The 115,343-nt window shown below is 63.1% G+C and carries 87 protein-coding genes; 54 read left to right on the top strand and 33 right to left on the bottom strand.

What is annotated here, in order from left to right; translation table 11 throughout:
- Positions 1-761 precede the first annotated feature (761 nt).
- The 4 genes from OCW50_RS10640 to OCW50_RS10625 all read right to left on the bottom strand — a co-directional run bounded on the left by OCW50_RS10640 (position 762) and on the right by OCW50_RS10625 (position 5,418).
- On the bottom strand, positions 762-2,279 hold the full coding sequence (locus OCW50_RS10640; RefSeq protein WP_262297475.1) for a UxaA family hydrolase: 1,518 nt from the start codon (positions 2,277-2,279) through the stop codon (positions 762-764).
- Positions 2,280-2,322: 43 nt separating this feature from the next.
- Positions 2,323-3,729, bottom strand: a complete 1,407-nt coding sequence (locus tag OCW50_RS10635) for a TRAP transporter large permease (protein WP_262267952.1) — start codon at positions 3,727-3,729, stop codon at positions 2,323-2,325.
- The gene (locus tag OCW50_RS10630) at positions 3,729-4,313 is read right to left on the bottom strand and encodes a TRAP transporter small permease (protein ID WP_262297474.1); all 585 of its coding nucleotides are present in this window, start codon (positions 4,311-4,313) and stop codon (positions 3,729-3,731) included. The genes OCW50_RS10635 and OCW50_RS10630 overlap by 1 nt, the downstream gene beginning before the upstream one ends.
- Positions 4,314-4,422: 109 nt before the next feature.
- A complete protein-coding gene (locus OCW50_RS10625) occupies positions 4,423-5,418 on the bottom strand; it encodes a sialic acid TRAP transporter substrate-binding protein SiaP (RefSeq protein ID WP_373371362.1) in 996 nt (331 codons plus the stop codon).
- Between the two features lie 132 nt (positions 5,419-5,550).
- Here OCW50_RS10625 and OCW50_RS10620 point away from each other — a divergent pair, with 132 nt between their 5' ends.
- The 9 genes from OCW50_RS10620 (at position 5,551) to lpdA (ending at position 14,970) form a co-directional block, all read left to right on the top strand.
- Positions 5,551-6,258, top strand: a complete 708-nt coding sequence (locus OCW50_RS10620; protein WP_262297473.1) for a GntR family transcriptional regulator — start codon at positions 5,551-5,553, stop codon at positions 6,256-6,258.
- 291 nt (positions 6,259-6,549) lie between these two features.
- The gene (locus tag OCW50_RS10615) at positions 6,550-7,470 is read left to right on the top strand and encodes an MBL fold metallo-hydrolase (RefSeq protein WP_262297472.1); all 921 of its coding nucleotides are present in this window, start codon (positions 6,550-6,552) and stop codon (positions 7,468-7,470) included.
- A 195-nt stretch (positions 7,471-7,665) separates the two neighbouring features.
- Positions 7,666-8,391 carry a DUF2270 domain-containing protein gene (locus OCW50_RS10610; RefSeq protein ID WP_373371361.1) on the top strand — a complete coding sequence of 242 codons (726 nt, stop codon included), beginning with the start codon at positions 7,666-7,668 and terminating at the stop codon, positions 8,389-8,391.
- A gap of 107 nt (positions 8,392-8,498) precedes the next feature.
- Positions 8,499-9,332: a universal stress protein gene (locus tag OCW50_RS10605; RefSeq protein ID WP_262267948.1), complete on the top strand. Its 834-nt coding sequence runs from the start codon at positions 8,499-8,501 to the stop codon at positions 9,330-9,332.
- Between the two features lie 240 nt (positions 9,333-9,572).
- Positions 9,573-9,863 (top strand): hypothetical protein, encoded by a 291-nt coding sequence (locus OCW50_RS10600; RefSeq protein WP_262267947.1) that lies wholly within the window; start codon positions 9,573-9,575, stop codon positions 9,861-9,863.
- A 127-nt stretch (positions 9,864-9,990) separates the two neighbouring features.
- Positions 9,991-11,223 (top strand): 3-methyl-2-oxobutanoate dehydrogenase (2-methylpropanoyl-transferring) subunit alpha, encoded by a 1,233-nt coding sequence (locus OCW50_RS10595; protein WP_262267946.1) that lies wholly within the window; start codon positions 9,991-9,993, stop codon positions 11,221-11,223.
- Positions 11,224-11,226: 3 nt separating this feature from the next.
- On the top strand, positions 11,227-12,240 hold the full coding sequence (locus OCW50_RS10590) for an alpha-ketoacid dehydrogenase subunit beta (RefSeq protein ID WP_262267945.1): 1,014 nt from the start codon (positions 11,227-11,229) through the stop codon (positions 12,238-12,240).
- Between the two features lies 1 nt (position 12,241).
- Positions 12,242-13,567 carry a dihydrolipoamide acetyltransferase family protein gene (locus tag OCW50_RS10585; protein ID WP_262267944.1) on the top strand — a complete coding sequence of 442 codons (1,326 nt, stop codon included), beginning with the start codon at positions 12,242-12,244 and terminating at the stop codon, positions 13,565-13,567.
- A 5-nt stretch (positions 13,568-13,572) separates the two neighbouring features.
- Entirely contained in the window at positions 13,573-14,970 is a 1,398-nt protein-coding gene (lpdA, locus tag OCW50_RS10580) for a dihydrolipoyl dehydrogenase (RefSeq protein ID WP_262297471.1), read from the top strand.
- 191 nt (positions 14,971-15,161) lie between these two features.
- Here the strand turns inward: lpdA and OCW50_RS10575 are convergent, their stop codons facing one another.
- From OCW50_RS10575 to OCW50_RS10560, 4 genes are read right to left on the bottom strand one after another with little or no spacing between them, the layout of a single operon-like run.
- Positions 15,162-16,208 (bottom strand): adenylate/guanylate cyclase domain-containing protein, encoded by a 1,047-nt coding sequence (locus OCW50_RS10575; protein WP_262267942.1) that lies wholly within the window; start codon positions 16,206-16,208, stop codon positions 15,162-15,164.
- The gene (locus OCW50_RS10570; RefSeq protein WP_262297470.1) at positions 16,205-16,582 is read right to left on the bottom strand and encodes a response regulator; all 378 of its coding nucleotides are present in this window, start codon (positions 16,580-16,582) and stop codon (positions 16,205-16,207) included. Before OCW50_RS10570 ends, OCW50_RS10575 begins: the two co-directional genes overlap by 4 nt.
- The gene (locus OCW50_RS10565; protein ID WP_262297469.1) at positions 16,579-19,767 is read right to left on the bottom strand and encodes a response regulator; all 3,189 of its coding nucleotides are present in this window, start codon (positions 19,765-19,767) and stop codon (positions 16,579-16,581) included. The genes OCW50_RS10570 and OCW50_RS10565 overlap by 4 nt, the downstream gene beginning before the upstream one ends.
- 24 nt (positions 19,768-19,791) lie before the next feature.
- Positions 19,792-20,892, bottom strand: coding sequence for a branched-chain amino acid ABC transporter substrate-binding protein (locus tag OCW50_RS10560; RefSeq protein WP_262297468.1), 1,101 nt, complete (start codon positions 20,890-20,892; stop codon positions 19,792-19,794).
- A gap of 458 nt (positions 20,893-21,350) precedes the next feature.
- Between OCW50_RS10560 and OCW50_RS10555 the strand changes: the two genes are divergently transcribed.
- From OCW50_RS10555 to OCW50_RS10530, 6 genes are all read left to right on the top strand, one after another.
- Positions 21,351-22,667 (top strand): ABC transporter substrate-binding protein, encoded by a 1,317-nt coding sequence (locus OCW50_RS10555; RefSeq protein ID WP_262267938.1) that lies wholly within the window; start codon positions 21,351-21,353, stop codon positions 22,665-22,667.
- A gap of 64 nt (positions 22,668-22,731) precedes the next feature.
- Complete coding sequence (locus OCW50_RS10550; protein WP_262267937.1) at positions 22,732-23,655, top strand: carbohydrate ABC transporter permease; 924 nt, start codon at positions 22,732-22,734, stop codon at positions 23,653-23,655.
- Positions 23,656-23,664: 9 nt separating this feature from the next.
- Positions 23,665-24,486 carry a carbohydrate ABC transporter permease gene (locus tag OCW50_RS10545; protein ID WP_262267936.1) on the top strand — a complete coding sequence of 274 codons (822 nt, stop codon included), beginning with the start codon at positions 23,665-23,667 and terminating at the stop codon, positions 24,484-24,486.
- A gap of 14 nt (positions 24,487-24,500) precedes the next feature.
- Positions 24,501-25,634, top strand: coding sequence for an ABC transporter ATP-binding protein (locus OCW50_RS10540; RefSeq protein ID WP_262297467.1), 1,134 nt, complete (start codon positions 24,501-24,503; stop codon positions 25,632-25,634).
- 23 nt (positions 25,635-25,657) lie between these two features.
- Positions 25,658-27,340, top strand: coding sequence for a GMC family oxidoreductase (locus OCW50_RS10535; protein WP_262297466.1), 1,683 nt, complete (start codon positions 25,658-25,660; stop codon positions 27,338-27,340).
- Positions 27,337-28,818 (top strand): mannitol dehydrogenase family protein, encoded by a 1,482-nt coding sequence (locus OCW50_RS10530; protein ID WP_262297465.1) that lies wholly within the window; start codon positions 27,337-27,339, stop codon positions 28,816-28,818. Before OCW50_RS10535 ends, OCW50_RS10530 begins: the two co-directional genes overlap by 4 nt.
- A 7-nt stretch (positions 28,819-28,825) precedes the next feature.
- On the opposite strand, the gene OCW50_RS10525 is transcribed toward OCW50_RS10530, so the two are convergent.
- Positions 28,826-29,863, bottom strand: coding sequence for an NAD(P)-dependent alcohol dehydrogenase (locus tag OCW50_RS10525; protein WP_262297464.1), 1,038 nt, complete (start codon positions 29,861-29,863; stop codon positions 28,826-28,828).
- Positions 29,864-30,481: 618 nt separating this feature from the next.
- Between OCW50_RS10525 and OCW50_RS10520 the strand changes: the two genes are divergently transcribed.
- The 5 genes from OCW50_RS10520 to OCW50_RS10500 all read left to right on the top strand — a co-directional run bounded on the left by OCW50_RS10520 (position 30,482) and on the right by OCW50_RS10500 (position 33,823).
- On the top strand, positions 30,482-30,889 hold the full coding sequence (locus OCW50_RS10520; protein ID WP_262267931.1) for a DUF1236 domain-containing protein: 408 nt from the start codon (positions 30,482-30,484) through the stop codon (positions 30,887-30,889).
- 371 nt (positions 30,890-31,260) lie between these two features.
- Entirely contained in the window at positions 31,261-31,752 is a 492-nt protein-coding gene (locus OCW50_RS10515; RefSeq protein ID WP_262297463.1) for an RNA polymerase sigma factor, read from the top strand.
- Between the two features lie 33 nt (positions 31,753-31,785).
- The gene (locus OCW50_RS10510) at positions 31,786-32,541 is read left to right on the top strand and encodes a hypothetical protein (RefSeq protein ID WP_262297462.1); all 756 of its coding nucleotides are present in this window, start codon (positions 31,786-31,788) and stop codon (positions 32,539-32,541) included.
- Between the two features lie 124 nt (positions 32,542-32,665).
- Positions 32,666-33,019, top strand: a complete 354-nt coding sequence (locus OCW50_RS10505; protein ID WP_262267928.1) for a DUF1236 domain-containing protein — start codon at positions 32,666-32,668, stop codon at positions 33,017-33,019.
- Between the two features lie 57 nt (positions 33,020-33,076).
- Positions 33,077-33,823: a response regulator transcription factor gene (locus OCW50_RS10500; protein WP_262297461.1), complete on the top strand. Its 747-nt coding sequence runs from the start codon at positions 33,077-33,079 to the stop codon at positions 33,821-33,823.
- Between the two features lie 273 nt (positions 33,824-34,096).
- On the opposite strand, the gene OCW50_RS10495 is transcribed toward OCW50_RS10500, so the two are convergent.
- A complete protein-coding gene (locus OCW50_RS10495) occupies positions 34,097-34,819 on the bottom strand; it encodes a GntR family transcriptional regulator (RefSeq protein WP_262297460.1) in 723 nt (240 codons plus the stop codon).
- Positions 34,820-34,978: 159 nt separating this feature from the next.
- On the opposite strand from OCW50_RS10495, the gene OCW50_RS10490 reads away from it, so the two are divergent.
- From OCW50_RS10490 to OCW50_RS10465, 6 genes are all read left to right on the top strand, one after another.
- Complete coding sequence (locus tag OCW50_RS10490; RefSeq protein WP_262297512.1) at positions 34,979-35,986, top strand: ABC transporter substrate-binding protein; 1,008 nt, start codon at positions 34,979-34,981, stop codon at positions 35,984-35,986.
- Between the two features lie 67 nt (positions 35,987-36,053).
- A complete protein-coding gene (locus OCW50_RS10485; protein WP_173950153.1) occupies positions 36,054-36,815 on the top strand; it encodes an ABC transporter ATP-binding protein in 762 nt (253 codons plus the stop codon).
- A gap of 11 nt (positions 36,816-36,826) precedes the next feature.
- On the top strand, positions 36,827-37,690 hold the full coding sequence (locus OCW50_RS10480; protein ID WP_262297459.1) for an ABC transporter permease: 864 nt from the start codon (positions 36,827-36,829) through the stop codon (positions 37,688-37,690).
- Positions 37,691-37,741: 51 nt separating this feature from the next.
- Positions 37,742-39,478 (top strand): L-arabinonate dehydratase, encoded by a 1,737-nt coding sequence (araD, locus tag OCW50_RS10475; RefSeq protein ID WP_262297458.1) that lies wholly within the window; start codon positions 37,742-37,744, stop codon positions 39,476-39,478.
- A 15-nt stretch (positions 39,479-39,493) separates the two neighbouring features.
- Positions 39,494-40,213 carry a ribonuclease activity regulator RraA gene (locus OCW50_RS10470; RefSeq protein ID WP_262270841.1) on the top strand — a complete coding sequence of 240 codons (720 nt, stop codon included), beginning with the start codon at positions 39,494-39,496 and terminating at the stop codon, positions 40,211-40,213.
- Positions 40,214-40,322: 109 nt separating this feature from the next.
- On the top strand, positions 40,323-41,102 hold the full coding sequence (locus tag OCW50_RS10465) for an HpcH/HpaI aldolase family protein (RefSeq protein ID WP_262297457.1): 780 nt from the start codon (positions 40,323-40,325) through the stop codon (positions 41,100-41,102).
- A gap of 11 nt (positions 41,103-41,113) precedes the next feature.
- On the opposite strand, the gene OCW50_RS10460 is transcribed toward OCW50_RS10465, so the two are convergent.
- From OCW50_RS10460 to OCW50_RS10450, 3 genes are read right to left on the bottom strand one after another with little or no spacing between them, the layout of a single operon-like run.
- Positions 41,114-43,000, bottom strand: coding sequence for a bifunctional sugar phosphate isomerase/epimerase/4-hydroxyphenylpyruvate dioxygenase family protein (locus OCW50_RS10460; RefSeq protein ID WP_262297456.1), 1,887 nt, complete (start codon positions 42,998-43,000; stop codon positions 41,114-41,116).
- A 15-nt stretch (positions 43,001-43,015) separates the two neighbouring features.
- On the bottom strand, positions 43,016-43,696 hold the full coding sequence (locus OCW50_RS10455; RefSeq protein ID WP_262297455.1) for a GntR family transcriptional regulator: 681 nt from the start codon (positions 43,694-43,696) through the stop codon (positions 43,016-43,018).
- Positions 43,693-44,361 carry a GntR family transcriptional regulator gene (locus OCW50_RS10450; protein ID WP_262297454.1) on the bottom strand — a complete coding sequence of 223 codons (669 nt, stop codon included), beginning with the start codon at positions 44,359-44,361 and terminating at the stop codon, positions 43,693-43,695. Before OCW50_RS10450 ends, OCW50_RS10455 begins: the two co-directional genes overlap by 4 nt.
- A 187-nt stretch (positions 44,362-44,548) precedes the next feature.
- On the opposite strand from OCW50_RS10450, the gene dctP reads away from it, so the two are divergent.
- The 5 genes from dctP to OCW50_RS10425 all read left to right on the top strand — a co-directional run bounded on the left by dctP (position 44,549) and on the right by OCW50_RS10425 (position 48,830).
- Positions 44,549-45,541: a TRAP transporter substrate-binding protein DctP gene (gene dctP / locus OCW50_RS10445; RefSeq protein ID WP_262297453.1), complete on the top strand. Its 993-nt coding sequence runs from the start codon at positions 44,549-44,551 to the stop codon at positions 45,539-45,541.
- An 87-nt stretch (positions 45,542-45,628) separates the two neighbouring features.
- Positions 45,629-46,147, top strand: coding sequence for a TRAP transporter small permease (locus OCW50_RS10440; protein WP_262297452.1), 519 nt, complete (start codon positions 45,629-45,631; stop codon positions 46,145-46,147).
- A complete protein-coding gene (locus tag OCW50_RS10435) occupies positions 46,144-47,445 on the top strand; it encodes a TRAP transporter large permease (protein ID WP_262297451.1) in 1,302 nt (433 codons plus the stop codon). Before OCW50_RS10440 ends, OCW50_RS10435 begins: the two co-directional genes overlap by 4 nt.
- Before the next feature lie 28 nt (positions 47,446-47,473).
- Entirely contained in the window at positions 47,474-47,923 is a 450-nt protein-coding gene (locus OCW50_RS10430; protein ID WP_262297450.1) for a type II 3-dehydroquinate dehydratase, read from the top strand.
- Between the two features lie 4 nt (positions 47,924-47,927).
- Positions 47,928-48,830: a shikimate dehydrogenase gene (locus OCW50_RS10425; protein WP_373371360.1), complete on the top strand. Its 903-nt coding sequence runs from the start codon at positions 47,928-47,930 to the stop codon at positions 48,828-48,830.
- 53 nt (positions 48,831-48,883) lie between these two features.
- Here the strand turns inward: OCW50_RS10425 and OCW50_RS10420 are convergent, their stop codons facing one another.
- Together OCW50_RS10420 and OCW50_RS10415 are read right to left on the bottom strand one after the other, a co-directional pair.
- Positions 48,884-49,531 carry a LuxR C-terminal-related transcriptional regulator gene (locus OCW50_RS10420; RefSeq protein WP_262297449.1) on the bottom strand — a complete coding sequence of 216 codons (648 nt, stop codon included), beginning with the start codon at positions 49,529-49,531 and terminating at the stop codon, positions 48,884-48,886.
- 346 nt (positions 49,532-49,877) lie between these two features.
- Positions 49,878-50,588: a GntR family transcriptional regulator gene (locus OCW50_RS10415; RefSeq protein WP_262297448.1), complete on the bottom strand. Its 711-nt coding sequence runs from the start codon at positions 50,586-50,588 to the stop codon at positions 49,878-49,880.
- 135 nt (positions 50,589-50,723) lie between these two features.
- On the opposite strand from OCW50_RS10415, the gene OCW50_RS10410 reads away from it, so the two are divergent.
- The 3 genes from OCW50_RS10410 (at position 50,724) to OCW50_RS10400 (ending at position 54,034) form a co-directional block, all read left to right on the top strand.
- Positions 50,724-51,650: a dihydrodipicolinate synthase family protein gene (locus OCW50_RS10410; RefSeq protein ID WP_262297447.1), complete on the top strand. Its 927-nt coding sequence runs from the start codon at positions 50,724-50,726 to the stop codon at positions 51,648-51,650.
- Between the two features lie 78 nt (positions 51,651-51,728).
- A complete protein-coding gene (locus tag OCW50_RS10405) occupies positions 51,729-52,751 on the top strand; it encodes a 4-hydroxyproline epimerase (protein WP_262297446.1) in 1,023 nt (340 codons plus the stop codon).
- A gap of 47 nt (positions 52,752-52,798) precedes the next feature.
- Positions 52,799-54,034: an NAD(P)/FAD-dependent oxidoreductase gene (locus OCW50_RS10400; protein ID WP_262297445.1), complete on the top strand. Its 1,236-nt coding sequence runs from the start codon at positions 52,799-52,801 to the stop codon at positions 54,032-54,034.
- Positions 54,035-54,590: 556 nt separating this feature from the next.
- On the opposite strand, the gene OCW50_RS10395 is transcribed toward OCW50_RS10400, so the two are convergent.
- Both OCW50_RS10395 and OCW50_RS10390 read right to left on the bottom strand, forming a co-directional pair.
- Positions 54,591-55,478, bottom strand: coding sequence for a 2-dehydro-3-deoxygalactonokinase (locus OCW50_RS10395; protein WP_262297444.1), 888 nt, complete (start codon positions 55,476-55,478; stop codon positions 54,591-54,593).
- 11 nt (positions 55,479-55,489) lie between these two features.
- Positions 55,490-56,641 (bottom strand): mandelate racemase/muconate lactonizing enzyme family protein, encoded by a 1,152-nt coding sequence (locus OCW50_RS10390; RefSeq protein ID WP_262297443.1) that lies wholly within the window; start codon positions 56,639-56,641, stop codon positions 55,490-55,492.
- A 114-nt stretch (positions 56,642-56,755) separates the two neighbouring features.
- Here OCW50_RS10390 and OCW50_RS10385 point away from each other — a divergent pair, with 114 nt between their 5' ends.
- The 8 genes from OCW50_RS10385 (at position 56,756) to OCW50_RS10350 (ending at position 65,734) form a co-directional block, all read left to right on the top strand.
- Complete coding sequence (locus OCW50_RS10385) at positions 56,756-58,486, top strand: SMP-30/gluconolactonase/LRE family protein (RefSeq protein WP_262297442.1); 1,731 nt, start codon at positions 56,756-56,758, stop codon at positions 58,484-58,486.
- A gap of 27 nt (positions 58,487-58,513) precedes the next feature.
- Complete coding sequence (locus OCW50_RS10380) at positions 58,514-59,611, top strand: ABC transporter ATP-binding protein (protein WP_262297441.1); 1,098 nt, start codon at positions 58,514-58,516, stop codon at positions 59,609-59,611.
- Positions 59,608-60,414, top strand: coding sequence for an SDR family NAD(P)-dependent oxidoreductase (locus OCW50_RS10375; RefSeq protein ID WP_315974414.1), 807 nt, complete (start codon positions 59,608-59,610; stop codon positions 60,412-60,414). The genes OCW50_RS10380 and OCW50_RS10375 overlap by 4 nt, the downstream gene beginning before the upstream one ends.
- A gap of 38 nt (positions 60,415-60,452) precedes the next feature.
- Positions 60,453-61,772 (top strand): extracellular solute-binding protein, encoded by a 1,320-nt coding sequence (locus OCW50_RS10370; RefSeq protein ID WP_315974417.1) that lies wholly within the window; start codon positions 60,453-60,455, stop codon positions 61,770-61,772.
- A gap of 71 nt (positions 61,773-61,843) precedes the next feature.
- Positions 61,844-62,785: a carbohydrate ABC transporter permease gene (locus tag OCW50_RS10365; RefSeq protein ID WP_262297440.1), complete on the top strand. Its 942-nt coding sequence runs from the start codon at positions 61,844-61,846 to the stop codon at positions 62,783-62,785.
- Between the two features lies 1 nt (position 62,786).
- Positions 62,787-63,623, top strand: a complete 837-nt coding sequence (locus OCW50_RS10360) for a carbohydrate ABC transporter permease (protein ID WP_262297439.1) — start codon at positions 62,787-62,789, stop codon at positions 63,621-63,623.
- Positions 63,620-64,531, top strand: coding sequence for a dihydrodipicolinate synthase family protein (locus OCW50_RS10355; RefSeq protein ID WP_262297438.1), 912 nt, complete (start codon positions 63,620-63,622; stop codon positions 64,529-64,531). The genes OCW50_RS10360 and OCW50_RS10355 overlap by 4 nt, the downstream gene beginning before the upstream one ends.
- Positions 64,532-64,537: 6 nt before the next feature.
- Positions 64,538-65,734, top strand: coding sequence for a mandelate racemase/muconate lactonizing enzyme family protein (locus tag OCW50_RS10350; protein WP_262297437.1), 1,197 nt, complete (start codon positions 64,538-64,540; stop codon positions 65,732-65,734).
- Positions 65,735-65,761: 27 nt separating this feature from the next.
- Here OCW50_RS10350 and OCW50_RS10345 read toward each other — a convergent pair whose 3' ends face one another.
- The 13 genes from OCW50_RS10345 to OCW50_RS10285 form a co-directional block, all read right to left on the bottom strand.
- Positions 65,762-66,919 carry a hypothetical protein gene (locus OCW50_RS10345; RefSeq protein WP_262297436.1) on the bottom strand — a complete coding sequence of 386 codons (1,158 nt, stop codon included), beginning with the start codon at positions 66,917-66,919 and terminating at the stop codon, positions 65,762-65,764.
- A gap of 106 nt (positions 66,920-67,025) precedes the next feature.
- Positions 67,026-68,252 carry a polysaccharide pyruvyl transferase family protein gene (locus tag OCW50_RS10340; protein WP_262297435.1) on the bottom strand — a complete coding sequence of 409 codons (1,227 nt, stop codon included), beginning with the start codon at positions 68,250-68,252 and terminating at the stop codon, positions 67,026-67,028.
- A 110-nt stretch (positions 68,253-68,362) separates the two neighbouring features.
- Positions 68,363-69,358, bottom strand: coding sequence for a UDP-glucose 4-epimerase GalE (gene galE, locus OCW50_RS10335; RefSeq protein ID WP_262297434.1), 996 nt, complete (start codon positions 69,356-69,358; stop codon positions 68,363-68,365).
- Between the two features lie 78 nt (positions 69,359-69,436).
- Positions 69,437-70,624: a polysaccharide pyruvyl transferase family protein gene (locus OCW50_RS10330; RefSeq protein WP_262297433.1), complete on the bottom strand. Its 1,188-nt coding sequence runs from the start codon at positions 70,622-70,624 to the stop codon at positions 69,437-69,439.
- 34 nt (positions 70,625-70,658) lie between these two features.
- Positions 70,659-71,966 carry a glycosyltransferase family 4 protein gene (locus OCW50_RS10325; protein ID WP_262297432.1) on the bottom strand — a complete coding sequence of 436 codons (1,308 nt, stop codon included), beginning with the start codon at positions 71,964-71,966 and terminating at the stop codon, positions 70,659-70,661.
- Between the two features lie 7 nt (positions 71,967-71,973).
- The gene (locus tag OCW50_RS10320) at positions 71,974-74,160 is read right to left on the bottom strand and encodes a glycosyltransferase family 2 protein (RefSeq protein ID WP_262297431.1); all 2,187 of its coding nucleotides are present in this window, start codon (positions 74,158-74,160) and stop codon (positions 71,974-71,976) included.
- A 54-nt stretch (positions 74,161-74,214) separates the two neighbouring features.
- Complete coding sequence (locus tag OCW50_RS10315; protein WP_262297430.1) at positions 74,215-74,976, bottom strand: hypothetical protein; 762 nt, start codon at positions 74,974-74,976, stop codon at positions 74,215-74,217.
- Positions 74,973-76,259, bottom strand: coding sequence for a glycosyltransferase family 4 protein (locus OCW50_RS10310; protein ID WP_262297429.1), 1,287 nt, complete (start codon positions 76,257-76,259; stop codon positions 74,973-74,975). Before OCW50_RS10310 ends, OCW50_RS10315 begins: the two co-directional genes overlap by 4 nt.
- Before the next feature lie 5 nt (positions 76,260-76,264).
- Positions 76,265-77,092 (bottom strand): class I SAM-dependent methyltransferase, encoded by an 828-nt coding sequence (locus OCW50_RS10305; protein WP_262297428.1) that lies wholly within the window; start codon positions 77,090-77,092, stop codon positions 76,265-76,267.
- Positions 77,089-79,080, bottom strand: a complete 1,992-nt coding sequence (locus OCW50_RS10300) for a glycosyltransferase (protein WP_262297427.1) — start codon at positions 79,078-79,080, stop codon at positions 77,089-77,091. Before OCW50_RS10300 ends, OCW50_RS10305 begins: the two co-directional genes overlap by 4 nt.
- Before the next feature lie 319 nt (positions 79,081-79,399).
- Positions 79,400-80,140 (bottom strand): calcium-binding protein, encoded by a 741-nt coding sequence (locus tag OCW50_RS10295; protein ID WP_262270807.1) that lies wholly within the window; start codon positions 80,138-80,140, stop codon positions 79,400-79,402.
- Positions 80,141-80,488: 348 nt separating this feature from the next.
- Positions 80,489-81,877: an HlyD family type I secretion periplasmic adaptor subunit gene (locus OCW50_RS10290; RefSeq protein ID WP_262297426.1), complete on the bottom strand. Its 1,389-nt coding sequence runs from the start codon at positions 81,875-81,877 to the stop codon at positions 80,489-80,491.
- The gene (locus tag OCW50_RS10285; RefSeq protein WP_373371359.1) at positions 81,874-83,595 is read right to left on the bottom strand and encodes a type I secretion system permease/ATPase; all 1,722 of its coding nucleotides are present in this window, start codon (positions 83,593-83,595) and stop codon (positions 81,874-81,876) included. Before OCW50_RS10285 ends, OCW50_RS10290 begins: the two co-directional genes overlap by 4 nt.
- Before the next feature lie 455 nt (positions 83,596-84,050).
- Between OCW50_RS10285 and OCW50_RS10280 the strand changes: the two genes are divergently transcribed.
- Together OCW50_RS10280 and OCW50_RS10275 are read left to right on the top strand one after the other, a co-directional pair.
- Complete coding sequence (locus OCW50_RS10280) at positions 84,051-84,476, top strand: MarR family transcriptional regulator (protein ID WP_262297425.1); 426 nt, start codon at positions 84,051-84,053, stop codon at positions 84,474-84,476.
- A gap of 214 nt (positions 84,477-84,690) precedes the next feature.
- The gene (locus tag OCW50_RS10275; RefSeq protein WP_262297424.1) at positions 84,691-85,383 is read left to right on the top strand and encodes a hypothetical protein; all 693 of its coding nucleotides are present in this window, start codon (positions 84,691-84,693) and stop codon (positions 85,381-85,383) included.
- A gap of 21 nt (positions 85,384-85,404) precedes the next feature.
- Here the strand turns inward: OCW50_RS10275 and OCW50_RS10270 are convergent, their stop codons facing one another.
- Positions 85,405-86,040 carry a GntR family transcriptional regulator gene (locus tag OCW50_RS10270; protein WP_262297423.1) on the bottom strand — a complete coding sequence of 212 codons (636 nt, stop codon included), beginning with the start codon at positions 86,038-86,040 and terminating at the stop codon, positions 85,405-85,407.
- 204 nt (positions 86,041-86,244) lie between these two features.
- Between OCW50_RS10270 and OCW50_RS10265 the strand changes: the two genes are divergently transcribed.
- Together OCW50_RS10265 and OCW50_RS10260 are read left to right on the top strand one after the other, a co-directional pair.
- Positions 86,245-87,750 (top strand): M20 family metallopeptidase, encoded by a 1,506-nt coding sequence (locus tag OCW50_RS10265; protein WP_262297422.1) that lies wholly within the window; start codon positions 86,245-86,247, stop codon positions 87,748-87,750.
- Between the two features lie 13 nt (positions 87,751-87,763).
- Positions 87,764-88,621 carry a transporter substrate-binding domain-containing protein gene (locus OCW50_RS10260; RefSeq protein ID WP_262297421.1) on the top strand — a complete coding sequence of 286 codons (858 nt, stop codon included), beginning with the start codon at positions 87,764-87,766 and terminating at the stop codon, positions 88,619-88,621.
- A gap of 69 nt (positions 88,622-88,690) precedes the next feature.
- Here the strand turns inward: OCW50_RS10260 and OCW50_RS10255 are convergent, their stop codons facing one another.
- Positions 88,691-89,125 (bottom strand): MarR family winged helix-turn-helix transcriptional regulator, encoded by a 435-nt coding sequence (locus OCW50_RS10255; protein ID WP_262297420.1) that lies wholly within the window; start codon positions 89,123-89,125, stop codon positions 88,691-88,693.
- 59 nt (positions 89,126-89,184) lie between these two features.
- Between OCW50_RS10255 and hmgA the strand changes: the two genes are divergently transcribed.
- From hmgA to OCW50_RS10225, 6 genes are all read left to right on the top strand, one after another.
- Positions 89,185-90,543 (top strand): homogentisate 1,2-dioxygenase, encoded by a 1,359-nt coding sequence (gene hmgA, locus OCW50_RS10250; protein WP_262297419.1) that lies wholly within the window; start codon positions 89,185-89,187, stop codon positions 90,541-90,543.
- A gap of 628 nt (positions 90,544-91,171) precedes the next feature.
- Complete coding sequence (locus OCW50_RS10245; protein WP_262297418.1) at positions 91,172-91,405, top strand: hypothetical protein; 234 nt, start codon at positions 91,172-91,174, stop codon at positions 91,403-91,405.
- 776 nt (positions 91,406-92,181) lie between these two features.
- Positions 92,182-92,844, top strand: a complete 663-nt coding sequence (locus OCW50_RS10240; RefSeq protein WP_262297417.1) for a response regulator transcription factor — start codon at positions 92,182-92,184, stop codon at positions 92,842-92,844.
- The gene (locus tag OCW50_RS10235) at positions 92,841-94,235 is read left to right on the top strand and encodes a sensor histidine kinase (protein ID WP_262297416.1); all 1,395 of its coding nucleotides are present in this window, start codon (positions 92,841-92,843) and stop codon (positions 94,233-94,235) included. Before OCW50_RS10240 ends, OCW50_RS10235 begins: the two co-directional genes overlap by 4 nt.
- A 626-nt stretch (positions 94,236-94,861) precedes the next feature.
- Positions 94,862-97,573 carry a cadherin-like domain-containing protein gene (locus tag OCW50_RS10230; protein ID WP_262297415.1) on the top strand — a complete coding sequence of 904 codons (2,712 nt, stop codon included), beginning with the start codon at positions 94,862-94,864 and terminating at the stop codon, positions 97,571-97,573.
- 114 nt (positions 97,574-97,687) lie between these two features.
- Complete coding sequence (locus OCW50_RS10225) at positions 97,688-99,874, top strand: CHASE2 domain-containing protein (RefSeq protein WP_262297414.1); 2,187 nt, start codon at positions 97,688-97,690, stop codon at positions 99,872-99,874.
- Between the two features lie 9 nt (positions 99,875-99,883).
- Here OCW50_RS10225 and OCW50_RS10220 read toward each other — a convergent pair whose 3' ends face one another.
- A complete protein-coding gene (locus OCW50_RS10220) occupies positions 99,884-101,137 on the bottom strand; it encodes an MFS transporter (protein ID WP_262297413.1) in 1,254 nt (417 codons plus the stop codon).
- A 1,006-nt stretch (positions 101,138-102,143) separates the two neighbouring features.
- On the opposite strand from OCW50_RS10220, the gene OCW50_RS10215 reads away from it, so the two are divergent.
- Together OCW50_RS10215 and OCW50_RS10210 are read left to right on the top strand one after the other, a co-directional pair.
- Positions 102,144-111,080, top strand: a complete 8,937-nt coding sequence (locus OCW50_RS10215; RefSeq protein ID WP_262297412.1) for a hypothetical protein — start codon at positions 102,144-102,146, stop codon at positions 111,078-111,080.
- A gap of 411 nt (positions 111,081-111,491) precedes the next feature.
- Positions 111,492-114,749 carry a hypothetical protein gene (locus OCW50_RS10210; RefSeq protein ID WP_262297411.1) on the top strand — a complete coding sequence of 1,086 codons (3,258 nt, stop codon included), beginning with the start codon at positions 111,492-111,494 and terminating at the stop codon, positions 114,747-114,749.
- The last annotated feature ends 594 nt before the right edge of the window (positions 114,750-115,343 follow it).

Genomic DNA, 115,343 nt, shown 5'->3' with positions numbered 1-115,343 from the left:
GCGCCGTTCGGGTGCCGGCATGGCCTTGTCCCGACTTCACCTCGGGCACCGCCCGTCGAATGAAGCTCGGCCATTTTTCCTGCGAATTCCACGAAAAGACCATTTTGCCTGAAGAAGAGAGAGCATGCCCTTGATTCAGGAGAACCTGCTTGAGCTTCAACGGTCACGACAAGCCCTTTCCCACCTGGTACCCCTACGCGTTCGTGGGTGCGCTGGCAGCGATCGGCGCGGCGTTCTACGTGCTCGGCTAAAGCATCGGACGTGAAAAGTGGACTTGCACTTTTGGGATCCATCCGATGCGTTCTTCTTGAATGAGAGCATCGGTCAGAACGGACCCAGCGGGCCGCGCCAGCGAAAACCGGATCCACTTTTCGCTGGCGCGGCCCTTCGGGTCACGGGCGTGGCCCTTTCGGGTCGCTGACGCGGCCCTCTGGGTCCGTCCGATGCTCTAAGAACACCCGTTAATGGATGGGTCATATGCTGCGGCTGACGGGGCGCGACGTCGTGGGAAATGGTTGGCGCGCTTGCGGGCCAGGAGCGGTGCGGCAGGGGCTCCAGCACTGCATCCCAAAACGAAGCGAGGCGGTACATCCGCGCCCCGTTCGCTTTTGGGAGAGTGTTGATCCGGCGAGGGATCAGCAGGAAGATCATCGCTCGATGATGGTTAACGACTGGTTAACGAGCCTCCGAAGGAGCGATGTATCGCACTCGCCGCCCATCGGGACGAGCCGGGAGCATCGAATTCCGTCTCCCCGTTCCGCTTACATCGTCGCGCCGACCTGCCACGGAACGAACTCGAGATCGCCGTAGCCGAGTTCCTCCGACTTGGTGTGCTCACCGGACGCGACCCGGAGCAGGATCTCGAAAATCTCCTGACCCTTCGTGTCCAGGGACACGCCGTCGAGGACATCGCCGCAATTGATGTCCATGTCGTCGAGCATGCGACGGTAGATATCGGAATTGGTAGCGAGCTTCAGGGACGGCACGGGCTTGCAGCCGAAGGCCGAGCCGCGGCCCGTCGTGAAGGCGATCAGGTTCGCGCCGCCGGCCACTTGGCCGGTCGCGGCAACAGGGTCGTAGCCCGGCGTATCCATGTAGACGAAGCCGTGGTCCTTCACCGGTTCGGCATATTCGTAGACGGCACGGAGCGTGGAGCGTCCTCCCTTCGCTGCGGCGCCGAGCGATTTTTCGAGGATCGTCGTCAACCCGCCCGCCTTGTTGCCGGGCGAGGGGTTGTTGTTCATCTCGCCGCCGTTTCGGGCCGTGTAATCCTCCCACCATCGGATCCGCGACACGAGCTTCTCGCCGATCTCCCGGGTGGCAGCCCGCCGGGTCAGAAGATGCTCGGCACCGTAGATCTCGGGAGTTTCAGACAGGATCGACGTTCCGCCGTGGCGGACCAGGAGATCGGACGCGACACCGAGGGCCGGGTTGGCGGTGAGCGCCGAATAGCCGTCGGAACCGCCGCATTGAAGGGCAAGCACAAGCTCCGATGCGGGGCGTGTCTCCCGCTGAGCCCGGGCGGCGATCGGCAGCATGTCCTTCACGGCATCGACGATGGCCTGCACGGTGCGTCTCGTGCCGCCCGTCTCCTGAATGGTGAGGGTCCGGAAGGTTTCACTTTCGGTGAGGCCGTATTCCTGCTTCATCCGGCCGATCTGAAACACCTCGCAGCCGAGACCGACCATGATGACGCCCGCGAAGTTGGGGTGGCTGGCATAGCCCCATTGCGTGCGACGCAGGATGTCGAACCCTTCGCCATAGGCCGCGTGACCGCAACCGGTTCCGTGGACGATCGCAACGACGCCGTCGATGCCGGGGTAGTCGCGAAGAAGGCCGGCACGCTCGACTTCGGCGGCGGCGAAGCGTGCGACGGACGCGGAGCAGTTCACCGATGTCAGAATGCCAATATAGTTGCGCGTGCCCGTCCGGCCGGAAGCGCGGCGGTAACCCTGGAACGTGGCCCGCAGCTCGGACGGGAGCAGGTCGTCCTCCCGGGCATCCGCGCTGAAGGCGTAGTCCCGCTCGAAGTCGTGCAGGCCGACATTGTGCTCGTGCACCCATTCCCCGGGCGCGATGTGGGTCTTGGCGAAGCCGATGATCTGGCCGAACTTCTTGATCGGTTCGCCTTCCCTGATCGGCTCCGCGGCCATCTTGTGGCCGCGCAGGATGCGCTCGCGGGCCGTCAGTCCAGCCGCGCTCGCGCCTTGATTCACGAGATCGATCGCGATGACCACGTTGTCATCGGGGGAGAGGCGGATGGTGCGAGGAGTGCTCATGAGGATCTCGATAACCGGTTAGGAATGTCTTTCGAACGATCCACTATCGTCCCAAACCCATTTTCTGCGGAAGCCAAAGCGTCAGTTCTGGAATATAGGTGATCGCGATCAGCGCGAGCATCAAGGGGACGAGCCAGGGAAGGATCGCCACCGTGGTGCGCTCGACCGAAAGCCTGGAGACCCGCGCCAGGACGAAGAGCACCATGCCGAGGGGCGGATGAAGCAGGCCGATCATCAGATTCAGCGTCATGATGAGGCCGAAATGGATTGGATCGATGCCAAGCTTGAGCACGATCGGCAGCAGGATCGGCACAAGGATCGTGATCGCCGCGATGGTATCGATGAAGCAGCCGACGAACAGGATGAGGATATTGGCCAGCAGCAGGAACACCCACTTGTTCTGCGTGAAGCCCAGAATCGCGTCCGACAGGATCTGCGCCGCCTGGCTGACCGTCAGAAGCCAGGCGAAGATCGACGCCGCCGTGACGATGAACAGAACCGAGGCCGTCGTCTCGATCGTATCGAAGGTCGCCTTGGCCAGGCTTCTGAACGTCATGGAGCGATAGCGGACGAGGCCCAGGAACAGCGACCAGATGACGGCCGCGACCGCCGCCTCCGTCGGGGTGAAGAGGCCGAGCGTCATGCCGCCGATCAGGATGACCGGCGCCATCAGGGCCATCACGGCCGAGAAGTCGAAATACCAGTCGAGGGCCAGCAGGACCACCAGGGCGATCCCGATGGAGAGATTGGGGGAAAGTCCGGCCTGGATCAGCAGCCAGACGGCGACCGGAAAGGCCAGGACGATGGCGACCTCGATGGTGGCATTGCCCAGTTGAGTCCATGAGAACGGAGTATCTGCGCCCCATCCGTTCCGATAAGCGAAATAGGCGACGGTTCCCATCATCAGCAGGGTCATCACGATGCCCGGGATGAGGCCGCCCAGGAAGAGGGCCCCGATCGAGACGTTCGCCATCATTCCGTAGATCACGAACGGCAAGGAAGGCGGGATGATCGGCCCGAGGGTCGCGGATGCCGCCGTCACGCCAACGGCAAACTCCGTCGTGTAGCCGTGATCCTTCATGGCTTTGATCTCGATCGTCCCAAGGCCCGCCGCATCGGCGATGGCCGTTCCGGACATGCCTGAGAAGATCACCGATCCGATGATGTTCACCTGACCGAGGCCACCCTTCATCCACCCGACGAGCGCAACCGCGAACGAGTAGATTCGGCCGGTGACGCCGGCGATGTTCATGAGATTGCCGGCGAGGATGAAGAACGGGACTGCCAGCAGCGGAAAGCTCTCGACTCCGGCGATCATGCGCTGCGCCACGATGACGTCCGGCACCGTGCCGGTCGCGAGGATGAAGAGCAGGGAGGCGACAGCCATGGAGAGGGCCACGGGCAGGCCGAGAACCATCAGAACGAGAAATGAGCCGATCAGGATGAGCATCAGGTTTCCGCCACCAAGGGAGCATCGAAGGCTTCGGGCCGCTCAAGCACGGAATAGCCGCGGCGCCAGTTGGCGACAGCGACCTGCACGGAGCGGAAGAACATCAGGACGAAGCCGATGAAAACAAAGGCATAGCTGAGATTTTTCGGGAGAGCGATCGTCGTCATCTGCTCATCGCCGATGATGCTCATGAAGCGCCAGACGAGGAGAGCCGCATAGGCGAAGAAGGCGACACGGATGACGTCGATCAGGGTCGCCAGAACGCGGGCGATGCCGGGTGAGAGGTAGCGATAGAGGAAGTCGACCTGGATGTGGCGGCTCATGCGCACGCACATGGATGACCCGATGAAAACGAGGGCGACCAGGAGATTGGTCGCGATCTCCTCCGTCCAGGCGAAGGAGTCGTTCAGCACGTATCGCGTGAAGAATTGAACGAAGACGGCAAGCGACATCGCCCAGAACAGGGCCAGGGACAGCCAGTCCTCGAAGGCATAGCCCGAAAGGTCGACCGGTGCGTGCTCGCTCTCGTCGAAAGTCTGCGCCAGTTCCTCGGCGCTGACCTGGGTGTGAACCTCAGTCGTCATGTCTTGGTGAACCTCGTTCCTGGAGGTCTGAAGCGATCCCCGCCGCGGCGGGCGGCGGGATACTCGAACGGCAGAACGGCGGGCCGCCGAAAACGGCCCGCCCGAAACCTCAGAGACCTTCGGATTTCAGAGCCTGGATCTTGTCGAAATCCGCCTTCCGATAGCCCAGGGATTCCAGGGTCACGTTCTTCATGACCGCTTCCTTGAACTCGTCCTTGTTGACCTCGGTGATCGTCAGGCCCTTCTGCTTGAAGGTCTCGATCAATTCCTTCTCCTTCGCCTGGATCTCTCCCGAGGCGCGGGCAGCCGCCTCTTGCGCGACAGCGGTGAAGATCTTCTTGTCTTCATCCGAGAGCTTGGCCCAGAGCTGCTTGGAGACGATCGTCGCGAGATGGTCGACGATATGGCCGGTCAGCACGATGTTCTTCTGGACCTCGTAGAACTTCTTTGCCTCGATCGTCGTCAGAGGGTTCTCCTGCGCGTCGACCGTGCCGTTCTGAAGGGCCAGGTAGACCTCCGCGAAGGCGATAGGCGTGGTATTGGCGCCGCAGGACCGCGGCATGGCCAAGTAGGCCGGGGCATCGGGCACGCGGATCTTGAGGCCCTTCATGTCGGCGCAGGTCTTGAAGGGCTTGTTCGTGGACGTGTGGCGAATGCCATAATAGGTGAGCGCCAGCATCTGGTGCCCTGTCTTCTCGGCGTAGCCGGCGCCGAGTTCCTTGAAGACGTCGCTCTTCGCGAAGGCGAGCAGGTGGGCGGAGTCGCGGAAGATGTAGGGATAGTACCCGATGCCGATCGGCGGATAGCTGCGTGCGGCGAAGCTTGGACCGGAGATGATCATGTCGACCGTGCCGAGCGACAGGCCCTGATTGATGTCGCTCTCCTTGCCGAGCTGCGAGGCCGGATAGACGTCGATCTGATAGCGGTTGTTGGTGCGCTTCGCGATCTCCTGGGCCGCCCATACCGACTGGGTGTGGAACGGCTCCGAAGTTTCGTAGACGTGAGCCCACTTCAGCTTGGTCTGGGCACTCGCCGGCAATGCGGGAAGAATGACGGTTGCGGCGGCGACGAGGCCCAGCGCGAGACGGCGGGTCAGAAATGGCATAGGCGTTTCTCCGAATGCCGGCTCTGTGGCCGGTTGAAACATGATCACGAGCGGTGCCGCTCGTGGAAGCTACCCGACGAGACGGTGGCGTCCGCCCAACGGTTCGGCTAACATGTTAGGCAAATGGACGCCGTGGACAAGAGAAAAAGTTATGATTTCCTTGCTCCCCTCGAGCGGGGGAGCCGAGGGCATACGACGGACCTGGTGGAGCGCTCCCTGCGCTCGGCCATCGTGGCGCTCGATTTCGCTCCGGGCGAGTTCATCGACAAAGGCGCCGTCTGCAGTGCCCTGAGGGTGTCCCGGTTCCCGGTTTCGGAGGCGCTGACACGCCTGGCGGCGGAAGGGCTCGTCGAGATCCTGCCGCAGCGCGGGTCGAGAGCAGCGCGCATCCGCCTGGCGGAAATCAGGGAATCCATGCTGATCCGTCAGGCTCTGGAAGGGATGGTGGCGGAGAATGCCGCGCGGTCTCTGTCCTGTCACGCCATCGAGGCCCTGCGTGGCAACCTGGAGGCGCAGCAGCAGGCCGTCCTGAGGGGAGATCGCCCGGGCTTCCACGTGCTGGATCTCGAATTCCACACGATCCTCGTCGAAGGGCTGAAGCTGCCGCGGGTCGCCGCCGTGATCGACGCCTCCCGGGCCAACATCGATCGTGTGCGCCGACTTCTCTCCTCGCCCCGCCGGCATATCGTGACCCTGGCCGAGCATTGGGAGATCTTCCGGGCTCTCGAGGCTCACGATGCGCTGGCCGCGCGCCGGGCCATGGAGGCGCACCTGGAAGCCGTCGTGGAGGAGTTGGGGCGGTTCTCCGTCGAGCGCGCGGAGGTGTTCGTGGAGGCCTGAACGGCAGGACGCGCCCCGCCTCGCCATCCAGGGTGCCGCTCCGGCGCCTGCGACCCGTCGCGGAGACGCGCCCGGTCCTGCGCCGGACGACACTTCACCGGCAACGCCATGCGGTTTATAAATGTCGGATCGCCGGATCGGTAGCCGATGAAGGGACCAGGGCGATCGTTCCGCGACCCGAGGCCTGATGGCGTTCCGTCCGCTGGTGGATGCCGGCGACCTGCGCCGCACCGCGTGCCGGCTGCGGACTTTCGGCGACGCCATCCGTTTTCGCCTCAAGGAGTGCAAGCCATGAGCACGGCGGCCTATCCGCAAGCAGGACCGGATCGCTCGGCTGCCCGGCCGCAGGTCGATGCCTTCTTCGATCAGCGGACCTGCAGCGTCCAGTACATCGTGGCCGATCCTGCAACCGGACGCTGCGCTCTCGTCGATCCCGTTCTCGACTATGACGAGCCGTCGGGATCGATCGCGACCGCGTCGGCCGATGCACTGCTTGCCCGCGTGAACGAGAAGGGCCTCACCGTCGAGTGGATCCTCGATACGCATCCCCATGCAGACCACCTGTCCGGCGCGGGCTATCTCAAGGACATGACGGGTGCGAGGACGGCCATCGGGGAGCGGATCGTCGATGTGCAGCGGCTCTGGAAGGAGATCTACAACCTGGAGGAGTTTGCGGCCGACGGCTCGCAATGGGACCGCCTGCTCGCCGACGGCGAGGTCTTCCGGATCGGAGACATGGATGCACGCGTGATGTTCTCACCGGGCCACACCCTCGCATCCATCACCTATGTCGTCGGGGATGCCGCCTTCATTCACGATACGCTCTTCATGCCGGATTTCGGTACGGCCCGGTGCGATTTCCCCGGCGGGGATGCGAGCGCCTTGTGGCACACCATTCAGCGCATCCTGTCGCTGCCGGACGACACCCGTCTGTTCTCGGGCCATGATTACAGGCCGGGAGGCCGGGATCCCGCCTGGGAGAGCACCGTCGCCAGTCAAAAGGCCTCCAACATCCACCTCGTCCGGGCTCCCACGGAGGACGCGTTCGTCGCCATGCGCCAGGCACGGGATGCCAAGCTGCCGATGCCGAAGCTGATCCTGCACGCCCTGCAGGTGAACATGGCCGGAGGACGGCTGCCGGCGTCCGAGTCCAACGGAACACGCTATCTCAAGATACCGCTCGACAGGCTCGCCTATGCCGTCTGGGGTTGATCGGGTCTCGTCGACGAAAGACCGCGACCCGGAGCAGGGTGGTCCCCATTTGACGGCGTCCTCCCGAGATCTGCATTCTGCGCACGCCCGTCCCGGTGCTATAATGACTCCCGCCCTGTGACGTTCTGACAAGAGCGCGAGCCTCCCGAGTCGATCGGCGTGATCCGAGGAGGCCGGGGCCGAGGGAGCGCCGTCATGCTGCCGCAGAACGATCCTGCGCTTGTCCAGACCCTGCGTCCGCCCGTCGAGGCGCCGGTTTTTCCCGGCACGTCGAGCGAGTTCGTCACCGTTATGGCGCATTACCACCGGGCCGAGATTGCCCGGATGGCCGGGTGGCGCGACCGGATCGACCGGACGACCAACTGGGCCATCACCGTGGTGGCCGCCATGCTGTCGGTCTCGCTCTCCACGCCCACGGCCCATCATGGGGTGCTGATCTTCGCCATGGTGCTTGTTCTGCTGCTCCTGGTGATCGAGGCGCGCCGCTACCGCTTCTTCGACGTCTATCGCAATCGCGTGCGCCGGATGGAGCGCAACTACTTCGCCCAGATCTTCTCGCCCGAGGAGGGAACGACGGCCGACTGGGTCCAGAAGCTGGGCGACGACCTCAGGCGCCCCCTGTTCCTGACGAGCACCAGCCAAGCCCTCTCGCGCCGCCTCCGCCGCAATTACTGCTGGATGTTCCTGATCCTGCTGTTCGCCTGGATCGTCAAAACCACCTTCATCAGAATGCAGGAAAATGCCGTCGATGCCCACCTCGTCGCGTCGGTGGGGGAATGGGTCCGGAACGCGGCGATCGGGCCGGTTCCCGGATGGGCGGTCATCACCGCCCTGGCGATCTTCTATGGCTGGATTCTCTACGCCACGTTGCGCAAGCAGACAGGGGAGGGAGAGCTGGCCTTCGGCAATGTGCACGTCTGAAGCCTCAGGCCCGACCCGGTCTGAAGAAGATTGGATGTGCCGAACGCGGAGTTCGGGAGTATAATGTTCCCGGGGCATCGGCTCGCAGGCCGACCGAGGTGGTTGCCATGAAGGCCATTCTGGTTCCGGTTGAGCAGCACAGCTTCATTCGCTCGGTCCTTGACACCGCCCTCCTCGTGGCCGGCCGTTTCGGGAGCCATGTGGAAGGCCTGGCGCTCGGTCCCGACATTCCTGACGTCATCGCGTTCGATGTTCCGGTCGGATGGACGATCCTGAGCGAGAAGGAGCAGCGTGAACTGGTGGAGCGGGCGCGCCACCTTTTCGAGGAGTTCATGCTGTCCTGCGCGGTGCCACGGAAGACGGAGGTGCCGGAGGAGGCCTCCTGCGGGTGGATCGGTCCGCAGCTGTTTGGGGACAGCTATATCGGGAATTTCGGCCGGGTGTTCGATCTGATCGTCCTTGGGCGCCCGGGGTCGAGCGACGAGCCGCCGCGACTGGCCACTCTCGAGGCCGCCTTGTTCGAGGGAGGGCGGCCGGTGCTGATGGTTCCGCCCTCGACCCCGGCATCGATCGGCGAGACCGTCGTGATCGCCTGGAATGGCAGTACGGAGACGGCTCGGACCGTCGCGCTCGCAATGCCCCTTCTGGCGAAGGCCGACCGCGTCGTCGTTCTGACCCTTGAGGGATGGGGCGTCGACGGGCCGAGCGGCGCGGAACTGGCGCTTCGCCTCCAGCGGAACGGCGTCCGGGCCGAGACGGCGGCACGCAGGCTGAACGCGCGCGTTCCCGGCGAAGCCATCCTGGAGGATGCGGCCTCGTTCCGCGCGGACCTGCTCGTCAAGGGAGCCTATACCCAGAGCCGTCTCAGGCAGATGATCTTCGGCGGAGCCACCAGCCATATCATCGCTCATGCGGGATTGCCCGTCCTGATGGCTCATTAGAGCATCGGACGGAAAAGTGGATCCGGTTTTCGCTGGCGCGGCCCGCTGGGTCCGTTCTGACCGATGCTCTCATTCAAGAAGAAAGCATCGGATGGATCCCAAAAGTGCAAGTCCACTTTTGGGTCCGATGCTTTAGCGAGGCCGCCCGCAGCGTTCGACGGCGGTCGTCATCGTGGGGAGCGTCCAGAATGGCGCCCCGGCGTTTGGGGTTGTGCTCGTCTGCAAACGGTGGAGGCATCCATGTATGTCGTCATCCGGAAATTCCGCAACATGCGCTCTGTGCCCGAAGCGGCCCGACGCGCCGAGAGCGGGATCGGCCAGATCCTGCGACAGTCGCCGGGCTTTCAGGGCTACCATGTCTTCGATTGCGGCAACGGCGTCGGCGGCTCGGTGACGCTATTCGACAGCCGCGAGGCTGCGCTTGCGGCCAACGAGAAGGCTCTGGCGTGGATCCACGCGAGTCTGGCCGATCTGATCCAGGGCGAGCCGGAAATCACGGCGGGCGAAGTTCTGGCGACCGTGAAGCCTTGACGGCCCGGCCGGTTGGTCCGTGCGTCCGGAGCCTGTCGATAACCGGTCATGCCCTCTTTTGAAACGGCTCAGCCTATGGCCGAATGGTGTTTCGTTCCTAGTTCTCTCGGGAGGAGAACGAAAGACCATGACCGATTACGGACCGCTGACCCTTCACGTGCCAGAACCGGCCGTTCGACCCGGGGGGACACCCGACTTCTCCAATGTGAGAATCCCCAAGGCCGGGGCCGTCCCCCGGCCCGAGATCGACGTGGATCCGGAAACCATCCGCGATCTCGCCTTCTCCATCATCCGCGTCCTCAATCGAGCCGGAGAGGCGGTCGGACCCTGGGCCGGGCTCCTGAGCGACGAGGAGCTCGTCGAAGGCATGCGCAACATGATGACATTGCGCACCTTCGATGCCCGCATGCTGATCGCTCAGAGGCAGGGCAAGACATCCTTCTACATGCAGCATCTGGGCGAGGAGGCCATCAGCTGCGCCTTCCGCAAGGCGCTCCTGCCGGGGGACATGAACTTTCCGACCTATCGGCAGGCCGGGCTTCTGATCGCAGGCGGCTATTCGATGGTCGACATGATGTGTCAGGTCTATTCGAATTCCCGCGATCCCCTGAAGGGACGCCAGTTGCCCGTCATGTACTCCTCCAAGGAGCACGGGTTCTTCACGATCTCGGGCAACCTGGCCACCCAGTACGTTCAGGCCGTCGGCTGGGCGATGGCCTCGGCCATCCGAAACGATACCAAGATCGCCGCGGCCTGGATCGGCGACGGATCGACGGCGGAGTCGGACTTCCACGCGGCGCTCGTCTTCGCGTCCACCTACAAGGCCCCGGTCATCCTCAACATCGTCAACAATCAATGGGCGATCTCCACGTTCCAGGGCATCGCCCGCGGCGGAGCGGGTACGTTCGCGGCGCGCGGCCTGGGTTTCGGCATTCCGTCGCTGCGGGTCGACGGCAACGATTATCTCGCCGTCTACGCGGTGGCGAAATGGGCCGCCGAACGGGCCCGGCGCAATCTCGGCCCGACACTGGTCGAATACGTCACCTATCGGGTCGGCGCCCATTCGACCTCCGACGATCCCTCGGCCTATCGCCCCAAGACGGAGTCCGATGCATGGCCGCTCGGAGATCCGATCATCCGGCTGAAGAACCATTTGATCCTGCGCGGGGCCTGGTCGGAGGAGCGGCACAAGCAGGCGGAAGCCGAGATCCTCGATACGGTGATCGCCGCGCAGAAGGAGGCGGAGAGCTACGGCACGCTCCATGCCGGCGCCAAGCCATCGGCCCGCGAGATGTTCGACGGCGTCTATGCCGAGATGCCGCCGCATCTGCGTCGTCAGCGGCAGCAGGCGGGAGTCTGAGCCATGGCGCGCATGACGATGATCGAAGCCATCCGTGACGCGATGGACGTGATGATGGCGCGCGACGAGCGCGTGGTCGTCTTCGGCGAGGATGTGGGCTATTTCGGCGGCGTCTTCCGCTGCACGGCCGGGCTCCAGCAGAAATACGGCAAGACGCGCTGCTTCGATGCGCCGATCAGCGAGGCCGGCATCGTCGGGACGGCGATCGGAATGGCGACCTATGGACTGCATCCCTGCATCGAGATCCAGTTCGCCGATTACATGTATCCCGCCTATGACCAGATCGTGTCCGAGGCGGCGCGGCTGCGCTACCGCTCGAACGGCGAGTTCACCTGTCCCCTGGTGATCCGCATGCCGACCGGCGGCGGTATTTTCGGCGGGCAGACCCACAGCCAGAGCCCCGAGGCCCTGTTCACCCACGTGGCGGGGCTGAAGACGGTGGTGCCATCCAATCCCTATGACGCCAAGGGTCTTCTGATCGCGGCCATCGAGGACCCGGACCCGGTAATCTTCCTGGAGCCGAAACGTCTCTACAACGGCCCCTTCGACGGTCACCACGACCGGCCGGTGACGCCATGGTCGAAGCACGATCTGAGCGAAGTCCCGAACGGCCATTTCAGCCTGCCGCTCGGCAAGGCTTCCATCGTGCGGGACGGCGCCGCCGTCACCGTGCTGGCCTATGGAACGATGGTCTATGTGGCGCAGGCCGCGGCCGCCGAGGCTGGGATCGATGCGGAAATCATCGACCTGCGGACGCTGATCCCGCTCGACATGGAAACGATCGCCGCATCCGTCCGGAAGACGGGCCGCTGCGTGGTCGTCCACGAGGCCACCCTGACGTCCGGCTTCGGGGCAGAGCTGGCGGCCCTCGTGCAGGAGGCCTGCTTCTTCCATCTGGAAGCGCCCGTCGCCCGGGTCACCGGGTGGGACACGCCTTATCCCCATGCTCAGGAATGGGATTACTTCCCGGGGCCGGCCCGTGTCGGACGCGCCCTCGTCGAGACGATGGAGGCCTGACATGGGCGAGCACCTGATCAAAATGCCCGATGTCGGCGAAGGGATCGCCGAGGCCGAGCTCGTCGAGTGGCACGTCAAGGTCGGCGACCTCGTCCGCGAGGATGCCGTGCTGGCGGCCGTGATGACCGACAAGGCCACGGTGGAGATTCCCTCCCCGGTCGATGGCGAGGTGCTGTGGCTCGGGGCCGAGATCGGCGACGTGGTGGCCATCGGTTCCCCTCTGATCCGCCTGAAGGTCGAAGGGGAGGAGAGCGCGTCGTCCGAGAACAGCCCGCCGGAGAAGGCCGCCGAGGCGCCCGCACGAACCGGCGAGATCGAAGCCCAGGCGGATGGTGCCGTCCGGGTTCCGGATGCCATCGTCGAACGGCAGGCCCGCAGCACGCCGCCTCAGACGGTGGAGAGGCCGCCGGCTCCGCCGGTGAGGATGCATCGCGCGCCCGCGATGCGCGCAGAGGGCGAGAGGCCGATCGCGTCGCCGGCCGTCAGGCTGAGAGCACGCGAGGCCGGCGCCGATCTCCGGCAGGTTCCCGGTTCCGGTCCCGCAGGCCGGATCACCCATGAGGATCTCGATGCCTTCCTGACCCATGGCCGGCAAGTCTCCAAGGCGCCGGGGCTCGTGCAAAACACCGCCGTCGAGCACATCAAGGTCATCGGGCTGCGGCGCAAGATCGCCGAGAAGATGGCGCTCGCGAAATCGCGCATCCCGCACATCACCTATGTGGAAGAGGTCGACGTCACGGCGCTCGAGGATCTGCGGTCTTCGCTCAACGCGAACCGGCGGTCCGATCGGCCGAAGCTGACCCTGCTTCCTTTCCTGATGCGCGCGATGGTCAAGGCGATCGCCGAACAGCCGCATCTGAATGCGGTCTACGACGACGACGCGGGAATCGTCCACCAGCATGGCGGCGTGCATATCGGCATCGCGACGCAGACAGGCTCCGGCCTCATGGTGCCCGTGGTAAAGCACACGGAGGCACGTGATCTCTGGGACTGCGCCGCCGAGCTGAACCGTTTGGCCGAGGCGGCGAAGTCGGGCCTCGCGAGCCGCGAGGAGCTGAGCGGATCGACGATCACCATCACGTCGCTCGGCGCCATGGGCGGCATCGTCACGACGCCGGTGATCAATTATCCGGAGGTCGCGATCGTGGGAGTCAACAAGATGGTCGTGCGGCCGGTCTGGGACGGTTCCACGTTCATTCCCCGCAAGATGATGAACCTGTCCTCCAGCTTCGATCACCGAATCATCGACGGCTGGGATGCGGCCGTTTTCGTGCAGCGCATCAAGGCGCTTCTGGAGACGCCCGCCATGATCTTCGTGGAGACCTGAGACCGATGAAGGACATTTCCTGCAAGCTCCTGGTCATCGGAGCCGGACCCGGCGGCTATGTCTGCGCCATCCGGGCCGGTCAGCTGGGGATCGACACGGTCATCGTCGACGCGGGCAAGCCCGGCGGAACCTGTCTGAACGTCGGCTGCATTCCCTCGAAGGCGCTCATCCATGCGGCGGAGGAGTACGACAGGATCGTCCATCTCGCGAATGGTCGCAATTCTCTCGGGATCAGAGCGACGAAGCCCGAGCTCGACCTCGCGCAGACGATTGCCTGGAAGGACGGCATCGTCGGGCGGCTCAACAGCGGGGTGTCGGGCCTGCTCAAGAAGGCGAAGGTGAAGATCGTCCAGGGCCGGGCCCGCTTCCGCGACGGCAAGACGGTCGAGGTGGAGACGGAGACGGGCCGCCAGATCGTCCGCGCCGAGACCGTCGTGATCGCAACCGGGTCGGCGCCCGTCGCCTTGCCGAACCTGCCGTTCGGAGGGGCCGTGATCTCCTCCACGGAGGCGCTGGCGCTGACTTCGGTTCCGGAGCGCCTCGTCGTGGTCGGGGGCGGCTATATCGGCCTGGAACTCGGCACCGCCTTCGCCAAGATGGGAGCGAAGGTCACGGTCGTCGAGGCTCAAGGCCGCATCCTGCCGCAATACGACGCCGAGCTGACGCGTCCCGTGTCCAAGAGGCTGCAGGCCCTGGGAATCGACGTGATGACCGGAGCCAAGGCCAAAGGCTTGGCCAAGGCCGGCAGCACCCTGCTGGTCGAGGCGGAGGACGGATCCGAGGCGTCACTTGCCGCCGACAAAATTCTCGTCACGGTGGGGCGGCGGCCGGTGACGCAGGGCTGGGGGCTGGACGAACTCGTCCTCGACATGGATGGGCCCTTCATCCGCATCGACGAGCGGTGCCAGACATCCATGCGCGGGATCTATGCCATCGGGGACGTGACCGGGGAGCCGATGCTGGCTCATCGCGCCATGGCCCAGGGCGAGATGGTGGCCGAGATCATCGCCGGCCATAAGCGCGTCTGGGACAAGCGCGGCATTCCTGCGGTCTGCTTCACCGACCCCGAGATCGTGACCGTCGGCCTGTCGCCGGAGGAGGCGCGTCGAACGGGCGTCGAGGTCACGATCGGTCAGTTCCCGTTCTCGGCCAATGGCCGGGCCATGACCAAGATGGGCGAGGACGGCTTCGTGCGGGTCGTTGCCCGCGTGGACAATCATCTGGTCCTCGGCATTCAGGCCGTCGGCCACGGCGTCTCCGAACTGGCGGCCGCTTTCGGTCTCGCGCTCGAGATGGGGGGGCGCCTCGAAGACGTCGCCGGTACGATCCATGCGCACCCGACGCAGGGCGAGGCCTTCCAGGAGGCGGCTCTCAAGGCGCTCGGGCAGGAACTGCATATCTGATACTGCGTATCTAGCGCATCGGACGGACCCAGCGGGCCGCGTCAGCGAAAAGTGGACCCGGTTTTCGCTGGCGCGGCCCGCTGGGTCCGCCTCATCCGATGCGCCGGTCAAGAGAGGGAGCCTCGGATGAATCCCAAAAGTGGTGTCCACTTTTCACGTCCGAGGCTCTAACGCCGTGTCGCTCGTCCTCCCTACGGGGAGGTGATGATTCGATAGGCTTCCAGGTCGCCCTTGCCTTTGATCGGGACCGGGCCCAGGGGGAAGGCGTCGATCCGGGTCTTCACCTGTTCCCATGCGGCCGCGCTGATATTGATGCTGGCGCTCGTGCCGTAGGCCGCGAGGCGGGCCGCGACGTTGACCGTGTCGCCCCAGATATCGAAGCTGAACTTCTGGCGGCCCACGACGCCGGCCACCACGGGGCCGACATGGATGCCCACCCGCACGTCCCATGGGATCGGCAGACGGGATGCTGACGCGATCGTCGAGGCCGCGCATGCGATGCTGGACATCACCGGGTCCGGGTTGGACAGGAGAAGGCCGGCGGTGGCGAGAAGTCCGTCGCCGACCGTCTTGATCTTCTCGAGGCCGTGTTCCGCGGCATTGTCCTCGAAGGCAGTGGCGAAGACGTGGAGGTTGGCGACGATCTCCTCGGGAGCGAGGAGGTCGCAATAAGCCGTGAAGCCGACCACATCCGCGAAGAGCACGACGACGTTCTCGTGCCGCCGCGGCGTGACGCTCTGAACGCTTTCGAGCTCCTCCACGGCCTGAGCCGGCAGGATGGCATGGAGAAGCGCTTCCGCTCGGGACCGCTGCCGCTCGATCTCCTTGAGGTAGCTCAATTCCTGATCGTGCAGCCTCTTTTTCTCCAGGCACGCGCCGACCCTGGCCCGCAGGAGCGCCGGATTGAAGGGCTTGGGCAGGTAATCCTCCGCTCCGAGTTCGATGCAGCGGACGACGCTCTCGAACTCGGACAGGGCCGAGATCATCAGCACAGGAATATCGCGGGTCGCGGAATGCGATTTCAGGTGCTTCAGAACCTCGTAACCGTTCAGCTCGGGCATCATGATATCGAGGAGAATGAGATCGAAGCGTTCCTCGGCGACCCTGCCGAGGGCTTCGCGCCCGTTCTCGGCGGTGATCACGTCGGTCCAGCCTTCCCGGTGCAGCCGGCGCATCAGGGTATACCGGTTGTCCTCATTGTCATCCACGACCAGGATACGAACGCCGGCATAGATCATGGTGTCGTCCGATCCTGCAGAAGCCTGTCGATCTTCGCCAGGAGCCTCTCGAAAGCGACCGGCTTCGCGTCGTATTCGTCGCAGCCTGCCTCCAGGGCCCGTTCCCTGTCTCCCGGCATCGTATGCGCGGAGAGTGCGACGATCGGAATTCGCCGGGTGTCGGGTGCTGCCTTCAACAGACGGGCGGCGCTCCAGCCGTCCAGGGTCGGGAGGCCGAGATCCATCAGGATGAGATCGGGCTTCTCCCGGCGGGCCATCTCGACGCCCTGCTCGCCATCGCGGGCAACGAGAACCTGGAAGCCATGCCGCTTCAGGCGCTGTGACAGCATGTACACGTTGTCCTCGTTGTCCTCGACATACAGAATCCGGATCATGCTCGCTCCCGAGGTCCGGCGCGTCCGGGCCGCATGCAATCGGCGATGACCTCCCGCAGGCTGGACAGCACCTCATCCTTTCCGCCGAGCCGCTTGCGCAGGATCTTGCGGATGCCGCCGCTGAGGCGGCGGTGATCATCGTCGCTGAGGTCCGCGGCCGTCAACACGATCAAAGGGAGATGGCGGGTCTTCTCGTCTCGGCGAACCTCGTCGACGAATTCGAACCCGTCCATCTCGGGCATCATCAGGTCGAGGAGGACGATATCCGGATCGACCAGGGCAAGCCGATCCAGGCCCACCCTTCCATTCTCCGCCTCGGCCGTCTCCCATCCGTCCTCCCGGAGGATGCGCGTCAGCCAGCCGCGGGTCTGGGTGTCGTCCTCGATCACCAGGACACGCGGGTTCGCATGTTCGGGACGGCAGGACGCAAGCGCCTTCAGGAGGCACTCCCGGTTGACCGGCTTCGTCAGATAGGCGGCGGCGCCGAGGGCGTACCCACGGTTCTCTTCATCCACGATGGTGACCATGATGACCGGGATGTCCCTCAAGGCGACATCCCGCTTCAACTCTTGAAGGGTGCTCCAGCCATCGGGGTCCGCCATCAGCACGTCAAGGGTGATGACCGAGGGCCGGAAGTCCCGGGCGATCGCGATCCCCTGAGGACCGCTTTCGGCCGTCATGACCTCGAAACCCTCGCGAGTCAGGAGCTGCCTGAGGATGCCGCGCGACGTGTCCTCGTCGTCGATGACCAGCGCGCGCTGCCCGCGTCCGATCGGGTGGGTGCCGATCGGCAGACGTTTCATGTCGGAGCGCAGGCTGCGCATGCCCGGCGGGCTTCGTCCCGCCGGCAACGTGACCGTGAAGGTGCTTCCGCTCCCTGGGGAGCTTCGAACGGTGATATCCCCTCCCATGATCCGGCAGAGCCGGCGACTGATGGCAAGACCCAGCCCGGTTCCTCCGTACTTCCGGGTGATCGAACTGTCGGCTTGGGTGAATTCCTGGAAGAGGTTGGCGCATTGCGCCTCCGTCAGGCCGATTCCGGTATCGTGAACGGACAGAACCACCCGGTCCCCGCCTGGAGCGGTCTCGCGCCCGGCACGGAGGGTGACGGTTCCGCTCCTGGTGAACTTGCAGGCATTGCTCAGAAGGTTGAGCACGATCTGGCGGATCCGAACGGGATCGGCATGGATGCTGCCGAGACCCGCCGCAATCTCGGTGACGAGACGGTTCTCGTTCTTCACCGCAAGGGTCTCGGCCGTTCGCACCGCGTCCTCCAACAGGCAGCCGAGCTCGACCTCCTCCATATGGAGCTCGAGCTTGCCGGCCTCGATCTTGGCCAGATCGAGAATCTCGTTGATGAGAGCCAGAAGATGCGCGCCGGCGTGGTGAATCCGGTCCAGCGGCTCGATCATGGCCGTCTCGCCCGCCTCCTCCGCATCCTCCTTCAGCATCTCGGTGATCCCGATGATGGCGTTGAGCGGCGTTCTCAGCTCATGGCTCATATTGGTGAGGAACTGGCTCTTGGCCCTGGTCGCCGCCATGGCCTGGTCGCGGGCCAGTTCGAGCTGCGTCGCGTGGCGCTTGACTTCGGTGATATCCGTATAGACCGCGACGGTTCCGCCGCCGGCGATCCTGCGCTCGCTCACCTGGATCCAGCGGTCGCCCTCGCGGTGCTGCACTTCGGCCACGACCGGATTGCGGTGGCGGGCCAGTCGCTCGACCACCCAGGGGTCGATCCGTCCTCTCGCCTCCTTGATCAGTCCGAGCTCCGCGGCACGCCGGATCACGGTCTCGAACGATGTGCCGGGCGTCATGGGGACGTTCGTCGCCGGGTAGAGAAGCTCCTGATAGCGGCTGTTGCACAGGACGAGGCGGTCATCGGCATCGTAGAGCGCAAAACCCTCGTTGATGCTCTCGATGGCGTCGATCAGACGCTGCCGGGCGTTGGCGACCTCGCGCAGGTTCTTCTCCTCGACCTCGATCGCCGTGTCGCGGAAGACGGCGAGTGCCCTGGCCATCTGTCCGATCTCGTCGCCGCTGTCGGCCGGCAGGGGAGCCCGCAGGTTGCCGCCGGCGATCGCCAGCATGCTCTCGCTCAGGTTGCGCAGGCGCGCGACGAGGTTGCGGTCGACGTAGAGCCAGACGATGAGAAGCGAGCTGATCAGGCTCAAGGCGACCACGCCGCGCAGGACGTTGTTGGCGACGCGCTGCGCCGTCATCGCCTCCCGGCTGGCCGCCTGGATATCCTGCCGGGCCGCGGTGACGAGACCGTCGACGGCCTGTGTGAGCTGAGACGACAGGCCGGCATTTTCCTGCAGCAGGCGCTCGGCATCCTCGATCAGGCCGAGCTCGGTCCTTCGCGCCGACAGAAGGCTGTCCGGTCCCTCGACGAGCTTGGCGAAGTCGGCGATGCGCTGGTCGAAGCGGCCGCGAAGCCGCGGATCCGTCAGGTCGGCGGAGATCTGACGCAGGGCCGAGAGCGAGCGGTTCAAGGGGAAGCCGAGAACCGCGATGTCGGCCGCGTTGTCCGTCAGGGAGGCCTTGAGCAGGCCATCGCCGATCGCGGCGAATTCGAGCTGCGCCTTCTGCATCAGCAGGTCATCGGCGATCTCCTGAATGACCACCGCGGGAGGCAGAGGGGCTCCTTGTGTCGGTTGTTCGCGCCGTGAGGCGGCGAACTTGGAATCTAGGACCACGAGAGCCGGGGCGACGAGGCGCTGCGCCGCCACCGTGGCGTTCGACAGGCGCCGCAGGAGCGCGTCCTTGTGCGTCGAGACGACAATCCGGCCGGCGACGAGGCCGGCGAGCGCCGTGAGGTTGCGACGGAGCCGCTCCACGGCCGGCTCGAGGGAGATTCCCGTCGCGGGGTCGACATCGCTCTTGATCTGGGCGAGCAGAGCCTCCAGACGGTCGACCTCGGCCGTGATCGAGGCCGAAATCTCCCGATACTGCACCTGTGAGCGCGCGCTCAGCAGAGTGGGGGCGGCCGCGACGATGCGTTCAGCCTGCCGCGACAGATCGAGGGCCGTGATGGCCGCGGGCACGCGCTGCTCCGTGATGCGCTCGATCACATAGGCCATCTGGCGGAACGCGTAGGTGCCCGCCGCGGCCGCCAGCAATGCGAAGGCGCTGATTCCGAGAAACGCCAGAAGAAGGCGCCAGCGGACGCTCAGCCAGACAGGCATGATGGTAAGCGCATCGCCCCTCCCTTACTCCAGGGGAACATACCGGTCGCTCCGCCAGATGAACCATTCGAAGCCGGGCTGCCGGACATCGCCCTTGTCGTCGAATCCGACCCGGCCGAGAATCGTGTCGAACTCGTTGCCGCGCAGGGCATCGATGACGCTCTTGGTTTCCGTGGATCCAGCCCTCATGACCGCCTGGGCCCAGGCCTGAACGGCGCCGTAACTGTAGAGCGTGTAGCCTTCAGGTTCGAAGCCCTGCCGGCGGAAGCGCTCGACCACGGGTGCGGCCACGGGGCTGCGCCGCGGGTCCCGGAAGGACGTGAAGAGGGTGCCCGTGCCGGCTTCTCCCGTGACCTGCACGAAGGCTTCGCTCGCGATCCCGTCCCCGGACACCAGCTGCAAGGGGTAGCCGTCCTCGCGCGCACCCCGGATGAGCAGGGCGGCTTCACGGTAATAGCCGCCGAAATAGGCGACCTCGATCCCGGCGGCCCGCAGTTTTGCGATCAGCGCAGAATAATCGTTCTGCCCGGGCACGAGGGTCTCGAACATGGTCTCCGTGACGCCATGCTTGTGGAGCTGGCGGCTCGTCTCTTCGGCGAGGCCCTTGCCGTAGACGGAGTCGTCATGGACGATGGCGATCCTGGCGTCTTTCCATCGCGCGGCCAGGAAGTCGCCGGCGATGGCCCCCTGCTGATCGTCGCGCCCGCAGATCCGGAAGGTATTGGTTCTCCCCTCTTCGGTGAGGCGCGGATTGGTCGAGGCGGGTGTCATCTGGACGATGCCGGCCCGCGCATAGATCGCGGCGGCCGGGATGGACGCGCCCGAGCACTGATGCCCGACGACAAACGACACCCTGGCGGCAACAAGGCGTTGCGCGGCGGCGATCGCCTGAGCGCTGTCGCATGCATCGTCGACGGAGATGAGCGTGATCGGCTGGCCGAGAAGGCCGCCCGCGGCGTTGATGTCGGCGATCGCCATCTCGACGCCCTGCTGCTGCTGCTCTCCCTGATAGGCGTTGGGGCCCGTCAGCGCGCCCGCCATGCCGATCAGAATCTCTCCGTGAGCTGCAGCAGCGCTCATCGCGCAAACGACGGCAATGGAAAGACCCCGCAGAAGCCCTCTCATGGCGACCCTCCAACCCGGGTGCATCTTTGGAGTGTCGGCGGCTGACGGCGAGAGACAAGATTACGTCGAGGCGGGGCTTGGCTTCTAGAAAGTCCTGACGGCCCCGGCATCCTCCGCGAACCAAGAACGCCTTCCACCGGCAGCATCAAGTTACGCTCCAGTTTGCATACTAAACGATCTGGCAACAGGGGTCGATTGCCATTCACCGTCTGCCCAAAGGAGGTAGGCGAGAAGGGATGCGTGGCGGCGGCTTTATCTAGGCACGCCGGGCCGCACGGCAATTCCCCGCAAGAGGTAAATCACACAATAGAAACACCCAAGCAAATTTCATGATAAAACTTGATGTATACCAGGGAGGCGCAAGCTTGCTATGAGTAATTGACGGCCATTACTGGCCGTGCCAGCATTCATTCTTATAACGAATAACAATCCAGAACAGCTTCCATCGGGAGGATGCAATGCAGTTGAGGCAGCTTTCGCTAGTGTCTGCGGCAGTTTGGATTGCGGGCACGGGTCTGGCCCTGGCCCAGGGTCAGACCTTGACAATCGCAACGGTCAACAATGCGGACATGATCATCATGCAGCGCCTGTCACCCAAATGGGAGCAGGCGACGGGCAACAAGCTGAACTGGGTGGTGCTCGAGGAGAACGTGCTGCGCCAGCGTGCGACCACCGACATCGCCACCAAGGGCGGGCAGTTCGACATCATCACGATCGGTTCCTACGAGGCGCCGATCTGGGGCAAGCAGAACTGGCTCGTCCCCTTGAACGATCTCGGCGCCGATTACGATTACGCCGATATCATTCCGTCGGTGATGAACGGCCTGTCCTACGACGGCAAGCTTTATGCCGTACCGTTCTATGCCGAAAGCTCATTCACCTTCTACCGCAAGGATCTGTTCGATCAGGCGGGCATCAAGATGCCCGACAAGCCCACCTACGACCAGATCGCGGAATATGCCGCCAAGCTCACCGACAAGTCGAAGGAACAGTACGGGTTCTGCCAGCGCGGCAAGCCCGGGTGGGGCGAGAACATGGCCTTCGTCGGCCCCATGGTGAATGCCTTCGGCGGGCGCTGGTTCAACGAGAAGTGGGAACCCCAGCTGACGACCGAGCCGTGGAAGAACGCGATCAACTACTACGTCAAGAACATGCGGGAATACGGCCCCCCGGGCGCGACGGCGAACGGGCATAACGAGAACCGCGCCCTGTTCGCCACAGGACATTGCGCCATGTGGGTCGATGCCACGTCGGCTGCGGGCTACATCTACAACCCGAAGGAAAGTCAGGTCGCGGACAAGACCGCCTTCACGGCCGCGCCGGTGGAGGTTACGAGCAACGGATCGGGCTGGTTCTGGGCATGGGCGCTCGGCATCCCGGCCTCCTCGAAGAAAGTCGATGCCGCCAAGTCCTTCGTGAAATGGGCGACCTCCAAGGAGTACATCACTCTGGTGGGCGGCGAGTCCGGCTGGGTGGCCGCTCCTCCCGGCACGCGCAAGTCCACTTATGACAACCCGGAGTACCAGAAGGCGGCGCCCTTCGCGAAGGTCGTCTATGACGCCATCGTCAATGCCGACCTAACCAAGCCGACCAAGGATCCGGTCCCCTATATCGGCATCCAGTATGTGGCCATTCCCGAGTTCCAGGGCATCGGCACGGCGGTCGGGCAGCAGATCGCGGCCGCCTTGGCCGGCCAGACGACCGTCGAGCAGGCCCTGGAGACGGCGCAGCGCTCGACCGAGCGCACGATGAAACAGGCAGGCTATCCCAAGTAAGCCGATCGCCATGCAACCGGCGGGCCCGTGATCCGCCGGTTGCTCTCCAGTCGCGAGGATCGCAATGGCGAGCACCACCACGACCGTCTCCGTTCCCGGCGCCACGGCTCCTGCCGGGAGACGCAGCCAGCGCAACGTCAGAACCCTGCCGCTGATCGCCCCGTCCGTGATCATCCTCTTCCTCTGGATGATCGTGCCGCTGGTGATGACGCTCTGGTTCTCGTTCCAGTACTACAACCTTCTCGACCCGTCGGTCGGCGGCTTCGCGGGTTTCGAGAACTACACCTTCCTGCTCACCGATCCGTCCCTCTGGACGGCAATGGCCAACACGCTCTTTCTCGTCTTCTGGGTGCTCGTGATCACGGTCGGCCTCGGCACGCTTCTGGCGGTGCTGTTCGACCAGGAGTTCTACGGCCGGAGCATTGCCCGTCTGCTCGCCATCGCGCCGTTCTTCGTCATGCCGACGGTGAGCGCCCTGATCTGGAAGAACATGCTGATGCACCCGGTCAACGGGCTCTTCGCGTTCTTCGCGCGCTCCCTCGGCCTGCCGGCCATCGACTTCTTCGGCAGCTTCCCGCTGACCTCCGTGATCATCATCGTCGCCTGGCAATGGCTGCCCTTCGCCCTTCTGATCCTGCTCACGGCGATCCAGTCCCTCGACAGCGAGCAGAAGGAGGCCGCGCGCATGGACGGCGCAGGTCCCTTCTCGATGTTCTTCTTCATCATCCTGCCCCATCTCGGCCGCGCCATCAGCGTCGTCATCATGATCGAGACGATCTTCCTGCTGTCGGTCTTCGCCGAGATCTACGTCACGACATCGGGCGGCCCCGGGCTTGCCTCGACGAACCTGGCCTTCCTGATCTACCTGCGGGCCCTGCGCGAATACGACGTGGGCGGCGCTTCGGCGGCCGGCGTGATCGCCGTCATCCTGGCCAATATCGTGGCGATCTTCCTGGTCCGGTCGATCGCGAAGAACATCGCCGATTGAGGGGGAGCCATGCATCCCAAAACCCGCGAGAAGCTGATCCTCACACTCGTCGGATGGCTCGCCGCCGGACTGATCTTCTTCCCGATCTTCTGGATGATCCTGACGAGCTTCAAGCCGGAAGTGGAGGCGATCGCAACGCCGCCCAGGCTCTTCTTCACGCCGACGCTGGAGAATTACGTCACCGTCCGCGAGCGGGCCGACTACATCCATTTCGCCATGAACAGCATCATCATTTCCGTCGGCGCGACCCTGCTGGCGACGCTCATCGCCGTTCCGGCCGCCTACGCCATGGCGTTCTTCCCGGGAAAGCGCACGAAGGATCTGCTGCTCTGGATGCTGTCGACCAAGATGATGCCCGCCGTCGGCGTCCTGATCCCGATCTATCTGCTCTTCCGTGACACCGGCGCTATCGATACCCGCTGGGGCCTGATCGTCGTCTACACGCTCATGAACCTGCCGATCGTCGTGTGGATGCTCTACACCTTCTTCAAGGAAGTACCGAAGGACATCCTCGAGGCCGGGCGCATGGACGGTGCGAAGCCGAAGCAGGAGGTCTGGATGCTCCTCCTGCCTCTGTCGCTGCCTGGCATCGCATCGACGGCGCTCCTGTCCATCATCCTGTGCTGGAACGAGGCTTTCTGGAGCCTGAACCTCACCACCTCGCAGGCCGCGCCGCTGACTACGTTCATCGCGTCGTTCTCGGCGCCTGAGGGCCTTTTCTGGGCCAAGCTCTCCGCCGCGTCGACGATCGCCATCGCGCCGATCCTGGTCTTCGGCTGGATGAGCCAGCGCCAGCTCGTGCGCGGTCTCACCTTCGGCGCGGTCAAGTAAACGGGAAACGCAGCATGTCGACGATCGTCCTGAAAGGCATTGAGAAGAGCTACGGCGCGGTGCAGGTCATCAAGGGGGTCGACCTCTCCATCGACGACCGCGAGTTCTGCGTCTTCGTCGGACCCTCGGGATGCGGAAAGTCGACGCTCCTGAGGATGATCGCCGGCCTCGAGGAGATTACCGAGGGCGATCTTCTGATCGACGGGCAGAGGGTCAACGACGTGCCGCCATCCGACCGGGGTCTGGCGATGGTGTTCCAGTCCTATGCGCTCTATCCGCACATGTCTGTTGCGGACAACATGGGGTTCTCGCTGCGGCTCGCCGGCGTGCCCAAGGAGGAGCGGCGCGCCAAGGTGGCGGAGGCCGCGCGCATCCTGCATCTGGACAAGCTCCTGGACCGCAAGCCGAAGGAATTGTCCGGCGGCCAGCGGCAGCGCGTGGCGATCGGCCGGGCCATCGTGCGCAAGCCCAAGGTGTTCCTGTTCGACGAGCCGCTCTCCAACCTCGATGCGGCCTTGCGCGTCCAGATGCGAATCGAGCTGGCCCGTCTGCACGACGAGCTCGCCGCGACGATGATCTACGTCACCCACGACCAGGTCGAGGCCATGACGATGGCGGACAAGATCGTGGTGCTGCAGGGCGGCATCGTCGAGCAGGCCGGCACGCCGCTGGAGCTCTATCATCACCCCAGGAACCTGTTCGTGGCGGGCTTCATCGGCAGCCCCAAGATGAACTTCCTGCCCGCGACGGTCACATCGGTGACGGAAGCGGCGACCACCATCCAGATCGCCGGCGGGGCATCCCTGTCGGTACCGGTCCGGCCCGGGCGCCAGAGGGTCGGCGACGCCGTGACCCTCGGGGTGCGCCCGGAGCACATGCGCCTGGCCGGCGAGGGGGAGATCGCCGGCGAGGTGATGGTCGTGGAGCGCCTCGGCGGCGAAACGTTCCTCTACACCCAGCTCGAGGACGGCACGATGCTGATCGTGCAGGCGGACGGGGAGATTCCGACCGCCGTGCATGAGCGCATCGCGATCAAGCTCGACCCGGCGACCTGCCACCTGTTCGACGGCGACGGACTCGCGCTCGAGCGCGCGCAGAGGCATCCGCTCGCCAATCTGCGTCGGCTGCCGACCCGCAAGGCGAGCTGACGCCTTCCTGCGAGAGGCGGATCATGGCCTCCAGGCGGTTCGATTATATTGTCGTGGGCGGCGGCAGCGCAGGCTGCGTCGCGGCGAGCCGCCTCGTGGCCGGGCACGATGCCCGCGTGCTGCTCGTGGAGGCGGGACGTCGCCGGGTGAGCCCGATCCTGGCCATGCCGGCCGGGTACATGAAGTTTCTCGCCCGGGACACGTATCTCACCATGCACCACGTGCTCCCCCAGGAGCAGCTCGGCGGCCGCGCGCCCATCGTGCCGCAGGCGAGGGTGCTGGGCGGCGGAAGCGCCGTCAACGCCATGGTCTACATCCGGGGACAGGCCGCCGATTACGACGCATGGGACAGGGCCCTGGGCGGAGCCGGGTGGAGCTACGGGGATCTCCTTCCCCATTTCATCCGCCAGGAGGGCAACGATCACCTCGGGGCGCCCTATCACGGGGTGAGCGGCCCGTTGAAGGTGTCCCATCTGGGCCAGCACTCCGCCATGAGCCGCGCCTTCGTGCAGGCCATGCAGGAGAAGGGCGTTCCCTTCACGGCCGACTTCAACGGCGCGCGGCAGAACGGCGTCGGGTTCATGCAGCACACGATCGACTGGGCCACGCGCCGCCGGTGCAGCGCGGTCGACGCGTTCCTGCGGCCCATGCTGTCCCATCCCAATCTGACGGTGCTGACGAACGCCACGGTCACCCGCCTTCGACTGGAAAAGGCGCGCGCGATCGGCGTGGACCTCGCCGGCGCGCCCGGATGGGAGAGTGCCTTCGCCGACACGGAGGTGATCCTCGCGGCCGGCACCTACATGACGCCGAAGCTGCTGATGCTGTCGGGCATCGGTCCGGCCGGCGAACTCTCGCGGCATGGGATCCCGGTCGTCGCCGACCTGCCCGGCGTCGGCCGGAACCTGCAGGATCACCATGAGGTCCCCATCGTGGCCACGACCTCAGGGGCGTTCGGCTATTTCGGCCAGGATCGCGGCCTCGCGATGCTGAGCAGCGGCCTGCAATACATGCTCTTCAAGTCGGGAGCCGTGACGACCACCGGCGTGGAAGCCTGCGCCTTCATCGATCCCGACGGCGGCGACCGGCCGACGATCCAGCTCTATTGCGTCCCGACCGTCTATCTCGATCGCGACGTCTCGGGAGTCGAGCCGACCCATGGGGTGACCCTGAATCCCTGCCTGCTGCGCCCGAAGGCGCGCGGCTCGGTGCGGCTTGCCTCCGCGGATCCCGCGGCACTGCCGCAGGTGGATCCGCAATTCTTCGGTCATCCCGACGACCTGCGCCTGACCATCGCCGGATTGCGCTATGCCCGGGAAGTCCTCACGACGAGCCCTGTCCGGGAGATGGTCACCCGCGAGATCTTTCCCGGACCCGGCACCGCGTCGGATGCGGACCTTGCCGATCACTGCCGCAGGACCGTGAAGACCAACTATCATCCGGTGGGCACCTGCCGCATGGGCGTCGACGGCGATGCCCATGCCGTCGTGACGCCGGATCTGCGGGTTCGCGGCATCGCGGGCTTGAGGATCGTCGATGCCTCCATCATGCCGGCGATCCCCAGCGGCAACACGAATGCGCCCGTGCTGGCGATCGCCGACAAGGCCGTTGACATCATCACGGGACATCGCGGCATAGTCCGTGACCCGGCGGCCGCTCCCGCAAACCGCATCGCTCCCGTGCCCGATCAGGTCCAACCGTCATGACCCAGCGCTTGAATCTCGCCAATCTTTCCCATCTGCCGTCCGGGGTCGCCACGCCGCGATATGCGCGCGACGATCTTCGGGCCGGCATCCTGCATATCGGCGTCGGCAACTTCCATCGCGCCCATCAGGCGGTCTACCTGGACGATCTCTTCAATGCCGGGAAGGATCGCGACTGGGCTCTGGTCGGCGCCGGCATCCGCGCCGGCGACAGGGCCATGCGGCAGGCTCTGGAGCCTCAGGACTGGCTCACCACGGTGGTGGAGCTCGAGCCGGGCGCCAACGTGGCGCGCGTGAGCGGCGCCATGGTGGGGTTCGTGCCCGTGAACGAGGATGGACGCGCCATCGTGACGGCCCTGGACGATCCGGCCCTGCGCATCGTGTCCCTGACCGTCACGGAAGGCGGCTACTGCATCGATCCGGCGACGGGAGCGTTCAATCCGAACCATCCGGACATCGTCCACGACGCCGCCCACATGGATGCGCCGAAAGGGGTGTTCGGCGTTCTCCTGGCCGCGCTCCGGCGCCGCCGCGACCAGGGTCTCGCACCGTTCACGGTGATGTCGTGCGACAACATCCCCCACAACGGGCAGGTGGCGCGCGATGCGGTGGCGGGCCTCGCCGATCTCGTCGACCCGGCCCTGGCCGCCTACGTGCGGGAGCAGGTGGCCTTTCCGAGCAGCATGGTCGACCGGATCACGCCCGCGACCACCGATCGGGAGCGGGCCATCCTGAAGGAGCGCTTCGGCATCCAGGACAACTGGCCGGTCTTCTGCGAGCCGTTCCGCCAATGGGTGCTGGAAGACAATTTCCCGACGGGTCGTCCGGCCCTGGAGGAGGTCGGCGTCACATTCACGCCGCATGTGGCGGCCTTCGAGTTCATGAAGCTCCGGATCCTCAACGGCGGCCATGCCACGATCGCCTATCCGGCAGGCCTCCTGGGGATCCATTTCGTGCATGACGCCATGGCCGATCCGCTGGTGCGCGGCTTCCTCGACAAGCTTGAGACGGACGAGATCATCCCCTGCGTGCCGCCGGTGCCCGGGGTCGATCTCCACGACTATTACGAATTGATCGCCCGGCGCTTCGCCAATCCGGATGTGGGAGACACGATTCCGCGTCTCGCACAGGACGGCTCCAACCGACAACCCAAATTCATTCTGCCCTCGACGCGCGATCGATTGAATGCGGGCGCCGACGTCACGGGTCTGGCGCTCGAATCCGCTCTTTGGTGCCGGTATTGCGCCGGAACGACCGATGCGGGCGAGCCCTTCACGCTCGACGATCCCAATGCCGGCCGCCTGACGGCCGCGGCCTTGGCCGCGAAGGACGATCCGACGTCCTTCCTCGATCTGCGGGACATCTTCGGCGATGTCGCGGATGCGCCGCAGTTCCGATCGCGCTTCGAAGCGTCTTTGGCCGGCCTGTGGCGCGACGGCGTCCGCGCCACCCTGCAGCGCTACCTGGACGGCAGCGCCTGAACCCGGTTCAGCCAGGCATGTCGATCTGCACCTTCACGGAGGCAGGCGGCATGGCCTTGGCGAAATCGAAGGCCTCGACGCTGTCCTTGAAGGCGAAGCGGTCGGTGATCAGAGGCTTCACGTCGATCCGTCCCGATGCGATCATCGCCACTGCCCGCGGGTAGACATGGGCGTAGCGGAAGATGCTCTCGACCCGGACCTCCTTGACCTGTGCCTTGCTCACATCGAAGGCGAACGGCTCGAGCGGAATGCCGACCAGGGCCACTTTCCCGCCCGGACAGACGAGATCGAAGATCTCCGCCATGGCGGGCGGGTAGCCCGAGCATTCGAAGATGACGTCCGCTCCCCAGCCGTCGCTCTCGCGCCTGACGGCGGCCAACAGGTTCTCGCTTCTCACATTCACCGGGACGACGGGACCGAGCTTGCGCGCCATGTGCAGTTTCGGCTCGTGGATGTCGCTTACGATGACGCGGGAGCAGCCGGCAGCCAGGGCGGCCAGGATCGTCATCATGCCGATCGGCCCGGCCCCGATGACGACGGCGAGGTCGCCGGGCTGGACCTGCACCTTGGTGGCCGCGTGGACCCCGACGGCCAGAGGCTCGACCATCGCGCCTTCCGCGTAGGAGACATGGTCGGGAAGCTTGAACGTGAAATCGACAGGGTGGACGACGGTCGGCCGCAGCACGCCGTGCACCGGCGGGGTCGCCCAGAAGCGAACGGCCGGATCGAGATTGTATTTGCCGAGACGCGTCGCGCGGCTCGTCGGATCGGGAATGCCGGGCTCCATGCAGACGCGGTCGCCCGGGCTCAGCTCCGTCACGGCCGACCCGACCTCGACCACCTGTCCTGCCGCCTCATGCCCGAGGATCATCGGTTCCCTGACGACGAAGGGGCCGATGGCTCCGTGCGTGTAGTAATGGACGTCGCTGCCACAGACGCCGACCGTTCGAAGGGCGATCCGCACGTCCCGAGGACCCAGTGTTTCCTCGAGCGCAAAGTCGCGCAAGTGGAGTTCGTCCTTGCGCTCCAGCACCAGCGCTTCCATGACTCACACTCCTCATCGGGCGTTCATTGTGCCTCATCATGGTCGGAGTGCATAGGGTTTCCGAATGCTCGTCCGACGACCCCATCGAGTCTCGAACGGGCAAAGAGCGTCTGCCGCCGATGAGGCGATCACGGGCCTGCATCGGCCCCCGTCGTTCAGAATCGATGACGAGCGTGCACGCGCCCGATCCCGAACCGCAGTCAGGACAATGGCCCTCTCCCGGGCCCGTCGAAAAGCCAAGCTGTGCGGGGCGGATGGCCGGCGGGGTATCCCGGGCGCGCTGGATGCCGGGCCCAATCGACCATGGCCGCCGAGGCCCAGTCTTGGTGCCGGAGCGAGGCTCCCGCCTTTCGCCCTGGGGCGGAAGAAGGTTCGACAATTCGCGTCGCCCGTTTGACGACTTGCGCCCATCCCGCAGCGTCGAAGGGCCGAAGAGATGAACGGAAGGTGAATAGGGGTGCGACGTATACTGTCGAAAGGGCAAAATGAACGGATATTCATCATGATGAACGTGAAAACGCCATCCCGCATCCTGCACGTTGCTTGGAAACTACTTGCCGAATGACGCGTTATCGGTTGCCGGGTGCGAAGCCCGAACGTTCATTCAGGAGTATGATCATGTCGAAGAAGATCCTTCTTGCGGGTGCTGTCCTCGCCTCTCTCGTCCCTGCGGCGGCCTTCGCCCAGTCGGGCGGCGCTGCTGCCGGCGCGGCCACGGGCGCGGTCGGCGGCGCGATCGTCGGAGGTCCGGTCGGTGCGGCTGTCGGCGGCGTGACCGGCGCCATCGTGGGCGGCATCGCCGACCAGCAGCAGCCGGAATTCCGCCAGTACGTGACGACCCAGAGCGTGCCGTCCTACACCTACAAGGAAGAGGTGCGTGTCGGCGCGACCCTGCCTGCGTCCGGCGTGACCTATTACGAGGTTCCGGCCCAGTACAAGGTGAAGGGCTACAAGTACACGGTGGTGAACAACACCCCGGTGCTGGTCGAGCCGAGCAGCCACAAGATCGTGCAGGTCATCCGCTAGGGCTGCTTCCCCTCACGTGGAATCATCTCTCTTTTTGGCCTAGCGGCATTTTCTGACGGTGAACCGGATCCACTTCACCGGAAAATGCTCTAACGACCGCTCCGTCCCGAGTGGAGCATGGGCGGCCCGGATGGGCCGCCCTTTTTCTTGGGTTTTTTCTTGGGTTTTTTTATTGGTTTTCTCTTGGTTTTCTCTTGTGCCGTTTTCTTGGGTCTCTCTCTTGGAGAGGTGGAAACTCGTCTCGCGGACGATATCTTGTTCCGCAGGTAGAGCCGTCGGTCTCCCATCCGGTCCGAGGGCTCCTCTCACGTCGACGGGAATAAATCGGCTCGTTCCTTCGTTATGATGCGAAGAGGCTATGCGGAGCAGGAATGCCGGCAGCCATAGGACAGGAACTGGTGGCGCTTCTGCCCCGGCTCAGGCGCTTTGCGCTTGTGCTTTGCCGTTCGCAGCCCCTGGCGGATGATCTCGTCCAGGGGGCCTGCGAGCGCGCCCTCGCCAATGCAGGCAGCTGGACGCCGGGGACCAAGTTCGATGCGTGGATGTTCCGCATTCTCCGCAACCACTGGATCGATCACCTCCGACGGATGAAGGCTGAAGGCATGACGGAAGATGTATCCCTGCAGACGCAGCTCATCGGGGATCCGGGAGAGGGGCCGATCCTGAGCCGTCTGGTCCTGTCGCAGGTCCAGCGTGCCATCGACAGCTTGCCGCAGGAGCAAAGGGAGGTTCTCGTCCTGGTCTGCGCCGAAGATCTCAGCTACCGGGAGGCTGCCGAGGTCCTGGGGATCCCCATCGGGACGGTCATGAGCCGGCTGGCACGGGCGCGCAGGCGATTGATGGAGATGACGGCTGCCGCCTAGATGCAAACGAAAAGGAACAGGGGAGCGATCGTGATGTCCCAGCTGCACCTCAGTGATGAGATCCTGATGGCCTTCGCCGACGGCGAACTCGAGGAGCCCACGGCTGCTGCGATCGCCAAGGCGATGGCGGAGGATCCCGTGGTGGCCAGACGGATCTTGGAATTTCAGCAGAGCCGTCGCCTGACCCGATCCGCCCTCGCCGACGCCCTGATGTCCGATGTGCCGGCCCAGTTGCGGTCGGCCGTTTCGGCTCAGATCAATGCCTATGAGGCCGCAGCGGGAGCACCATCGGAACCGCGCGCCAAGACGCCATGGAGTGAACGGCTGAGATCGAACCAGGCGTTCCGTCAAATGGCTCTGGCCGCGTCCGTCGCCGCCATCGCGCTTGCGCTGGGCTACTTTGCCGGTTGGCGGAGCAGGCCCGAAGCGCATGGGTTGCTGGCCCGCTTGGAAAGCCCCGTCCTCCACCGTGAACTGGACAAGACGGGCTCGGGAAGGGACGTGGACCTGCCGTTCGGCCGCCTGCGGGTGATCTCGACCTATCGCCTTGCGGACGGATCCCTGTGTCGTGAATTTCGGCTGCATGCTCCTGCCGAGTCCGCCGAGGCGGTCGCGTGCCGCGATGGGGAATGGAAGCCGACCTTCGCCCTGGCAACTCCCGTCAACCAGGATGCGTACGTGCCGAGCGGCGGAGGCGATCCGACGGCGGCCTATCTCCAGACGATCGGGGCTGGCGAGCCTCTTGCCGACGAGGCGGAGGCCAAGGCTCTCGCCGAGACGGCTCCGTGAGGTTGCTCCGCAAGGGCCAGGCTTCACGGGGATCGGGACACTTGAGAATTTTTCTAGGAAAGGTGGAATAAACCCGCGGGCCCTTCCGTTCTCTGTCCAATCCGGCGAGTGATAGAGGATGAGTATGAGAGCCGCGTACCATCTGGCTTTTGCCGTCTTCTCCGTGGGGACCATTGCAACCCCCACGACGGCGCCGAATGCGACGGATCCGCTCGCGACGGCCTCGGTCAATCCATCGCACGCCATCCCGGAGGCCGTCCGCACCATGGCGGCTGACCTGTCGGCCAGGTTGACCGTCGGGCTGGAGCGGTCACCGACGACATCAGTCGCCCAGGGAACATCGGTCGGCGACAGCCTGTCCGAGACCATCGAGCTGCGCCCGATTCCTAAGCACGAAACCTACCGTTACGCCGTGGTCGATGGCCGCCGCGTGATCGTCGATGCCACATCCCGAAAGATTGTCTACGTCATCCAGTGACGGCTGAGCCTGCACGATGACGAAAATTCATTTGCGAGAAGAAGAGGCGAACACGACATGTCGTTACAGAGCGCCGCCGAAACCCGTTTGATGTACAACGATCGTGCCTGTTCCTCGACGATCGTATTTCCGGTCTGCACCAATCCCCTGCTTCGCCTCGGTCTGGAGAACGTCCTGTCGGAAGCAGGCTTCATCGTCTGGCACGACATCGTCGACGGATTTTCAAGCCTGCCCCGGATCGACGACGAGGTGTCTGCGCTCTTCATCATCGATGGAAGCAGCTTCGCCGATGGCGTCACCGATCTGGCGAGACGGCTCAAGGCACATGCTCCCGATGCCAGGATGGTGATGCTGGCCGATTCCTTCGATGCGGCTGTCGTGCACGCGGCATGGAGCGCGGGAGTGCACGGCTTCTGCCTGACGAATCAGCGGCAGGATGTGCTGATCAAATCCCTTGAGCTGGTGATGCTGGGGGAGATCGTTCTGCCGGCCGCGATCGTGCTGCCGATCGCAGAGCTGGGGCTGAGCGACGCCGAGGGCGATGCGGGCGAAGGTCTGGTTCCGATGCGCGTCAATGGCCATCAAAGCCGGAAGCTGTCCAGCCGCGAAGCCCAGATCCTCGCCTGCCTGAGGGATGGGGCGCCCAACAAGGTCATCGCCCGCCAGCTGAACCTGTCCGAGGCCACGGTGAAGGTCCACGTCAAGGCGATCCTGAAGAAGATCGGAGCCTGCAATCGCACGCAGGCGGCGCTCTGGGCGGCGCGGTACGTCCGGACGGAGCCGAAGCCTCTGCCGTCCGTCTAAAGCATCGGACCCAAAAGTGGACTTGCCCTTTTGGGATCCATCCGATGCTTTCTTCTTGAATGAGAGCATCGGTCAGAACGGAAAACCGGATCCACTTTTCCGTCCGATGCTCTAGCGCATCGTGCGGCCCTCTGGGTCCGCCCGGAACGATGCGTCGCTCCGGCAAAGGAGTATCGGATCCGATCCCACAAGTGGGTCCACTTTTCACGTCCGATGCTCTCGCGCCGCCGATGCGGTCGCCGGCGACCGGTCGGAGGGCCCCGGCTCCGCCGCCTAGCCTCTGACATAGCCGGGATATTTCGCCCGGATCTCGTCCACGTAGGACAGGGTCCCGGAGAGGTGATGGCGCAGGTGCTCCTGGGCGTCCTCGGGGCGTCCCTCGGCGATCGCCTGCACGATCAGCCGGTGATGCTGCACGATGTCCTGGGCCTTGCCCGGCGTGGGAAGATGGAGGCGGCGCAGGCGGTCGATATGGCCGCTGCGGCTGCGCACGAGACTCCACAGGTCGGTCATCCTGGCCGCCTCGTAGAGATGCTGGTGAAAGGCCTGATCGGTCAGGGAGAAAGCCTCGAAGTCCGCGGCCTCCATCAGGGCCTGCTGCTGGGCGAGAAATCCCTGGAGCCTGGCGACGAGCCTCGGGTCCCGGGCGAGCGCCAGGTCGCGGACAATCTCGAGCTCGAGGGAGCGGCGCAGGAAATGGGCCTGCTGGGCGAGCCTCAGGTCAATCGGGCTGACCACGGTCGCATGCTGCGGGAAGATGTCGACGAGCCCGTCCTCCTGAAGCCTCAGGAGCGCATCCCGGATCGGGGTCGAGCTGAGCCCGAATTCCTGCTGCAGGGTGACTCGGTTGAGGACCGTCCCGGGAGCCAGGGCGAGGGAGATGATCATCTCCCGCAGCTGTTCGAAGACCTGGGGCGCCGCCTGGCGGCCCCGTTCGAGCCGATCCGTGGCGGGAAGCGCGGGTTGCGGGGCGGAGGCGGTGCGGGATGGCGGCATCGGAGGGAACCTGAACTTTCGTCGGTCCTGTCTATACCACACTTGTGCCGGATGCACTAATGCATTAGTGTATGAGTTATCGGCTGATGGGCCGAGCTTGGCCATCGAGGCTCCCGCGAAGAGGGGCCCACCCCTAGAGGAAGCACCATGAAGAAGCAGATGCGGCGCCTGTGCGCCGGTATCGTGGCCGCCGTTGGGCTGGCCGCCCTTTCGAACCCGGTTCTCGCGCAGCAGAAGAATGAGGTCTCGATCACGCGGCAGCCCGGCATCATCTACCTGCCGACCCACATCATCGAGAAGCAGCAGCTCATCGAGAAGCACGCCGCCCGCCTCGGCCTGCCCGACCTGAAGACCAAGTGGATCACCTTCAGCGGCGGCGGCGCGCAGACCGATGCACTCCTTTCCGGCGGCGTCGACATGGTGAATACCGGCGTCGGCAACCTGCTCCTGCTCTGGGACCGCACCAAGGGCGGCGTGAAAGGCATCGTGGCCTCGTCCGCCCTGCCGCTCGCCTTCGTGACGCACGATCCCAAGATCAAGTCGCTGAAGGATATCGGCCCGGGCGACAAGATCGCCGTGCCGACCGTCAAGGTCTCGACCCAGGCGATCCTGCTCCAGATGGCGAGCGCCAAGGAGTTCGGCGCCGACCAATGGTCGAAGCTCGACGCCAACACGGTGCAGCTCGGCCATCCGGACGCCGTCGTGGCCATGACCAATCCACAGCACGAGGTGAAGAACCACTTTGCGGCTCCGCCCTTCCAGTACATCGAGATGAAGACGGTTCCCAACGCGCGCATCATCCTGCAATCGCCCGACATCATCGGCGGGCCGCTCACGCAGGGCCAGTTCTTCACGACGACGAAATTCGCCGAGGCCAACCCGAAGGTCATCGAGGCCGTCCGTGCCGCGTCCAAGGAGGCGCAGGACTTCATCCGCAGCGACACGAAGGCGGCGGTCGACATCTACAAGGAGATCACTGGCGACAAGACCAGCCCGGAGGATCTGCTCGCATGGCTCAAGGAGCCCGGCATGATGGAGTGGAACCTCGAGCCGCAGGGCACGATGAAGTTCGCCGAGCATCTCTACAAGATCGGCACGCTCAAGACCCAGCCCAAATCCTGGAAAGACTTCTACCTGCCGATCGCGCACGATCTCAACGGCAGCTGACGAATTGCGCCTGGCGCCCGGCGCATAGACCGGGCGCTCCACCCCATTTCATGTCAGGTATTGATCGATGTCCGCTCTTCTCGACGTCAGTGGCGTCACGCTGCGCTATAAAACTCCCAGCGTTCTCGTAACGGCGACCGATCGGGTCAGCTTCCAGGTCAACCAGTCGGATCGCTTTGTTCTGCTCGGCCCGTCCGGATGCGGCAAGTCCACGCTGCTCAAGGCGGTCGGCGGCTACCTGAGCCCGAGCGAAGGGCGCATCCGCATCAAGGGGCGCGACGTCACCGAGCCCGGCGCCGACCGCATGATGGTGTTCCAGGAGTTCGACCAGTTGCTGCCGTGGAAGACCGTTCTGGAGAACGTGATGTTTCCCCTGCTGGCGGCGCGAAAGCTGCCGCGTAAGGAGGCGGAGGACCGGGCCCGCGCCTATATCGAGAAGGTCAATCTCACGCGCGCCGTCAATTCGTACCCGCACACGCTGTCGGGCGGCATGAAGCAGCGCGTCGCGATCGCCCGCGGCATGGCCATGGAGCCGGACATCCTGCTCATGGATGAGCCCTTCGCGGCTCTCGACGCGCTCACGAGGAGAACCTGCCAGGACGAGCTTCTGCAGCTCTGGGAGGACACGAAGTTCACCGTGATGTTCGTCACCCATTCCATCGCGGAAGCGATCAAGATCGGGAACCGCATCCTGCTTCTGTCGCCCCATCCGGGACGCGTGAAGGCCGAGGTCAACGACGTGGACCGGGTCTCGCCCACGGACGGCAGCGCCGGGCAGCTCGAGAAACACATTCACGAACTTCTGTTCGCCGACGAAGTCGCACATTAGGGATGACGCTCATGAGCCAAGCACAGATCGTGATGCGCGCCGATACGGCAGCAGCGCAAACGCATACGGGGGAGGTCGAGCGCAGGCTCGGCACCTTCGAGCTGGCCTGGGGGAACGGCTTCGTCCGCAAGACCGTGATCATCATCTTCCTCGGGATCATCTGGGAGATCTACGGTCGCTACCTGGATAATCCGCTTCTCTTCCCGACCTTGAGCGACACGCTGTCGACCATGGTCGACCGGATCGCCGACGGCACGCTCCCGGCGAGGGCTTGGACCTCGCTCAAAGTTCTCCTGATGGGTTACGCGTCCGGCGTCACCATCGCGGCGATCCTGACGATTCTCGCCATCAACACCCGCATCGGCACCGATTTCCTCGAAACGATGACGGCGATGTTCAACCCTCTGCCGGCCATCGCGCTGCTGCCCCTGGCGCTGATCTGGTTCGGCCTCGGCAACGGCAGCCTCGTCTTCATCCTGATCCATTCGGTTCTCTGGGCCGTGGCGCTCAACACCCATTCCGGGTTCCTGGGCGTGTCGCAGACCCTGCGGATGGTGGGGCGCAACTACGGCCTCAAAGGGCTCTCCTACGTGTTCAAGATCCTGGTTCCGGCCGCCTTCCCGTCGATCCTCACGGGCCTCAAGATCGGCTGGGCCTTCGCCTGGCGCACGCTGATCGCCGCGGAGCTCGTCTTCGGCGTGTCGTCGGGCCAGGGGGGACTGGGCTGGTTCATCTTCGAGAACCGCAACCTGCTCGACATCCCGTCCGTGTTTGCCGGACTGCTGACCGTGATCATCATCGGCCTCGTGGTCGAGAACCTGATCTTCAGGACCATCGAGCGCAAGACCATCCGGAAGTGGGGCCTGCAGAGCTGAGCCTGCCTCGGCTGGGACCATCCTTCCTCTCCATCGACGAGTTTTCGCACCATGACTGCACGAAAGACGCCTGAAACTCTCAGGAGCGCGCGCTGGTTCGCGCCCGACGACCTGCGGGGCTTCGGTCACCGCTCCCGCATGATGCAGATGGGCTATGCCCCCGACGATTGGGTCGGCCGTCCCGTCATCGCCATCCTCAACACCTGGTCCGACATCAACCCGTGCCACGCGCATTTCAAGCAGCGCGTCGACGACGTGAAGCGGGGCGTCCTTCAGGCCGGAGGCTTCCCGGTCGAGCTCCCCGGGATCTCGCTCGCCGAGCAATACGTTAAGCCGACCACCATGCTCTACCGCAACATGCTGGCCATGGACGTGGAGGAGCTGCTGCGGTCGCATCCGGTCGACGGCGTCGTCCTGATGGGCGGCTGCGACAAGACCACGCCCGCGCTGCTTCTGGGCGCCACGAGCGCGGGGCTTCCTGCCATCTACCTGCCGGCAGGCCCGATGCTGCGCGGCAACTGGAAGGGCAGGATCCTGGGATCCGGCTCCGATGCCTGGAAGTACTGGGACGAGCGGCGCGCCGGCACGATCACGGATGCCGACTGGCTCAACATGGAAGCCGGGATCGCGCGCAGCCACGGCACCTGCATGACCATGGGCACGGCCTCCACCATGACGGCGATCGCCGAGGCCATCGGCATGACTCTGCCGGGGGCGTCGTCCATTCCGGCTCCCGACGCCAACCATGTCCGCATGAGCGCCGAATGCGGACGGCGAATCGTGGAGATGGTCTGGGACGACCTGACCCCCGACCGGATCCAGACCCGCGGGGCGTTCCTGAACGGCATCGCCGTCGCCATGGCGATGGGCTGCTCGACCAACGCCATCATTCACCTGATCGCCCAGGCGCGGCGGGCCGGACAGGAGATCGGTCTCGACGACTTCGAGGCGGCCAGCCGCAAGGTGCCTGTCATCGCCAATGTCAGGCCGAGCGGCGACAGATACCTGATGGAGGACTTCTTCTACGCCGGCGGCCTGCCGGCGCTGATGACCCGCATCAGGGATCATCTCCACCTCGATGCGATGACGGTCAGCGGCCGGACCCTGGGTGAGAACATCGCCGGGGCGGAGGTCTACAACGACGATGTCATTCGAAGCATCGACAACCCGATCTATGCCGAGGGCGCGCTCGCGGTTCTCAAGGGAAACCTCGCTCCCGACGGCTGCGTGATCAAGCCGAGCGCCTGCGATCCGCGCTACCTGAACCACACGGGGCCGGCTCTCGTATTCGATGACTATCCCTCCATGAAGGCCGCCATCGACGACGAGAACCTCGATGTGTCGGCCGATCACATCCTCATCCTGCGCAACGCCGGCCCGCAAGGGGGGCCCGGCATGCCGGAATGGGGCATGCTGCCGATCCCGAGGAAGCTGGTGAAGCAGGGCGTGCGCGACATGCTGCGCCTTTCGGATGCCCGCATGAGCGGCACGAGCTATGGCGCGTGCATCCTGCATGTCTCACCGGAATCCTATATCGGCGGGCCGCTGGCCCTGGTAAAGACCGGCGACATGATTTCGGTGAACGTAGCGGAGCGCACCATCAGCCTCGATGTCCCCGACGAGGAACTCGAGCGGCGCCGTGCCGCCTGGGTCAGGCCCGAGCCGCGCTTCGAGCGCGGTTATGGGTGGATGTTCACTCGGCACATCAAGCAGGCGCACGAGGGCTGCGACTTCGATTTCCTGGAGACGAGCTTCGGCGCGCCCACGGGCGAGCCGGCGATCTACTGACAGATGGAGGCAATCATGACGACGCTGAAACCGGACACCCGCGAGAAGCTCAAGACCGTCAGCACGGCGACCCTGTGCACGGCCCTCTACAAGCGCGGATTGCGCAACCAGTTCATCCAGGACGTTCGCCCGCTCAACCCGAACCTCGGCAACATGGTCGGCGAGGCCTTCACCCTCCGCTACATCCCGGCCCGGGAGGATCTGAACCCGATCAGCGTGTTCCAGGATCGCGCCCACCCGCAGCGCAAGGCCGTCGAGGAGTGCCCGCCCGGCGCCGTCATGGTGATCGACAGCCGCAAGGATGCCCGCGCGGCCTCGGCGGGCGGGATTCTGGTGTCGCGCCTGATGAAGCGCGGCGTCGCCGGCGTGGTGACCGACGGCGGCTTCCGGGATTCGCCCGAGATCGCGCGGCTCGGGATCCCGGCCTATCACAATCGCCCCTCGGCCCCGACCAACCTGACCCATCATCAAGCCCTCGACATCAACGTTCCCATCGGGTGCGGCGACGTGCCCGTGTGGCCGGGCGACATCGTCGTAGGCGACGGCGAGGGCGTGGTGGTGATCCCGGCGCATCTGGCCGACGAGGTCGCCGCGGAGGCCGTCGAGATGACGGCGTTCGAGGATTTCGTACAAGAAGAGGTGCTGAAGGGCCGCTCCATCCTGGGGCTCTACCCGCCGACGGATGAGCGCACGCACGGCGACTTCGCAGCCTGGCGCAAGGCGAACGGACGCTGACCCGAGAGGCCGGCGCAGGCATCCTCGCGCCGGCCTCGTCTTTTGACGGACGCGGGCTCGGCGCGCTACACAACCGGGGCCGTCATATGCCACTGGGCCAGGAGGCGGGATGAAGCCGAACAGAATCAAGTCCCTCTGGGCGGACGGGAAGCCCGTCCTGAACGGATGGCTGTCGATCGCCAATGCCTTCACGGCCGAAATCCTGGCCGAGCAGGGCTACGACTCCCTCACCATCGACCTGCAGCACGGCGTCGTCGACTATCAGGCCGCGGTCGGCATGCTGCAGGCCATGCGCTCGAGCGACGTCACGCCCCTGATGCGTGTTCCGTGGCTCGATCCCGCGCCCATCATGAAGGCGCTCGATGCCGGCGCCTACGGGGTCATCTGCCCGATGATCAACAACCGGGCGCAGGCGGCGGAACTGGTCTCCTATGTCCGCTATCCGCCCGGCGGAACCCGCAGCCTGGGGCCGACCCGCGCCAACTTCTCGGCCGGATCGAACTATGCGGCCGAGGCCGACGACAACATGCTCTGTTTCGCCATGATCGAAACGGCGGAAGCGTTCCGGAACCTCGATGAGATCGTCACGACGCCCAGGCTCGACGGCGTCTATATCGGTCCCGCCGATCTCACCCTCGGGCTCACCGGCAAGCGCTATCCGGTCGGCTTCGACCGCGAGGAGCCGGAGATGGTCGAGGCCATCCAGACCATCCTGGCGAAGGCCCATCAGGCCGGGATCCGCGCGGCGCTCCATTGCGGCTCGCCGGGCTATGCGGCCAAGGCCGTCGGCTGGGGCTTCGACCTCGTGACCCTGCCCAACGACGTGCGCCTCCTGGCCGCGGTGGCCGGCGCCAGCCTCGCCGAGGCCAGGAGGCTCATGCGGGGCTGAACGGCCCGTCGTCACAGCTCGGGTGGAGCCGTCATGGACGTGAGAAGGGTCTGCGACGCCAGCCGGATCGGCGCGTTCGTCGCGCCGTAGCCCTGATAGCCGCGCCGTTCGACGATCTCGAAGAAGAATCCGCCCTCGAGGGTTCCGGTGTAGACCTGGAAGTATTCCGCCGCGCCCTCCCGGTCATACAGGATGTGGCCGGCGCGCAGCCGTTCGACGTCCTCCGCGGAGAGGTCCGTTCTCACCTCGAGATCGTCATAGTAGTTCTCCGGAATGGGCAGGAGATCGACGCCGTTCGCCCTGAGATGTTCGACTGTCGCGAAGATGTCGTCGGTCGACAGGGCGATGTGCTGGACGCCCGATCCGAAGAGATCGTTCAGGAAGCGGGACGACAGCGTGCGCTGGCTCTGGGAGGCGTTGAGGATGAGCCGCAGCGTGCCGTCGGCCGTCTCGATGGCCTGGCTCTGCACCACGCCGCCGGGATCGATCACCGCCTGAACGGGGGTTTTCCGCACCTCCAGGAGGGAGGTGTAGAACAACAGCCACGTGAGCATCTCCTCGTAATGCATCGACTGGGACACGTGATCGACCGCCTTCAGGCCGGCGCCTGCGGCGTCATCGGGGTCGACGGGCTGGAAGTCCACGTCCCAGAGCCGGTCGAGACCGGTCTTGCTGTCGACGAAGTAGAGAAGGCTTCCGCCGAGGCCGCGCACGGCCGGGATGGTCATCTCGCCCGGTCCGGCCGGTTGCTGGAATGGCTGATCCAGCAGCCTGACCGCCCGGTCGATCGCTCCCGGCGCATCGTCGACGCGCAGGGCCAGGGCGCAGACGGCGGTGCCGTGCGTGATGTTGAAGGAATGGGCGAAGCCCTCCTTGTCCGCATTGATCACGATGTTGATGCCGCCCTGCCGCCATCGCGTCACGGCCTTGGAGCGGTGGATCCCGGCCTTCCGGAAGCCGAGCCGGCTCAAGGTCCGCTCGAACTCCAATGCGCCGCGCTCGTCGATGGCGAACTCGACGAACTCGACCCCGGAGCAGGAGGCCTTCGGCGGCAACGCCGGCAGATCGGGGGAGGCCGTGCCCGTGCGCCGGCGCATCTCGTCCAGCATGGCGATCAGGGACCGGTGCCCGTCAACCGCGACGCTGCGGGCCGAGCCCGCCCGAAACCGGTCGTTGAAGATCTCCAGGGACAGGAGCCCGTCGAAGCCGGTCGCATTCAGCGCGAGCATGAAATCGTCGACCGGCAGGTCGCCCTGCCCGGGGAAGCACCGGTAATGCCGGCTCCAGGACAGGTAATCCATGGCGAGCCTCGGCGCATCGGCCATCTGCACGAGGAAGATCCTGTCCGACGGGATCGACCGGATCGCCGAGAGGTCCGTCCCGCGCGCCAGGATGTGGAAGGAATCCAGCACGAGTCCGACCGCGGGATGATCGGCCCGGCGGACGACCTCCCAGGCGTCGCGGTAGTCATGGATGTGACGCCCCCAGGAGAGCGCCTCGAACGCAACGCGCATGCCACGCTTCTCCGCCCGTTCGCCGAGCTCCCGGAAGTCGGCCGCCGCCCGCTCGATCCCGCCGAGGGAATCCGGAGAGACGTTGCTGCACACCATGAGGAGATCGCAGCCGAGCTCCTGCATCACGTCGAACTTGCGCTCGGCCCGGGCGAAGACCTTGGAGCGCTGCGGCTCGGGCATGCCCTCGAAGTCGCGGAAGGGCTGGAACGTGATCGTCCCGAGCCCGAGACCCTCGACCATGCGCCGCACGTCGGCCGGCGTGCCGTTGAAGGACAAGAGATCGTTCTCGAAGATCTCGACGCCCTTGAACCCGGCCGCCGCGATGGCTTCGATCTTCTCGCTGAGGGTCCCGCTCAGGCAAACGGTGGCGATGGCTGTGTGCATGCTCCTCGTCCGATGTCATCCGATGGTGCCGGTGGCGAGGGCGTGTTCGACGCCGCCGGCGACGTGTTGCGTGAGGACCTCGCAGGCCCGTTTTGTGTCCCGCTTCAGGGCGCATTCCAGGAGTTGAGCATGCTCCCGTTCCGCGATGTCCCCGCGATAGCTCAGGGCGATCATCTGATAGCGAAGGTACTTGTCGAAGACGGCCGCATGGGTGTCGATCAGCATTTTCGATCCGCAGGCGGAAATCAGCGCCTGGTGGAACTGCCAGTCGTACCGCTTCCATTCCTCGGAATGCGTCCTGTCGCCCTGGGCCATCCGCTCCTCCATGCGGGCCAGCCGGTGGTGGGCGGCGACGACCCGCCCTTCCCACTCCATGTCGCCAGCCCGGAACGACTGCTCCAGCGCCCGACATTCGAGGAGCTGACGCAGGGCGGCGATCTCCCGCAGATTCGCGATCGACACGGGCGCGACCTCGAACCCCTTCTGGCCTTCGGCGACCACCAGGCGTTCCGATTGGAGCCGGTTCAGAATTTCCCGGAGCGTGCTGACGCTGGCGCCGTAATCGGCCTTCAGCCGGTCGAGCCTCAGCTTCCTGCCGGGCGGCAGGCGACCGAACACGATGTCGGAGCGGACCTTCTGGTAGGCGCTTTCTCCGATTGTCGAAGGTTGTGGGATCTCCTGCCTGTCATCTGTCATTTCAGCGCCCCGCTCTCCAGGGTGAAGGCCACGCATCCGTTCACATGCCCGGTCAGCACCTGGCAGGCCCGGGCGGCGTCGCGTGCGAGAGCGCAGTCCAGCAACGCCTTATGCTCCTTGGCGGCGATCTCTCCACGAAACACGACCGCGACCATCTGGTACCGGAGATACTGGTCGAAAACGCCGCCATAGAGATCGAGAAGGGTCTGCGACGCGCAAGCCTCGATGAGGGATTGGTGGAACTCCCTGTCGTATCGTTTCCAAAGCTCCGTGCCCTCCTGATCGCCGGCCAGCATCCGCCGCTCCATGGAGGCGAGCTTGTGATGAGCGGCGACGACCCTGCTCTCCCATTCCAGGTCGCCGGCCGCGAAGGACAAGGGCAGCGCATAGGTTTCAAGGAGAAGCCGCATCGCCGCGACGTCCTCGAAGCCTTGAGGTGAGACCGGGGCGACTCGGAAGCCGCGCTGGCCTTCCGCGATGACCAGCCCTTCGGATGACAAGCGACTCAGAATCTCGCGCAGGGTGCTGACGCCCGCCCCGTACAGGCTCGAAAGCCTGTCCAGCCGCAGCTTGGCCCCAGGGGCGAGGCGGCCGAAAACGATATCGTCCCGGATCCGGGCATAGGCTCGGTCGGCGATAGACGTCGCCACCAGTTCAACGCTCATCAAGCCGTTTTCCCATGATTGAACCTGAGTAACCTCCACCGTGCCGGATTTCAGGCCGCGCGAGAAATAACCGTTCAAATTAGGATTACCAGATATTTTCAGAATCGACTATTGATTCCTGGTTCCTCAAAGGAGATAGTCGGGCAAAGACGCGAATGAATGCGCAGCACGAAGAGGAGAGGGAACCATGGCATTCAAGATCGATCGTCGCTCCCTGATGGGGGCGTGCGCAGCCCTGTTGGCATGCGGCATGAGTGGCGCTGCCTTGGCTCAGGCGCCGACGAACCTCAGGTTCTCGGCCGTGTTCTCGGAGCAGGACATCCGTGCCGAGATGATGAAGCGGTTCGGAGAAGAGATCAAAGCCCAGGGGTTTGCGCTGCAGCCATACTACGGCGGCACCCTGTTCAAGCAGGGGACCGAGTTGGTCGCGATGCAGCGCGGCAACCTTGAGATGGGCAATATCGCCCCACAGGACATTTCCAACCAGATCCCCGCCTGGTCCATCGTGACGTCCGCCTATCTCTTCCGCGACGCCGATCACTTGAAGAAGGTGTTTGCGAGCGATGTCGGCCAACAGCTCAAGAAGATGGCCTCCGACCAGCTTGGCATCCACATCCTCGGTCCGACCTATTTCGGCGCCAGGCATGTGGGTCTCAAGCCAAGCAAGAAGATCAACAAGCCTGAGGATCTTGCCGGCATCAAGCTTCGAATGCCTGGAGGGGATGCCTGGCAGTTCCTGGGTCAGGCACTGGGGGCGAACCCGACGCCGATGGCCTATGCCGAAGTCTATACAGGGTTGCAGACCGGCGCCATCGACGGCCAGGACAATCCGCTTCCGAACGTGCAGAACATGAAGTTCTACGAGGTCATGTCGCAGGTCGCACTGACGTCCCACCTCGTGGGCTTCGACGTTCTGGCCGTGTCCAACAAGGTCTGGAACGCCATGTCGCCGGAAAAGCAGGCGGCCTTCCAGGCGGCTGCCGACAAGGCGATCGAATGGAGCACCCAGGAGCATCTCAAAAAGGAGACGGAGCTCGCGACGTTCTTCAAGGAAAAGGGCTTGGACGTCTATACGCCCGACCTGAAAGCCTTCCGCGAATATGCACAGAAGAAGTACTTGGCCTCGGATCTGGCGAAGGGCTGGCAGCCTGGCATGCTCGACAAGATCAACGCGATGTAGCGGGAACCTGCAGTCGCCGGTGCATCAGCATTCGGCGACTGCACTTTTCCCCTCGGCTCGATGACTTCTCAGGAAGCGGTGGCACTCATGACTTCATCCTCGCGAGCGATTGGTGCGTGGCTTGCCCGGCGTGCCGAGAACGTGGCGGCCGCTATGCTGGGTTTGATGTTTCTGGCTTTTCTTTTGCAGATCGCATTCCGTTACATCCTCGGTCTCCCGATCGGATGGACCCATGAGATCAGCGTTGTTCTCTGGATCTGGCTCGTTCTCTGGGGTGCCTCTTTCGTCATCACCGAACGCGAGGAAATCCGCTTCGATATCATCTACGGCGCGGTCGGTCCCGAAGGGCGCAGATTCATGTGCGTCATCACCGCCATCGCGCTTGTCGCAGTATATCTTATCTCTCTCCCGGCGGTTTTCGATTATGTCACCTTCATGAAGGTGGAAAAGACCAGCTATCTCAAGATCCGCTTCGACTGGTTGTTCTCGATCTATCTCGTGTTCGTCGTCGCGACCATCATCCGATACATCTGGCTTGCCTGGCAGGCTGTGCGCGGGGTCGCGCCAGATGATTTCGATCCCACCAAGGCGAGTTCCGGCGTATGAACCTGACAAGCCCGTTTTCGCTCTCCCTTGTTTCGATCACTGCTCTTGCCTTTCTCGGATTGCCGATCGGGCATTCGATGATTGCAGGGTCGATCCTGTACCTGCTCCTGGCAGGACAGGACATGGGCACAGCCGCCGAGCAACTGCTCAACGGAATGTATTCCAACTACGTGATCCTGTCGGTTCCGCTGTTCATCCTGGCGGCCGAGTTCATGAATATCGGCAGCATGACCGACCGCCTCATGGCCTTCTGCAACGCTCTGGTGGGCCGCTTCCGCGGTGGGCTCGCGCAGGTCAACATTCTGCAGAGCATCATCTTCGCCGGCATGTCGGGATCCGCCATCGCCGACGCCGCCGGCACGGGCCGCATGATGCAGGTCATGATGACCCGGGACGGACGATACACGCCGAGCTATGCCGCCGCCGTGACGGCGGTATCCTCCGTCATCGGGCCCATCATCCCGCCGTCCATTCCGATGGTGCTGTACGCTCTTGTGTCCGATGCTTCCATCGGGTTTCTGTTCCTCGGCGGTGTCATCCCGGGCTTGCTGATGGCTCTAAGCCAGATGATCATCGTGGCCATCACGGCCCGCCGCAAGAACTTCCCCGTCGAAAAGCCGGTCCCTCTGCGAAAGCTTCCACGCATTACCTGGGATGCACTTCCATCGCTCATGATGCCTGTCGTTCTCCTCGGCGGCATCTACAGCGGCGTCATGACACCCACCGAGGCAGCCGCGGTCGCTGCAGCCTATGCCCTCCTCATCTCGGCCGGGCTCTATCGCAGCGTGAGCTGGCGCGATTTCTATCAGGCGCTTGCGGTCAGTGCGCGGACGACATCATCGATCGGGATGCTGATCGCAGGCGCGCTCGTCTTCAATTATGTCGTTACCGTCGAAAACATTCCGGAGGGGGTGAAGGCACTGCTGGCCGGTTGGGACCTCTCCCCGACCGGCTTCCTGATCTTCGTGAACGTCCTGCTCCTGCTCCTCGGCTGCGTCCTGGAAGGGACCGCGATCCTGCTCATCGTCGTTCCGGTCTTTATTCCGACGGCTCAGGCTCTCGGCATCGATCTGGTGCATTTCGGCGTGGTGGTGGTCGTCAACATCATGATCGGGCTCATCACCCCGCCGTATGGCTTGCTCCTCTTCATCATGGCGAACATATCAGGCGAGCCCCTGCGGGACATCGTTCGGGATACGCTGCCCTTCTTGTTCGCCATGATCGTCGCCCTGGCCATCCTGACATTCGTTCCTGAAACCGTGCTCTGGCTGCCACGCCTGTTTGGCTATCAGGGATGAGCCTGCTCCAATCGCGAGACGCATCTCAATGAGCAAGCCGATCTATATCCTCAACGGGCCCAATCTCAATCGCCTCGGAACGCGAGAGCCAGAGATCTACGGACGCACGACCTTGGCCGAAGTCGAGGCTCTGTGCCGTGGAGCCGCAGCCGGTCATCCGTTGGTGTTCCGGCAGTCGAATCGGGAATACGAGCTGATCGAATGGGTGCATGAAGCCATCGATGAAGCATGTGGGGTCATCATCAACCCGGCGGCCTTCACTTTCACATCCATGGCTATCATGGACGCCTTGAAGATGTTCCCGGGCCCCATTATCGAGCTTCATATCTCTAACATTCATCGGCGCGAGCAGATCTATCACAAATCCTATGTCTCTCCGGTGGCGACCGCTGTCATCGCCGGCCTCGGCACTGACGGCTACCCGACGGCTGTACGCTCCATGCTCGACATGATCTCGAGGACAACAAAGGCTGGTTGAATTCATGAGGAGCGAAGATCTGATCGGGCCGGAATCTCATGGTGATGGCGCCCCAGGCTCGCGCGGACGGCCGTCGGTCCTTGCTGGCCTCGTGGGGACGGGCATTCAGGCATCGCGAACACCCAGCCTGCACGAGCGGGAAGGGGAGCGACTGGGTTTGAGATATATTTACAGGCTGATCGATTTCGAAGCGCTCGGTCTCGACCCCCGATCTCTTCCGGATATCCTGGCCGCTGCCGAACACTTCGGCTTTGCCGGCCTCAACATCACCCATCCGTTCAAGCAGGCCGTGATCCCGCTGGTTGGCGAACTGGCCCCCGACGCGGCGGCGCTCGGCGCCGTCAACACGGTTATCCTGAAGGATGGGCATCGCGTTGGTCACAACACTGATTGGTCGGGGTTCGCAGAAAGCTTTCGACGGGAACTGCCTGATGTAGAGCGCGACCGCGTGGTCCAATTCGGGGCCGGCGGAGCAGGGGCCGCGGTTGCCCATGCACTTCTGACGCTGGGGACAGGTCAGGTAACCGTGATCGACACGGATCAGGCTCGGGCTGCTACTCTCGCGGCGGATTTGTGCCATCGCTTCGGCGCCGGGCGCGCCTGTTCGAGTTCATTCCCCGCGGAGGCGCTTGCGACGGCCCAGGGCGTGGTGAACACGACTCCGCTCGGCATGGCCAAGTATCCTGGCATGGCGTTCTCCGCGGACCTGCTGCGTCCCGACCTATGGGTCTCCGACATCGTTTACGTTCCTCTGGAAACGGAATTGCTGCGGCAGGCCCGGGCACGAGGCTGCCGCACCATGTCTGGCGGAGGGATGGCGGTCTTTCAGGCTGTTGGCGCTTTTCGCCTCTTCACGGGACTCGAACCGGATGCGACTGAAATGCTTCAGCATTTCAGCGAGATGTGAACCACGATGAATCGGTTGTTTCAAACCCGAGCGGACAAGGTCTTGCCATCGGGTCAGGAGGCCAGCCGCTTCTGGGGGAGGTGATTGGATGCCACGAGGGCGGCTTCCACCCTGTTCCGGACATGCAGCTTTTGAAGAATGTTCGTCAGATGATGCTTGATGGTCTTCTCGCTCAGTTCGAGTTTGCTGCCGATCTCCTTGTTGCTGCGGCCTTGAACGAGAATCGACAGGATCTGCTGTTCGCGCGCTGTCAGGTGTGACAGATGACCTGATCCCGTTGCTTCGCCTGTCGCTCCAGAGCCAGTGCGCATGAGCAGCTTCGCCGCGAGACTTGGGGAGATGAAGCTCTGTCCTTGGCTCAGCGCCCGCACGGTTTGGGCCAGTTCGCCGGCGCTGCTGCCTTTCAGCAGGTAGCCCCGCACGCCGCGCTTCAAAGCGGCGTGAACATGGTGCTCGGATGCCTCATCGGCAAGGATGAGAATGCGGATCGAGGGATGTTGCTGGAGGATCGACTCGACCGCTCCCATGCTGCAATCCAAAGTGCTGGCGTCGACCACGATCACGTGCGGACGAGACTTCTCGGCCAGATCGATCGCGTCCCAGATCGTAGCGCCTTGGCCAACGACCTCGATGTCCGCCTGAGAGCGCAGCGCAAGGACCACACCATCCCGGAAGAGAGGATGCTTGTCGATCACGCCCACGCGAATTGCTGCTGCCATTGGAGCCCCCCAGATCCAATCCCGACCGCCACTAAGAGGTGCGGCGGATATTCTTATGCTCAATCGTCGATGTACAGAGCTTTACCCTCCGTTCAGGATATCGGTCGTAGGTGGAGCTCAGCAATATCTACGAAGTGCGAGAGCGGCTTCTTCCAGGCGCTTAGGTGTTATCTCCAAGGGGGTAGAGGGGCGGCCGTCGATCGCGCAGAACCTCCGCCCCGCACGATGACGTGAAGGATGAGAGCCTGGGGGCGAGATCTCCGCGCGGATTCAGGGGCGTGTGAGCGCCAGATCGACATGAAAAGGGTCTCATGGGAGAGATCGGCGCTCAGCGGGGTTCCTCCGGCCGCTGATGCTGCTTGAGATAGGTTCGCAGCGACTTCCCGACATCCTCGATGTGGGTCCGCAAGAGTTCGCAGGCCGCTGTGATCTGTCCGGTCTCGCAGAGGCGAAGGAGTTCGGCATGCTCTGCCTCCGCGCGTTTCATCCCATCCGTGAGGGAGAGCTGGAGCCGTGTATGCCGATCGCATTCCTGGAGGAGATTGACCACGATCGCCAGCGTACGAGGCTGTTCCGCGTGACGATACAGGAGCCTATGAAACTCTGTGTTCAGCTCCCCCCAGCGCCTGATATGCTTCGCCCGGAGTTCGGCGCTGTACTCCTGAAGGATCTGTTTGAGCGTCTCATAATCGTCCTGGGTGAGACGGTCGACGGACGCCTTCAGGAGGCGCGGCTCAAGCAGGGCTCTGAGCTCAAAAAGCTCCTCGACCTCCTCGGTGGAAAGTTCTGAGACGATGGCACCTCGGTGCGGGTGAATCTTGACGAGCCCTTCTGCTTCAAGTTGCATCAAGGCTTCGCGAATGGGGATGCGGCTGACGCCGAACTCGTTGGCCAAGGCGTCCTGCCGCAGGGGAAATCCTGCCTTGAAGGCGCCGTCCAAAATCCGGTCCCGCAGGCTTTGCGCCACGGCTGCGGCGATCGTCCGGTGCTGAAGAGGCTTCTGTGCCGGCTTGGTAATTGGTTTCGCTTCAGGGGCCATGGGGAACGTCGCTGCTAAAGCCAAGGCTCACGGTAACGCTGCATCTGAAGCAGCATCACCAGGAGCGGCTTGACAAGGTAGATTTTATACAATCTACAATAAGCCGCAGCAATGTCCAGTGTCGGAGAGGGCGAAATGGCCAGCATCGGATGGGAGGGGGTCTTCCCCGCGGTTACCACTCAGTTCAACGCGAACTACGAATTGGATCTCGAGGCCACGGCCCGGGTGATGGACGGGTTGATCCGAGACGGTGTCTCCGGGTTGATCGTCTGCGGAACAGTGGGTGAAAATACGTCGCTGAGCCGAGCAGAAAAGGTGGCGATCATGGAAGCTGCCAAGGGGGTGTCCCGTGGCCGGGTGCCGGTGATTGCCGGGATCGCGGAGTTTACGACGGACTTCGCGTCGCAGGTCGCCAGAGAAGCCGAGCGGGTAGGGCTCGACGGTGTCATGGTCATGCCGGCACTGGTCTATTCCTCCAAGCCGCACGAGACTGCCGCACATTTTCGGGGCGTCGCCAAAGCGACCGACCTTCCCGTGATGGTCTATAACAACCCTCCGATCTACAAGAACGACGTGACCCCCGACATCCTGGCCTCACTCGCCGATTGCGAAACGATCGTCTGCTTCAAAGATTCGTCGGGAGATACCCGTCGTTTCACCGATACGAAGAACATGGTCGGCGATCGTTTCGTTCTGTTCGCGGGTCTTGACGATGTTGTCGTTGAGAGCGTGATGCTCGGCGCTGCCGGCTGGGTCTCCGGCATGTCGAATGCCTTTCCTCAGGAGGGTGAAACCCTCTTCAGGCTGGCAAAATCGGGTCGCTACGAAGAGGCGAGGGCACTCTATGAATGGTTCATGCCGCTGCTTCACCTGGATGCCCGCCCCGATCTCGTGCAGTGCATCAAGCTCTGCGAGGCGATCATGGGCCGCGGCACGGAGCTGACGCGCCCGCCGCGCCTACCCCTGAGCGCTCTGGAGCGCGCAGATGTGGAGGCGATTATGGACAAGGCCCTGAAAAGCCGTCCGACCCTTCCCGACGTGGGCTTGAAATCAGCTGCCTGATGAATTCGTGGCGAAGGCTGCCGATGTCCTTCGCCGCTTCTATGGAAGTCGTCAAAATCTCTGATCAGCGAGTGAGCGATGGCGCGCCACACCTTCTTTTGCATTGATGGTCATACCTGCGGCAACCCGGTTCGGGTGGTATCCGGCGGTAGCATTCCCCTGCTGAAGGGGGAAACGATGTTCGAGCGCCGTCAGCATTTTCTTGCGGAATACGACTGGATCCGAACCGGCTTGATGTTCGAACCTCGTGGGCACGACATGATGTCCGGCTCAATTCTTTACCCGTCCACACGCTCCGATTGCGATGTGGGCATCCTGTTCATCGAAACGTCCGGCTGTCTCCCGATGTGTGGGCACGGGACGATCGGAACGGTCACCATTGCGCTCGAGAACGGCTTGATCCATCCCAGGACGCCAGGCCTCCTACGGCTCGATACGCCGGCAGGGGTCGTCGAGGCGCGCTATGAGCAGAACGGCCCCTTCATCGAACGGGTCCGGATCACCAACATCCCCTCCTTCCTCTATGGCGCAGGATACGAGGTCGAGGTGGAAGGACTCGGTTCTGTGACCGTGGATATCGCCTATGGCGGCAACTTCTACGCCATCGTCGAGCCGCAGGCTCTCTACTCCGACCTGGCCGACATCAATCCTTCAGACGTCCTGCGCTGGAGCCCCAGGCTGAGGGAGGCGTTCAATGCCCGGTATCGGATTGAGCATCCCGAAAACCCGGAGATCAACCGCCTGACTCATGTTCTTTGGACGGGGCGCGCGCAGACGAAGGGTGGGACGGCCCGGAACGCCGTGTTCTACGGCGACAAGGCGATCGATCGTTCACCCTGTGGAACCGGGACCTCTGCCCGCATGGCGCATCTCGCGGCGCGGGGAGATCTGAAGGAAGGCGATGAGTTCGTTCATGAGAGCATTATCGGCTCCACCTTCACCGGTCGCATCGAGGGGCGGACGAAGGTCGGAGACCGTGACGCCATCATTCCCTCGATCGAGGGATGGGCCCGGGTCACAGGGTTCAATACGATCGTCATCGACGATCGCGATCCCTTCGCGCACGGATTCCAGGTTGTGGACCGGGCCCTGCGAGCATGATGCTCCTGACTGTCTGAGGGCCAGTTTTCACGTGAACAGGATTCAGGATGCGGATCGGAATCGTCGGTGCTGGAATCGTTGGCCTGGCGGCCGCTCATGCCCTCCTCGACAGAGGACATAGGGTTACTCTCATCGAACCGGGCGATCGGGCGACACGGCCGACGGACGGCAATGCCGGCTGGATCGCTCATACGGACATCATGCCCTTGGCCTCGCCAAAGGTCTGGAGGAACCTTCCCGAGTGGCTGATGGACCCGCTGGGTCCTCTCACCATCAGGCCCGCTTACCTTCCAACTCTGTTGCCTTGGCTGATCCGTTTCGTGTTGTCGTCATCTCCGATGCGGATCAAGGCGAGCATGGCTGCCATACGGTCGATCAACGCGGAGGCTCTGCCATCCTGGAAGGGGCTTCTGTCGTCCCTGGATCTGGGCGATCACCTGCGAGAGAACGGCATTCTCTCCGTGTGGAGGCATCATGGGGGCTTCTTGAGGGCCAGGGACGTCCTCGATCGCCAGCGTGAACTCGGCATCGAGATCGATGTGCTGGACGGCGAAGATCTCATGCGGATGGAGCCTGCGCTTCGGAACATCGAAGCGGGTGTGCTCTATCGGGAGGCCTGCCACATCTCCGACCCGGCCGATTTGGCGTCGGATCTTTTGAGGCTTGTTCGAGAGCGAGGTGCAGAGCAGGTGGCTGGCCGCGCTCTGGCGGTGGAACCGGCAAGCAACGAGATCCATATCCGCATGGACGATTCCACGATATTCGTCTCTGCCGACAAGGTCATCGTTGCCGCCGGGATATGGTCACGGCCGCTCGCCAGGATGCTGGGAGATAAGATCCCTCTCGACACGGAGCGCGGCTATAATGCCACCTATCCCAAGGGCGCCTTCGGTCTCAACCGTCCTGTCATGTTCGAGGGCGAGGGTTTCGTCACCACGCCCCTTGATACCGGAGACAGGGTTGGCGGCGCCGTTGAGTTCGCCGGGCTAGACGCTCATCCCAATCATGATCGCACATCGGCGATGATCTCTCGCCTAAAGCGCTTCCTTCCCGACTTCGATGCGACACAGGATGCAACACTCTGGATGGGCCTTCGCCCGTCCATTCCCGACTCTCTTCCCGTCATCGGCCCGTCCAGACGAGACAGCCGCGTGGTCTATGCCTTTGGTCATGGCCATCATGGTCTGACCCAGGCGGCGATCACGTCGCTGCTGGTCGCGGACTTGGTCGATGGGCGATCGGGCCCGATCGATCTGAAGCCTTATTCGGCACAGCGCTTCTGAAGGGGCCCGTTGTCGGGAATGCCGATCGGACCGGAGCAGTTTGGGCGCCGCAATCCTTCATACCCCGTCAGGCGGTCGGTTGAGGCGTCGTCGGCGTGACAGGGATCTCCGGCGGTGATGTGGGAGGCACCCCGACCGGTTCACCCGGCGGTGGTATATCGCCCGGCGTCGTGGGCGGAACGCCAATGGGTTCGGGCTGAGGAGCCTCCGGGGGGGTGGGGGGACTCACCGGTGCTGGATTGGGGTCCGCCGGCGTCGGCTCCGGGTAAGGCTGATTGGGCAAAGGAATGGGCATGAAGGCGGCGCTCCGCTATCTGATGCGTTCGTCGGGGTCCGTATAGGGCAATCACCAGCCAAGCCCTGGGTTCCCCTCGCGGCGCGGTCCCCATGAACTGTAATTCTATATCGCAAATCGGCAATGTATAAGCAACCGGCTGGATATCGGCGCCGGAGACATTCCATCTGCAAGCTTAAGGCAGGGCGAGGTTCCAAGCCGTGTTCCAAGCCGTGGGCGCATTGGGTTCGAGACGTGTGCTCAGGTGCGACCAGGTCACTCTCATTCCCAGCGGCTGATGCAAAGGGCTTGAAAGGCCCGCAGAACGGCATTGTCGATCGTCGACGGCATCATCCCGGCTTCTCGCAATGCCAAGCCGTAGCGCCGGCATAAGGACGGGGCGCCGATCATGGTAACATGGTTGTCCGGAGCGCTGAACTCCGCGATCGCCTCCCTCACCTCCGCGCCAATCAGCAGCCCCGAAAGGTAATCGCTGATCTCCGCGGGAGACAGTTCTCCACACAGAGCGTAGCTGCGCGCCGAGAAGATGCGGCGCAGGATATGTCCTCCGATGCGGCTCTCCTGCGCAAGTCTGACACCGCGCAGGAAAGCCTCCTGGCTGTCGATCGACTGGTCCGGGATCAGCTTGCCGACGAGGGAGTTCGACTTCAGCAATGTGGCAATCTCGCCTGACATATAGGTGGCGAAATGCTCGATCCGCCCCTCCTTGACGGAGACCCACTTGCTGTGAGCGCCGGGAAGGACGACAAGGCCGCTGGATTGACCCATGGCGCCGAAGATCTTGAGTTCCTCGCCTCGCATCATGTCGGGCAGGGGATCGCGCACCGAGACGCCCGGCAGAAATATGAGGGGCGGCAAGCTGTCGCTATGCTTCACGACGGCTTGCGTGGCGATGTCGCTCAGGGAGGCGGGTGTCTGCGCATAGGGTGTTTCCACCCAGCCGTTCCGGCTGGTGATCATACCGGCGAGATAGATGCGGCTGGCCTTTGTCGCCCAATCCCCGACAATGTCGCGGAGAGCGTTTTCGAAAGCGCCGTCTCCGACATGGTTGATTCCTCTCGCCTCCTGCCGCTCTCCCCGAAGGGATCCGTCATGGGACAAGAGGAAGGCGTGGAAGGCCATCGAGGTCCATTCGATCGCAATGAACATGCTGAACCCCTCTAGTAGGCTGGCTTGACCGGGAACCAGTCTTTGCGCTTCTCGTCGAGGTAGGCTCCCACGATGCTGTCGACCGCATAGCGTCGCACCGCCTCTTCGTCGACTTCGACGCCGAGGCCTGGTGCGTCCGGGACCTGAAAACGTCCAAGCAGCAAAGCCGGAGGAGCGGGAGAGATGTCTCCACCGAGATAGGCACGTTCCGTATCGATGGCGAGGCTCATGTTGGGGATCGATGCTGCGAGGTGGATGTAGGCCGCCTGTGACAGCGCCAGTTCCGCGCCCGAGTGCAACGTCACCGGGATTCCAACAGCCTCGCAGATGGCCGCGGCCTTGATCGTCTGCCACAGCCCGCCTTCCTCGTGCGGATCGAGCAATACCACGTCCGCGGCCTCGGAGCGCACGATGTTGCCGATGTCAGACAGGGTATAGGCGCTCTCGTCGAGGGCGATTGGAACGGGCGTCGATCGCCGCAGAAGCGCATGGCCCGCCAGATCGTCGAGTTCCAGGGGCTGCTCCACATAGGCCGGGTCGAGGGCCCGCAGCTTTTCCAACTGCCGTCTGGCGGTGCCGGGTGTCCAGGCGCCGTTCACGTCGAGCCGCAGAGCCCGTGTTCCGATGGTTTCACGGGAGGCTGCGGCCAACTCGATATCGCTCGGCTCGTCGAACCCGATCTTGACCTTGAAGGTCTCATAGCCGGCGTCGAGGAACCGTCCGATCCGGTCCTTCAGCTGCTTCGCGTCCTTTGTGAAGAGATAGGCGGCTGCTTCCACATCGTTGCGCCAGCGCCCGCCCCAGAGGCTCGACAAGGGGAGCTTCGCCTGCTTGCCCAGGGCATCCCACATGGCCATCTCGAGGGCGGCGACCGCCATGACGGCCGCCCTCTTGTGGTGGTAATAGCCGGCGCCCAGAACATGCCGGTGCAGGCGCTCCACGTCGGCCACGGGATAGCCCAGTCCCACCCTGGCGACGACGTCGGAGAACACCGCCGGTACGGCTGCGATCAGCGAGATCGTCTCGCCCCATCCCACGATCCCCGCATCGGTCTCGATCCGGCAGATGAGCCGGGTCGTGCCGATCCTGCGGCCCGAACCCCACAGAATATCTTCCGTGAACGGGACCCGCACAAGGACATGGTGAATGGCTGTGATTCTCATGGCGGAAAGCCTCTTCAACGAAAGGCGGGTTGACTTGGAACTCGGTTCCAACATAATTCCAGCCATCCGGAAGGGTCAATCGGGCCAGAGGCTCATCCTTTCGACGGAGCTGTGATGGGACCCATGCAGGCGGAGCTGAAAGTCGACGATGAAGTCGAAAGCGGCGCTTCGGGGCCAGTTCCGGGTGTGCAGGCGCTGACGCGGGGGATTCAGCTCATCGAACTCGTGGCTTCGGCCGCGGCGCCTCCCCGATTCACGGATCTTCTTGAAGGCTCCGGCATGCCCAAGGGTACGCTCCACCGCACCCTCCAGGCGCTTGTCGACGAGCGGCTTCTGAAGCTCGACGGCCGGGATCAGACGTATCGCCTCGGTTCACGCCTGTTCCAATGGGCGCACCGGGTCTGGGACGATTTCGATCTGCGCGGCGCGGCCGAGCCGGAACTCGAACGCCTGCGGGACCTCACAGGCGAGACGGTGCGCCTCGGAATCCTCGATAGGGACGAGATCCTCTACATCGATCAACGCGAAGCCCCGCAGCCTGTGCGCCTCAGCAACGGCGTCGGCAGCCGGGCCAAGCCTTATGCGAGCGGTCTCGGCAAGGCGATTCTGGCGCATCTCTCGCTCGAAATGCGACGCAGGCTCCTGAGTGAGGCAGAGCTGCAGCGCCTCACTCCCCACACGATTGCGGATTTCCACGAACTGGTCAGTCAACTCGATCTCACCAAGGCTCGCGGCTATGCAGTTTCCATCGACGAGCAGAATATCGGCATCAGCTCAGTGGCCGCGCCCATTCTGGATCATGAGGCCAAGCCATTGGGTGCGATCGGCGTGATCGGTCCGTCCTTTCGGTTGCCGCCCGAGCGCCTTCATGCTCTCGGGCGCGACGTCATCGAAGCTGCCCGGCGGATTTCCGGCAATATCGGCGAGGTGGCGATGTCGCTGAATATCAACCCCCGGCCGCTCGGTGCCGACCGAGACGACGTGCGGTGTGCCATTCCCGCGAGTCTGTTCCTGGGCGAAGGGCCGCATTGGTCCGTCCAAGACCAGCAGCTCTATTTCGTCGACATTCTCGCGCCGTCCGTCTGCATGGGCGACCCTGTCAAGGGGTCCTACCGCTCCTGGCCGATGCCCGAGCTGACGAGCTTCCTGATCCCGCGCAAGGCAGGGGGGTTCATTGCCGGCATGCAGAACGAGGTGCGAGCCATCGATCCGGTGTCGAACGAGAGCATGGTGCTTGCCCGACCAGAGACCGGCCGCCCAGGCAACCGGTTCAACGATGGAAAGTGCGATCGCCGTGGCCGGCTCTGGGCCGGCACGCTCGCCATCGACACGACGCCGGGGCAAGGCTCGCTCTGGCGGCTCGACCCGGACGGCCGGGTTCATGAAATGGACCGGGGCTTCCACGTCTCGAATGGCTTGGGCTGGAGCCCCGACGATCGTCTCTTCTACTTCACCGACACCGCCAAGCAGACGATCTACGTCTATGATTTCGACAGCAAGACCGGATCCATCGAGAACAGGCGCATTTTCGTGACCGTGCCCGAGAGCGAGGGCAAGCCGGACGGCTTGACCATCGATGCCGAGGGCTTCGTATGGAGTGCACATTGGGATGGTTGGTGCGTCACGCGCTATGACCCGAAAGGGCGGGTGGAGCGTGTCATCAACCTGCCGGTGCCCCGACCCACCAGCTGCGTATTCGGGGGTGCGGAGATGCAGACACTCTTCGTGACCTCAGCTCGCATTCGCCTGTCTGCGGGACAAATCGCCGATGCTCCGCTGTCGGGCAGCGTTTTCGCCATCGAGACCGGCATCAAGGGGCTGCCGGAAAACGTCTTCGGCGGGTGACGGATACTTCAGGGACACGCAATCGATATGGCCAAGCTAGAGCTTCATCAGGTGCGGAAGTCATTCGGAAATGTCGACGTACTCAAGGGGATCGACCTGGCAGTCGATGACGGCGAGTTCGCCGCTTTCGTTGGGCCGTCAGGATGTGGCAAATCCACGCTTCTGCGCCTGATCTGCGGTCTCGATGAGATCTCGTCCGGTCAGATGATCATCGACGGTCAAGTGGTGAACGACGTGCCCCCGGCCAAGCGCGGAATTGCCATGGTGTTCCAGTCATATGCGCTGTATCCGCACATGACTGTCTCCGATAACATGGGCTATGCCTTGAGACTGGCCGGCACTCCGCGGGAGGAGATCCGCCGTCGGGTCGAGGCGGCGGCCCGCGTGCTACGGATCGCCGAATACGTCGACCGCAAGCCGCGTCAGCTTTCAGGCGGTCAACGTCAGCGCGTCGCGATCGGTCGTGCGATTGTTCGGGAGCCGAAGATCTTCCTGTTCGACGAGCCTCTCTCCAATCTGGATGCGGCACTCCGGGTCGAGATGCGCATCGAGATCGCGCGCATGAAGGAGCGTCTCGGCACCACGATGATCTATGTCACTCACGATCAAATCGAGGCCATGACGCTCGCGGACAAGATCGTGGTGCTCAACGCTGGCAAGGTCGAGCAAATCGGTTCACCGCTGGATCTTTACAACACCCCGGCCAATCGTTTCGTCGCAGGGTTCATTGGAAGCCCGCGGATGAACTTCTTGATCGTCCAGGGACACCGCCTCGATGGCGGACGGGTGAGAGTGCCCGGCGGTTCCGTCTCGTTGAACACGTCGCCGCCCGAAGCTGCCCACGAGATTGGCGTGCGCCCGGAGCATCTTGAGCTCTGCGCACCGGGGACCAGCAATGCTCTCGACGGTCGCGTCGCCATGACAGAGCATCTCGGCAGCGATACCTACGCCTATGTGGCGCTCGACGGCACCGACGAGATGATTGTCGTTCGCCTCGATGGAGAGCGCCCGATCAGCCAGGGCGAACGGGTAGGCGTCCTGGTCAATCCGGATGCCGTCCATGTCTTCTCGACGGACGGCCGGACGCTGGTTTCCGCGAAGCCGATGGCGAGGAATGCGGCATGAGCCTCCATCCTGAGCTCATCCCGCGCATGACGGTGGATTGCGCCACCTATCCGAGCTTGAGGGAAAAAAGCGTTCTGATTACGGGAGGTGGGTCCGGGATCGGAGCATCTCTGGTCGAGCACTTTTGCGGACAAGGTGCACGCGTTGGCTTCATTGATCTGAGCCAGGATTACGCCCATGAGACGGCTCGGCGTGTTGCGGAAGCGACAAGGAACCAGCCGCATTATGAGGCGGCAGATCTACGCGACATCCCGGCGCTTCGATCTGCCATCCGGTCACTTTCGGAACGGATCGGGCCAGTTCGGGTCCTGATCAATAACGCCGGCAATGACGACCGCATGCCGATCGAAGACGTAACGCCCGAATACTGGGACGAGCGCTTCCAGACGAACCTGCGGCACCAGTTCTTCGCCGCGCAGGCCGTGATCGGCGACATGGCCCGAGCAGGGGGCGGCTCCATCATCAATATGGGATCGATCTCCTGGATGCGCGGAGCCTCCGGGCTGATTTTCTATACGACAGCGAAGTCTGCCGTCATGGGTTTGACCAAGTCGCTCGCACGAGAGGTCGGCGAACGCAACATCCGCGTCAATTCCATCGCGCCGGGCTGGGTCCTGACAGAGCGCCAAGTCGAGCGGGCGAAGCGCATCTATCAGGGCAAGTTTTCGGAATACCTCGAAGCACAGTGCCTCAAGGAGCATCTGTTGCCTCCGGATATTGCCCGGATGGCGCTCTGGCTCGCCGCCGACGACTCGCGTCTCGTTACGGCGCAGACGTTCATCGTCGACGGAGGGGTGGTCTAGCGCACGGCCATCCTCGGTCAAAGCACGTGCGCAGGAATATGGGGCTTTGCTCCGTATCGGGAGGAAGAACGATGAAACGATTCAAGTCGGTCGCGTCCGCTGCCGTTATAGCAGCGAGTGTCGCCCTGCCGGGTCAAGCCGTCAAAGCCGCCGATGTCAGCTTCATGAGCTTCAGTTATGCGGAAGAGGCTGCCAAGCCATCCGTCGATGCATTGCTCAAGGGATTCGAGGCTCAGACCAAGCTCACGGTCGAGCCCCTGGGCTATGCCTGGGGCGACATGCAGAAGAACATCTTCCTGAGGGCGCGCTCCAAAACTCTGCCGAGCGTCGCTCAGCTGTCCGAGCGCTGGCTGCCAAGCTTTGCCAACGTGGCTGGTCTCGTCGATCTGAACGAGGTCTATGGCAAGGACAAGCTGGCTGCGATGTTTGCTCCCGATGCCCTTGCCATGGGGCAGGTCGGCTCGAAGCAATTGGCTTTGCCGCTCATTTCCGGTTCCATCGGCCTCATTGCCAACAAGGCGGTGCTGGAGAAGGCCGGCGTCAGCAAGACGCCGACGACCGTCGAGGAGTTCCGGGGCGCCCTGGTGGCGGTGCGTGACAAGGTACCGAACTCGGTGCCATACACGATGGCAACCAAGAATAACGGTTCGATCCTGCTCGACTTCATGATCTGGACCTGGACCTTCGGCGGTGAAATCATCGACGAACAGGGAAAGGTGAAGATCGGGAGCACGGACGCCGGCAAGCAGGCGCTTGGCTTCATGGTTGGGCTGATGAAAGACCGTCTGGCCGCCCCCGAGATCGATCGACCCGATGCTCGTCGCCTTGTGGCGCAGGGAGCCTCCGCCTTCTTCTTCGATGCACCGCAGGCCAGGACGCACCTGCGCAGCTTCTCCGGCCAGGGGCCGGCCTTCGATGCGAACGTCCTGCCTCTCGCGACGCCGATCGCTATCGCCGGCCGGGAGCCCGCCTCGATTCAGTGGGGTCATCTGCTGGTGCAGTTCTCATCCACCGGCAAGGCCAATGCCGATGCGCCGGCTAGCCAGTTCATCACCTATCTGACGTCCGACGAGGCGCAATCCAAGTTCCCGCTTGAACAGAGCGCTCTTCCTGTCACGAAATCCGCACGCGCCGATCCGAAGGTGGCGGGCGACGCGTTCCTGACGGCCTGGGCAAAGGCTGCAGGCAACCCTGGCCGTAACGAAGTCGGTATTTGGCCGAACGCTGCCGAACTCACGCAGATCATCGGCGAGGAGGTGCAAGGCGCGTTGCTCGGCCAGAAGAGCATCGACGATTCGATCCAGTCGATGCAGAAGCGACTTGAGACGTCCATGGCGAATGTCAGCAAGCAGAACTGACCGGCATGGCTGGCTGCCCTTGGGGGCAGCCAGCCGCGATCCACACGCCTCTCTTTGCACGCGATGATCCCATGACCCTTGCCGCCGAGATCTCATCCGCTTCCGAGGCCACCCAGGTTTCGCCGCATGCCGTCCGCGGTGGCCTCATGGCCGGCCAGCGCCGCATTGGCCTGCTGCTCCTCCTTCCGGCGGCGGTCGCTTTCGGAGGCATTATTCTCTATCCCTTCCTTCAGGCACTGGCGCTCTCACTTTTCGAATACACGCTTGAGACGCCGGCACCTCGGTTCGACGGCCTAGGGAACTTCGCCAAGATCGCCGCGACGCCGGATGTCTGGCAGGCTTTCCTGACGACTGCCATCTATGTGTTCTTCACGACCACTGGGACGCTCATCCTGGGACTTGCATGGGCGCTTATCCTGAACCAGCCTTTCCGCGGCCGAGGGTTGCTGCGCTCCCTGTCGCTCCTTCCCTGGGTGTTGCCGAGCACGGTGAGTGCCTTCATCTGGGGATGGATCTTCAACAGCCGCTACGGGGTGCTGAATGCGTTTCTGCTGGAGATAGGCTTCATCGCCATGCCGCAGGCCTGGCTTTCCACCTCTGCGGGAGCCATGGTTGCCGTGATCATCACCAAGATATGGTTGTCGATCCCGCTCTTCATGGCCTTCTTTCTGGCGGGGCTGCAGAATCTGGATCGGGAGCAGGTCGATGCAGCCCGCGTCGACGGGGCCAACAACTGGGCAATCCTACGAGATCATGTTCTGCCCCATCTCCGCCCGGTGCTGATCGTCGTCGTGGTGCTCGGCGTCATCGGAAATCTGCAGCAATTCGACACGATCTATGCCTTGACCGGAGGCGGGCCGGTGCGCGCGACCGCGGTTCTGTCGGTTGAAGTCTACCGTCGCGCCTTCGAGCAATGGGATGTCGGGTTGGCATCGGCGATCGGCGTCCTCTGGGTGGCGACCCTGCTGCCGCCCGCGTTCCTGTATCTGCGCATGCTGGTGAAAGGCGCCTGACATGTTCGATCTTTCCGGCACTGTCTCCAAGGTGGTCTTCGGCCTGACGCTCGCGCTGATCGGCCTCTTTCTGTTCTTTCCACTCTATTGGTTGGTGATTTCCTCCGTAAAATCGAATGCCGAGCTCTACAGCATCGTTCCGACGCCGTTCCCGACCCATCCGACGATGACCCATTTCGTGACGGCACTGACGACGGGCAAGCTGCCGATGTACCTGTTCAACAGCCTGATTGCCTCGGGATCGAGCGCGGCCCTCAACACGCTTCTGGCGCTTTACGCGGGCTACAGCTTCGCAAAGTATCGCTTCGCCGGGCGGCAGCCGGCGATGCTCTTCATGCTGTCTGCGCAGATGTTTCCGTTCGGCCTGCTTCTGATCAGCATCTATCCGCTGATGAGCGAGGCCGGCCTCCTGGACACCCGTCCTGGGCTGATCCTGAGTTACATCGTTTTCGCTCTGCCCGTCTCCACCTACATGCTCTATAGCTATTTCTCGCAGGTCCCCGACGAGTTGATCGAGGCTGCGCGGGCGGACGGCGCCAGTGATCTGCGCATCTTCCACACGATCGTCATTCCGATCTCGATCCCGCCGATCGTGACGGTGTTCCTCTACTCGTTCATGTGGTCCTGGAACGACCTTCTCTATTCGATGACGCTCATCGTCTCGGACCACAAGCGGACCATTGGGCCTGGATTGCTGCTCACCTATCTGAACGAAGTCAACTCCGATTGGGGCGGCGCGATGGCAGCATCCCTCTTGGCGTCGGCCCCCATCGTGGCGGCTTTCCTCTTCCTCCAACGATACTTCATCCAGGGCGTTACGGCAGGAGCTGTCAAATGAAGACCCCGCTTTCAGGTGCTTTCCCCGTCCTTGCAACTCCCTTCCGCTCCAATGGCGCTATCGATGAAACAGACTTTCTGTCGATCATCCGCTTTGCGCTTGAAAGCGCTGTCGATGGAGTCGTCTATCCGGGTGTGGCCAGTGAAGTGGAGACCCTGAGCGAGGAGGAGAGGCGTAATCAGGTCGATCTTCTCGCCCGAGAGATCGACGGTCGCATTCCCATCATCATCGGCGGCAGTGATCCCGATCCCGCCGTGGCCGCCCGGCACGTCAACCATGCGGCGGAGATTGGTGCTGCCGCCGTGATGGTGATGGCTCCCGGGCATCTCGGAAACTCAATCGAAGCTCAGACTGAATATTTTCAACACGTCGCTGCGAATGCAACGATCCCGATCATGTTGCAGAACCAGCCCAAGCCCATCGGTGCCGGGTTGACGCCGGAGGAGGTGGCGGCCGTAGCGTCTGCCGTCGATAGGGTCCGGTACATCAAGGAGGAAACGCCACCTTGCGGACAGCACCTCACGCGGATCAAGAACGCAGCGGGCGGTTCAGTGGATGCGATATTCGGAGGTGCGGGTGGACGCTATGTCATGGACGAGATGGCCCGTGGCGCAGCCGGCACCATGCCTGCTTGTGAACTCGCGGACATCCACGCCATGATGATCAGGTCATGGCACCAGGGCGATGTCGCGACCGCGCGGAGGCTGTACTCCGTCTCGCTGCCTCTTCTCACCTTTCAGGCGATCTTCCGCATGCATATGACGAAGGAGGTTCTTCGTCGGCGTGGAGTCGTTCGCAATACCTTCGTCCGTGCCAAGGGGCCAAAGCTCGACGACGGCGATCGAGCCGAGCTCACCCTCCTGCTTCAGGAGGCATCACTTCCTTACAAGCACCATCGTCCGGTTTGACCGATCATGAGCAAATCAGTCGACGCCATCGTTAGGGTCGAGACCTTCATCATCTCCATTCCGCGCGAGATTCCCTATCTCGGGCCATTGAAGGAGGGAGAGTCCGTCAACGAACGCGGTTACCTGGTCCGCAAAGGCAATCGTACGATCTATCCGTCGACGGACATGACCCTGCTCATCAAGGTGACAGGGGAGAGCGGCCATGTAGGCTGGGGTGAATGCTATGGGATCGTGGCGCCGGAGGCAACGAAGGCGATCATCGACGACGTCCTCGGGCCCGTCATCATTGGACGCGATCCGGGAGACGCTGTGGTGATCCACGAGGATCTTTACGATCTCATGCGGGTGAGGGGCTTCTTCGGGGGATTCTACGTGGATGCTCTCGCCGGAGTCGATATCGCCCTTTGGGACCTCGCTGGCAAGAATCTGGGCGTCTCCGTCTCGACGCTGCTCGGTGGGCGGCGCTATTCGACGATCCCGGCTTATGTGTCAGGCCTGCCAAGGGCCACCCTGAAGGAGCGGTGTGATCTTGCCGCCGAGTGGGTGGCCAAGGGCTTTCGTGGCATCAAGTTCGCGGCGGTCGTATCCGACGACGGAATCGTGCAGGAAATGCTCGCCCTGCGTGAGGCGGTCGGGCCCGACATCGACCTCATGGTCGATCTGCACTGGAAGTTCGAGGCCTCGGAAGCCATACGCCTGATCAGACGCCTGGAGATCTCGAACCTGTACTTCGCCGAGGCCCCATGCCAGCCAGAGGATCTCGAAGGTCAGACCCGGGTTGCGAGGAGCATTGGCGTGCCTTTGGCGCTCGGAGAGGAATGGCGCACCGTCTACGAGTACCGGCCAAGGCTTGAGGCCCGCTGCATGAGCGTCATCCAACCTGAGATCGGGCACACCGGTATAACCGAATTCATTCAAATCGGCCGGATGGCTCAGACGTTTCACATCAATACCATCCCGCACGCATCCATCAGCGTTGGCATCTTCATGGCGGCGAGCCTTGTGACGTCATCGGCTCTCCAGCGCGTTCCCTATCATGAGTACCAGCATTCCGTTTTCGACCGGAACCTCGCCTTCACGGAGGGCGTCATGGGCTGCGCGCAAGGACATTACACAGTCCCGACCGGGCCGGGCCTCGGTGTCGAGCCAGCAGACGCGTTGTTCGATTTCGTGATTGCCGAAGGGCGCACCTCTGCGCGGTGATGGAGTTCCCGGCCAGACTCAAACCAATCAGTCCAGGCTGACCTTGAAGCGGACCAGGTCCCTGTTCATGGTGGGGCGCTTCGCCTGCCAATTGAAGCGAGTCATGTAAAGGTAGAAGGTCCTCCCGACCGTCTGGAAAACCGGTGACGGGCTGTCGTGATCGATGATCGAGGGATAATCGTAATAGGCTTTCTTCTCGGTGGTGCCCCATGGCGGGTCGAACGGGGCAAGCAAGGAGGCTGCCGACCAGGTCCGAAGATCCGGCGAAGTCGCATAATAGATGCCCCCAATGTCATCCACCCGGGTGGACCACACGACCATCCAGAGGTTCCTGGATTCCAGTCGAGTCAGGGACCGAATCTTGCCCGTGATGTCGCCGTTTCCGAGGCGGTCGCATGTGGCCTGAACGGGGCTCTGGCCATCGACCGGGTAAGGGTTGGGTGGAGGGACGAAGCGGCCTTCGCTCATCACCCGCCAACCGGCCACGAGATCGGACCTCGGGGCGCGGAACAGGCAGTTCCCGCGTCCGCCCGGGGCTGCGGCGTCCTCCGTCCAGGCAACGAAATAGGCGTGTTCTCCATCGAACACGGTATTGGAGAGCGTGAGGAAGCCCGCCGCCTTCGTGCCGGTGTCGAAGCGCGCGTTCGACCCGGCGATAAGGCGTCGGTTGCGGGGCAGCAGCGTAAAGGAGAAGTCCCGCTCATTCGCCTCGAGAGCCACGAGCGAAAGGTACCAGCATTCCGGCTTGCCGGTCCCCTTGGCGCAAAGCCCCTCATGGCGGAGCCCGGAGAATTCCTGGCTGGCCAGACCGAGAACACGGCCGTCATCGAGAGGGATGAGGCTCTGCACCCAGAAGCGATCATCGAAGGTCGAGGGATCGGCCGATTCTCCTCCTTGGGAGACGACGGAACAATCAGGGCGCAGATCGGCAAAGCTTGAGCCTTCCAGAACCCTGTTCCGGAAATGTGCCGCGATGAGGACAACGGAACCGTCTTGCCGGCGATAGGCTCGAGCGGGCGAATCAGGGATCGTGCGCCAGTCGCAGCGCTGCCGCTCATAGCTGTAGACCACCTCAGGTTCGGGAGAGATCCGGAAGTGAAGCGGTTCGCCCGCGATTGCCGCCCTGCTCATCATCACGAGAAGAAGCACCGGCCATGCGAGGGCGTTCCAATGTCTCGTCCTCATCATGGATCTTCATCCCAGAGCATTTTTCGGCGAAGTGGATCCGGTTCGCCGACAACAATGCGGCAAGCCAAAGAAGAGAGATGATTCCGCGCGAGCGGAAACAGCTCTAGATGGGAGCTGCAATCCGATGCAGGAAGGAGGCCGGTTGCAGGCTGTTCGCTGTCAGGAAGTCCAGATACCGCGACGCTGCCTCACTCCGATGCCGGTCATAGGCGTCCGGATCGAACCGGATCATCCTCTTCAGGCTGGAGCGGGTGAGCGGCTCCGTCAGGTCGGCTGCCGCGACATGCGGGACGCCCGTGTTCTCGCAGAGCTCCCGGGTCCGGGAATCGATCGTCACAGTCAAGCCCATGCGCTCCGCTTGAAGGGCCAGGGCGACACCATGGTAACGGGACCCGACCGTGAGGTCATGCCGGCGCAACGTGTCCATCCAGGCTGGAACGTCATAGAAGGAGCGGACGTAATTTCGGCACCAGGCCTTGAATTCCTCGAAGGAATAATGCGGCACGGTATGATTGTGGATTTCCTTCAGCGCATGGGGATCGATCCCGTCGAAGATCTCCCGGGAGACCCGGATCATTTCTCCCATCGATTGAACCACATACTGGCCCGGGTACATGGGATCCATCATGAGCCCGATCAGCTGATGCTCGATCTCGCGGGTCTTCAGCCAAGCCTGATGTCCGGCGGCGATCGAGATGGAGCGCGGCAGAGAGAGGTCTGACCAATTCTTGTGGATCCTCTGGCCGAGGCCCGGATTCGGGTTCGTGAAATAGGAAGGGCAGCCGCCGGCAACCGAGCCATGGATTCCCAGCTTGGCGAGCTGCGACGTGGTGAACGCGCCGCGGGTATAGATGTTCGAGCCGGCCGAGGACGGATTGGAGCGCGCGATGACTTGGGCCCACCGATGGGTCCCATCGGTCAGCTGGATGTCCTGATCGTAGCTGTCTGCCTGGGCGCCAAGCCCAATGGCGACAATCGGCAGACCCGCTTTCTCCAGGTTGTCCGCCATGTTGCCGTAATCCGTGTGTCGCCCCAGTTGGTTGGCGCATGGAATGACGATGATGTCGGCATTCTCTTTCAGGCTCTCGGCCGAAGCGCTCCAGCTGAAGAACTTGACCGGATTGGAAATGTGGCTCGCGATGGCATAGACGAAGGCCAGATTGCCGTTGTTATGACCGATCCCATTGTAGAGATCATCGAAGGCAGCGTTCGAGTAGAGCCCCAGGGAGGGATGCTTCCACAGAACTGCCACCCGCAGAGGTTTGGCAGGAGCCTTTGGCTTGGGGGCAGGTTGGTCGAGGGGCTTGTCTACAATCATCTCGGCGAGCATGTGGAATCCCTCCTGGGATCGGGTGTTTGCCGGGTCATGGCGGCCGACTGCCGATGTCGGGGCAGGTCGGTGCCGAGCTCCGGAGGCGTATGGGCTGGTGATGGTCTCGGCTAAGCCGCTTCCGCTCTGCGCAGCTTCAGGCTGTTCTCCCACGACAATGCGTGCCGGATGATCGTCTCGAGGTCGTCGAGCTTCGGAGACCAGTTCAGAATCGCACGGATGCGGTCGGCGCTGGCGATCAGTGTGGCGGGATCACCGGCGCGTCGCGGAGAAAGGTTCGTCGGGAAGTCGACGTCCGAGACCTTTTTCACGGCCTCGACGACGTCGTGTACCGAGTATCCGCGGCCATAGCCGCAATTGAACACGGTGCTGTTGCCGCCGGAACCGAGATAATCAAGGGCGAGCACATGGGCCTGGACTAGGTCCGATACGTGAATGTAGTCACGCAGGCATGTGCCGTCGGGCGTGGGATAATCGGTGCCGAAGATGTCGAGGTGGGATCGCTCTCCAAGAGCCGCCTGGGTTGCGACTTTGATGAGATGGGTTGCATGGCGTGTGCTTTGACCGCTGCGGCCCTGAGGATCGGCGCCCGCGACATTGAAGTACCGGAGGGCCACGAAACGCAGAGGATGTGCACGTGCCACATCTCTCAGCATCATCTCGGTCATGAGCTTCGATGAGCCGTAGGGTGAGACGGGGTTAAGCGGCGCGCCCTCGGAGATCGGGCTCTCCTTGGCATCGCCATAGACGGCGGCAGTCGAGGAGAAGAGGAACTGCTCGACGCCATTCTGCACCGCAGCGCTGATAAGCGACCGCGATCTGACCGTGTTGTTCATGTAATACTTCAGAGGGTCGGCGACAGAGTCCGGAACGACGATGGAACCCGCGAAGTGAGCAATTGCTTTGATGGAGTGCTTACGGATGATCTCCGCAACGAGGGGCTCGTCACCCGCGTCGCCTTTGATGAAGGCCGCAGCCGGGTGAACCATCCAGTCGAACCCGGTGCTGAGATCGTCCAGGACCACCACGTCCTTCCCGGCGTCGGCCAATGCCAGGACCATATGGCTTCCAATATAGCCGGCGCCGCCTGTTACCAATACAGTCATGAACGACCTCGTACGTTGCTGTGACGTAAAGAGAAGTGAAAGGGAGGCCAGAACAGATCCGGCCTCCTGTTGAGACAATCAGGCGGCCTGCAACTCCCGAAACTCGCTCCGCCTCATCACGGGCTGCATTTTCGTATCCGCACCGTTCTCGACCAGGAACTGATGCATTTCGCGGTAAGTATGATGATAGGCGCGGTTGAACTTGTCGAAGAGCGACTGATCCCAGTAGTCTTCGAGCCTGAACTCCTTGCCGGAGAAGACGTCGAAACTCGGGATCTGATAGGTCTCCGCGAATTCGACCGTCCGGCTGTCATAGGTGAAGTAGATGGACGGGACGCCATTCGCGAGGGCCATCAGGTTGCCATGGAGGCGGTACCCGAGGACAAGATCCTTCTGCTGGACGAGATTCTCGTAGTCCGCAACCACGTCGGAATAGAACAACCTCTCTCGATGGAGCTTCTCCATGGTTTCATCGAGGTACCAGTCGTTGACCTGCTTGTCGGCACGCAGGGCCTTGAACGCTTCCTCTCGCTGCTCCGCCGTGCCGAGAACGATTTTTTTCTCCTCGACCTCACCCTGCGCCATCAGCACCACGTCGAATCGGCCCGCCAGGCTTTTCACGAGGTCGCGATGGAATGTCAGGTATTGCTGGATGTCGCGAGCATAGGTGGACGACACCTCGCGGCGAACCGTGATTCCGGCCGTCCGGATGGTCTCCAGAGGAGGCAGATGGATGTTCAGGTCGGGATTGTTCCGGCGGAACGCGGTCGGGCAACCGACGATGCGGATATTCTTGATCCCGAGATCCCAGAGCACCTGCGCCGAGTAGGCGCCGCGAACGCCAATGGAGGTGGTGGAGTCGGCCATGATGCGAAGGACGGTCTTGGTTTCCTCCGACAGCTCGATCTTGCCCTTGACTGGCGCCTGAGCTCCGATGCCCCAGGCTATAACCGGTATCTTGAGCCTCTTGAGAACGTCGGCCGCCTGGTCCCAGACCATGTCCTTGTGGACATAGTTCGACCCCCGCAGGAAGACATAGTCGTACTCGGCATTGATCCGGTCGATCTGGGTCAGATCCGGGTTGGCGATCTCCAAAGCATCGAGTTTGTCGTAGTTTAGAAGCTTCAACGATGAGTCGAAGACGAAGGCGTCCCCGATGTTGTGGTAATGGTTGATGCTGCGCTGAATATCCTTGTGCCGGTACCAGCGGACATTGTCGTGGTTGTAGACTTCGCCCGAAGGGCTGATGACGAGAATACGCTTCATGATTGTGCCTCCAAATATCTTCGCCAGTAAGAGACTAAGCCGTCAGCGCGACTGCCGACGAGCTCGTCGCCTTCTTCGCGGCAAGTTCCTGATAGAGATTGAGATGGATCCGGGCGCATTCCTCGTAGGTGATCGGGTGCCCGATGCCCGCGCGCAGGTCGTTCCAGAGCTTGGGGCTCGTCAGCGCTTCGGTCATGCGGTCGACGAGATCCTGTGACGAGCCGACGCGAAAATGAAGCCCATTGACGCCGTCGACGATCTTCTCGGCCATGCCGCCGATATTGCTGCAGATCATGGGACGTCCGTGATGGAAGGATTCCTGGATCACGATGGGTGAGTTCTCCCACCAGATCGACGGAATGATGGTCCAGTCGATCGAGCGCATAAGGCGCGGCATCTCGCTGTTCTGGTAGGATCCATAGAACCGGACCCGCGATCCGGCGCGCTCCACCAGCTTCCTGATCTTGTCCTGAAATGCTTCCGGCTGCCGCTCCAAATTGCCGCCGAAGATCATCAGCTGGGCATCGTCGCCCCAGACAGCGTCCGGGATGCACGTGACCGCGTCGAGCAGCACATCGACGCCTTTGAACTGTGTGATCTGACCGAAATAGCCGAACCGGGAGCGCCGCCCTCCCCGTTGAGGCAGGCTTCGCGGTGGGGCGGTTTCGGCAATGTCCAGGCCGTTTTCGATGACGACGAAGCGGGAGCGGTCGAGTCCCCACTCCACATAGCGGTCGACGAGGAACTGGCTGGGCGACACGAAGTAGTCGGCCACGTCGAGAAGCCCTCGGATGAAGTGCTCGCGGCGCAGGAAGCGTGCTGGAGAAACGTCCGGGAAGCAGGCGTTGCAATCCGATGGCGAAGCCCTGTGGCAGAGTTTCGTCCCGCCGGTCTTCACCATTTGCCCATGATGGCTGCAGATCGACAGGAATTCATGGAACGTGATGACGATCACGCAGTCCGGAAGCGCGCGGCGAACGGCATAGATCATTTCGAGACCTAGGCCGATGAAGTGATGGAAGTGAACGACGTCCGGCCTCAGGTCCTTCAGAACACGCAGGAAATCGCGTTCGATTTCCTCCGTGTTCCTGTTCGAGATGAGGAAGTGGTCATACTCGTCGGCATGATAGAGAAACTCACCTTCGGTCTGCCGAAGGCTCATGAGGGCTGTTCGGCTGTGCCGTGCGACCGGGTGCCCGACGCGGGCGAGGAAACGGGATTCGACGTTGCCGATCCTGTTGAGGCCTTTGTGCAGGTTATACGCGGCGATCTCGGCGCCCCCGAGCGAGAAGCTCGGATGACCGTGGGAAACGATGAGGACGCGGGGAGAGGGGTTGGACATGCTTTCACTACCTCATATTGTTGATGAGGAGCGACCATTTTCGGTCAAAGCTCCAGCGGTCGACTTTCTGAGCCAGGCGGTGCGCCGGGAAGGCCGATGGCCCGACATCGCTGTCGGCCGAAATCATCTCGACATCAGGAAGCCAGACCGCAGGCGTCCCGCCGAGCCTCATCTTAAGGCAGAGGTCGCGCCCCTTCTCGCCAGAACCCAGATAGGAGCGGGTGAAGCCGCCGACTGACGCGACGGATTCGCGCGAGACGATGCAGCACGAGAGCGATCCGGCGATGACCTCCGTCGGCTGCGAGCCGCGCACGACATCGCGCGGGTATCCAATATAGCGGTCGACGAGCTTCTGCTCCTCCTGATCGAGCCACGTTCCCGCGAAGCGGATGGAATTGTCTTCGTAGAGGATTGTGGGGCTGATCAGCGCCTTGCCGCCGCGGTTGCGATAGGCCCGTTCCAGCGATGAGATCCACCCAGCCTGGCGTGGCAGGACCCCGGCGGCGAGAAAGATCAGCGTTTCTGCCTTCGTCGTCTGGATGGCGGCCTCGAACGCGTCGCAGGCATCCTGCACGCCCGTCGCGCCGATCACCCGGACCTTGATTCCGTAGAAGCGCGAGAGCCGTTCCGCTTCCGGGGCTATGCTGTCGAAGGCCTCCAGGGGCACAGCGACGATGATCGGCATCTCCTTCGTCTCTGCGTCCAGGGCGAGCAGGGATAGGGTCACGGCCGCTTCCTCAACATCGCTTCCGGCTCCGATCACCAAGGCGCGGTTGGCCTCTGAATCGTCGAAATCGAAGTCGCGGATTTCCATGACGGCCGGCGCAGGTGCGGCCATGGCCTGCATCATGGGGCCGATATGGCGCTCGATGGCGGCTCCGGCCGCTGCCGTCCGCGGGTCGAGGGGCGAGATGAGCCGTTCGAGGGATCGGCGGGACATGCCGCGAAGCGGCGTGAGAGGATAGAACGCGACGGTATCGCCGACGGCCATCTCGAAATAGACCGGTCCATCCGCGGCCGATTGCGGGCCGGGAACGAAGGCCAGGAAGCCGTGATCGTTGCGGGCCGGGTCGAGACGTCCGGCGAAGAGGTTGTTGTGCTGGAACGCCGATGACACGTCCGATCGGGGGAGGCGGGTCCAGGTCTCGTCGATCCGCTGCTGGATTGCGCCGGCCCGCAAGGTGAGGGAATCCACATGGCCTTCCGGATCGAGCAACCAGCCGGCCACCAGCATCCCGCCGCCTGGAATCTCGGCCGCCATGTCCATGCCGATGCGAACCGGCAACTTGAGGTCCGATACGGTGTCACGCCCGTCGAAGCGTTCTCCGGCCCGCCGAAGTGTCATCATGGTGTCCGGGTTGGCGTTCGCGCGGACGAGACCGTCCCGGATGTGGGCGGGAACATCCGTCGGGGAGAGGAGGACGCGGCGATCGTAGATCTCGAGACTCCGCCACCCATCCCGTCCGCGAAAGAACAGCGTCTTGAGCTTGCCCGGATCAATCGCCGATGCTCCCGTGTCGAGCAGGCCCACAAAGCCCTTGCCTTGCTCCCCAAGGTCGTTGCGGGGGACGGAGGCCGACTTGAAGTCGCCCGCGATCAATCCCTCGTGGGCCGCAAGGACCCGGACCCTGTCGCAAGGCAGATCGGTGGCCCAACCCTGGAGGAACACTTGGCCTGTATCGATCGAGCCGATGACCTCGATCCATCCATCCGTTGGGCCGGCGGCTCCGAGGACCGATATGGCCGCCTCCAACCGCTTCTGACTGGTCTTCCCGCCGATCAGCGCGTGAATGATGCGGTCGATGACAATCGACGACCGATTGCCGGCATCGGCGGAGATGATTGAGATCAACGTGCCAAGTGGGACTGCCGGCTTGATCAGGGTGTAGCGGATAGGCGGTCCGCTGCGCCGCATCACCACGGAGCGCAGGCGAACCTTGGCGGCAAGGCGAATCGGCACGATGGAGACGAAGCCAATCGCGGCATCCGCAGGCGCGTCCCTTCGAGCCCAGCTGACGGTATCAGCCTTCATCGACATGGAAGGATCGCCGTTGAGCAACGTTTCGACCTGATCGGTCATAGCGTCGGCTACGCCGGCAATCAGGGCAAGATCGTCGCCGATCGGAGTGACGAGGGCGCTCTCGCCGTCCAGAGGCAAGTCGCGCATATCTAGAGGTTGCGTGCTGTATTGCATGGGATTCCTGAAATTCCATTCGATGACCGATTTCGCTCGTGCCTCAAGGCGCGGTCACCAAGGAGGATGACGGAGAAGGACGACAAGCGCCGCGACGGCGCTCACGGCGGAAATTCCCCCGAACGCCATCAAGAGCGTGACGGCCCTTTTCATCGGGCGATCGACGGATGATCCAAGGTCATCGATCTGCTTTCCGAAATCTGCCAGCACCCGGTCGAAGCGCATATGGAAGACTTCGATATCGGATATCTTCTTGGCCAGGTCGGATTGATTGGCCCGAACGGCGTCGAGAGCCGCCGCGATGCCATTCTCCTCGCCGACGATCTCGCCGATCTGCGCCGAAGTCCCCCGAAGGCTCTCGACCGCCTCACGTTGCAGAACCTGAGATCGCCTTTGCGCTTCAATGAGCAGGTCGAGCCGGTCGAACACGCGGTTCAGGGGCGCGTTGATCGCGGCCTCGGCCGCGCGCTCGTCCTGACTCGGAGGCTGTAGAACGAGTTCCTCGCCGGTCGAGGGCGAGGTCGCCATGACTGCAAGGCCGGCCGTACCCTGTCCGACGCCGTCGGGCAGCTCGACTTCGAAGGCGTATCCACCGTCGCCGATTCCGTTGCGACGCAGATCGACGCGCGGCATGTCGGCCGTGGCCGACGCGATGCTCGCACCATTCAGGGTGATCCGAATGAGGAGACGTTCCGTCGGGCGTGCGCGATCCCAGACCCATCCGTAGAGGCGCCGCCCTTCGATAGCATCGACGCGGCCCTGAAGTTGCGGGCCCACGGGAACGGTCACGGCGTTCTTCGACTGTGCTGTGCTCATGCGGCGTTCGCCTTCAGTTCGATGATATCGGCACCTTTGAGGAGGCTGCGATAGAGAGAGAGGTGGCATTCCGCGACTTGCGTCATGTCGGCCGGCGGGTTGATCCCCTTCACGAGGCTCTCCCAGAGGCCCGGTGTCTCCATGGCCTGACGCATGGTGCGTGCGAGCACGGATGGATCATCGGGACGGACATGCAGACCGTCGATCCCGTCCCGGACGGCTTCCGCCATTCCGCCTATGCCGCTCGCGATGACGGGGCGCCGATGGGCGAACGCCTCCTGGATCACCAGCGGAGCGTTCTCCCACCAGACCGACGGCACCACGACCCAGTCGACGGCAGCCATGAGGCCAGGAATGTCCTCACGCCCGTAGGGCCCGAGCCTCACAACCTGAGGCTCCGTCTCGTCGAGAAGACTGTCGACCTTCGCGACGAACTCCTTGGCCTGGAAGGGCGCGCCGCCATGCAGGCGAAGCTCGAAGTCACTGACGCCGTCCGCGATGAGACGCTGGGCCGCCTTGAGGAGAACGGGAATGCCCTTCCAAGGGTTGAGGTTGCCGAAATATCCGAATACGGCCCGCCTGCCCGAAGGAGCCGCCCGATGGGGCGTGGGAACGACGGCAGGCCGACCGTTCGGGATGACCTCGATCGAACCGGACGGCACCCCCCAGGCCACAAATCGCTCCTTGAGGAAGCGGCTGGGAGCAACGAACCGGTGAACCTGGTCGAGATGTGTCCGAACATACATCTCTCGCAGGAGAAACCGATCCGCCGAGATGTGCGGGAAGCACCCGTTGCAGCGATGGGGCGTTGCACGGTCGCATCGTTCCTTCCCTGCCGTCCGCATCATCAGCCCGTCATGGGCGCAGATGGGATAGTAGTCGTGGAGCGTCATCACGATGCGAGTGTTCGGAAGAATACGGCGCACGAGTGCGATGAACTCCACCCCGACGAGCAGGACGTGATGGATGTGCACGATGTCAGGACGAAAGTCCTCGAGCAGGCTGACCAGATGAGGCACGACGCCGTAAGCATCGATCTGGCTCAGGTTGAACTGGTCGAAATGACCGCACCACACGACGACTTCGTCCGGGGCTCCACTGGGCGACTGGAAGCTCGTTCCCGGCCTTTGACCACGATGGAGATTGTTCGTGGCCGCCAGGAACAGCGCTTCGACGTCAGGACGCGAGCGGTACTCACGGAAGAGATCATGAGCGAGGATCTCCGTCCCGCCGGGGTGAAAATCCGGGTGATTGTGGGCAACGACCAGAACGCGTGTTGTCACGGGGTCTACTCCGGCTTCACGGCAATGATGACATCCTGGTAGTGATCGCTCGCGATACCGCGCCAATGGCCGAGGCTCAGGCGGCGGATCTGGAGGCCGGCCTTCGTCAGGATGTCCTCGATGATTCCGGCATCGAAGCCGATGGCACCGAGTGGCGCCGAAGGATCGCCGTACCATGTGCCGGGAGTCTTCCCCCGCGTGAAGCGCGGACGGGCTGCCTGCCTGTCCGGGTCTCCTGCGGCGACGACGAAGGCGGTCAGGAACAGGCGTCCGCCGGGTTTCAGCAGGCGCATGACCTCACGCGCGTATGCGGAAATCTCCCCCTCCGGCAGATGAGTCGCCACCGACACCATCGTGACAAAGTCGAACTTCGCGTCGGAAAACGGCAGGACGATCTCATCTCCGGCGATTGCCCCGCCAGGGTTGTACAGCTCGTGAGCGACATCCACGCGGCAGAACCGGAAGTTCGGATAGGACGCGGTAATGTTCTGCACGCACCACTCGATGCCCGCATTGACGGGATCCACGCCCTCGTAGAGAGCTGTCTCCGGATCGAGGTACTGCGTCAGAGGAACGGCCATTCGGCCGATGCCGCATCCGATGTCGAGTACGGATTCGGAAGGCAGAAGTCCGCCGAGGCGAATGAAGTGGCCGAGATACTCGGCGCCGATCGCGCGGTAATCCCCATCACCCACGAAGACGTTCTCCGGCGGCGGAGCCGGAAGGGAATCATTCTGCCTGATTTCTTCCATCAGGCTCTTGAGGCCCAAGTCCATATCCGGAATCGGCTTCGGTGCACGCGAGGCGTTCGTGAGATCGAACTGCGCATTCATAGGGCGGCATTCCTTCCTTTGCGAGGACGTCCTGTCTGCATTGCGGTGATCATGACTTCGCGCCAGCGCTCAGTATGAAGAGCGCAATTGTACTGCCAGGCGATCCCGCGCATGTACTCGGCGTTGAGGGACATCGACTTCCGTTCGAGATGGTAGAGTTCGATGTCGGGGACGTAGCCGATCTTGCGCTCCGTCATGGTTATTTTGAGGCAGAGATCGCTGTCTTCGTAATCTCCGACCACATAGTCCTCCGTGAAGCCCCCGACGGATTCGAATAATGCTCTCGTCGTGACGAGGCAGGCGCCGGTTACGGCCGGTACCACGCGCTCCTCGCAGGCCGGAGCGTAGTCGCGCGGCATGCCCTTGTGAAAATGCTGGTTGAGCCAGTAGCCGCGATGATCCTGCGAGAAGTACATGCCCGCGTGCTGGATCGATCCGTCCTCAAAGAGAAGTTTCGGTCCGACGGCGCCGATACGGCGGCGTCCGTTCAGACGCGAAGCCATGGCTTCCAGCCATCCCGGAGAGACTGGAATGATGTCGGAATTGACCAGTGCCAGAACCTCGCCCTGAGCAACGGACACACCAACATTGTTGGCGCGGGCGTATCCGCCGTTCCTCTCCATGACGACGAGAACGAGGGGAAGACCGTAAATGAGATGAAGGCCGCCCAGGAGATGCTCAACCTCCTGAGCCTGCTCGGGCGAGTCGAGCACATAGACCAGCTCCGCATGTGCACGAATCCATTGATCGGACGCAAAGGCCGCAATCTGGAAGCGAAGAAACTCCAGGTTTCGGTAGAGCGGGATGATCATCGACGCTTTCGGGCGTTGATGAGAGACGCCGATCCTTCGGACCGTGTGGCGCCCGATTCGGTTCTGGACCGCGGCGTGCAGATCGGCGATGGCCGGTCTGAGAACCTGCGTAAGGACGGCCTGGTCGACGTGCTGCGCCGGAACGGCCCGCAAAGCCATCGCGCGAGCCTCGGCGGGATCGGCAGGTTGAGGATGCGGGACAAGAGAATGGCGTGCGCCCGATTTCAGGCGAAGATGAAAGCGCGGTTGAAGGTTCTGCACCGCTCCCGTGCCGGTCGGGGCCAAGACAGCGAAGCCCGTCGCCGCAAGGCGGGACCCTTTCGTCGGCCCGGCGACTTCAACCGGAAAGGTGAACAGATCTCTCGTCAGATCAAGCGGCTCGCCCTCAGGTCCGCTGGCTTCGATCCCTGCGAACAGGTTGACTGGATCACGGTACCAACCGGTCACGAGAGTGCCTGCGGATGTCGCCAGCGCAGAGACGATCTCGGCCGATGGGGCCGTGGGACTGCTCGAAAGCCGGCGGGGGCGCAGAGGCGACCGCAGCTGCAGTTCGAGTGCATAGGCCGGCCCCGCCGCGGAGCGAGCGCCGATCTCCCTTAGCACGTGCTCGCGCAGGCTGGGCGCTGCATGCGCCTGCTCGTGGAACCAGCGTTCGATGGACGGAAGGCGCGCATCCGGCTTGAGCAGGCGTCGGATGGAAAGGCCCCCGGGGCCGATCAGAATGAGGAGAGGATCGTCGGCAGGAATTCGCGCCCGATCGATCAGGAGGTGGATGACCTCCCGGCCATCCTTGACATCGGGAACCCTGTGAGGAGTGCCATGAATGCGCGTCGGTCCATGCCTGCCGAATGTATAGATCGCGTCGATCTTGCCGAAGCCCGCGACGAGCGATGCGCGCGCCAGGAGAAATTCATTGGCGATCTGCGCAACGGCGACGGCCGGTCCGGGGGCCGGAGCCATCTGCGAGAGAATGTCGCCGAGCAGATCGATGAAGGTCCTCTCACGGCGGAGGCGGAACATCGTGCCCCACACGTTGAACAGCGCGGACGCGAGGGCTACGCGACCATGGCTGTCGAGACCGCCGATGATACTATCGACGTCGGCAGGGGGAAGCGCCGCATCGGCATCGATGGTGACGGCCGTTTCAAATCCGCGCGTTTCGAGGCGCACATCCATGTCTGGACATTCGCCGACAGGCCGCTGGAACACCCAGAAGAGGCGTTCTCCTCCGCCGGACAAGGAGAGACGAAGCGACGCGGAGGGCCAAACGTCTTGGCCGTCGCACCTGAGGCTCGACGGGGACCCCCGCTCGCTGCGCGGCATGTCCCAGGTGAGCAGAACAACGTCTCGCCCGAGAGATGCCATCTGCGGGGAGCCAAGGTCACCGGCCGGTGATGTGAGCATGGCAAGATGCGCCATCGCTTCCTGTCTCCATTGGGTTTGGTGGGATGCCGCAGAAGGTTCCGCGGCATCCGTTCGTCAGGGGAGAAGCGGATCAGTGAACCGAGAAGTAATCGCTCGGGTTGCTGTTGATATCGTCGGCGTTCACGTTCACGAGAGTGATCGTGTCGCCATTGCCGAGATCGACAATCGTATTGCTGCCGACCTGGTGGACGCGGCCGGCAAGGTCATCGGCCGATGCGATGTCGGTTCCATTGATCCCCTTGGAGATCTGCAAAATGTCCTGACCGGCTTTGAAGTCGAGGACGACATCGTTGCCGCCGCCGCCGCTGAAGACGAATGTGTCGCCTCCAGCGCCACCATGAAGAACGTCGTCGCCTGCGCCGCCATCCAAGATTTCGTTCCCGGATCCGCCGCGCAGGATGTCGTCACCAGCGCCGCCCTGGAGGATGTCGTCGCCGGAACCGCCTTCCAGGACATCGCTCCCGTCGCCACCGCGCAGAATATCGTTTCCGTTGCCGCCACGGAGATAGTCGTCGCCGCCGCCGCCGAGCAGAACATCGTCGCTGTTGCCGCCGAACAGGATGTCGTTCCCGGCATCACCCTGAAGCACGTCGGCTCCGACGCCGCCGAACAGAACGTCGTCATCGGCGCCACCAGAGATCCAATCGTCTCCGGATCCTCCGAAGAGAACATCGGCTCCCGTTCCACCGGAGAGAGCGTCACTGTCTCCGCCGCCGAGGATCAGGTCGTCGCCGCCATGTCCGAAGATCACGTCCGCGCCTGAGGTGCCATGCAAGGAATCGCTTGAGGCTCCACCGCCAATAGTCGCCATATCTCTCATCCTTATTGTCAGCACCGGGCAAGCCGCGACGCGCCCGGTTGCATGTTCGAGCCAAAATGAAGCGCTTTCTGCGCAAGGAGATTTCCGGGAAATGCCTATGTCGAGAATGTCCCGGCAGACATCAAGTATAGCAATAAGTAGTTATTGTAAATACTAAAGTAGTATTTCGGATTTACGTGCAATTATCGCTAGTTTTAGGACAATATTATTTATGTTTAGTATGATCTTATTTCTTGAATGAAAGGGATCTAGTTCGAAATTCGAACGAAATTTCGGGTGCGGCCTGTCGCTGACTTGCGGCAGGAAACCGCCCAAATGTCGCTCGTGCCGAATGTCGGACTATTCCTCCCTGAAGGCCCGGTCGAAGCTTTCAGTGATGGGAGCCAGCAGGTAATCGATGGCGCGTCTCGGCTTGTTGATGATCAGGACCTCTGCGGGCATTCCGGGGTAAAGGGTCGTGGTGGAATTCGCCTTGAGGCTTTCCGGTTCGATTTCAGCGCGTGCGACGAAGTAGGCATAATTGTTGCGATCGTCCATCTGCTGGTCGGCCGAAAGGTAGGTCAGCTTTCCCGCGAGAGGCGGGGTGCTGCGGCTGTTATAGGCTGTCAGCCGGATTTGGACCGGTGCGCCAACTCGGACAGAATCGACGTCACGCAGGCCGATCTTCGCCTCGACGATCAAGGGCTCGTTCTCGGGTACGATATCGAGAATGGGCTGTCCGGCGCCGATGACGCTGCCGAGGGTATGGGAGCGGATATTCGTCACGATGCCTCTCTCAGGGGAGACGATCTCGATACGCCGCAAGACATCGGTCGCGGCGTCTATCCGTCCGACCGTGTCGGCCAGTTCGAGTTGCGCGGTCTGGATGTCCGAAGCGACCTGCTGCTGAAAGTCGTTGCCGAGAGAAAGAATCTCCAGCTCCGCCGCAGCCTTGGCCTGTTCGGCTTTCGCCTTGCGGGACGCCAGTTCGCCAGCGTTGCCCTGGAGCTGACTTTCTCGTGTCTGCATCTCCGTAAGGCGCGGACGCGGCGCATAGCCCTTTTCGACGAGGCTCGCGATGGCCTTGAGCTCCCGGTCGAGCAGTTCCGATTGGCGGGTATTCGCGTCGGTCTGAGACTTCACGGCCTGGAGTTCCGCCACCTGCTGCTCGATCGTCTTGCGCTGAATATCGACGCGGCGGTCGAACATCTCGCGCCGGGCCCTGAAGACCTTTCGCTCGGCCTTCAGGATCTCCTCTGCCGTCGGCCCACCGGCCTGGATCAGGTTCTCGGGAAAGGTGAGATCCTCCAGCCCGGACTGCTCGGCTCGAAGGCGCACGAGCCTCGCCTCCAGGCCGATCCGCCTGGAGCGCAACTGCTCCAACTCGGCCTTTGCCCGCGTATCGTCGAGGCGGAGGAGCGGCTGCCCGGCCTGCACGATCTCTCCCTCGCGGGCAAGCAGCGTTTTGAGAATCCCGCCTTCGAGATGGCTGATGGTCTTGCGCTTGGAATCGACCACGACTGTGGCGGCTGCAATCGCGGCGCTGTCGAGATGGGCTGAGAAGGCCCACGTGGTGAGGCCTCCGAGACCAAGGAAGATGGTCGCCAGGCCGGCAATCACTGGGCCACGATAGGAAGGTTCGGCAGGATCCCGAGATCGGAAGCGGTCTTTCGCCGTTTCGAGATCCGCGACCATGGTTGGCGTGGGGCGCGATTGTGTCCGCACCATCATGTCTGAACGCTTCTTCATGCGCTTCCCTTCACGGCGGCCATCGGCTTCTCGCCGGGCGTGATTGCGCTGACGACTGAAGTTCGCGGGCCGAATTGGCTGATCCTGCCCTCCTGCAGGACCATGAGCTTGTCGGCGGCCTGCATGACGGAAGGTCGGTGTGCGATCAGGATGATGATCGCTCCATCCGCACGCAGGGTCTCGATCGTCCGTACGAGGGCCCGTTCGCCGTCGGTATCGAGATTGGAGTTTGGTTCGTCGAGAACGATCAGGCGCGGCCTGCCGTAGACTGCCCGTGCGAGCCCGATCCGCTGCCGCTGGCCCCCTGAGAGGGCGTGGCCGCCATCTCCCAGCATCGTATCGTACCCAAGGGGAAGGCGGCCAATCATGTCATGAACGTCGGCGAGGCGGGCCGCTTCCAGCACCAGACGGGGGTCGGCTTCCCGCATGCGGGCGATGTTGTCCCTGATCGTCCCGTCGAGAAGCGACACGCTCTGTGGCAAGTAGCCGACCATGTCGCCGAAGGAACCGCGCTCCCAGAGATAAACGTTGTTGCCGTCGAGATAGACGCCGCCGGATGTCGGCTTGATCACCCCGATCAACGCCCTGGCAAGAGTGGACTTGCCGGCCGCCGAGGGGCCGACGATGCCGAGCACCTCGCCAGGGCGCAGGGTGAACGAGAGCCCTTTGAGCACGGGCACATCTGAGCCGGGAGGGGCAAAGACCAGCCGGTCGACCGTGAGTTCGCCCTGAGTGCGCGGTGTCGGCCTGGTTTCACGCTTGGGGGCTTGATGTTCGAGAAGCGCCTTCACATTCTTCCAGGCCGCCATGGCAAGCACCCATTGTCGCCAGCCGTCGACCATGGAGTCGAAGGGCAGAAGCATGCGACCCATGATAATGCTCGAGGCCACCATCGACCCTGGGCTGACTTCCTGTCGGATGACCAGGATCGCGCCGACCGACAGAACCGCGATCTGCATGACATAGCGGCAGGTCCGGGTGAACGATGCCATGGCTCGGCTGCGCCGTGTCACCACATCGAGAAGGTCCTGCGTGTGCAATTGGGACAGCCGCCAACGCTCCGAGAGGGCCGGAAGCATTCCCATGGCTTCGACCGCCTCAGCATGGCGAAGGGTGCCGCCGATTTCGCTGATGTTGTGCAGAGAGGACTCATTGGCGCGCTTCATGGCTCGGCGCGTCAGAAAATCGGACAGCAGGCTGAGAGAGATGATGATGACGGCCGAAGTCAGGGCGACCAGGCCATAAAGCCAATGGAGGGCAAACAGGACGGCAAGGAAGATGGGTGCCCAAAATGCCTCCAGCGGAACACTGATGGCGTTCCCAACGATAAATGACCGAATGTCGTTGAGATCACGGATCGCTTGACTGGACTTGGAGATTCCCTTCGTGACCGAGGCGGATATGGCGGCCTCCAAGACGGGAAGGTTCAGTTTTCTGATCAGCTTGCTCGCCATGACCTGATAGGTGAGGGCGCGCACATAATCGAGGATGCAATAGATGGCCAGGCCGATGACGGAGACGATGATCAGCATGATCAGCGTGTCCGTGCTTTGACTGTTCACGACACGGTCATGAACCTGCAGCATGAAGAGAGGAACCGTCAGCTGAAGCACGTTGATGATGGCGCTCAGGGCCCCCGCATAGGCGATCCCGCTTGCAAACGCTCTGCGCCCTTGGTGGAGGGTTTCGGCGGCTTCTGGATGGGCCATTTTCGTCATGCAGAAGTGACTCCAAAAGAGGCAATGATGCGGCAGATCTCAATTTTGCCTAAAAGTTATTCGAAGGAATTTATGAATCACTGATGGCAGAACGTCTACCCATAAAGTATGATTCGCCTAACAATAAAAAGGCTCTGGCAGTGGAAACGACAATAAGGTCTGTCCGTTTGTCCAAATAACTTCTTGGATAAAAAGCCAACGCCAAGAGAAATATTAAATTAGTTCGAATTTCGAACTAATTTAATTGAACGATAACGGGGTATAATGTGCAAAATATATCAAACTCCTTGCCTTGGATTGTCGCTCAGGATGAGTCGGAGTCCAAACTTCCGGCAACGTTGCAGGCGCTCCACCGGAGGAATGTCGAGCCGGCGCGCCGCGCGGAGGGCCCTGAGGCTCCTCAGGCAGAGCAGACAGGTATCACCCATATCGAGATCGTCAGGGTTATCGAGAGATTGCATCGGCGTTCGCTCGACCTCGTGCGAGCCGATTTGATTGAAGCCGGCATCGACGACTTGAGTCCGTCCCAGGTGATGATGCTGTTCACCATCGGGTCGAACGAGCTGTCGGTTCGCGACCTGATCGAGCGTGGCTATTATCTCGGCTCGAATGCGTCTTACAGTCTGAAGCGGCTCGTCGAAGCCGAATATGTCATTCGCACAGCCTCGGAGCGGGATCGCCGGTCCGCACGCATCCGTCTGTCGGAGAAAGGGCGGGCCTTGTGCGACCTGATCAGGCGGAACGACAAAGCCTATCAGCAGCTTGTGGCGCGAAACGAGGCGGAGATGCGCGACCTGGAAACCACATTCAGGACGCTGAAGCGCATCGAGCAGACATGGAGCAGCGCCGTTCGCTATCGCGACATGGGCTCGGATGACTGATCGAATTTCGTTGCAGTCGTGCGCTCACCCCGAAGCGCTCTGGAAGCCATGCGCAGCTCTTCGGCAGAGCGGGCTTCCCTGGCTCGATGCGGGGCGTTCCAGCAGCTGATTGAAGAACGCCCCGTCCGAAGACGAGCGGCCGAGGTTCCGGCCGCCGCCGTCGAGGCGGGTGAATGCCGGCAACAGGCGGTGAAGGTGGATAAGGAATGATCCTGTGGTGTTGCAAGAACGGATCGGAACTCGATCGAACTTCATTGAAAATTCGGACCACCTGATCTTCGAGCAGGATTCCGATCGCAAGAAGCTGCTGATCGTCTTCGCATATATCAACCAGACGCTTGGAACGCGGTCGCATTCCAATTTTCTTCGCCATATCGACTGTAAGAAGCTCTTCTTGAATCCGGGTTTGAGCCAGTGGTATCAGACCGGGGTCCCGGGAGTCGCCTCTTCCTATTCGGGGCTTCTCGCGTTCCTCCAGGATGTGAAAACGAGTTTCTACGACCACGAAATCCTGTGTCTGGGACATTCGATGGGAGCATTCCCCGCGTTGGGCATCGGCGTCGGCGTTGGGGCTGATCGCATCTTGGCCTCTGGCCCGGAGATCATCCTGAACACTCCGGGCAGTCTGAGCATCCGTCATTTAGGGAGCACGCCGCTCGAATGCGGGGATCTGACCCCCGTCCTGTCTTCGAACTCCAAGAGCTCAATCACGGTTCTGGTTGGCAAGCAGAATGCATTTGACATGCGCGTCGCGCGCCGACTGGGCGAGTTCCCGCGCACCGAAATCATAGAACTGGGAACGGGACACAATACCTTTCCCTATTTAAAGGATGTCGGGAAGCTCGGGGCCGTGTTGGAAGCGTTTGTCGAGGGTGGGGATCTCAGATCGCTCGTTGCGAACGCATGATTCCCAACGCGCCCCGCCTCTTCATCGCTCTTTCGGCTGGCGGATGTGCCGCGTGATGATGTCTTTGAGCTGCTGAGCGTCTCGCGCGTCAAGGGCCTTGATCATCTGGTGATGCTCTCGGCTCGACTGCTCGACGCGCGCCCGTGTGCTCCATTGACCGGCCAATGCAGAGGACGTCCTGCTGCGGAGATCCGTTACAAGAGTGAGGAGCTCCGGATTTGAGCACAGACTGAGCAGCTCGTGGTGGAAGGCGAGATTGGCTTCGTATTGCTCGAGGACCGTTCCATGGAGAATCAGCTCATCGAACTTCCGGGCAAGCGCTTCTATTCCCCTGATCGCCTCAGGCGTCGCATGGGCCACGATGCTGTCGACAGCGGCTGTTTCAAGAATTACGCGCAGCTCGAGAATATGGGCGGTCTGGTCGCTGTCCGGCAGAACGACATGGTAGCCGCGATTGGGGACATGCTGCACCAGACGCTTCTGCGCAAGATAATCGAGCGCACGCCTTACATCCGGTCGACCGAACCGATAGCGATGTTCGAGATCGATCTGCTTCAACCATGTGCCTGGAGCGAATGTGCCTGCTCTGACGTCGCGAGCGATCAGGTCCGCGACAGTCATCCAAGCCTTCTTTGAGCGAGGTTCTGTTCCAGTCATGTCATGATGTCGCAACGATCGGGTTAGGCATTGCTTCTTCTTTAGGCAGAAAATTCGGCGCCGCCAAACGGATTGTCGCCTCCCCCCTTGCATCCTTGCAACCAGCATGCATGATATTGGTACCAATTTTGGCGGAAATTGTGCCCCTGAGTCGACAAGCAGGAATGCAGCTTCAGGTCGACCATGGGAAGAAGAGGGTGGCGCGTGTCTGGAAAAAACGTCTCGGATGTCTGGGGCCTGGTCGAAGCGAAACGAGGTATCTTTTTTGACCTCAGCGATCGCGTATGGGACATGCCCGAGCTGAACTTTGAAGAGCGCCGCTCCTGTGCCGAGCACATGGCGGTTCTTGAACAGCAGGGTTTTCGCATCGCTCAAAACGTCGCCGGTATCCCGACGGCCGTCATGGGCGAGGCGGGCGAAGGCGGGCCCGTCATCGCCATTCTGGGCGAGTACGATGCCCTGCCAGGCCTCAGCCAAGTCGCAGGACTCGCGGAAAAGAAGCCCGTCACCGAGGGCGGCAATGGACATGGGTGCGGTCATAACCTGCTTGGAAGCGGTTCGTTGATGGCGGCCACGGCTGTGAAGGATTATCTGGAGGCCCATGGCTTGAAGGGGCGCATCCGCTATTACGGCTGCCCGGCCGAGGAAGGTGGGTCTGCCAAGGGATTCATGGTCCGGGCAGGAGTATTCGACGACGTCGATATCGCCATTTCCTGGCATCCGGCGCCCTTTGCAGGTGTGAACAATCCGATCTCGCTGGCATGCAACGAGATCAATTTCCACTTCAGCGGGCGGGCCTCCCATGCGGCAGCGTCGCCGCACCTCGGGCGAAGCGCCCTCGATGCCGTGGAACTCATGAATGTTGGCGTGAACTACATGCGCGAGCATATGCCGAGCACGGCGCGCATCCATTATGCCATTACCGACACCGGAGGTTCGGCGCCGAACGTCGTGCAGGCCAGCGCGACGGTGCGTTACCTGATTCGTGCCCGTGACCTGCCGGAGATGCAAGGATTGCTTCGCCGGGTGAAGAAGATTGCCGAAGGCGCGGCACTCATGACTGAGACGACGGTCCGCAGCGAGATCGTCAGTGGAGATGCCAATCTCGTCGGCAACACGCCGCTCGAGCAGCTCATGCACCGGAACCTGGAGCGTCTCGGCCCCCCCATCTTTGACGATCAGGACAAGGCCTTCGCAGCAGAGATTCAAAAAACTCTGACCGATGAAGACATCAAGTCGTCCTTCGCGCGCTTTGGTCTCAAGCCACGCACGGGCGTCCCTCTCTGCGACACGATCTTCCCGCCCGACAGTGGTGACGGATCTTTCGTGGGATCCACAGATGTTGGGACCGTCAGCTGGGTGGTTCCGACCGTTCAGATGCGCGGTGCCACCTACGCCATAGGCACACCTGGCCATTCCTGGCAGCTCGTAGCGCAGGGAAAAGCGCCTGCGGCTCACAAGGGAATGGAACATGCGGCCAAGGTCATGGCCGGAACGGCGGTCGATCTCTTCCTCACTCCATCGTTGATCGCCGCGGCGAAGGCTGACCTGCGTGAGCGACTAGCCGGCACGCCCTTCGTGAATCCCATTCCGGATGACGTGAACCCGCCTGTCGGCGCAATGGAATTGATGAAGCCTCGGCAGGATGGTTCGTGGCTGCTGTCAAATCCAGCCCGTTCGTTCCACGACAACACACATCTCTACGGCTAACAGAGGGAAGACCATGAAGACAATCGGGAAGATTCTGGCGCTCGCGCTCACCGGCGCGACACTTGTCCTCGGGACGGGTGCGATGGCGCAGGAAAAGACATGGACGAAGGTTCGGATCGCCACGGAGGGGGCCTTCGCGCCTTGGAATCTCACGAAGCCCGATGGAACGCTCGATGGTTTCGAGATCGATCTCTACCAAGATCTGTGCAAGCGTATGAAAGTCGAGTGCACGATCGAGGCTCAGTCCTTCGACGGCATCATACCGGCGCTGAACGCCGGCAAATTCGACGCGATCATGGCCGGAATGTCGGCGACCGCCAAGCGTGAAGAGGTCATGGCCTTCACTCAGCCCTATGGCACCACGGGTCAGACCTTTGCCGTTCTCAAGTCGAGCCCGCTTGCGACCATGCCCCTGAACGGCAAGATCTTTTCATTGGCGACCAATGAAGCAGGAGCCGCCGCCGCGGTGGAGGAACTCAAGCCGATCCTGAAAGGCAAGACGATCGGCGTGCAGGGGTCGTCGATCGCGGCGAATTTTCTCGACAAATACTTGAAGGGCACCGCCGAGATCCGCGAATACAAGACGACCGAGCAACATGATCTCGATCTCACGGCCGGGCGCATCGACGCGATCATGGCGTCGACGGCGTACCTGTCCGGCGCCGCCGCCAAGGTCGGCAACGAGGAGATGACGCTCGTAGGGCCGCGGTTCCAGGGAGGCATGCTCGGTCGCGGCAGCTCGGTCGGCCTGCGCAAGAGCGATCCGGAGCTGAAAGCCATGTTTGACAAGGCCATCACCGAAGCGAAGGCCGATGGAACGATCGAAAAGCTCTCAATGAAATATTTCGGCTTCGACGTCACGCCTCGCTGAACGCGTCAAAGGAGCGCCGTGGTGTCGGAAACCATGGCGCTTCCGACGATGTGCCGCGTTCGACCCGGCTCAGCGCACCCGGAATATGTGCTCGAGCCGCTCCAACACGGTCAGGAGCGGCTCGGCTTGCGTTCCGAGATCGTCCAGAATGCGGCGTTCGAATGCCGCGGCCTTTGGGACGATATCGCGATAGGCCCTCTGACCATCTGCCGTGAGGGTCAGGATCTCCTCCCGTCTGTCCTGTTCACTGCCGCGGCGCTTGAGCCACCGTCTCTCCTCCAGGGTCCGGACGGCCCGGCTGACTTTCGTCTTGTGCATGGACGAGTGTCGACCGATTTCTTTGGCACTGAGCTCCTCGAACTGGCCAAGCGTGGCCAGCACCCGCCATTCCGGGATCGTCAGGTCGTGATGGGGGCCGTAGATGGAGCGGAAGTCCTGCGACACCGCTGAAGCGAGTCGGTTGAGCCGATAAGGAAGGAACCGCTCGAGCTGAAGTTTGGCCATGGCGTTGTTGGTTACAAAAATGACAGTTACAATCGTGACCAATTGTGGAGGTCACGATCATGAATGTCCAGAATCCGTCCTTGCAGAACGAGAGGGCTGATCGGCTGGAGAGCGCCATCCGGCCGGGCTACATGTCGGGCTTCGGCAACGGCTTCGAGACGGAAGCGCTGCCCGGGGCTCTTCCCATCGGCCGGAACTCCCCTCAGAAATGCTCCTACGGCCTCTATGCGGAGCAGCTGTCAGGGTCGCCATTTACGGCCCCTCGCACCACCAACGAGCGTTCTTGGCTCTACCGGATCCGACCAACCGTGACCCATTGGGGCGAGTTCCGGAAGGCAAAGATCGGTCTGTGGCGCACGGCGCCCGCGGTCGAGGTCGAGGTGCCCATCGCGCCCATGCGCTGGAGCCCGATCCCGTTGCCCACAGGGAGCGTATCCTTCCTGGAGGGCATCCACACCATCACCACGGCGGGCGATGCCGGCTCTCAGGCCGGGATGGGGGCCCATGTCTACCTGATCACCCGCTCCATGGAGGACGAATATTTCTACAATGCCGACGGCGAGATGCTGTTCGTGCCGCAACAGGGTAGCATCCGCCTGTGGACGGAGTTCGGCATCATCGACATCGAGCCGGGCGAGATCGCGGTTATCCCGCGAGGCGTGAAGATCCGGGTCGAGCTCTCGCATGGACCGGCGCGGGGATATCTTTGCGAGAATTACGGTGGCGCCTTCACGCTGCCGGAGCGTGGACCCATCGGCGCCAACTGCCTGGCCAACCCCCGCGACTTCCTCACGCCCGTGGCAGCCTACGAGGATAAGGACGTGCCATCCAAGATGTACGTGAAATGGGGAGGGGCGCTCTGGGTCGCGGACATGGACCACTCGCCGCTCGACGTGGTGGCCTGGCACGGCAACTACGCCCCCTACAAATATGATCTTCGGCGCTACTCACCCGTGGGGCCGGTGCTGTACGACCATGCCGACCCATCGATCTTCACCGTCCTGACCTCACCGTCCGAAACACCAGGCACGGCCAACATCGATTTCGTCATTTTCCCGGATCGCTGGCTGGTGGCGGAAAACACGTTCCGCCCGCCGTGGTACCACATGAACGTGATGAGCGAGTTCATGGGTCTGATCTACGGCGTTTACGATGCGAAGACCGGGGGAGGCTTCGTGCCGGGCGGGATATCGCTCCACAATATGATGCTGCCCCATGGGCCGGATGTCGACGCGTTCGAGAAGGCGAGCAACGTAGAACTCAAACCTCATCGGCTGGAAGGCACGATGGCATTCATGTTCGAGACGCGCTTCCCGCAGAAGGTGACTGCCTTCGCGGCCGGCACCGAGGCTCTGCAGAAGGATTACGGTGCCTATGGGCATAAGCTGAAGAAGCACTTCAACCCGAGCCAGAGGTAAGGCCCCGGACCTCGCCGGCCTCGGGCCTGTGATCGAGTCGCAACGTCTTGTCCGCTGACGGAGCACGCGCCCTTCTTGAGGACGTCTGCTCCGGGGGAGCAGACGATCGCCGATCGTTTCATGGTCCCGACCGTGGGCGGGAAGGCTCCCACGGTCGGCTCCAACATGACAGCGCATCGTGCGGACCCAGCGGGCCGCGTCAGCGGCCCGCTGGGTCCGTCCAGAACGATGCGCCGCTCGAGGAAGTGAGCATCGGATCCGACCCCAAACCTGGCTCCACTTTTCACGTCCGAGGCGCCGATCAAGAGAGGGAGCCTCGGATGAATCCCAAAAGTGGTGTCCACTTTTCACGTCCGAGGCTCGAGCCTCATCGGCCATTGATCCTGCGATCATCGCCAGGCTCGAAGCGTCTGTCGCGACCGAGCCGGCCTCCGTTGTCGTCCTGCGTGCCTGCGTCGTCAGCGCCGCGCCCGCGGACACGCATCACTTCCAAGCGATCGTCCGCTCCGCGGGTGCGGGTGCGTGTTTGATGCTGCTCCCGCGTGCGGTCTCTCGACGTCGTCGCGGCTTGCGCGCCATCGTCCGCCCCATGGCCGCGTCGCCCGCCGCCGTCCGCGCGAGATCCCGCTTGATCAGCGCTGCCGCGTCCCGCGCCTCTTCCACCGTCGTCCCCGCCGCGCGCCCCGCGTCCGCTGTCGCCGCCGGAATGTCCGCCCCGGTCATCGCTGCCCTGACCTCCACGTCCGCCGTGGTCGCTGCCTCCGCGATTGCCACCGTGGTCGTCACCTCCGCGGCTTCCGCCGTGATCATCGCCGCCGCGGCTTCCGCCGTGATCGTCACCGCCGCGGGCAAGCGCGGGTGACAGTGTTGCGCTCATGATCGCGGCCGGCATGGCGGCGGTCAGTGACGCCAGAACTGTCCCAAGAGCCAGAATGCTCGTCCTTGTCGCGTTTCGCTTCAACATTGTCTCTTTCCCTTCATCCGAAGCGCAATAGGCGCCGGTGAGAGACAGCATGGGGGAAGCCGGACATACGAAGCTGATAATGCATGTCAGCGAAATATCAGGTGGGACATGCTATGCTGAGTGACTTTGGAAGTTCCCATGATCCGGCGCCACCTCCTCGTCTTCATCGTTGCGGCTTTGGCTGCCGCCGCTGTGCAAACCGGTCACCCAACGACCACGTTCGCCAAAGATGGCGGAGGAGGCGGCGATGGAGGAGGGCATGGCGGCAGCGACAACAGCGGCCGGGGCAGCGACAATAGCGGCCGGGGCAGCGACAACAGCGGTCCTGGCCACGGGTCAGGCGGAGAAGGTCAGGGTCGTGGTGGAGATGACGGCTCCGGTCGTGGACGCGGTCGAGGGCGTGACGATGACGATAACGCGACGTCGCGTGGCTGGGGCAGCACCTCCCCCGAGAGTGCCAGGGAGGCGGTTTCACAGGGATGGGCTCTTGCGTTGAGCGCTGTGCTTCCCATGGTCTCGCGAGCCGTTCCGGGTCAGGTTCTGGAGGTTGATCTGCGCCAATCCTGGACTGGTGAATGGCGTTACGAATTCCTCATTCTCACCCGCGACCGTCGGTATCAGGAGGTCGTCGTCGATGCGCGGAACAGCCAAATCCTCCAAATCAGGAGACGCTGATGAGAATCCTTCTCGTCGAGGATGAACCGGCCATCGCCAGGGACATCCACCATGCTCTGGCCGAAACCGGATATGTGGTCGATATCGCGCGAGATGGCGAGGAAGGATGGTTCCGGGCATCGACCGAGGAGTATGATGCGCTCATCCTCGATCTCGGATTGCCGAAGCTCGACGGCCTCTCCGTGGTCAGGCGATTGCGGGACGAGTCCAGCACGGTTCCGATCCTGGTCCTGACGGCACGAGGATCATGGCTTCAAAGAGTTGAGGGAATTGACGCCGGGGCCGATGACTATCTGACGAAGCCCTTCGAGATGGAGGAACTCCTGGCCCGCTTGGCTGCGCTGCTGCGGCGGGTGGGGCGCCACGTAACACCTCTCATCGAGGTTGGCGCTCTGCATATCGACACGCGGCGTTTGAGGGTCCTGCTTCATGGCAGAGCGATCGAGCTATCGCCGCTTGAATTCCGTCTGCTCAGGTACTTGGCGCACAACCGAGACCGCGTCGTCACCCAGGGTGAACTCGTCGAACATGTCTATGGCTCGGACGAGCCGGAGAGTAACGCCGTCGAGGCTCTCGTAGCCCGCCTGCGTCGCAAAATCGGAGCGAAGGCGATCGGAACTCGACGTGGTCACGGATACATCATGGAGACGCCCGCGTCATGACACGCAATTCGATAAGGCTCCGGCTCCTGTTCGTCGCCGTCATGTCCATCGTCGCAACGATTGCCGTCGCAGGCGCATCGCTGGTTTTCTTCTTCGAGCGACAGGTTCTCCGGTATGTCGAGCAGGATCTCAACATTCACTGGACGGAACTGGCAACGGCCTTCGGCGCGGGAGGCGAGGGTCAGATTGGCGAGAAGCTGACGGATCCCCGCTATCACCAGCCCTATGGCGGAGCTTACTGGCAAGTCTCCGAAGGTGGACGAGCGATCGTGCGGTCGCGTTCTCTATGGGATAAGGAGCTTCCAACGAATGGACATCGAGAAAGCGGTGAACAGGACCGCGCATTCGAGGTCGAAGGGCCCGACGGCTCCGAACTCTACATCATCGAACGGGAGGTCGCGACGGATGGTCCGCAGGGTCCGCGTCGTGTGAGTCTCGCCGTCGCCCTCGATCACGACCAGATCGTAGAACTGCGTCAGGCCTTCGGATGGGATGTGACGCGGGTCCTCATCCCGATTGCCGCCGTGCTCGTCCTTTTCGCATGGCTTCAGCTCTGGCTGGGATTGCGTCCATTGAGGTCGGTCGGACAGGAACTGAACGCAATACGGACCGGTCAGATCCGGCGCATGACCCGACACTTTCCCGACGAACTGTCTCCGCTCGTCGAGAGCATCAACAACCTCCTTGACCGCCAGGAAGATCTCGTCCGCAAGGCGCGCGACCGCGCTGGCGCGCTGGCTCACGGCTTGAAAACGCCTTTGACGATCCTGGGGGGTGAGGTGCGGCGCCTTGAGCAAGCGGGGCTTCAGGAGGCTGCCGAATGCATGCAGGAGCAGCTTCGCTTGATCTACACGCATGTGGAGCGCGAACTCGCGCGGGTTCGCACGAGCGGCACCCCAGCCGCCTGCGGGGCCTATACGCAAGTCGACCAGACCATCGTTCGTCTTCTGCGATTGATGCAGCACATGCCGAGAGGTGAGCGGCTGATTTGGCAGACGGATATCCCAGCCGACGTGGCCATCGATATGGATCCCCACGATTTTGGCGAGGTCATAGGCAATCTGCTCGACAATGCTCGTAAATGGGCGAAAGCCTGCGTCACCATCCAGGTGGAAAGATTGGACGATAAGGCAAGGATCAGTGTCGCGGACGACGGTCCTGGGTTCTCGGGCGATGGACAGGGAGGACGGCCCGAGCGGGGCGTTCCGGGACGATCGGAGCCAGGTTCCAGCGGGATTGGTCTCGGCATCGTCGAGGATATCCTGAACGAGTACGGGATCGATGCAGAGATCGAAAGCAACGGATTCTGCCGCGTCGCTTTCGATGTTCCGTTATGCCGTCCCGGGCAAGTCAAGACCGCACCAAGGAGTGCCGTGCCCATGAGTTCGTAGGATGAGTGCCTGAAGGTTCGCCGGGAGGGACGGCATCCGATGGGGCGATGTTGCGAATGCGTGGACGGCATCATTCCAGGAGGACACCATGACCCGTCGCCGTTTCTGACGGTGAACCGGATCCACTTCACCGAAACAGGCTCAAGACCGCGGATCATTCAGGACCATCGACGACGCAGTCGATCAAGACCGGTGTTAGCGATGTCATGGAGGAGAAGATCGGAATGGCTTGGAACGATGGGCCGGCAGGCATGATCGGCAGCGACAAGCCGACCGGAGTGCAAGCGGACGCTCTCTGGAGTGGAGCAGGGCTGACACCTTCTTCTCGAGACCGGCCGAGGACCCCGCCGCCAAGGGTTCCGGGCGTGATACGATCTCCCGTTCTTCCCTTCGGCAGAAGGACTGAAGTGATCCCTCGGGCAGGATGAAAAAGCCTTCATCGGAATTCAGTCGTCCCATGCGAGGCCGAGGAGCTGCAAGACGGGCAGGATTAGAGTCATATTTTTCGTGTCCTGGACAGGGCCCGGCGACAAGCCTGCGGCCAGGATGCCTAACCTTGAGATTTCCTTCCGGTAGGAATGAACGTTCGAAAGAGCTATCATTCCTTGGAACACAAGGGTTCAGCTGTGTACCAGTCTCGGGACGGCGCCAGTGTTTTCGACATCTGGGTCGACGCCGCCGAGGCGTCGGAGAGCCGCGCTGACTCTGACGCATCCGTTGTCTTTCCGGATAAGGATCTCCTGTTTACTGCAGATTTCAAGCGATCTGGGGCCGATCTTCTGCTGGCGAGGCCTGACGCGACGGCGGTCATTCTCGACTATTTCAGCGGGGACAGACGCCTGAACATCACGACGCCCGAGGGAGCGAGCCTCACAGCAGAGACCATCGCGTTGCTCGCAGGAGCGGATCTGCGGGGACAATATGCCCAGCTCTCCGGTGCTCCTGCCGGGCGCGCGCCGATCGGGCGGGTCGAGAAGGTGTCGGGGACCGCGACGGTCCTGCGAAATGGCGTGTCGGTCGACCTGCAGGTCGGCGACGCGGTCGCCAAAGGCGATGTCGTTCAGACCGGATCGTCGTCCTCGTTGACGATCAAGTTCAACGACGGGACGGTGTTCAACCTGTCCGCCAGCGCCCGGATGGTGCTGAACGATATGGTCTACGCTGCCGATTCGAGCTCGAATTCGGCGCTGTTCACCCTCGTTCAAGGTCTGATCGGATTTGTCGCGGGCCGGATCGCCAAGACAGGGGATCTCAAGGTCGATACTCCCGTCGCCACCATGGCCATCAGGGGAACCGCCGTACAGGCAGAGGTCGCCGCCGTCAGTGGTGCGACGCGGTTCTCGCTGCTGACCGAGCCGGACGGAACCGTCGGTTCCTTCCTCCTGCTCGACAAGGCTGACCCGTCGCAGGTGATCACCGCGATGTCGGACGCCCGCACGTCGACGCTTTTGACTCCCGTCGCCGGCTCCGAACCGCGGGTGACGCAGATCACGAAAACGGGCGACGACATCCGTGGCGAAAGCGACTTTGTCCGGGATCTCTTTCAGGTGTTCTCCCAGGAGCCGCGACAGAGGAGGGGCAGCAGCGATTTCGAGGATGCGCCGATCGTTCCGGTGAACCTGCCCCAACCGGTCGAAACCCCCGACCCGTCGCAGTTCAGCGTCATCACCCCATCCGGCACGGGACGCGCGCCGCCCTCCAACCTGATCATTCCCGCGATCATCACGTCTCCTGCCGAGGTTCTCGGACGGGCAATCGAGGATGGACCGCTTGCCCGGCTTGACGCATTGCCCGACACTCTGATGCGGGACGAGGCGGGGCGCTCCGTGTTGATCGTACCGGCCACGCTGCCTGCGGGCGTGCGATTTCTCGCCGGTTCGCAGAGTTTTTCTCTCAATCCGTCGCACCCGGCCTATCAGCATCTGGGAGAGGGCGAATCCCAGGTCGTCACCATCGATTATATCTTGCAGATCGACGAGAACGTCCGCATTCCGGCTTCGGTGTCCTGGACCGTCATCGGGCGAAACGACGCTCCCAATGCCGCGAGCGACAGCATTCTCGATGCCGCAGAGGCCGGACAACGGATCCTGCCCGTGCGCGCGAACGACCGTGATGTGGACGGCAATGCGATCCATATCACGAACTGGACCGCCCCGCTCGAGGGATCGGTCTTCCGAAACCCGTCCGGAGATCTCGTTTTCGATCCGGGAACGGAATTCGAGGCCCTCAGCGCGGGTGAGACCGCGACGGTGACATTCACCTATACGATCTCCGACGGGAAGGGAGGCAGCGACACGGCGGACGTCACCGTGCAGGTGCGCGGCACCGGAACGTTTTCGGCGCCTCATGTGTCCGCTTCGAGCGGTGACACCCTGGGTTTCAACAGCCAGCCGGTCTCTCTCACCATCGATGCGCCGTCGGCAACGACGACTGCAACGGCGGACCTCGATCTCGTCATTGGTCTGGGGCCGATTCTGCAGCCTCAGATGAACGTGCTCTACCTGATCGACATCTCGGGAAGCACGTCGGATCCGTTCCAGGGAGCGCCGGTCGGCGATCTCAATGGCGACGGGCGCGCCGATACGGTTCTGGATGCGGAAATCGCCAGTCTGATCGCGCTGACCGAGCGCATCAGAGGACTGGGCTTTTCCCCAGCCGACGTCACGGTGACGGTGATCCCGTTCAATGGCAGCGCCGACCCGGCCGAAGCCTCGGCAGGAGGAATCGTGAACGCCATGACGTTCAGCCTCGGCGTCGCGGGCGAAGGCGCGATCGCCAGCCATCTGAGAGGGTTGAACGCAGGAGGCGGCACGAATTTCGCGGACGCGCTGCGGGCAGCCAACGAACGGCTGCAGGACTTGGACCAGGGCGGAGAGAAGAATTTTCTCTACTTCCTCTCCGATGGCAACGGGCAAGGCCCGGTCAACGGGGAGCTCGCCACGTTGAACGACGTTCATGAGGCGCGGATCACGGCCCTTGGCGTCGGCGCCGACGCGAGCCTGTCCCAGCTGAACGTGATCGACAATACGGGCGGGGCCTCGCGTCTGACGTCGCCGGACCAGATCGATGTCTCCGTCCTGGGAGCACCGCTCCCGAGCGGGGCCGTCACAGATCTCGACATCTTCGTGAACGGAACGGAGATTCCGGAGTTCGGTCCCGAAGACCTCACCGCAACAGCGAGCGGGTATGTCCTCGATGCTTCCATCGGCGGCCTGAGGCGGCTGGTGGGCGATGGGAACACGGTGTCGGCCATCGTCACCTTCGCCAGCGGCGAGGTCCTGACGACGGAGCTGACGATCGCGGGCGCTCTCCCCCGTTCCACGGACCTCATCCTGTGAGGGATCCATGACCCGACCGGCGTGCCGCTTCATTCCCGGCCACAGGCTGTCGGGCGCAAGCGTCCAAGGGAATGGGGCCGCCGGACGGACATGCGGCTCGACGGATCCGACCCGATGACCGTGATCCTCAAAAAGCTGCGGCGCTTCGGGATCGGGCGGATCGTCAGCCTGCTGCTTCTCGTCAGCCTTCTGGCCTTGCGGGTCTGGGACCCGGGACCCGTGGAGGCGCTGCGCCAGAAATCCTTCGATCTCTATCAGCTCATGCATCCGCGCACCGAACGCAAGGACCTCGTCAGCATCATCGATATCGACGAGCAGAGCCTGAGGATGCTGGGGCAATGGCCATGGCCTCGCACGGTCATGGCCGAGATGATCTCGAAGATCGTGGGGCTCGGGGGAGAGGTCATCGGATTCGACGTGCTTTTCCCCGAAGAGGATCGCAGTTCTCCGGACGTTGCGGCGAGAACCTTTCAGGGGCTGGACGATGCGACGATCGAGAGGCTAAGGCGTCTGCCCGGCAACGATGCGGTCTTTGCCGCGGCGATCCGCAACGCGAAGGTGGTCCTCGGACAGTCGGGCTATCGCGTATCGGGAGCGGCGCTGAGCGCCCGGCCCGCCAGTCAGGCGCCGATCGCCACCCTGGGACCGGACCCGCGCGCGTTCCTGGTGGACTTTCCGCAGCTGCTGCGCAACCTGCCCGTCCTGGATGATGCAGCGCAGGGACATGGCCTCTTCTCGATCAGCCCCGAAGGGGACGGGACGGTCCGCCGCGTCCCGGTCGTCGCCCTGGCGAACCAGACCGTGGTTCCGTCGCTGTCTCTGGAAATGCTGCGGGTGGCCACGGGAGCCGGAAGCATCCTCATCAAGACGGATCCGAGCGGCGTGCGAAGCGTCAGCGTGCAGGATTTCGAGATTCCGACCGACGGCAAGGGACGGATCTGGATCCACTTCTCGGCTCCCGATCTGAGCAAGTACATCTCCGCCATCGACCTGCTGGAGGGCCGTGTCCCGGCTGATCGGATCGCCGGAAAGATGGTGCTGATCGGGACCTCGGCGGCCGGGCTGCTCGATCTGAAGGTGACGCCCGTCCATCCGGCCCTTCCCGGGGTCGAGCTGCACGCGCAACTGCTCGAGAGCGCGCTGACGCGATCGACCCTGAGCCGCCCCGGCTACACGGCCTTCGCCGAAATCCTGCTGGCGGCCCTGCTCGCCCTGACGGTCATCGGGCTGGCCCCCAGGGTGAGCGCCGGGCCGCTCTTCCTGCTCGGCGGCACGATCGCGGCTCTGATCCTGGGCATGTCGTGGTACTGCTTCTCGACCCTCGATCTCCTGATCGACTACACGTTCCCGCTGACCTCGAGCTTCCTCGTCTATGCGGTCCTGATCTGCACGAACTACATGACCGTGTCGGCGGATCGCCGCTGGATCCGATCGGCCTTCAGCCAGTACATCTCCCCGGATCTCGTCGAACAGCTGGCGCATTCGCCCGAGCGGCTGACGCTGGGCGGCGAGCAGCGCGAGCTCACCGTGCTGTTCTCCGACATCCGGGGCTTCACGGCCATCTCGGAGGCGTACAAGGACGACCCGCAGGGATTGACCGCGCTGATCAACCGCCTCTTCACGCCCCTGACCAAGGACATCGTGCAGCATCGGGGAACGATCGACAAATATATGGGCGACGCCATCATGGCGTTCTGGAACGCCCCGCTCGACGACATCTCCCATGAGGCGCATGCCTGCGAGGCCGCTCTCACCATGCTGGAGAGCCTCGAGACTCTGAACGACGAGCGCCGGCGGGAGGCCGACCCGACCCAGTGGGCCGCACCGCTGCGGATCGGGGTCGGCCTGAACACGGGGGTTTGCGTGGTCGGCAATTTCGGCTCCGACCTGCACTTCAACTATTCCGTCCTGGGCGACACGGTCAATCTGGCGTCCCGCCTGGAGGGGCTGACCAAGCAGTACGGCGTCCCGATCATCGTCGGGGAGAAGACCGCCCAGGCGGTGCGCTCGCGGTTCGCCGTCCTCGAGCTGGATCATCTGCAGGTCCGCGGCAAGCAGGAGCCCGAGCGCATCTTCGCGCTGCTCGGACGGGCCGACATGGCCTCGGATCCCGACTTCATGGGCGTGCTGGAGCGGAACGACGCGATGCTCGCGGCCTATCGGGCCAGGGAATGGTCGCAGGCTCTCGAGACGATCCTGATCTGTCGGGAGGCCGGCAAGGTTTTCGGGCTCGACGACTACCACGACTTCTACATCCAGCGGATCCGGCATCAGATCGAGGCCCCGGCCTCGTCCAAATGACCCTGCCTATCAGGTCTTCTGCGGCGCGGCCTCCGCCGTCGCCTCGCTGCGGACGAGCTGATCGCGCCGGGCGAGATCCGGAAACCAGAACCGCCAGAGCCCTGCGAGCATGATCGTCCCGATGCCCCCGATCACGACGGCGGGCGAGGCACCGACGAGCCAGGCGAGCGTTCCCGACTCGAACTCGCCGAGCTCGTTGGACGCGCCGATGAACACCGTGTTGACCGCGGCCACGCGCCCGCGCAGATCGTCCGGGGTCTCCGCCTGGACGAGGGTCTGGCGCACCACGACGCTGACCATGTCGGCCGCCCCGAGGATGGCGAGCAGCACCAGGGTCAGGCCGAAGTTCGTGGACAGGCCGAACCCCACGGTCGCCAGGCCGAAGACGCCCACCGCCTGCAGCATGCGCAGGCCGGCCCGGTGGGACAGAAGCGAGGAATGAGCCAGGACGACCGCCATGGTGACGGCCCCGACCGCCGGCATGGAGCGCAGGAGGCCGAGGCCCCAGGGGCCCACATGGAACACGTCGCGGGCGAAGATCGGCATCAGGGCCGTGGCTCCGCCCAGAAGGACCGCGAAGAGGTCCAGGGAGATCGCCCCGAGCAGGATCGGCCTCGTGCGCAGGAACACGAGCCCGGCCACGAGGCGGGACCAGGTCACCGGCTCGCGCCTGGCCTCGGCCGGGCGCAGGCGCAGGGCCGCCACGAGCAGGGCGGCGAGCCCGAAGCATACGGCCGATCCCATGAACGGCGCCGTCGGGTGGACCGCGTACAGGATGCCGCCGACCGCCGGGCCGCTGATGGTGGCGACCTGCTGGACCGAGGAGTTCCAGGCGATGGCATTGGCGAGGTCGCCCGGCGGCACAAGGCCGGGCACGATGGCCTGGGCGGCGGGGTTGCCGAAGGCCCGGGCGGCCCCGAAGGCCACCAGGAGGCCGTAGATCGGCCAGAGCGCCGGCACGCCCGCCCGCACCTGCGTGAGCAGGCCGAGCGAGGTCAGCATCATGGCCGAGAAGACCAGCATGAGGATCCCGCGCCGGCTGTACCGGTCGGCCACGAGGCCGGTCACGAGCACGAGCGCAATGGTGGGCAGGAACGACGCGAGCCCGACCAGGCCGAGGTTGAGCGCGCTGCCGCTGGCATCGTAGACCAGCCAGGCGACGGCGACCGTCTGGACCTGCACGGCCAGCGCCATGGCGAACCGGGCCGCGCAGAACAGCCGGAAATCCCTGTGGCGGAAGGCCGCCCAGCCCTTCGATGCCATCGTGTTCGCCCCTCGCTCCCCGGTCGATCCCGCGGGCGCTTCTGTAGACCATTTTTCGGCGCGGCGGAGCGCTTCGCCGGCAAAAAAATTGCCGCACGGGACCACGAGGCGCGACGTTGCCGGACCCGCCCGTGACTCGTACGACGCGCCGCTCAAGGATGGGAGCCTCGGACCATCGGGATGGCCGTCTCTCCCCTCCACGTCATCGCCCGCTCTCACCACCTCCCACGTCATCACCGGGCTCGCCCCGGTGATCCCGCTTCCGGGAGGCGCCGGGCTTCAAACAATCGGGATGGCCGGCACAAGGCCGGCCATGACGTGGGAAAGGTCACGCCACAGCAAGGATCATCCTCCACGTCATCACCGGGCGTGTCCCGGTGATCCCGATGCGAAAGACGCCGCGCCCTTCCGATCGGGATGGCCGGCACAAGCCCGGCCACGACGGATAGCGAGGCCTGGGGGAGCCGGATAGCCGGCACAGGACAGCCCATGACGGGCGAGTTCACCCCTATGGGCTGACGAGTCGAGGGAGCCCTGGATTGTGCGGCCATGACCGGCGGTTTGGCGCGATCCTTCGTCCTGTCCCGCATCCGGCGGCTTCATAACATCGCAAGTTTGCGTGAATGCAAGGTGGTTCTTGCAAATCTGTGCTGCCCATCGAGGCGCTCGGACAGGGGCGAACGCGCCTGCGCCAAGGGAAGCGGCTCCGCGCCGTGCAGAGCAGGCGCTGTCTGCACTTTCCAGGGAAACCAACACGTTCAGCACCGCCGGCAGAGGAACGGCCCGCGTTCTCGGGGCTGAAATTCCTAAGCCCGGCGCCTGCTCCGGCAACCCCTGATCGTGCCAACTCGGCGGCGAATGACAACCTTAGGTCGTTTAAGCATTTTTGCGTAATATCGTTGCCTTCTCCCACTGCTGCGATATGTTACGTAATATTAATTCATTTGCGCTCGGCCCCGGTGGGTCCGGCGGAGTTGCGTAGCGGTAGAGGCAAGGGGATAGGATCATGAACAAGCCCGTTTTCGAGACTGTCATCGGCGAGAAGATCGACGTCGGGAATGTGATCGACACCACGACCGGCGGCGCGGCCGCCCATTCGCCCATCTCGGACCGGGCTCCCCCCGTCGACGACCGCACGAGCCATGGCAAGCCCCTCGACCTGACGCAGGACGACAAGGACGGACGCCGCTCCCTCGACGTGGCCGCCCCGGCCGCGGGCCAGACCACATCCCACGCCGCGCCCGCAGCCCACAAGCCGGCGCTCGCGGAGCGCGACGGGGTGCGGACCGCGCCCGAGGCGGGCGATGCCCTCGCGCACGGGGCGCAGGGACGGGAGACGGCTCACGCCCATGATGCGGCCGATGCACCGCCCGCGCAGGCCTCGCACCCGGCGGCAAGCGCCGGCCCTTCGCCGCACGAGACCGGCAGCGCGACGTCTGCCGGTCATCCATCGTCGCTCGCGCCTAATAGCGATGAGGCGCCAGTCACGATGCTAGCGGGTGTCTATCAAACTGGCCGCGACGATCCGGATAGACCCGATAACGTAGACCTGCGAGGGACGGGATTCGCCTGGCGCTACGACCTTCTAGCCGGCAATGACACGATTTGGGCGGGTGGGAGTGGCGACGCGTCAATCGATGGTGGCGCAGGTAATGACTACATTTACGGCCGGTTCTTCGGGATTCCTGACGACGGGCAGATCGGAGATGGCTACTTTGGTGGTGGTGGCTTCGACACCGTCGATTTCTCAAAAGCGCTCACCACTTTCAACAGCCCCTTCATGACCTTCAACGGCTATCGGGCCGAGGGATTCTGGACGCGTGTGGGAGGGGGCAGCCAGAACGCCTGGATAGGTTCTGATGTCGAGAAGATTATTGGCGTCGACCTCGGCAGCTCGAACAGCAAAGCGGGCGACAGATTCTCGATCGACGCGCAGTACGATACCGTGCAAAAGTCCTGGTATTGGCTCGGGATGGCCGGAGGAGACGATCTGAAGGCAGGCCTCGGCAACGACAGCCTCGATGGCGGTGCCGATGGCGATGGTCTGCAAGGCGGAGCCGGAAATGATTACCTGACCGGCAACGGAACGACCAACAACGACGACATCGTCAGGGACGTCCTGTGGGGCGGCAGTGGTGACGACCGGCTCGAGGGCGGTTGGGGCGACGTTCTCATCGGCGACGTCGGCAATGACGTCCTGGTCGGCGGCTGGGCCTTTTATGGCGACTACACCTACACGTCCGTCACTGGCACCGCGAGCTTCAACTTCACCTATGCCGGGCAGGCCATCAACCGGACCGTCAACCTCGTCGTCGGGACGGTGACGGACGGCGCCTATACGGATATCCTGCAATATGTCTGGCAGGTCACGACCGGCAACGGCGACGACATCTTCTATGCCAACAACAACGGCAACTGGCTCGACGGCGGAGGCGGCAGCGACAGGTTCTACGGCGGCGGCGGCAACGACACGCTGATCGGCGGCGCGGGCTACGATTTCTTCTACGGCTCGGCCGGTTCCGACAGCATCGACGGCGGCGCCGCATCCGGCATCGTCGATTACCTGTCGCTGACCGCCTCCGTCCAGGTCGATCTGAACGCGGGATCCGCCGTCAAGTCGACCGGCGGAACCGATACGCTTGCCAACATCGTCAATGTGCAGGGGACCAATGCTGCCGACAGCATCATCGGCAATGGCAGCGCGAATGAGCTCAAGGGCGGCGGGGGCAAGGATTTCATCGACGGCCGCGGGGGCAATGACACCATCAACGGCAATGCGGGCGACGACAGCATCGCCGGCGGCGACGAGGACGACATGCTCTACGGCGAGGACGGCAACGACACCCTCGACGGCGGCAACGGCAACGACGAACTCCACGGCTGGACTGACAGCGATTCGCTGATTGGAGGAGCGGGTATCGACAAGATCTACGGCGAATTCGGCTTTGACACCCTCGATGGCGGCGCGGATGCGGATACGCTCGACGGCGGCGACAACAGCGACTCGCTGCTGGGCGGTGCCGGCAACGATAGCCTCGTGGGCGGATCGGATTCGGGCGACGACACCCTCAACGGCGGCATCGGAGTCGACACGATGGCCGGCGGCGCGGGCAACGACGTGTATTACGTCGATGACCTCAATGACGTGGTCGTGGAGATCGCCGCACCGGGCGTCGACACGATCTACACCTCCGTCGACTGGGATCTCAGCAAGGGCGGTTCCGTCTATGTGGAGAACCTGACGGCCCAGCCCGGGAACACGGCTGTCAGGCTGACCGGCAACAACGCCGCCAACGTCATCATCGGCAACAGCGGCAACAACGTCATCGACGGTGGGCGTGGCGCCGACGTGATGACGGGCGGGCTCGGCAACGACACCTACTATATCGACGACCTGAACGACGTTCCGCGAGAGTTCAACGGGCTCGTCGAGGGCGACGACTGGGCGTACATCTCGGTCAAGAACTTCGATGCCCGCAAGCTCGCCAATATCGAGCATGTCCAGACGATCGCAGGAGGCACGATCGATTACGCGCCGAACTTCTCGGTCGAAAGCGACACGGTCGTGACCATCAACGAGCTCACTTCGCCGGCCTCTGGAGCGATCGCCCACGTGATCGCAATGGACGACGGCAACGGCGGGACGATCGGCTACAAGCTCCTCTCCCATGGGGACAAGTTCCAGATCAGCAGCTCCGGCGCGATCAGCCTGCGACACGCGATCGACTATGAGACCACCGCGTTCGAATATCTGAATGGCCGGGCCTTCCTGCGCGTCGTGGTGCAGGCGACCGAGAGCGAGACCTCGATTTCGTCGGACCCCTTCGAGGTGATGGTCTTCGTCGACGATTCGAACGACGCGCCGACCGGAATCGCTTATAGCGGCACGCTTCAGGTGGACGAGGACGCGCTGCCGGGCGAGGTCGTCAGCCTCCGGCCGACCGCGACCGATCCCGATGCGGCCGACCAGTTCAAGGACTTCCGCTTCGCGCTCCTGGACCTGCAGGGCAACGTCCTCGACAGCTCCGCCATGTTCGAGATCGACCCGATGACAGGCGTCGTCCGGAAGGCCAACGGAACCATCCCGGATATCACCTCGCCGACCGAGTTCAAGTTCCTGGTCCGCGTCACGGATATGGGTGGGAGCGGCCTCTCCTACATCACGCCCCAACCGATCACGATCACGGTCAATCCCGTTCCGAACCGTCGTCCGGGCGCGCCCGAGCTGCAGACGGGACAGCCGCAGATCGAGGAGAACACCACCGGCTTCGTCGGGCGCGTGCTCTCGCACGACGACGGCAATGGCGGGCCGATCCGCTACCAGATCGCGGACGGCGCCGATAAGTTCAGCATCAACGACAACGGCGAGATCACGCTCACGACGAAGCTCGATTACGAGACCCTCGACATTGACGACCAGGGCAATCACTACGTCTTTGTCGAGGTGCAGGCCTATGAGCGTGACGAAGGTCTCGAATCCGCGGTCGCGCGGATCAAGGTCATCGTCACCAACGGCAATGACGCGCCGAATGCTCCGGTCTTCATGGGCAGCTCGATCGCGGAGAACGCCCCAGGGGACGCGGTCGTCGCGCAGCTGCAGGTGCCCTCGACCGACCCGGACGGCGATCCCGTCAGCTATATCTTTGCGCCCAATGTCCCGGGCGCCAATGCGGGCGGCCGGTTCTGGATCGACACGGACGGCAGCATCAAGGTGGTGCCGGGCGCCGTCATCAACTACGAGTCCGGGGGGGAAGATCCCTATCTCCACAACGAGAACGGCCACAGATGGTACGAGCTCTGGGTGGTGGCGACGGATGGGAGCGCCTCGTCGGCGCCGGTCAAGGTCGTGGTCGAGGTCACCGATGCGAACGACAGGCCGGCCGACGTCACCCTGACGGGCAACAGCATCCTGGAGACGGCTCAGGCGGGCGCCACGATCGGCCAGCTCGCCGCCGTGGACGAGGACGGCGACCCGGTCACCTACCTGTTCAAGCTGGCGAACGGCACCACAAGCACGATCAGCCAGAACGGCGAGTTCGAGATCACGACCGACGGCCGCATCATCGTGCACGATCCGAGCAAGATCCAGGTCGCCGATGGCTATCAGTACCGCGATTTCGCGTGCCTCATCGTAGCGTCCGACGGAAATGGCGGCGAGACACCGCTCAGCATTTCGATCCGCGTCGACAACTACTTCCCCAACAACCGGACGCCCTCGAACCTCACCTTCGCGGACGGCTCGGTCGAGACGCACGTGACGGAGAACGTGCGCGGAGCTATCCTGGGGACCCTCAAGGCAATGGACGATACGGAGGCCTCCTTCCTCGTCTACGCCCTGGACAGTGATCCGAGCGACAGTTTCGAGGTCGTCCGGGACGAGGCGACGGGCCAGTACGTGCTCAAGCTGAAGGACGGCGTGGCGCTCGATTACGAGGCGGGGACCTCCTACAAGGTCAGCGTGAAGGTGACGGACCCGCAGGGCGCATCCACCACGCAGGAGTTCACGATCGACGTAGACGACGTCTACGATCTCGCCAACCACAACCCCTACAGCCTGACCTTCGACGACAATCAGCTGTCGGCCGGGGTGGTCGAGCACAAGGCCGGGGCGGTGATCGGCATCCTGCTCGGCAAGGACGAGGATGCGAATGATGCCGGGCTCCTGACCTATCACCTGATCGGCGACGCCAGCAGCAAGTTCGAGATCGTCGACAACGTGCTGAAGCTCAAGGACACGGTGCAGTTGGACCGGGCGGCGCAGGCGAGCTACACGGTGACCGTCCTCGTGGCGGACGGCCATGGTGGCCATCGGGAGCAGGACTTCACCATCAACGTGCTGCCGGAGAACGCCGGCAACCAGAAACCGACCAATCTGACGTTCAACGAACCCGACAACCATTCGACCGAGACGACCATTCAGGAGAACCAGCGCGGCATCGTGGTCGGTCACCTGATCGGCACCGACGCGGACGACGCTGTCAATGACCTGACCTACTCGATCGCTCCAGGCGGGGACTCAGGTGGCTTCTTCGAGGTCATCGGCAATGTCCTCAAGCTGCGGGACGGCGCCGTGTTCGATTACGACAAGCTGCCGGACGGTCACAAATATTACGACGTCGTGCTGCGGGTCACCGATCCGCACGGCAATGTCCTCGACAAGATCTTCAGGATCAACATCGAGGACGTCACGACCGACGACCCGCTGAACAACGACCCGACGAGCTTGACCTTCGCCACCGGCGACGAGGCGACGGTGCGCGAGCATATGAAAGGCGCTCTGGTCGGGGTCCTGATCGGCCAGGATCCCGATCCCAACGACGCCGGGAAGCTCACCTACGAGCTCGCCTATGACCCCACCGGGAAGTTCAAGGTCGTCGGTAACGAACTGAGACTCAAGGAGAACGAGAGCCTCGATGTGGACGACGGCACCGCGTACAGCGTGACGGTCCGCGTGCGGGACGCCCATGGCGGCGTCCTGGAGCGGACCCTGACGGTCAACGTCATCCCGGAGAACAGCGTGAACCACTTGCCTCGGATCAGTTTCAACGGCGATCGTTTCTTCTCCATCAAGGACAACGAGACGACCGCTCCGTTCAAGAACATCGTGCTGCAGGACGACGAGGACGACGCCAACCCGGCGGCTGTCATGACAGTCGTCGTGCAGTGGGGCCAGGACGGCAAGTTCAATGTGCCGGATCTCAACGATCCGGCCTATGCGGGCGTGCAGTTCACCTATACGCCCGGCGACAGCCTCATGAGCATCCGCGGCACGAGCGCCCAGCTCCAGGCGCTCATGCGTGCCCTGCAGTTCAATCCCAAGGACCGGCCGGCCGACGCCAATACTCCAAACGCCTACAAGGAGACGGATTTCACGATTACCCTGGTGGATTCGAATGAGGAATCGGTCCAGAGCCACGCCTTCGTGGGATCTACGGCGTCCGGGCTGGCCAACGACGAAGACGACATCTATCACATCTACATCGGCAACGAGATCACCAAGCCCGAGGGACCGGATGGCGGCTACGACATCGCCTATGTCCACACGAGCTTCTTCCAGCTCAATCCGGACCAGGCGATCGAGGTGCTGCAGGTCGCCGAGGAGGTCACGGGCGGCGTCAGCCTCATCGGCAGCCTGTTCTCCAACACGCTCATCGGCGGCGTGGGCGACGACATCCTCTGGGGCGTCGGCGGCGACCCCGCGAACCCGAACCACGACGTGCTCCGGGGCGGCGACGGCGACGACACCTACATCATCGCGTCGACGGCCGATCTCGCAGCCGTCATCGTCGAGGAGAATGGCGGCGCGAGCGGCATCGACACGGTCATGCTCACGTCCGGTATCGCGTTCGACGATCAGTTCAACACTTATGCCCTCACCGCGGCCAATGTCGAGAGCCTGAACGCGTCCTCGACGACCGGCGCGGTCACGCTCATCGGCAACGCGCTGGACAACCTCATCCACGGCAACGTCTCCGCCAACACCCTGATGGGCGGCGACGGCAACGACACCCTCGACGGTACGGAGGGCGTGGCGGATCGGCTCGAGGGCGGTGCCGGCAACGATACCTACCGCGTCCGCAACGTGAACGACGTGGTGGTCGAGGGCACGGGCGGCGGCACCGACACCGTGGAGGTTTTCGGGGCCGAGTACCACCTCGGCCAGACGGCCCAGGTCGAGATCCTGAAGGTCGGCAGCATCACGGCCGACGTGAGGCTCATCGGCAACGCCTACTCGAGCACTCTCATCGGCGGGCTCGGCAACGACACCCTCGACGGCAGCCTCTCGGGAATGGGGATCCGGCACACGCTGAACGGCGGCGCCGGCAACGACACCTATTTCATCGTGAATGTCGGGGACGAGATCGACGGCGAATTGCTCGGCAACAACGGCAGCATCAACGGCAACGATACGGCTTTCCTCTACCGGGGGCTCTACGCCAATCAGGACGCCATCGATGCAGCCATCGCCCATTACAAGGCGCAGGGCGTCGAGGCCGTGACCGTGCTGGACGGTTTCCCGCCGGACGACGGCTACAACCAGCTTCCCGTCCTGAAGATCGCCGACGGAACCGAGGTCACCAACGCCAAGGACAACGGACTGGCCGTGTTCCTCTTCCGCGGCGTCGACCTCTCCGACCACGAGGACGACACCCTGACGCTGACGGTCCGGTTCCTCGCGGCGGCCGGCGATCTCGCCGACCCGAGCGGCACCTGGCAGGACGGGGGCGTCGACGGCGCCGGCTACCGGACCTATACCTGGACCGGTAAGGCCGACGCGCTCGATGCGATCCTGAGAAAAGTCACCTTCAACCCGAAGAACGACGTCGCGCCGGCCTCCACGGAGTTCACCATCTTAGTGCGGGATCAGGATCCGCTGCACGCGGCCGTAACCGACAAGGTGACGGTCAACACCACCCACGGGGACGACAGCGACAACGAGAAGCCTGTCCTCAAGTTCGCTCCCGGAACGGAGGTCACCGACGCGAAGGACAACGGCCTCGCCGTGTACCTGCTGCGCGGCATCGACCTGTCGGACAAGGAGAACGACAAGCTCACGGTGTCGATCTCCTTCGACTCGGAGGACGGCACCCTGGCCTTCCCGTCCGGGGTCACCGCCCTGGTGTCCCAATCGGGCGGGACGATCACCTACACGTTCAGCGGCTTTGCGGACGAGTTGGACGCGATGCTCAGGAAGATCACCTTCGACCCGAAGAACGACGTCGCGCCGGCCGTCACCCAGTTCACCATCTCTGTGCAGGACGAGAAGCACGCGCCGGTGACGGGCACCGTGACGGTGCAGACGACCCATGGCGACGACAGCGGCTCCCATGACCCGACGGTCGTCGGTCTTCAGGCCACCCTCTCGACGCCTGAGGACGTGCCGGTGGCCCTGTTCGGCGCCATCGACATCGACGACCAGGACGGCGACAAGCTGACGGCGATCATCACCTTCGCCGAGGGCCGGGGCACCTTGCTCGGCGCCGGCAACGATTGGTCGGTGGTAAACGGGGTGAGAACCTACACCTTCTCCGGCACGGCGGACCAGCTCGACGCTCTCCTGAAGGGCTTCAAGTTCGACCCCAACGCCGCCAACGAGGTGACGGACATCGGGCTGAGCGTCCAGGACGGCAACCACCCGGCAGTGGTCAAGCACATCGCCGTGACCTCGACGCCGGCGAGCGGGGCTATGAATATCAAGTTCTCTGACAAGTTCGTGCGCGAACATCTCGGCGTCGGGCGAGCTATCGGCAACATCTCGGTAGAGGGCGTGCAGAACCAAGACGACCTTGTTTATACCCTTGTTGATAATGGTGGAGGACGTGTTGAACTGGTCGGACGCCAGCTCATTGTCAAGGACAATACCAAGATCGACTTCGAACAAATCGCAACCGGCGAGTTCTCGTTCACCATATCAGTAAGCGATGGCATCAATCCCGCTGTGTTGAAGACGTTCAAGCTTGGAGTCGAGAATATCAAGAGTGAACGTGTCACGGGCACAGCTAACGCTGACGTCATCAAAGGTGGTTCCGGTAGTGACATATTCGACGGAGCGAGTGGTAACGATACGTTGAGCGGCGGGACAGGACAGGATGTCTTGACTGGCGGTGCCGGAGCAGACGCTTTCCGCTTTGAAACGCGGCTAGCCACGACAAATGTCGACCGCATCCAAGATTTCAAGGTTGCCGAGAACGATCGTATCGAGCTTGCGCTCTCGATCTTTGGAGCTCTCGAGACCGTTGGAATGCTGAGCGCCAACGCCTTTGTTCAAGGCACTCAAGCGAAGGATGCAAACAGTCGGATCATCTACGACAAGGCGGCAGCCAAGCTTTGGTATGACCAGGATGGAACTGGTTCGAAAGCTGCGGTTCTATTCGCCACATTCCAGAATACGGTTTCGACTCCGGCTCCGACACTGACGCACGAGAGCTTCTTCGTCATCTAAAGGGAGACGGCTTGCCAACAAGTCGCCTCTCCATTAAACGTAACGAAATATCGATTCTAAAAGGGGCTTCTGATGTCTTTGAACTTGACGATAACGGCTGTGGTAAACGACGGCGGTGCTCAGGAAGGTCAGTTCGGCGTACATATCAATGAGAATATTACTGCGGGAACAGTTGTTGGTAAGCTCGAGGGCTTCGAACCGACTGATCCTGCTACGTTCACCATCGAAGTAGTCGATGATAAGGGCGGTCGCTACGAAGTATGGCATGGTACATACAATGGCATAGACGGTTATTACCTTAGGGTGAAGAACGGTGGGTCGACTCTCTTTGACTTCGAAGACCAAGATTTCGGGATCGATGGAGCTGTACACGATCAAGTTCAATTTAACTTCCGTAGCGCAACAAACGAATTGCTTCATCAAGCGGTTGTCGATGTCTACCTCAATGACATTGAGCCCGAGGCGGCAACTAACACCCCGCCTGTGATCGACAGCGTGAACGGTCAGGGGAAAGGCACGAATGGGCAGGGTGCTGATCTCAACACGATCGTCGTGAACGAGAATGCCGGGTCGGGCGTCGTGGCAGCCGTCACGGCGCACGACAACGAGGGCAACACAATCGCCTATGGCCTCGTCGATACTCATAATGCGCTGTTCTCGATCGGCGCGGACGGCAAGATCTCGATCGATGCGACCAAGCTCCCGGCGATCACGCAGGACAACGATTATGTTCTGACCGTCACGGTGACGGACGGCAACAGCCTCCCGGTCACACAGAATGTGACGATCCGGGTGAAGAACAACGTCAACGAGAAGCCCATTGTCGACGCCGTCAATCCGGACACGAACGGCAGCGCTGGACAGAGCAACGATGCCAACAAGATCGTGGTGCTGGAGACGGCAAATTCAGGCGTCGTGGCGGCCGTCGCGGCGCACGACCCTAACCAGGGCGACACCCTGGCCGGCTACGCCTTGGCCGATACCTTCGGCGGTCTGTTCTCGATCGACGCAACCGGCAAGATTTCGTTCGACAAGAGCAAGCTCCCGGCGATCACGCAGGACAAGGATTACGCTCTGACCGTCACGGCCACCGACAACCATGGCGCCGTGTCGGACGTCAAGAACGTCACCATCCGCTTCAAGGACGTTCCCGTTGCGGCAGGCCCCACCATCACCGGGCAAAAGGCCCAGGTGAACGGGGAATCGACCGGATTGATCAAGCCGTTCGAGAACAACCTCGCGGTCAGCCACGCCAACAACACCGACCAGCTGACGATCGAGGTGTCGTTCGCGCAGGCCAACGGCACCTTCGGCAGGGTCAACGGTGTGGATCCGGTCGACGCCAACAACATCCGCACCTACACGTTCACCGGGACGCGGGATACCCTGAACGGCATCCTGTCCGGCATGCAGTTCGATGCGACGGATGCGTTCAGCGGCAACGCTACGAACACGGTGTTCACCGTGCAGGTGAAGCCCGCGGCGGATACCCAATGGTCCAATAGCGGCGCCGTAACGGCGGTGGCGGACATCAACAACAACGCTACGTTCACCGCCATGGAGACCGACCAGAGGGCGGCCCTGAACGCCGTCATGAAGCCGTTCGACGGGATCCAGCTGGCGGATCAGGAAAGCGACATGGTCACCCTGACGGTGACCTTCGCGGCCAACCACGGTGACTGGTCAGGCCTGACCAGCACGGCCCAGGTGACGGTCGACAACCAGAGCGCAAACGGCATGATCACGTTCACCGGCTCGGCCGCCAACGTGACGAATTTCCTGACTGGCGTGACCTTCAAGCCCACTGTCCAGGGCGACACGGTCTTCACGGCAAGCCTGGTCGATGCCTTCTCCGGCGTCAACCAGCACGGCGCCGTCACGAGGCAGTACAAAGTCACGGGCGATTCCGGACCGACCCTGACCGCCGCGGCCGCGACGACGACGATCAAGGACACGGCAACCACCAAGCCGTTCACAGCCGTGACCATCGCCGACGACAGCCCGCAGGTCACCGTGCTGGTCAAGCTCGACACCAACACCGAGGGGACCTTGAGCGGCGACAACCGCTTTGCCTGGAGCGCAGCCGACAACGCCTACAAGTTCGTGGGCGCGGCCGTCGACGCCCAGGCGGCCATCCGCAACCTGACCTTCACCCCGACGCCGCGTCCCAACGGAGCGGTCGACGCGACCGAGGACACCACATTCACCATCGAGGTGAATGACGGGCTCAACCCAACGGTCACGAACAGCAATATCGTCGTCCGGTCCCAGGTCGAGAACCGGGCGCCCACCCTCGTGGCGGCCGCCTACAACCCGACGATCGCGCACGATCAGAACGTCAACCTCGTCAACCCCTTCAAGGATGTCGCGATCGGCGAGAGCAACGCCGGCGAGAAGGTGACCGTCACGATCAAGCTCGACGACTCGAGCAAGGGCGTGCTCACGAACCTGAACGGCTTCATCTGGAACGACGATCAGAAGACCTACACCTTCTTCGGCTCGGCCGCTGACGCTCAGGTCAAGATCAGGGCGCTGCAGTACGATCCCCGCGACCGGCCGACTGCCTTCAACAACGAGGTGACGTCCTTCACCATCGAGGTGAAGGACGAGCATGGCGGCGTGGTGACGAACGACTCCAGCATCAAGGTCACGTCGCTCGGGAACAACCATAGCCCGACCGGCATCTCCCTGGACAAGGCGGTCGTCAGCGAATACGCGAAAGTCGGGGATGTCGTCGGGACGCTCGGGGCGACGGACATCGATGCCGGACAGACGTTCAAGTTCAGCCTGGTGCAGACCGGATCCGTGCCGGGACCCTTCAAGATCGTCAACAACCAGCTCGTGCTCGCCTCCGAGGTCAATTTCGAGGAGATGGCATCTCATCAGATCAAGGTGAAGGTCGAGGACAACTTCGGTGGATCCTACGAGCAGGTCTTCACCATCGGCGTCAAGGACGAGACCACCTTGAACAAGCGCGGCACGAAGAAGGCCGACAAGATCAACGGCGGGCCCCAGGACGACATCCTGAAAGGCGGCTCCGGCAACGCCAAGGACACCATCAAGGGCCTGGCCGGCGACGACAAGCTCTACGGCGAGGGCGGCAACGACTCGCTCCTGGGCGGCGACGGCATCGACAGCCTCTTCGGCGGCAAGGGCAACGACATCCTGAAGGGCGAGGCCGGCCGGGATACCCTCTTCGGCGATGCCGGCAACGACAACCTCTTCGGCGGGGCCGACAACGACAAGCTCTATGGCGGCGTCGGCAACGATGTCATCAAGGGCGATGCCGGCGACGACATGCTCTTCGGCGAGGCCGGCAACGACAAGCTTTATGGCGGCGCCGGCAACGACGCCTTCGTGTTCACCAAGAAGCCCAGCAAGTCGGCCAACCTGGACCAGGTCATGGATTTCAAGTCCGGCCAGGACAAGATCTTCCTCGACGACGCCGTGTTCAAGAAGCTCGCCAAGCCCGGCACGCTCATCACGATCGATGCGCCGGTGAAGATCGACGCGTCGATCTTCTCCACCGGACGGGCCAAGGACTCGAAGGACTACCTGGTCTACAAGGGGGGCGTCCTGTACTACGACACCAACGGGTCCGGACGAGGGGGCGAGGTCGAGATCGCGAAGATCAAGGGGCTGAAGGCCGCCGACATCTTCATCATCTGACGGGCCTCTCCGGCTTCGCCTTTCACCCCGGCAGGGCACCCTGCCGGGGATTTTTCGTGGTCCGTCGGCACGATGCCGGCTCGACGGCTCAACGGCTCGTCCCGATTGGGCCGCTTGGACCTGGCACGGGGCTTGGCACCGGGATTCCCGGTATGGGGCGCGTGGCATCAGGATTCTTGGCACGCGTGTCCTTGGCACGCGTATTCCTGGCACGCGGGGCCCTGTCGATGGCAGCCCGCGTGCGTCGCGCCCTGGCCGAGGCTGCACACCTCCAGGCCGCACATCCGGCGCCTCGTCCGCCGGGATGGAGGGCCACCGCATCGTGCGGATCCAGAGGGTCCGCCGCGAACGATGCGCCGCTTCAAGATGGGAGCATCGGACCATCGGGATGGCCGGGACAGGCCCGGCCATGACGTGTGGAGAGTGTCGGCACCGGCCTTTGCCACCCTCTCCCCGTCATCACCCGCTCACCCTACCCTCCCACGTCATCACCGGGCTCGTCCCGGTGATCCCGATGCGAGAGGCGCCGCGCTCTTCCGATCGGGATGGCCGGCACAAGGCCGGCCATGACGTGTGGAGGGGTGGGGTGGGGGA

The organism is Microvirga sesbaniae (genome assembly GCF_025460805.1).
GTDB classification, from domain to species: domain Bacteria; phylum Pseudomonadota; class Alphaproteobacteria; order Rhizobiales; family Beijerinckiaceae; genus Microvirga; species Microvirga sesbaniae.
The sequence above is the reverse complement of the archived record's forward strand: the minus strand, read 5'-3'. Positions and strand labels throughout refer to the sequence as shown.

Excerpts from the sequence above, each read along its gene's own strand:
- OCW50_RS10570 (WP_262297470.1), bottom strand. The coding sequence starts at position 16,582 with ATGATCCGGATTCTGTATGTCGAGGACAACGAGGACAACGTGTACATG.
- OCW50_RS10595 (WP_262267946.1), top strand. The coding sequence starts at position 9,991 with ATGACCGATTACGGACCGCTGACCCTTCACGTGCCAGAACCGGCCGTT.
- OCW50_RS10565 (WP_262297469.1), bottom strand. The coding sequence starts at position 19,767 with ATGCCTGTCTGGCTGAGCGTCCGCTGGCGCCTTCTTCTGGCGTTTCTC.
- OCW50_RS10315 (WP_262297430.1), bottom strand. The coding sequence starts at position 74,976 with ATGAGCACAGCACAGTCGAAGAACGCCGTGACCGTTCCCGTGGGCCCG.
- OCW50_RS10540 (WP_262297467.1), top strand. The coding sequence starts at position 24,501 with ATGTCGACGATCGTCCTGAAAGGCATTGAGAAGAGCTACGGCGCGGTG.
- OCW50_RS10325 (WP_262297432.1), bottom strand. The coding sequence starts at position 71,966 with ATGTCCAACCCCTCTCCCCGCGTCCTCATCGTTTCCCACGGTCATCCG.
- OCW50_RS10215 (WP_262297412.1), top strand. The coding sequence starts at position 102,144 with ATGAACAAGCCCGTTTTCGAGACTGTCATCGGCGAGAAGATCGACGTC.
- OCW50_RS10635 (WP_262267952.1), bottom strand. The coding sequence starts at position 3,729 with ATGCTCATCCTGATCGGCTCATTTCTCGTTCTGATGGTTCTCGGCCTG.
- OCW50_RS10625 (WP_373371362.1), bottom strand. The coding sequence starts at position 5,418 with ATGCCATTTCTGACCCGCCGTCTCGCGCTGGGCCTCGTCGCCGCCGCA.
- OCW50_RS10470 (WP_262270841.1), top strand. The coding sequence starts at position 39,494 with ATGACGACGCTGAAACCGGACACCCGCGAGAAGCTCAAGACCGTCAGC.
- OCW50_RS10590 (WP_262267945.1), top strand. The coding sequence starts at position 11,227 with ATGGCGCGCATGACGATGATCGAAGCCATCCGTGACGCGATGGACGTG.
- OCW50_RS10450 (WP_262297454.1), bottom strand. The coding sequence starts at position 44,361 with ATGAGCGTTGAACTGGTGGCGACGTCTATCGCCGACCGAGCCTATGCC.
- OCW50_RS10240 (WP_262297417.1), top strand. The coding sequence starts at position 92,182 with ATGAGAATCCTTCTCGTCGAGGATGAACCGGCCATCGCCAGGGACATC.
- OCW50_RS10400 (WP_262297445.1), top strand. The coding sequence starts at position 52,799 with ATGCGGATCGGAATCGTCGGTGCTGGAATCGTTGGCCTGGCGGCCGCT.
- OCW50_RS10320 (WP_262297431.1), bottom strand. The coding sequence starts at position 74,160 with ATGCAATACAGCACGCAACCTCTAGATATGCGCGACTTGCCTCTGGAC.
- OCW50_RS10385 (WP_262297442.1), top strand. The coding sequence starts at position 56,756 with ATGGGACCCATGCAGGCGGAGCTGAAAGTCGACGATGAAGTCGAAAGC.
- lpdA (WP_262297471.1), top strand. The coding sequence starts at position 13,573 with ATGAAGGACATTTCCTGCAAGCTCCTGGTCATCGGAGCCGGACCCGGC.
- OCW50_RS10560 (WP_262297468.1), bottom strand. The coding sequence starts at position 20,892 with ATGAGAGGGCTTCTGCGGGGTCTTTCCATTGCCGTCGTTTGCGCGATG.
- OCW50_RS10435 (WP_262297451.1), top strand. The coding sequence starts at position 46,144 with ATGAACCTGACAAGCCCGTTTTCGCTCTCCCTTGTTTCGATCACTGCT.
- hmgA (WP_262297419.1), top strand. The coding sequence starts at position 89,185 with ATGAATGTCCAGAATCCGTCCTTGCAGAACGAGAGGGCTGATCGGCTG.
- OCW50_RS10255 (WP_262297420.1), bottom strand. The coding sequence starts at position 89,125 with ATGGCCAAACTTCAGCTCGAGCGGTTCCTTCCTTATCGGCTCAACCGA.
- araD (WP_262297458.1), top strand. The coding sequence starts at position 37,742 with ATGACTGCACGAAAGACGCCTGAAACTCTCAGGAGCGCGCGCTGGTTC.
- OCW50_RS10340 (WP_262297435.1), bottom strand. The coding sequence starts at position 68,252 with ATGCTCGCCGAGATGATTGTAGACAAGCCCCTCGACCAACCTGCCCCC.
- OCW50_RS10305 (WP_262297428.1), bottom strand. The coding sequence starts at position 77,092 with ATGAATGCGCAGTTCGATCTCACGAACGCCTCGCGTGCACCGAAGCCG.
- OCW50_RS10355 (WP_262297438.1), top strand. The coding sequence starts at position 63,620 with ATGAAGACCCCGCTTTCAGGTGCTTTCCCCGTCCTTGCAACTCCCTTC.
- OCW50_RS10270 (WP_262297423.1), bottom strand. The coding sequence starts at position 86,040 with ATGACTGGAACAGAACCTCGCTCAAAGAAGGCTTGGATGACTGTCGCG.
- OCW50_RS10480 (WP_262297459.1), top strand. The coding sequence starts at position 36,827 with ATGAGCCAAGCACAGATCGTGATGCGCGCCGATACGGCAGCAGCGCAA.
- OCW50_RS10530 (WP_262297465.1), top strand. The coding sequence starts at position 27,337 with ATGACCCAGCGCTTGAATCTCGCCAATCTTTCCCATCTGCCGTCCGGG.
- OCW50_RS10520 (WP_262267931.1), top strand. The coding sequence starts at position 30,482 with ATGTCGAAGAAGATCCTTCTTGCGGGTGCTGTCCTCGCCTCTCTCGTC.
- dctP (WP_262297453.1), top strand. The coding sequence starts at position 44,549 with ATGGCATTCAAGATCGATCGTCGCTCCCTGATGGGGGCGTGCGCAGCC.
- OCW50_RS10350 (WP_262297437.1), top strand. The coding sequence starts at position 64,538 with ATGAGCAAATCAGTCGACGCCATCGTTAGGGTCGAGACCTTCATCATC.
- OCW50_RS10390 (WP_262297443.1), bottom strand. The coding sequence starts at position 56,641 with ATGAGAATCACAGCCATTCACCATGTCCTTGTGCGGGTCCCGTTCACG.
- OCW50_RS10295 (WP_262270807.1), bottom strand. The coding sequence starts at position 80,140 with ATGGCGACTATTGGCGGTGGAGCCTCAAGCGATTCCTTGCATGGCACC.
- OCW50_RS10345 (WP_262297436.1), bottom strand. The coding sequence starts at position 66,919 with ATGAGGACGAGACATTGGAACGCCCTCGCATGGCCGGTGCTTCTTCTC.
- OCW50_RS10535 (WP_262297466.1), top strand. The coding sequence starts at position 25,658 with ATGGCCTCCAGGCGGTTCGATTATATTGTCGTGGGCGGCGGCAGCGCA.
- OCW50_RS10285 (WP_373371359.1), bottom strand. The coding sequence starts at position 83,595 with ATGACGAAAATGGCCCATCCAGAAGCCGCCGAAACCCTCCACCAAGGG.
- OCW50_RS10395 (WP_262297444.1), bottom strand. The coding sequence starts at position 55,478 with ATGTTCATTGCGATCGAATGGACCTCGATGGCCTTCCACGCCTTCCTC.
- OCW50_RS10515 (WP_262297463.1), top strand. The coding sequence starts at position 31,261 with ATGCCGGCAGCCATAGGACAGGAACTGGTGGCGCTTCTGCCCCGGCTC.
- OCW50_RS10330 (WP_262297433.1), bottom strand. The coding sequence starts at position 70,624 with ATGAAGCGTATTCTCGTCATCAGCCCTTCGGGCGAAGTCTACAACCAC.
- OCW50_RS10415 (WP_262297448.1), bottom strand. The coding sequence starts at position 50,588 with ATGGCCCCTGAAGCGAAACCAATTACCAAGCCGGCACAGAAGCCTCTT.
- OCW50_RS10500 (WP_262297461.1), top strand. The coding sequence starts at position 33,077 with ATGTCGTTACAGAGCGCCGCCGAAACCCGTTTGATGTACAACGATCGT.
- OCW50_RS10430 (WP_262297450.1), top strand. The coding sequence starts at position 47,474 with ATGAGCAAGCCGATCTATATCCTCAACGGGCCCAATCTCAATCGCCTC.
- OCW50_RS10550 (WP_262267937.1), top strand. The coding sequence starts at position 22,732 with ATGGCGAGCACCACCACGACCGTCTCCGTTCCCGGCGCCACGGCTCCT.
- OCW50_RS10365 (WP_262297440.1), top strand. The coding sequence starts at position 61,844 with ATGACCCTTGCCGCCGAGATCTCATCCGCTTCCGAGGCCACCCAGGTT.
- OCW50_RS10465 (WP_262297457.1), top strand. The coding sequence starts at position 40,323 with ATGAAGCCGAACAGAATCAAGTCCCTCTGGGCGGACGGGAAGCCCGTC.
- OCW50_RS10405 (WP_262297446.1), top strand. The coding sequence starts at position 51,729 with ATGGCGCGCCACACCTTCTTTTGCATTGATGGTCATACCTGCGGCAAC.
- OCW50_RS10375 (WP_315974414.1), top strand. The coding sequence starts at position 59,608 with ATGAGCCTCCATCCTGAGCTCATCCCGCGCATGACGGTGGATTGCGCC.
- OCW50_RS10300 (WP_262297427.1), bottom strand. The coding sequence starts at position 79,080 with ATGGATGTGCGCCTCGAAACGCGCGGATTTGAAACGGCCGTCACCATC.
- OCW50_RS10490 (WP_262297512.1), top strand. The coding sequence starts at position 34,979 with ATGCGGCGCCTGTGCGCCGGTATCGTGGCCGCCGTTGGGCTGGCCGCC.
- OCW50_RS10585 (WP_262267944.1), top strand. The coding sequence starts at position 12,242 with ATGGGCGAGCACCTGATCAAAATGCCCGATGTCGGCGAAGGGATCGCC.
- OCW50_RS10510 (WP_262297462.1), top strand. The coding sequence starts at position 31,786 with ATGTCCCAGCTGCACCTCAGTGATGAGATCCTGATGGCCTTCGCCGAC.
- galE (WP_262297434.1), bottom strand. The coding sequence starts at position 69,358 with ATGACTGTATTGGTAACAGGCGGCGCCGGCTATATTGGAAGCCATATG.
- OCW50_RS10360 (WP_262297439.1), top strand. The coding sequence starts at position 62,787 with ATGTTCGATCTTTCCGGCACTGTCTCCAAGGTGGTCTTCGGCCTGACG.
- OCW50_RS10460 (WP_262297456.1), bottom strand. The coding sequence starts at position 43,000 with ATGCACACAGCCATCGCCACCGTTTGCCTGAGCGGGACCCTCAGCGAG.
- OCW50_RS10600 (WP_262267947.1), top strand. The coding sequence starts at position 9,573 with ATGTATGTCGTCATCCGGAAATTCCGCAACATGCGCTCTGTGCCCGAA.
- OCW50_RS10380 (WP_262297441.1), top strand. The coding sequence starts at position 58,514 with ATGGCCAAGCTAGAGCTTCATCAGGTGCGGAAGTCATTCGGAAATGTC.
- OCW50_RS10485 (WP_173950153.1), top strand. The coding sequence starts at position 36,054 with ATGTCCGCTCTTCTCGACGTCAGTGGCGTCACGCTGCGCTATAAAACT.
- OCW50_RS10425 (WP_373371360.1), top strand. The coding sequence starts at position 47,928 with ATGAGGAGCGAAGATCTGATCGGGCCGGAATCTCATGGTGATGGCGCC.
- OCW50_RS10235 (WP_262297416.1), top strand. The coding sequence starts at position 92,841 with ATGACACGCAATTCGATAAGGCTCCGGCTCCTGTTCGTCGCCGTCATG.
- OCW50_RS10220 (WP_262297413.1), bottom strand. The coding sequence starts at position 101,137 with ATGGCATCGAAGGGCTGGGCGGCCTTCCGCCACAGGGATTTCCGGCTG.
- OCW50_RS10370 (WP_315974417.1), top strand. The coding sequence starts at position 60,453 with ATGGGGCTTTGCTCCGTATCGGGAGGAAGAACGATGAAACGATTCAAG.
- OCW50_RS10610 (WP_373371361.1), top strand. The coding sequence starts at position 7,666 with ATGCTGCCGCAGAACGATCCTGCGCTTGTCCAGACCCTGCGTCCGCCC.
- OCW50_RS10455 (WP_262297455.1), bottom strand. The coding sequence starts at position 43,696 with ATGACAGATGACAGGCAGGAGATCCCACAACCTTCGACAATCGGAGAA.
- OCW50_RS10545 (WP_262267936.1), top strand. The coding sequence starts at position 23,665 with ATGCATCCCAAAACCCGCGAGAAGCTGATCCTCACACTCGTCGGATGG.
- OCW50_RS10495 (WP_262297460.1), bottom strand. The coding sequence starts at position 34,819 with ATGCCGCCATCCCGCACCGCCTCCGCCCCGCAACCCGCGCTTCCCGCC.
- OCW50_RS10505 (WP_262267928.1), top strand. The coding sequence starts at position 32,666 with ATGAGAGCCGCGTACCATCTGGCTTTTGCCGTCTTCTCCGTGGGGACC.
- OCW50_RS10225 (WP_262297414.1), top strand. The coding sequence starts at position 97,688 with ATGACCGTGATCCTCAAAAAGCTGCGGCGCTTCGGGATCGGGCGGATC.
- OCW50_RS10410 (WP_262297447.1), top strand. The coding sequence starts at position 50,724 with ATGGCCAGCATCGGATGGGAGGGGGTCTTCCCCGCGGTTACCACTCAG.
- OCW50_RS10575 (WP_262267942.1), bottom strand. The coding sequence starts at position 16,208 with ATGATCTATGCCGGCGTTCGTATCCTGGTCGTGGATGACAATGAGGAC.
- OCW50_RS10640 (WP_262297475.1), bottom strand. The coding sequence starts at position 2,279 with ATGAGCACTCCTCGCACCATCCGCCTCTCCCCCGATGACAACGTGGTC.
- OCW50_RS10555 (WP_262267938.1), top strand. The coding sequence starts at position 21,351 with ATGCAGTTGAGGCAGCTTTCGCTAGTGTCTGCGGCAGTTTGGATTGCG.
- OCW50_RS10290 (WP_262297426.1), bottom strand. The coding sequence starts at position 81,877 with ATGAAGAAGCGTTCAGACATGATGGTGCGGACACAATCGCGCCCCACG.
- OCW50_RS10525 (WP_262297464.1), bottom strand. The coding sequence starts at position 29,863 with ATGGAAGCGCTGGTGCTGGAGCGCAAGGACGAACTCCACTTGCGCGAC.
- OCW50_RS10615 (WP_262297472.1), top strand. The coding sequence starts at position 6,550 with ATGAGCACGGCGGCCTATCCGCAAGCAGGACCGGATCGCTCGGCTGCC.
- OCW50_RS10605 (WP_262267948.1), top strand. The coding sequence starts at position 8,499 with ATGAAGGCCATTCTGGTTCCGGTTGAGCAGCACAGCTTCATTCGCTCG.
- OCW50_RS10630 (WP_262297474.1), bottom strand. The coding sequence starts at position 4,313 with ATGACGACTGAGGTTCACACCCAGGTCAGCGCCGAGGAACTGGCGCAG.
- OCW50_RS10260 (WP_262297421.1), top strand. The coding sequence starts at position 87,764 with ATGAAGACAATCGGGAAGATTCTGGCGCTCGCGCTCACCGGCGCGACA.
- OCW50_RS10440 (WP_262297452.1), top strand. The coding sequence starts at position 45,629 with ATGACTTCATCCTCGCGAGCGATTGGTGCGTGGCTTGCCCGGCGTGCC.